The sequence below is a fragment of the Massilia sp. Soil_C_3 genome, from assembly GCF_057657035.1.
On record NZ_JBDGJG010000007.1, the window covers coordinates 1 to 115343 of the forward strand.

95 protein-coding genes and 2 tRNA genes are annotated in these 115343 nt (G+C 66.2%); 54 read left to right on the plus strand and 43 right to left on the minus strand.

The window, feature by feature from the left end; genetic code table 11:
* Positions 1 to 372 precede the first annotated feature (372 nt).
* From cphA to bcaP, 5 genes are all read right to left on the minus strand, one after another.
* Complete coding sequence (gene cphA / locus AC3A6F_RS15195) at positions 373 to 3006, minus strand: cyanophycin synthetase (RefSeq protein WP_487682103.1); 2634 nt, start codon at positions 3004 to 3006, stop codon at positions 373 to 375.
* 91 nt (positions 3007 to 3097) lie between these two features.
* Positions 3098 to 4561: an iron-containing redox enzyme family protein gene (locus tag AC3A6F_RS15200; RefSeq protein WP_487682104.1), complete on the minus strand. Its 1464-nt coding sequence runs from the start codon at positions 4559 to 4561 to the stop codon at positions 3098 to 3100.
* A gap of 137 nt (positions 4562 to 4698) precedes the next feature.
* Positions 4699 to 6474 (minus strand): thiamine pyrophosphate-requiring protein, encoded by a 1776-nt coding sequence (locus tag AC3A6F_RS15205; protein WP_487682106.1) that lies wholly within the window; start codon positions 6472 to 6474, stop codon positions 4699 to 4701.
* Positions 6475 to 6580: 106 nt separating this feature from the next.
* A complete protein-coding gene (locus AC3A6F_RS15210; RefSeq protein WP_487682108.1) occupies positions 6581 to 7198 on the minus strand; it encodes an isochorismatase family protein in 618 nt (205 codons plus the stop codon).
* A 116-nt stretch (positions 7199 to 7314) separates the two neighbouring features.
* Positions 7315 to 8715 carry a branched-chain amino acid transporter BcaP gene (gene bcaP, locus AC3A6F_RS15215; protein WP_487682110.1) on the minus strand — a complete coding sequence of 467 codons (1401 nt, stop codon included), beginning with the start codon at positions 8713 to 8715 and terminating at the stop codon, positions 7315 to 7317.
* Between the two features lie 374 nt (positions 8716 to 9089).
* Here bcaP and AC3A6F_RS15220 point away from each other — a divergent pair, with 374 nt between their 5' ends.
* A complete protein-coding gene (locus AC3A6F_RS15220) occupies positions 9090 to 11105 on the plus strand; it encodes a GGDEF domain-containing protein (RefSeq protein WP_487682112.1) in 2016 nt (671 codons plus the stop codon).
* A gap of 40 nt (positions 11106 to 11145) precedes the next feature.
* Here the strand turns inward: AC3A6F_RS15220 and AC3A6F_RS15225 are convergent, their stop codons facing one another.
* Positions 11146 to 13140: an MHYT domain-containing protein gene (locus tag AC3A6F_RS15225; RefSeq protein ID WP_487682114.1), complete on the minus strand. Its 1995-nt coding sequence runs from the start codon at positions 13138 to 13140 to the stop codon at positions 11146 to 11148.
* Positions 13141 to 13271: 131 nt separating this feature from the next.
* On the opposite strand from AC3A6F_RS15225, the gene AC3A6F_RS15230 reads away from it, so the two are divergent.
* Entirely contained in the window at positions 13272 to 13901 is a 630-nt protein-coding gene (locus AC3A6F_RS15230) for a class I SAM-dependent methyltransferase (protein ID WP_487682116.1), read from the plus strand.
* On the opposite strand, the gene AC3A6F_RS15235 is transcribed toward AC3A6F_RS15230, so the two are convergent.
* From AC3A6F_RS15235 to AC3A6F_RS15265, 7 genes are all read right to left on the minus strand, one after another.
* A complete protein-coding gene (locus tag AC3A6F_RS15235; RefSeq protein ID WP_487682118.1) occupies positions 13861 to 14355 on the minus strand; it encodes a hypothetical protein in 495 nt (164 codons plus the stop codon). The genes AC3A6F_RS15230 and AC3A6F_RS15235 overlap by 41 nt on opposite strands.
* 91 nt (positions 14356 to 14446) lie before the next feature.
* The gene (locus tag AC3A6F_RS15240) at positions 14447 to 14893 is read right to left on the minus strand and encodes an STY0301 family protein (RefSeq protein ID WP_487682119.1); all 447 of its coding nucleotides are present in this window, start codon (positions 14891 to 14893) and stop codon (positions 14447 to 14449) included.
* A 344-nt stretch (positions 14894 to 15237) separates the two neighbouring features.
* Positions 15238 to 15312 (minus strand) — tRNA-Val (locus tag AC3A6F_RS15245).
* Between the two features lie 164 nt (positions 15313 to 15476).
* Positions 15477 to 15551 (minus strand) — tRNA-Val (locus tag AC3A6F_RS15250).
* Positions 15552 to 15588: 37 nt separating this feature from the next.
* The gene (gene dnaQ / locus AC3A6F_RS15255; protein WP_487682121.1) at positions 15589 to 16296 is read right to left on the minus strand and encodes a DNA polymerase III subunit epsilon; all 708 of its coding nucleotides are present in this window, start codon (positions 16294 to 16296) and stop codon (positions 15589 to 15591) included.
* Between the two features lie 84 nt (positions 16297 to 16380).
* Positions 16381 to 16848, minus strand: a complete 468-nt coding sequence (gene rnhA, locus AC3A6F_RS15260) for a ribonuclease HI (RefSeq protein WP_487682123.1) — start codon at positions 16846 to 16848, stop codon at positions 16381 to 16383.
* Positions 16826 to 17614 (minus strand): class I SAM-dependent methyltransferase, encoded by a 789-nt coding sequence (locus tag AC3A6F_RS15265; protein WP_123070907.1) that lies wholly within the window; start codon positions 17612 to 17614, stop codon positions 16826 to 16828. Before AC3A6F_RS15265 ends, rnhA begins: the two co-directional genes overlap by 23 nt.
* A 26-nt stretch (positions 17615 to 17640) precedes the next feature.
* Here AC3A6F_RS15265 and gloB point away from each other — a divergent pair, with 26 nt between their 5' ends.
* Positions 17641 to 18453, plus strand: coding sequence for a hydroxyacylglutathione hydrolase (gene gloB / locus AC3A6F_RS15270; protein ID WP_487682125.1), 813 nt, complete (start codon positions 17641 to 17643; stop codon positions 18451 to 18453).
* 42 nt (positions 18454 to 18495) lie between these two features.
* Here gloB and aceB read toward each other — a convergent pair whose 3' ends face one another.
* On the minus strand, positions 18496 to 20085 hold the full coding sequence (gene aceB / locus AC3A6F_RS15275; protein ID WP_487682127.1) for a malate synthase A: 1590 nt from the start codon (positions 20083 to 20085) through the stop codon (positions 18496 to 18498).
* Between the two features lie 171 nt (positions 20086 to 20256).
* Between aceB and AC3A6F_RS15280 the strand changes: the two genes are divergently transcribed.
* Positions 20257 to 21162 carry a LysR family transcriptional regulator gene (locus AC3A6F_RS15280; protein WP_487682129.1) on the plus strand — a complete coding sequence of 302 codons (906 nt, stop codon included), beginning with the start codon at positions 20257 to 20259 and terminating at the stop codon, positions 21160 to 21162.
* A gap of 98 nt (positions 21163 to 21260) precedes the next feature.
* Here the strand turns inward: AC3A6F_RS15280 and AC3A6F_RS15285 are convergent, their stop codons facing one another.
* The 4 genes from AC3A6F_RS15285 to AC3A6F_RS15300 form a co-directional block, all read right to left on the minus strand.
* Entirely contained in the window at positions 21261 to 21464 is a 204-nt protein-coding gene (locus tag AC3A6F_RS15285; protein WP_137176112.1) for a cold-shock protein, read from the minus strand.
* A gap of 341 nt (positions 21465 to 21805) precedes the next feature.
* The gene (locus tag AC3A6F_RS15290; protein ID WP_487682131.1) at positions 21806 to 22177 is read right to left on the minus strand and encodes an Hpt domain-containing protein; all 372 of its coding nucleotides are present in this window, start codon (positions 22175 to 22177) and stop codon (positions 21806 to 21808) included.
* Positions 22178 to 22186: 9 nt separating this feature from the next.
* Positions 22187 to 22837 carry a uracil phosphoribosyltransferase gene (upp, locus tag AC3A6F_RS15295; protein ID WP_487682133.1) on the minus strand — a complete coding sequence of 217 codons (651 nt, stop codon included), beginning with the start codon at positions 22835 to 22837 and terminating at the stop codon, positions 22187 to 22189.
* Positions 22838 to 22931: 94 nt separating this feature from the next.
* Positions 22932 to 24617: an isovaleryl-CoA dehydrogenase gene (locus AC3A6F_RS15300; protein WP_487682827.1), complete on the minus strand. Its 1686-nt coding sequence runs from the start codon at positions 24615 to 24617 to the stop codon at positions 22932 to 22934.
* 337 nt (positions 24618 to 24954) lie between these two features.
* On the opposite strand from AC3A6F_RS15300, the gene AC3A6F_RS15305 reads away from it, so the two are divergent.
* Entirely contained in the window at positions 24955 to 26709 is a 1755-nt protein-coding gene (locus AC3A6F_RS15305) for a putative bifunctional diguanylate cyclase/phosphodiesterase (RefSeq protein WP_487682134.1), read from the plus strand.
* Positions 26706 to 28223 carry an HDOD domain-containing protein gene (locus AC3A6F_RS15310; protein ID WP_487682136.1) on the plus strand — a complete coding sequence of 506 codons (1518 nt, stop codon included), beginning with the start codon at positions 26706 to 26708 and terminating at the stop codon, positions 28221 to 28223. The genes AC3A6F_RS15305 and AC3A6F_RS15310 overlap by 4 nt, the downstream gene beginning before the upstream one ends.
* 187 nt (positions 28224 to 28410) lie before the next feature.
* On the opposite strand, the gene aroC is transcribed toward AC3A6F_RS15310, so the two are convergent.
* Positions 28411 to 29505, minus strand: coding sequence for a chorismate synthase (gene aroC, locus AC3A6F_RS15315; RefSeq protein ID WP_487682138.1), 1095 nt, complete (start codon positions 29503 to 29505; stop codon positions 28411 to 28413).
* A 202-nt stretch (positions 29506 to 29707) separates the two neighbouring features.
* Between aroC and AC3A6F_RS15320 the strand changes: the two genes are divergently transcribed.
* A complete protein-coding gene (locus AC3A6F_RS15320) occupies positions 29708 to 31969 on the plus strand; it encodes a GGDEF/EAL domain-containing response regulator (RefSeq protein WP_487682140.1) in 2262 nt (753 codons plus the stop codon).
* Positions 31970 to 32149: 180 nt separating this feature from the next.
* Here AC3A6F_RS15320 and AC3A6F_RS15325 read toward each other — a convergent pair whose 3' ends face one another.
* On the minus strand, positions 32150 to 32602 hold the full coding sequence (locus tag AC3A6F_RS15325) for a CBS domain-containing protein (RefSeq protein ID WP_137176105.1): 453 nt from the start codon (positions 32600 to 32602) through the stop codon (positions 32150 to 32152).
* A gap of 213 nt (positions 32603 to 32815) precedes the next feature.
* Between AC3A6F_RS15325 and AC3A6F_RS15330 the strand changes: the two genes are divergently transcribed.
* On the plus strand, positions 32816 to 34126 hold the full coding sequence (locus tag AC3A6F_RS15330; RefSeq protein ID WP_487682142.1) for an O-acetylhomoserine aminocarboxypropyltransferase: 1311 nt from the start codon (positions 32816 to 32818) through the stop codon (positions 34124 to 34126).
* A 1-nt stretch (position 34127) separates the two neighbouring features.
* Positions 34128 to 34964 (plus strand): alpha/beta fold hydrolase, encoded by an 837-nt coding sequence (locus AC3A6F_RS15335; RefSeq protein WP_487682144.1) that lies wholly within the window; start codon positions 34128 to 34130, stop codon positions 34962 to 34964.
* Between the two features lie 20 nt (positions 34965 to 34984).
* On the opposite strand, the gene AC3A6F_RS15340 is transcribed toward AC3A6F_RS15335, so the two are convergent.
* Positions 34985 to 36382 (minus strand): YihY family inner membrane protein, encoded by a 1398-nt coding sequence (locus AC3A6F_RS15340; RefSeq protein WP_487682146.1) that lies wholly within the window; start codon positions 36380 to 36382, stop codon positions 34985 to 34987.
* Positions 36383 to 36475: 93 nt separating this feature from the next.
* Here AC3A6F_RS15340 and wrbA point away from each other — a divergent pair, with 93 nt between their 5' ends.
* From wrbA to AC3A6F_RS15410, 14 genes are all read left to right on the plus strand, one after another.
* Positions 36476 to 37087 carry an NAD(P)H:quinone oxidoreductase gene (wrbA, locus tag AC3A6F_RS15345; RefSeq protein WP_123071120.1) on the plus strand — a complete coding sequence of 204 codons (612 nt, stop codon included), beginning with the start codon at positions 36476 to 36478 and terminating at the stop codon, positions 37085 to 37087.
* Positions 37087 to 37488 carry a DUF2069 domain-containing protein gene (locus AC3A6F_RS15350; protein ID WP_487682149.1) on the plus strand — a complete coding sequence of 134 codons (402 nt, stop codon included), beginning with the start codon at positions 37087 to 37089 and terminating at the stop codon, positions 37486 to 37488. Before wrbA ends, AC3A6F_RS15350 begins: the two co-directional genes overlap by 1 nt.
* Positions 37481 to 38890, plus strand: coding sequence for an FAD-binding oxidoreductase (locus AC3A6F_RS15355; RefSeq protein WP_487682151.1), 1410 nt, complete (start codon positions 37481 to 37483; stop codon positions 38888 to 38890). Before AC3A6F_RS15350 ends, AC3A6F_RS15355 begins: the two co-directional genes overlap by 8 nt.
* A 13-nt stretch (positions 38891 to 38903) precedes the next feature.
* Positions 38904 to 39332 carry a DUF4124 domain-containing protein gene (locus AC3A6F_RS15360; protein WP_487682153.1) on the plus strand — a complete coding sequence of 143 codons (429 nt, stop codon included), beginning with the start codon at positions 38904 to 38906 and terminating at the stop codon, positions 39330 to 39332.
* Positions 39320 to 41869: an FtsX-like permease family protein gene (locus AC3A6F_RS15365; RefSeq protein WP_487682155.1), complete on the plus strand. Its 2550-nt coding sequence runs from the start codon at positions 39320 to 39322 to the stop codon at positions 41867 to 41869. The genes AC3A6F_RS15360 and AC3A6F_RS15365 overlap by 13 nt, the downstream gene beginning before the upstream one ends.
* Entirely contained in the window at positions 41869 to 42936 is a 1068-nt protein-coding gene (locus tag AC3A6F_RS15370) for a lipocalin-like domain-containing protein (RefSeq protein ID WP_487682157.1), read from the plus strand. Before AC3A6F_RS15365 ends, AC3A6F_RS15370 begins: the two co-directional genes overlap by 1 nt.
* A 41-nt stretch (positions 42937 to 42977) precedes the next feature.
* Entirely contained in the window at positions 42978 to 44825 is a 1848-nt protein-coding gene (locus AC3A6F_RS15375; RefSeq protein ID WP_487682159.1) for an ABC transporter transmembrane domain-containing protein, read from the plus strand.
* Between the two features lie 162 nt (positions 44826 to 44987).
* On the plus strand, positions 44988 to 47009 hold the full coding sequence (locus AC3A6F_RS15380) for a methyl-accepting chemotaxis protein (protein ID WP_487682161.1): 2022 nt from the start codon (positions 44988 to 44990) through the stop codon (positions 47007 to 47009).
* A gap of 33 nt (positions 47010 to 47042) precedes the next feature.
* Complete coding sequence (locus AC3A6F_RS15385; RefSeq protein ID WP_487682163.1) at positions 47043 to 48158, plus strand: threonine aldolase family protein; 1116 nt, start codon at positions 47043 to 47045, stop codon at positions 48156 to 48158.
* 4 nt (positions 48159 to 48162) lie between these two features.
* Complete coding sequence (locus tag AC3A6F_RS15390; protein WP_487682165.1) at positions 48163 to 48957, plus strand: thymidylate synthase; 795 nt, start codon at positions 48163 to 48165, stop codon at positions 48955 to 48957.
* The gene (locus AC3A6F_RS15395; protein ID WP_487682167.1) at positions 48954 to 49457 is read left to right on the plus strand and encodes a dihydrofolate reductase; all 504 of its coding nucleotides are present in this window, start codon (positions 48954 to 48956) and stop codon (positions 49455 to 49457) included. The genes AC3A6F_RS15390 and AC3A6F_RS15395 overlap by 4 nt, the downstream gene beginning before the upstream one ends.
* On the plus strand, positions 49454 to 50086 hold the full coding sequence (locus AC3A6F_RS15400) for a DUF4337 domain-containing protein (protein WP_487682169.1): 633 nt from the start codon (positions 49454 to 49456) through the stop codon (positions 50084 to 50086). The genes AC3A6F_RS15395 and AC3A6F_RS15400 overlap by 4 nt, the downstream gene beginning before the upstream one ends.
* Before the next feature lie 177 nt (positions 50087 to 50263).
* Positions 50264 to 52522, plus strand: coding sequence for an Orn/Lys/Arg family decarboxylase (locus tag AC3A6F_RS15405; RefSeq protein WP_487682171.1), 2259 nt, complete (start codon positions 50264 to 50266; stop codon positions 52520 to 52522).
* Between the two features lie 89 nt (positions 52523 to 52611).
* Positions 52612 to 53502, plus strand: a complete 891-nt coding sequence (locus AC3A6F_RS15410) for a sigma-70 family RNA polymerase sigma factor (protein ID WP_487682173.1) — start codon at positions 52612 to 52614, stop codon at positions 53500 to 53502.
* A gap of 7 nt (positions 53503 to 53509) precedes the next feature.
* Here AC3A6F_RS15410 and dcd read toward each other — a convergent pair whose 3' ends face one another.
* Positions 53510 to 54076 (minus strand): dCTP deaminase, encoded by a 567-nt coding sequence (dcd, locus tag AC3A6F_RS15415; protein WP_123068242.1) that lies wholly within the window; start codon positions 54074 to 54076, stop codon positions 53510 to 53512.
* 146 nt (positions 54077 to 54222) lie between these two features.
* On the opposite strand from dcd, the gene AC3A6F_RS15420 reads away from it, so the two are divergent.
* Complete coding sequence (locus AC3A6F_RS15420) at positions 54223 to 54474, plus strand: hypothetical protein (protein ID WP_487682175.1); 252 nt, start codon at positions 54223 to 54225, stop codon at positions 54472 to 54474.
* 16 nt (positions 54475 to 54490) lie between these two features.
* On the opposite strand, the gene AC3A6F_RS15425 is transcribed toward AC3A6F_RS15420, so the two are convergent.
* From AC3A6F_RS15425 to AC3A6F_RS15435, 3 genes are all read right to left on the minus strand, one after another.
* Positions 54491 to 55297 carry an alpha/beta hydrolase gene (locus AC3A6F_RS15425; RefSeq protein WP_487682177.1) on the minus strand — a complete coding sequence of 269 codons (807 nt, stop codon included), beginning with the start codon at positions 55295 to 55297 and terminating at the stop codon, positions 54491 to 54493.
* A gap of 65 nt (positions 55298 to 55362) precedes the next feature.
* Positions 55363 to 56271, minus strand: a complete 909-nt coding sequence (locus tag AC3A6F_RS15430; RefSeq protein WP_487682179.1) for a peptidase associated/transthyretin-like domain-containing protein — start codon at positions 56269 to 56271, stop codon at positions 55363 to 55365.
* A complete protein-coding gene (locus tag AC3A6F_RS15435) occupies positions 56268 to 56834 on the minus strand; it encodes a Spy/CpxP family protein refolding chaperone (RefSeq protein WP_487682181.1) in 567 nt (188 codons plus the stop codon). The genes AC3A6F_RS15430 and AC3A6F_RS15435 overlap by 4 nt, the downstream gene beginning before the upstream one ends.
* A 133-nt stretch (positions 56835 to 56967) precedes the next feature.
* Between AC3A6F_RS15435 and AC3A6F_RS15440 the strand changes: the two genes are divergently transcribed.
* The 3 genes from AC3A6F_RS15440 (at position 56968) to AC3A6F_RS15450 (ending at position 60713) form a co-directional block, all read left to right on the plus strand.
* On the plus strand, positions 56968 to 57654 hold the full coding sequence (locus AC3A6F_RS15440; protein ID WP_487682183.1) for a response regulator: 687 nt from the start codon (positions 56968 to 56970) through the stop codon (positions 57652 to 57654).
* Between the two features lies 1 nt (position 57655).
* The gene (locus tag AC3A6F_RS15445; protein ID WP_487682185.1) at positions 57656 to 59068 is read left to right on the plus strand and encodes a sensor histidine kinase; all 1413 of its coding nucleotides are present in this window, start codon (positions 57656 to 57658) and stop codon (positions 59066 to 59068) included.
* Between the two features lie 106 nt (positions 59069 to 59174).
* A complete protein-coding gene (locus AC3A6F_RS15450; protein ID WP_487682187.1) occupies positions 59175 to 60713 on the plus strand; it encodes a hypothetical protein in 1539 nt (512 codons plus the stop codon).
* Between the two features lie 184 nt (positions 60714 to 60897).
* Here AC3A6F_RS15450 and AC3A6F_RS15455 read toward each other — a convergent pair whose 3' ends face one another.
* The 8 genes from AC3A6F_RS15455 to AC3A6F_RS15490 form a co-directional block, all read right to left on the minus strand.
* A complete protein-coding gene (locus AC3A6F_RS15455) occupies positions 60898 to 63246 on the minus strand; it encodes a DNA internalization-related competence protein ComEC/Rec2 (protein ID WP_487682189.1) in 2349 nt (782 codons plus the stop codon).
* Between the two features lie 3 nt (positions 63247 to 63249).
* Complete coding sequence (locus tag AC3A6F_RS15460; RefSeq protein ID WP_487682191.1) at positions 63250 to 64974, minus strand: T6SS immunity protein Tli4 family protein; 1725 nt, start codon at positions 64972 to 64974, stop codon at positions 63250 to 63252.
* Positions 64971 to 66677, minus strand: coding sequence for an esterase/lipase family protein (locus AC3A6F_RS15465; protein ID WP_487682193.1), 1707 nt, complete (start codon positions 66675 to 66677; stop codon positions 64971 to 64973). The genes AC3A6F_RS15460 and AC3A6F_RS15465 overlap by 4 nt, the downstream gene beginning before the upstream one ends.
* Positions 66674 to 69496, minus strand: a complete 2823-nt coding sequence (locus tag AC3A6F_RS15470) for a type VI secretion system Vgr family protein (RefSeq protein WP_487682195.1) — start codon at positions 69494 to 69496, stop codon at positions 66674 to 66676. The genes AC3A6F_RS15465 and AC3A6F_RS15470 overlap by 4 nt, the downstream gene beginning before the upstream one ends.
* 141 nt (positions 69497 to 69637) lie before the next feature.
* Complete coding sequence (locus AC3A6F_RS15475) at positions 69638 to 70438, minus strand: TatD family hydrolase (RefSeq protein ID WP_487682197.1); 801 nt, start codon at positions 70436 to 70438, stop codon at positions 69638 to 69640.
* A 3-nt stretch (positions 70439 to 70441) separates the two neighbouring features.
* Entirely contained in the window at positions 70442 to 71143 is a 702-nt protein-coding gene (gene lolD / locus AC3A6F_RS15480; protein ID WP_320469039.1) for a lipoprotein-releasing ABC transporter ATP-binding protein LolD, read from the minus strand.
* Positions 71136 to 72401 (minus strand): lipoprotein-releasing ABC transporter permease subunit, encoded by a 1266-nt coding sequence (locus AC3A6F_RS15485; protein WP_487682199.1) that lies wholly within the window; start codon positions 72399 to 72401, stop codon positions 71136 to 71138. Before AC3A6F_RS15485 ends, lolD begins: the two co-directional genes overlap by 8 nt.
* A gap of 48 nt (positions 72402 to 72449) precedes the next feature.
* A complete protein-coding gene (locus tag AC3A6F_RS15490; RefSeq protein ID WP_487682201.1) occupies positions 72450 to 73733 on the minus strand; it encodes a lipoprotein-releasing ABC transporter permease subunit in 1284 nt (427 codons plus the stop codon).
* Between the two features lie 159 nt (positions 73734 to 73892).
* Here AC3A6F_RS15490 and AC3A6F_RS15495 point away from each other — a divergent pair, with 159 nt between their 5' ends.
* Positions 73893 to 74909 carry a hypothetical protein gene (locus AC3A6F_RS15495; RefSeq protein ID WP_487682203.1) on the plus strand — a complete coding sequence of 339 codons (1017 nt, stop codon included), beginning with the start codon at positions 73893 to 73895 and terminating at the stop codon, positions 74907 to 74909.
* The gene (gene recJ / locus AC3A6F_RS15500; RefSeq protein ID WP_487682205.1) at positions 74906 to 76609 is read left to right on the plus strand and encodes a single-stranded-DNA-specific exonuclease RecJ; all 1704 of its coding nucleotides are present in this window, start codon (positions 74906 to 74908) and stop codon (positions 76607 to 76609) included. The genes AC3A6F_RS15495 and recJ overlap by 4 nt, the downstream gene beginning before the upstream one ends.
* On the opposite strand, the gene AC3A6F_RS15505 is transcribed toward recJ, so the two are convergent.
* Positions 76606 to 77373, minus strand: a complete 768-nt coding sequence (locus AC3A6F_RS15505) for a YdcF family protein (RefSeq protein ID WP_487682207.1) — start codon at positions 77371 to 77373, stop codon at positions 76606 to 76608. The two genes, recJ and AC3A6F_RS15505, sit on opposite strands and share 4 nt — an antisense overlap.
* 142 nt (positions 77374 to 77515) lie before the next feature.
* Between AC3A6F_RS15505 and AC3A6F_RS15510 the strand changes: the two genes are divergently transcribed.
* Entirely contained in the window at positions 77516 to 78625 is a 1110-nt protein-coding gene (locus AC3A6F_RS15510; RefSeq protein WP_487682209.1) for a metallophosphoesterase, read from the plus strand.
* Between the two features lie 3 nt (positions 78626 to 78628).
* Here the strand turns inward: AC3A6F_RS15510 and AC3A6F_RS15515 are convergent, their stop codons facing one another.
* A complete protein-coding gene (locus AC3A6F_RS15515) occupies positions 78629 to 79504 on the minus strand; it encodes an MBL fold metallo-hydrolase (protein WP_487682211.1) in 876 nt (291 codons plus the stop codon).
* Between the two features lie 550 nt (positions 79505 to 80054).
* On the opposite strand from AC3A6F_RS15515, the gene AC3A6F_RS15520 reads away from it, so the two are divergent.
* Genes AC3A6F_RS15520 through AC3A6F_RS15530 form a run of 3 tightly spaced genes read left to right on the plus strand, consistent with a single transcriptional unit; the run spans position 80055 to position 82754 of the window.
* Positions 80055 to 81218, plus strand: coding sequence for a sialidase family protein (locus tag AC3A6F_RS15520; protein WP_487682213.1), 1164 nt, complete (start codon positions 80055 to 80057; stop codon positions 81216 to 81218).
* Positions 81218 to 81928: a hypothetical protein gene (locus tag AC3A6F_RS15525; RefSeq protein WP_487682215.1), complete on the plus strand. Its 711-nt coding sequence runs from the start codon at positions 81218 to 81220 to the stop codon at positions 81926 to 81928. The genes AC3A6F_RS15520 and AC3A6F_RS15525 overlap by 1 nt, the downstream gene beginning before the upstream one ends.
* Before the next feature lie 4 nt (positions 81929 to 81932).
* Entirely contained in the window at positions 81933 to 82754 is an 822-nt protein-coding gene (locus AC3A6F_RS15530) for a hypothetical protein (RefSeq protein ID WP_320473782.1), read from the plus strand.
* Positions 82755 to 82839: 85 nt separating this feature from the next.
* On the opposite strand, the gene AC3A6F_RS15535 is transcribed toward AC3A6F_RS15530, so the two are convergent.
* A complete protein-coding gene (locus tag AC3A6F_RS15535) occupies positions 82840 to 83733 on the minus strand; it encodes a LysR family transcriptional regulator (RefSeq protein ID WP_487682217.1) in 894 nt (297 codons plus the stop codon).
* A 93-nt stretch (positions 83734 to 83826) separates the two neighbouring features.
* On the opposite strand from AC3A6F_RS15535, the gene AC3A6F_RS15540 reads away from it, so the two are divergent.
* A complete protein-coding gene (locus AC3A6F_RS15540; RefSeq protein WP_487682219.1) occupies positions 83827 to 84258 on the plus strand; it encodes a PACE efflux transporter in 432 nt (143 codons plus the stop codon).
* A 7-nt stretch (positions 84259 to 84265) separates the two neighbouring features.
* Here AC3A6F_RS15540 and AC3A6F_RS15545 read toward each other — a convergent pair whose 3' ends face one another.
* Complete coding sequence (locus tag AC3A6F_RS15545; RefSeq protein WP_487682221.1) at positions 84266 to 84697, minus strand: YybH family protein; 432 nt, start codon at positions 84695 to 84697, stop codon at positions 84266 to 84268.
* A 145-nt stretch (positions 84698 to 84842) separates the two neighbouring features.
* Here AC3A6F_RS15545 and AC3A6F_RS15550 point away from each other — a divergent pair, with 145 nt between their 5' ends.
* Genes AC3A6F_RS15550 through AC3A6F_RS15560 form a run of 3 tightly spaced genes read left to right on the plus strand, consistent with a single transcriptional unit; the run spans position 84843 to position 86302 of the window.
* Positions 84843 to 85280 carry an antitoxin Xre/MbcA/ParS toxin-binding domain-containing protein gene (locus AC3A6F_RS15550; protein ID WP_487682223.1) on the plus strand — a complete coding sequence of 146 codons (438 nt, stop codon included), beginning with the start codon at positions 84843 to 84845 and terminating at the stop codon, positions 85278 to 85280.
* Between the two features lie 3 nt (positions 85281 to 85283).
* A complete protein-coding gene (locus AC3A6F_RS15555) occupies positions 85284 to 85970 on the plus strand; it encodes an RES domain-containing protein (RefSeq protein WP_487682225.1) in 687 nt (228 codons plus the stop codon).
* Positions 85971 to 85981: 11 nt separating this feature from the next.
* The gene (locus AC3A6F_RS15560; protein WP_487682227.1) at positions 85982 to 86302 is read left to right on the plus strand and encodes a DUF2288 domain-containing protein; all 321 of its coding nucleotides are present in this window, start codon (positions 85982 to 85984) and stop codon (positions 86300 to 86302) included.
* A gap of 159 nt (positions 86303 to 86461) precedes the next feature.
* Here AC3A6F_RS15560 and AC3A6F_RS15565 read toward each other — a convergent pair whose 3' ends face one another.
* Positions 86462 to 88444: a bifunctional 2',3'-cyclic-nucleotide 2'-phosphodiesterase/3'-nucleotidase gene (locus tag AC3A6F_RS15565; RefSeq protein ID WP_487682829.1), complete on the minus strand. Its 1983-nt coding sequence runs from the start codon at positions 88442 to 88444 to the stop codon at positions 86462 to 86464.
* A 165-nt stretch (positions 88445 to 88609) separates the two neighbouring features.
* Here AC3A6F_RS15565 and prfB point away from each other — a divergent pair.
* From prfB to lysS, 3 genes are all read left to right on the plus strand, one after another.
* Positions 88610 to 89714 (plus strand): peptide chain release factor 2 gene (gene prfB, locus AC3A6F_RS15570; protein WP_487682229.1). Its coding sequence is split into 2 segments (ribosomal slippage): positions 88610 to 88690 and positions 88692 to 89714, totalling 1104 coding nucleotides; the frame shifts between segments, so codons are not numbered across the junction.
* A gap of 14 nt (positions 89715 to 89728) precedes the next feature.
* Positions 89729 to 90394 carry an HAD family hydrolase gene (locus AC3A6F_RS15575; RefSeq protein ID WP_487682231.1) on the plus strand — a complete coding sequence of 222 codons (666 nt, stop codon included), beginning with the start codon at positions 89729 to 89731 and terminating at the stop codon, positions 90392 to 90394.
* 26 nt (positions 90395 to 90420) lie between these two features.
* Positions 90421 to 91959 (plus strand): lysine--tRNA ligase, encoded by a 1539-nt coding sequence (gene lysS / locus AC3A6F_RS15580; RefSeq protein WP_487682233.1) that lies wholly within the window; start codon positions 90421 to 90423, stop codon positions 91957 to 91959.
* A gap of 202 nt (positions 91960 to 92161) precedes the next feature.
* Here the strand turns inward: lysS and ppnN are convergent, their stop codons facing one another.
* The gene (gene ppnN, locus AC3A6F_RS15585; RefSeq protein ID WP_487682235.1) at positions 92162 to 93568 is read right to left on the minus strand and encodes a nucleotide 5'-monophosphate nucleosidase PpnN; all 1407 of its coding nucleotides are present in this window, start codon (positions 93566 to 93568) and stop codon (positions 92162 to 92164) included.
* Between the two features lie 262 nt (positions 93569 to 93830).
* Between ppnN and AC3A6F_RS15590 the strand changes: the two genes are divergently transcribed.
* Entirely contained in the window at positions 93831 to 95336 is a 1506-nt protein-coding gene (locus AC3A6F_RS15590; protein WP_487682237.1) for a peptide MFS transporter, read from the plus strand.
* Positions 95337 to 95403: 67 nt separating this feature from the next.
* Here the strand turns inward: AC3A6F_RS15590 and AC3A6F_RS15595 are convergent, their stop codons facing one another.
* Positions 95404 to 96303, minus strand: coding sequence for a LysR substrate-binding domain-containing protein (locus AC3A6F_RS15595; protein ID WP_487682239.1), 900 nt, complete (start codon positions 96301 to 96303; stop codon positions 95404 to 95406).
* A 105-nt stretch (positions 96304 to 96408) separates the two neighbouring features.
* On the opposite strand from AC3A6F_RS15595, the gene AC3A6F_RS15600 reads away from it, so the two are divergent.
* Complete coding sequence (locus AC3A6F_RS15600) at positions 96409 to 97320, plus strand: NAD-dependent epimerase/dehydratase family protein (RefSeq protein ID WP_487682242.1); 912 nt, start codon at positions 96409 to 96411, stop codon at positions 97318 to 97320.
* A 54-nt stretch (positions 97321 to 97374) separates the two neighbouring features.
* Here the strand turns inward: AC3A6F_RS15600 and AC3A6F_RS15605 are convergent, their stop codons facing one another.
* Positions 97375 to 99645: an OPT family oligopeptide transporter gene (locus tag AC3A6F_RS15605; protein ID WP_487682244.1), complete on the minus strand. Its 2271-nt coding sequence runs from the start codon at positions 99643 to 99645 to the stop codon at positions 97375 to 97377.
* Positions 99646 to 99842: 197 nt separating this feature from the next.
* Here AC3A6F_RS15605 and AC3A6F_RS15610 point away from each other — a divergent pair, with 197 nt between their 5' ends.
* The 10 genes from AC3A6F_RS15610 (at position 99843) to AC3A6F_RS15655 (ending at position 108721) form a co-directional block, all read left to right on the plus strand.
* Positions 99843 to 102266 carry a penicillin-binding protein 1A gene (locus AC3A6F_RS15610; protein WP_487682831.1) on the plus strand — a complete coding sequence of 808 codons (2424 nt, stop codon included), beginning with the start codon at positions 99843 to 99845 and terminating at the stop codon, positions 102264 to 102266.
* 136 nt (positions 102267 to 102402) lie between these two features.
* The gene (locus tag AC3A6F_RS15615; RefSeq protein ID WP_487682246.1) at positions 102403 to 102762 is read left to right on the plus strand and encodes a DUF1428 domain-containing protein; all 360 of its coding nucleotides are present in this window, start codon (positions 102403 to 102405) and stop codon (positions 102760 to 102762) included.
* A gap of 134 nt (positions 102763 to 102896) precedes the next feature.
* Positions 102897 to 103289 carry a PAS domain-containing protein gene (locus tag AC3A6F_RS15620; RefSeq protein ID WP_487682248.1) on the plus strand — a complete coding sequence of 131 codons (393 nt, stop codon included), beginning with the start codon at positions 102897 to 102899 and terminating at the stop codon, positions 103287 to 103289.
* A gap of 7 nt (positions 103290 to 103296) precedes the next feature.
* Positions 103297 to 104121 (plus strand): PAS domain S-box protein, encoded by an 825-nt coding sequence (locus AC3A6F_RS15625; RefSeq protein WP_487682250.1) that lies wholly within the window; start codon positions 103297 to 103299, stop codon positions 104119 to 104121.
* On the plus strand, positions 104111 to 105883 hold the full coding sequence (locus AC3A6F_RS15630; protein WP_487682252.1) for a putative bifunctional diguanylate cyclase/phosphodiesterase: 1773 nt from the start codon (positions 104111 to 104113) through the stop codon (positions 105881 to 105883). Before AC3A6F_RS15625 ends, AC3A6F_RS15630 begins: the two co-directional genes overlap by 11 nt.
* Positions 105884 to 106000: 117 nt before the next feature.
* Positions 106001 to 106264, plus strand: coding sequence for a hypothetical protein (locus AC3A6F_RS15635; protein WP_487682254.1), 264 nt, complete (start codon positions 106001 to 106003; stop codon positions 106262 to 106264).
* An 86-nt stretch (positions 106265 to 106350) separates the two neighbouring features.
* On the plus strand, positions 106351 to 106620 hold the full coding sequence (locus AC3A6F_RS15640) for a hypothetical protein (protein ID WP_487682256.1): 270 nt from the start codon (positions 106351 to 106353) through the stop codon (positions 106618 to 106620).
* 116 nt (positions 106621 to 106736) lie between these two features.
* Positions 106737 to 106901: a hypothetical protein gene (locus AC3A6F_RS15645; protein WP_487682258.1), complete on the plus strand. Its 165-nt coding sequence runs from the start codon at positions 106737 to 106739 to the stop codon at positions 106899 to 106901.
* Entirely contained in the window at positions 106898 to 107716 is an 819-nt protein-coding gene (locus AC3A6F_RS15650; RefSeq protein WP_487682260.1) for an HDOD domain-containing protein, read from the plus strand. Before AC3A6F_RS15645 ends, AC3A6F_RS15650 begins: the two co-directional genes overlap by 4 nt.
* Complete coding sequence (locus AC3A6F_RS15655) at positions 107717 to 108721, plus strand: 5'-nucleotidase (RefSeq protein ID WP_487682262.1); 1005 nt, start codon at positions 107717 to 107719, stop codon at positions 108719 to 108721. It begins immediately after the preceding gene.
* Here AC3A6F_RS15655 and AC3A6F_RS15660 read toward each other — a convergent pair.
* The gene (locus AC3A6F_RS15660) at positions 108675 to 109994 is read right to left on the minus strand and encodes a GDSL-type esterase/lipase family protein (protein ID WP_487682264.1); all 1320 of its coding nucleotides are present in this window, start codon (positions 109992 to 109994) and stop codon (positions 108675 to 108677) included. The genes AC3A6F_RS15655 and AC3A6F_RS15660 overlap by 47 nt on opposite strands.
* Before the next feature lie 69 nt (positions 109995 to 110063).
* Positions 110064 to 110735, minus strand: a complete 672-nt coding sequence (locus tag AC3A6F_RS15665; RefSeq protein ID WP_487682266.1) for a class I SAM-dependent methyltransferase — start codon at positions 110733 to 110735, stop codon at positions 110064 to 110066.
* A 132-nt stretch (positions 110736 to 110867) separates the two neighbouring features.
* Between AC3A6F_RS15665 and mfd the strand changes: the two genes are divergently transcribed.
* Positions 110868 to 114314, plus strand: a complete 3447-nt coding sequence (gene mfd / locus AC3A6F_RS15670; RefSeq protein WP_487682268.1) for a transcription-repair coupling factor — start codon at positions 110868 to 110870, stop codon at positions 114312 to 114314.
* Positions 114315 to 114328: 14 nt separating this feature from the next.
* Positions 114329 to 115177 (plus strand): phosphoserine phosphatase SerB, encoded by an 849-nt coding sequence (gene serB, locus AC3A6F_RS15675; RefSeq protein WP_487682270.1) that lies wholly within the window; start codon positions 114329 to 114331, stop codon positions 115175 to 115177.
* Positions 115178 to 115343: the final 166 nt, after the last annotated feature.

Below are 115343 nucleotides of genomic sequence, written 5' to 3' on the forward strand. Positions count from 1 at the left end.
GGTGGAAAAAATTCTCAGCTGTGCCTGATTAACCCTGTCCACCATTCCGGTGCATCTCACTCTGACCCTAATTATTTCTGAGCCGTGGATTTTGCCGTGGGTTATCGCCTGATGGGAAAACTTTTGGGCGAGTAAGCGTATTCCGAGCCAATTGCCGTTCTGGCGCGAGAAATGAACGCTGGGGAAGGAAAATTAATGAGGGTCAGAGTCGAATTGTTTGACAACTTTTACGGCTGAGCCGTTAATTCGACTCTGACCCTAATTGTCCGCCAAGCTATTGGCCAATAATTCGACTCTGACCCTCATTAATTAAAGGGCGAATTTGGGAAATTGCCCAATAATTTTACTCTGACCCTCATTGAGGGGGTGGAGTTAGGTGGTTTGGGCGGCGATCAGGTCGGCGCTTTCGGGGTCGGTGAGGCGGATGGCGTCGACGAAGACCTGGAGCGAGGAGCCGCAGGCGAAGACCAGGACGTCGCCCGGCTCGCACAGGCTCAGGCCCAGGCGGATCGCGTTGCCGACTTCCAGTTCGCGGTGCAGGGTGTCGCTCAGGCCCACTGCTTCTTCGGCGCCACTCAGGATCAGGTCGACCGCCTCGCCGACGGCGCGGCCGCGGCTTTGGGATTCGTAGACCACCAATTCGTCGAAGCGGGCGCCGCAAACTTTGCCTACCTCGCGCAGGTCGCCGTCGCGGCGGTCGCCGGGGGCGGTCACGATGCCGACCAGCTGGCCCGGGAGCATGCCGCGCGCCATGTCGGCCATGGCGGCGTAGGCGGCCGGATTGTGGGCGTAGTCGACGATCACCGTCACGCCGCGCACGTCGAACATATTCGTGCGCAGCGGGTTCGTGCGGCCGTTCGACACGAAGGTGGACAAGCCGGCGGCGATCTGCAGGTGGCTGAAGTCGGATGCCATCAGCGCGGCCGCGGCGGCCAGCGCGTTGGCGATGTTGAAGCGGGCCAGCCCGCCGAAGGCCACCGGCATGCTTTCGACCTTGATCACCGCCTGTTGGATATGGCCGTCGGCGATCACCACGGCGCCATCCTGCAGGTAGGCGCCGCGGCCGCCGTCCTCAAGATGCTTGAGCAGCACCGGGTTTTCGGCGTCCATCGAGAAGAACAGGATCTCGGCGCCCGGCTTGACGCGGCGCGCCATCTGCACGCACAGCGCGTCCTCGGCGTTGAGCACCACCGCCTTCGAGGCCGATTGCGCCACCACCGCCTTCACCTGCGCCAGGTCTTCGACAGTGTCGACGCCGTCCAGGCCCAGGTGGTCGGCTGCGATGTTCAGCACCACCGCCACGTCGCAGCGGTCGTACGCCAGGCCCCGCTTGAGGATGCCGCCGCGCGCCGTTTCCAGCACCGCGATCTCCACTTCCGGCGCGTGCAGCACCGTGCGCGCCGACCAGTAGCCGGTGCAGTCGCCTTTCACCACCTGCTTGCCGTCGATGAAGACACCCTCGGTGGTGGTCACGCCGGTCACCCGGCCGGCCATGCGCGCCGCGTGCGCGACCAGCAAGGTGGTGGTGGTCTTGCCGTTGGTGCCGGTCAGCGCGATCACGGGGATGCGGCCATCGGAGGCGCCCATCAGCCCGTCGACGATCGCCTCGCCGGCATCGCGCGCCTCGCCTGCGCTTGGATATTGGTGCATGCGGATGCCGGGCGCCGCATTGACTTCGATGACGGCGCCGCGCTGCGCCGCAAGCGGCTGGCCGATGTCCTCGCACACGATGTCGATGCCGGCCACGTCCAGGCCGATCTTGGCTGCGGCGCGCACGCACAACAGGCGCGTCGAATCCGGCAGCAGGTCGGTCACGTCTTCGGCGGTGCCGCCGGTCGACAGGTTGGCGTTGCCGCGCAACTCGGCCACCACACCGCTTGGGGGCACGCTGTCGAACTCGAAGCCCTGGCGCGACAGCATGTCGGCTGCATGGTCGTCGAGGGCGATCCGGGTCAGGATCGTCGCATGGCCGGCGCCGCGCGCCGGATCGGCGTTCTCGATCCCGACCAGCTCGCGGATGGTCTTGACGCCGTCGCCCACCACGTGCGCCGGACGGCGGCGCGAGGCTGCGGCCACGCGCCCGCCGGCGACCAGCACGCGGTAATCGCAGCCCGACACATGGCGTTCGACGATAACGCGGCGCCCGTACTGGCGCGCGAACTCGAAAGCGCGTGCGACGTCGTCAGGTGTGGTGCAATCGACCGTCACACCCTTGCCCTGGTTGCCGTCCAGCGGTTTCAATGTCACCGGCCCGTTCAGGCGGCGCGCCACGCGCTGGGCCGATTCCACGGTGGTGACCACGTCGCCCTCCGGCACCGGCACGCCGGCTTCCTTGAGCAAGGCCTTGGTCAGCTGCTTGTCGCTGGCGATCTTCACCGCGATGAAGCTGGTGTCGCCGGTGGTCGTGGCCTGCAGCCGCTTTTGCCTGACGCCCCAGCCGAGCAGGAACAGATTGGCGTCGTCGGTGATGCGCTGCACCGGGATGCCGCGCTCCTGGGCCGCCGTGATCACCGCGGCGGTACTGGTGCCGATCGCGTAGCGCGCGGCGATCTCGCGCAGTTCTTCAAGGCGCGCAGCCAGTTCGAAGCCCTCGCCGCGAGCCAGCGCGCCGACCAGGTCGAGCGCCAGGTCGAAGGCCGGCTCGGCCAGCTTTTCGCAACTGTAGGCGCACACGATGCGGAATTGGCCGGGATGGCCGTTCACCGGCCGCGTACGCCCGAAGGTCGCTGGCGCGCCGGCCAACGTTTGCAGTTCCAGCATCACGTGTTCGATCACGCGGCCAAGATAGGTGCCTTCGCCCAGGCGCTGGGCAAAGCCGCCGGGCCGGCCGGCGGGCAGGCGCTCGCCGTGCAGCGACGGCAGCACCTCGAGCAACGCATGGTTAAAGCCGGGCAGGTCCTTGGTGGACTTGCCATATAAATCCTTCAGGTCGACCACCGACAGCAGGCATGGCGAGTCGGCGTGGACGTTCGGTCCGCGCAGGAAGCGTTGTTCGAGGATTTGCACGTGTGTTTCCCTTGTAATAATTGTTTTTTTAAGCCACGACCGGCGCACGCTCTCTATCGCGCACCGGCCGCTTGTCGCAAGTGCAGGCGGTTCAGGCGTCGAACAGTTGCGTGTACATGCGGGTGGCCATCAGGCCCACCGCCGTATGGTGAATCTCGGGCGACAGCAGGCGGCCCAGCATTTGCATCGCCTCCTGCTTGCCGTTCGCCGCCGCCACCTGCTGTTCCAGCAGGCGCAGTTCGTTATGGGCGTCGGCATCGTCCAGATTGGCGTGGCGGCGGATCAGGCCGCGCACCGGATGCGCCATGCCGCGTTCCGCACCCTGCCCCAGTTGGTCGAGGGTGCGCTGGCGCGCGCGCGCCGTGAGCACGCGCTGCGCGCTGGCCGGCTTGCCGTCGGCGGTGGAAGTGATCCAGTCGCGCAGCACCTGCAATTCATAGGCGTTGAACACACCGAACATCTCGGCCCGCTCGCCTTCGACCAGGCGCCAGAAGCGGCTATGCTCGACGTCTTCGCCGCGCTTGATCCAGCCTGCCCCTTCGAGCGCGGCCAGGAAGGCCGGGATCTGCTCCGGATCCGTCAACCAGTCGTTGACCGAACGGCCGGCGACACGGCAGTAATCCGAGTGCATGTTCTTGCCCACGCCGCTCTTGGCGGCCAGGATGTCGACGAGTTCGGACTGCAGGTCGAATTCGCCGATCACCGAGGTCGTGCTGGCGCCCAGTTCGTTCAGGCGGTAGCCGTCGACCACGCGCTGCCAGAAGGCTTCGCGGTCGCCGACCTTCGGCATCAGGTCGTGCAGCGCCTGCACCGCCTTGCGCGCATGGCCGCTGGCGGCGTTATCGACCGTCACGTGCAGTGTGAAGTAATACGGGTCGATGCCCAGTTCGTTCAACTCATAGGACGTGATCAGCAGGTGCAGCGGCAGCTGTTCGTAGCCCAGGTTGTAGCCGATGACTTCGGGCAGGAAGTGCTCGGCGTGGTGGCCCAGCGCCAGCTGCAGCGCGCCTTGCAGGAAGTGGTCGTCGCCCAGGTCTTCCCAGCTTTCGCAGCCGTGGGTGGCCAGCAGCTTGCGGTACAGGGTGACGTGGTTCTTGTCGGGCAGGCCGTCGCCCAGCTCTTCGAGATAGGTCTTGATGAGCGGATGGAAGGCGACGTCGTCCCACTGGCGCGTCAGGCCGTATAGCCACGCGCCGTCGACCAGCTTGGTCGGGGCCACGCCCTTGATGAAGTACAGCGCATGCGCGCGGCACGAGAAATAGCGGCGCGGCGCGCCGTTCTTGCGCGCGGCGAGATAGTCGCGGTACTGCTGGCCGACGATCTCGGTGCGCTCTTCGATCCAGGCCTGCAGCTGGTCCAGGCGCGCCGGCAGGTCGGACGGCAGTTCGCGTGCGACCGCGATCTGCCCGGCCACGAAGTCCCTGGCATGTTCGGGTATCGCTGACGGATCGGCGTACAGCGAAAAATACAGATTCTTCGCGCCTTCTGCGGTGGCAAGGGGCGCGGCCTCGACGCGCGGCGCGTCGGCTAACAACATTGGGGTCATGTCTCGCATCGTGAAGTGTCCTATGGACGATTACCGACATTATCCAAGCTGGGCCTTGTTGCGCAAATCGGTTGGCGCGCTGCGAGTGTGTAAGAGAGGGATTACAAAATAATATCTCGCAGCGCAGCATTCGCTTGCCAATTTGCCTACGCCGACGCTCCACTACCTTGCTGGCGCATGCCACGCTCGACGTCCGCCGCTTCCGGGTCGCCCTTCTGTTGCGCCTCGCGATACTTCTCGGCCTGGGCATCGACGATATGCGGCGGGAACGGCGGGATGTTCGCATCGGCCACCACTTCCAGCACGAAGGGCCGGCCTGCCGCCAGCGCACGGTCCCAGGCCGGCCCCAACTCCTCGGGATCGTCGACCCGCTCGCCTTCCAGGCCGAGCATGCGGGCATAGTCTGCATACGAGAAATCGGGCAGTTCCTGCGATGGCGCATATTTCGGCTCGCCCCCCATCCCGCGCTGTTCCCAGGTCACGAAATTGAGGTCGCGGTTGTTCAGCACCAGCACCACCAGTGTGGGATTGGCCCAGTCGCGCCAGTGGCGCGTGATCGTGATCAGGCCGTTCATGCCGTTCATCTGCATCGCGCCGTCGCCTGCCAGCGCGATCACCGGCCGTCCCGGATGCGCCATCTTGGCCGCCATCGCATACGGCACCGCCGAGCCCATGGTCGCGAGGCCACCCGACAGCGAGCCCATCATGCCGCGTCGCAGGCGCAGGTGCAGCGCATACCAGGCCGAGACCGAGCCCGAGTCGCCGGCCAGGATCACATCATCCGGCAGGCGTGGCGACAGCTCGCTGAAGGCGCGTTGCGGATTGATTGGATTACCCGGCAGGCGCGCGCGCTCGTCCAGCACGCGCCAGCTCTCGGCCACGTTCGATTCGATGCGCGCCCGCCAGCTGCGCTCCGGCTTGCGCCGCAACAGCGGAATCAGGGCGCGCAAGGTCGCACGCGCGTCACCCGCCAGGTTCACGTCCATCGGATAACGCAGGCCGAGCATGGTGGCGTCGACATCGATCTGCACCGCCTTCACGGCGCCCTCCTGCGGCAGGAATTCGGCATACGGGAAGCTCGAACCGATCATCAGGAGCGTGTCGCACTCATTCATCATCGTGTCGCTGGCCTGGGTGCCGATCATGCCGATGGTGCCGGTGCAGAACGGCAGGTCGTCCGGCACCACGGCCTTGCCCAGCAGCGCCTTGGCGATGCCGGCGCCAAGCAGCTCGGCCACCTCGACCAGTTCGTCCAGCGCGCCGTGCGCCCCGGCGCCGGCCAGGATGGCCACCTTCTCGCCCGCATTGAGGATGTCGGCGGCCGCACGCAAGGCCTCGGGCGGCGGCACCGCCGCTTCGAGCGCGGCGCCCACGCCGGAAAACGTATTCCCGTGTTCACGCGGCGGATGCGGCACCGCTTCTTCTTCCTGCAAGTCGTTCGGGAGGATGATGCAGGTCACGCAGCGGCGCGCCCTGGCGATGCGCAGCGCGCGGTCGACCAGGTGGCGCACCTGGGATGCATCGGTCGCCATCTGCACGAACTCGCCCGCCACGTCCTTGAACAGCGTGACCAGGTCGACTTCCTGCTGGTAGTGGGCGCCGAGCGCGGAGCGCTGCTGCTGGCCGACGATGGCCACCACCGGCTGGTGATCGAGCTTGGCGTCGTACAGGCCGTTGAGCAGGTGGATGGCGCCGGGACCGGAGGTCGCCAGGCACACGCCTACCTCGCCCGTGAACTTGGCGTGGCCGCAGGCCATGAAGGCCGACATCTCTTCGTGGCGGCACTGGACGAATTCGATCGCGTCCTGGCGCCCGAAGGCGGCCAGGATGCCGTTGATGCCGTCGCCCGGATAGCCATAGACGCGGTGCACGCCCCATTGCCCGAGACGGTCGAGCAGAAAATCTCCAACGGTGCTGGTCATGCCGGTGTCCTTTCGCAGCTGGTCGAAAGGCGACTGTAGGCCGGTAATCGAAGGCGGACCGTGCGCCAGCGTCCCCACGCGCCGACGCGGCGCGCTCAGTGCGTATTCAGAGGCGCGCGCCAAGCTCCACGTCGGCCACCAGCCCATCGCCCGACAGCCGCACCGGCTCCGCGCCCGCGCGCAGCATGCGCGTCATGGCGCGGTCGCCATCGCCGGGAGTCACGTCCACCGCACGCGTGGCCTCGGCCACGATCAGCATCTCGATGTCTTCCCTGAGCCCGTCGAGCACCGTATTGAGCACACAATAGTCGGTGGCCAGGCCGCACACGGCCACCCGGCCGATGCCGCGCGCGCGCATGGCTTGCCCCAGCCCCGTGCCGTTGAAGGCGGAATACGCATCCACCTCGACGCTATCGGCCTTGGATACGACGATGACGTCGTCCTGCAGGTTCAGCTCGGACGCAAAGCCGGCGCCTTCGGTCCCGGCCACGCAATGCGGCGGCCATGGCCCGCCCTGGGCGGCGAAGGAGCAATGCAGTTCGGGATGCCAGTCGCGCGAGGCATAGATCGGCAGCGCGCGCGTCCGGTACAGGTCGATCAGGCGGTTGATCGGCGCGATCACCTGATCGCCGTGAGGGACGCCCAGCTTACCGCCGGGGAGGAAGTCGACCTGGAGGTCGACGATCAGGAGGGCGTCGCCCTGGCCGAGCACAATGGCGCTCATGAGACATCTCCGTTTCAAGGACGCACACGCTGCGTCAAAGATGGCAGATTAACATGAAGCGCCGGCGCCGGCCGAAGGCCACGCGGCAGACCCGAAGGGCCTGCCGCGAGAACAGCTTATTGTTGCGGGTTGTTCAGCAGCGAACGCTTGCGTGCGTAACCGAAGTACACGACGGCGCCGATCGCCAGCCAGATGGCGAATGCCAGCCAGGTATGCCAGCTCAGGAACGACATCAGCACCAGGCAGAACACGATCGCCAGGCCCGGAATGAACGGTACGCCAGGGCAGCGGAAGGCGCGTGGCAGGTCCGGACGCTTCTTGCGCAGCACGATCACGGCGATCGACACCAGGGTGAAGGCGGCCAGGGTGCCGATATTGACCAGCTCGGCCAGCACGGTCAGCGGCACCACGGCGGCGATCAGGCCGAAGATGATGCCCACCAGCCAGGTGGCGAAGAACGGGGTGCCGTATTTCGGATGCACCTTCGACAGCTTGGCCGGCAGCAGGCCGTCGCGCGACATGGCGAACAGGATGCGGGTCTGGCCATAGGCCATCACCAGGATCACGGTGCTCATGCCCAGGATTGCGGCCAGGTCGACGAAGCCGGCGACCCAGTTCTCGCCCGCCACCTGCAGCGCCAGCGAGACCGGGTGGTCGACGCCCTTGAAGTCCAGGTGCGGCACGATGCCGGTCATGATCGCGGCGACCACGACGTACAGGATGGTGCAGACCACCAGCGAACCGATGATGCCGATCGGCAGGTCACGCTTCGGATTCTTGACTTCCTCGGCAGCCGAAGTGACGGCGTCGAAGCCGATGAAGGCGAAGAACACCAGCGCGGCGGCGCTCATCACGCCACCCATGCCGTACGGCATGAACGGTTCCCAGTTCTCCGGACGGACGTGACCGACGCCGACGGCGATGAACAGCAGCACGACGCCGGTCTTGATGATGACCATGACGTTGTTGATGCGCGCCGATTCGCGCATGCCCAGCGACAGCATCGCGGTCAGCGCGATCATGATCAGGAAGGCCGGCAGGTTGAACAGGGTCTCGACGCCAGGACGGGCGCCCGGGGCTGCGGTCAGCGCGTCCGGCAGCACCAGGCCGAAGCCCGACATCAGCGACTGGAAATAGCCGGACCAGCCGACCGCAACGGTCGAGGTGGCCAGGCCGTACTCGAGCAGCAAGTCCCAGCCGATCATCCAGGCGACGAATTCGCCCAGGGTGGCGTAGCTATAGGTATAGATCGAACCGGCAACCGGCACGGTCGAGGCGAACTCGGCGTAGCACAGGGCGGCGAAGCAGCAGGCCATGGCGGCCACGATGAAGGAGAGGGTCAGCGCAGGGCCGGCAGTGACGGCGCCCGTGCCGGTGAGCACGAAAATACCGGTGCCGACGATGGCGCCAATACCGAGCAGGATCAGGTCGGTCGGGCCGAGCACCTTTTTGAGTCCGCCCGGCTTGGCGCTGGCGGCCAGCATGGCATCCAGATTCTTGGTTCTAAAAATACTCACTACGTGTTCTCCAATCAAATATGTATATGGTCCCGCGTCTTGTCATTGCGCCGTGCCCACAGGTCGTGCGGGCACGCTCTCGAGATCCTGCCTGTTGGGCCGGCATGCCTGACATGAAACCGTTCTTGCTACACCTGCAAACCGTCAAGTTTTTGCAGACGTGCAAATATAACCAGAATGCTGTTGCGAATCAAAGCAATCTAACAAATCTTCTGCAATTTACGTGCCGGTAGGCAATTTCTGCTATTTGAAGGCGGCCGTTGCGTAAACATCGCAGCCAGGGCGGCTGCGCTTGATTTCCTTAAATCAACATTCGATAATGGGCCGGGCCATCCCGCCCCACCCTCGCCTCTCCGCCCATCGATCCCGCCACCATGACTGTTCCCAATGGACGCCCGACCAGATACACGTCTCTGCTCGCGATCGGCGCGCTGCTGGCCGCACTTGCCGGTCCGGCGCCGGCGGCCATGCAGCCGCAGGCACGGCTGGACGAGATCGCAGCGCTGGCCGAGCATAATAATGCGCAGGCGCGCACCATCCTGGTGCAGGAGGGGCCGAAGCTGATCGCCGGCGCGGCCTATCCGGTGCGCATCCACTACCTGCGCCTGTTGCGACGGACACAGGCCGATGCCGGCGACTTCCGCGAAGCCTTTGAGACGAACGAGCTTATCATTGGCCTGGCCGAGGCCGAACGCGATCCGCTCAATCTCGCGCTGGCCAGCCTGGCGCGGGTGCTGCGCCTGATCGAGAACAACGATCCGGCCAAGGCCCTCGGCCAGCTCGCTACCCTCGGCGCCCGCTACCGCAAGCTGGACAGTCCCGAATTCACCGCCACCGCCGAAGCGCTGCACGGCATGGCCTACAGCGCGGTGGGCCAATACGATCGCGCGCTGCACCATTTCCTGCGCGCGCTGGACATGGTGAAGCGGCATCCCGGCCTGTGGGGCCCGCGCGAAGCCGACATCCGGCTGGCGATGGCGCGCATGTACGTCAATTCGCGCGATCCTGCCCGCGCACTCGAGACGCTGCGGGAGATCCGCACCGGCCCGGCACGGCTGCCACCGCGCACCGTGGCGGCGGCCCACTTCTTCGAGGGCCGGGCGCTGGTGGCGCAGGACGAGCTGGAGGCCGCCCAGCAAGCCTTCGGGCGCGCGCTGGAACTGGCCCATGCCCACCAGTTGATCGCGCTCGAAGCCAATGTGCTGGGCAATATCGCCAACGCCTACCTGAAGGCGGGACGCTACCAGGAGGCCGAGGAAGCGGCGCGCGCCGCCCTGGCGCCGGCCGAGCGCAGCGAAGACCGGATCAGCCTGCAAATGGCGAAGGCCAACCTGGGTTTCGCCCTGTTCGGCCAGGGCCGCCAGCGCGAAGGCATGCAGCACGTGGACGCGGTGATCGCCGCGATGCGCAAGGCCGGCGCCATGTCGACCGTCGGCCGCTTGCTGGCCGAGAAGAGCCTCGCGCTGGAAAGCGCCGGACGCTTCCGCGAAGCGCTGGCCACCACGCGCGAACGCGAAACCGTGACCCAGGACCTGGCGGTCGATGAACGCAACAAGGCGATCTCGGCGCTGCAGGAACAGTTCAAGGCACGCGAGCGCGCCGCCCAGATCGATGCCCTGCGCCAGGAGAACGCCGTCAAGGACACCGAATTGCGCCACCGCAGCCTGATCCAGACCGCCGCCTCGCTGGGCGCGTCGGTGGCGCTGTTCCTGTGCGCCGGCGTGCTGTGGATGTACCGCAAGTCGGTGCTGACCGGTCGCCGCCTGGCCGAACTGAACGACGAGCTGGCCTACCGCTCGGCCCACGACCCGCTCACCGGTCTCTTCAACCGGCGCTCCTTCCTCGACCGCATGCGCAGCCGCACCGGGCAAGCCCCGCCGCGCCTGGGTTCGGCCGACTGCTTCACCCTGCTCGACATCGACCACTTCAAGCGCATCAACGACGAATATGGCCACGCGGCGGGCGACACGGTGCTGGTCGAGGTCGGCAAGCGCCTGCGCGCGGCGATGCGCGAATCGGACATGGTGCTGCGCTGGGGCGGCGAGGAATTCCTCGTGTATTCACAGGGTGTGACACAGGAGCAGCGCCCGCTGCTGGTAGGCCGTATCCTCGATGCAATCGCCGCCACGCCGATCGTGCTGGACGACAGCACCGCGCTCACGGTCAGCGCCACCGCCGGCGCGGTATCGCTGCCGTTCGCGCCGGATGGCGATGAGACCAGGCCGGACGCCACGGTCCAACCCGACTGGGAACAGGCGATCGCGCTGGCCGACCGTGCGCTCTACAAGGGCAAGGAAGCGGGCCGCAACCGCGGCTATATCGTGGCTGGCCTGCGCCGCCCCGAAGGTGGGCTGGAGCTCGACCTGGTGCTGCCGGGCGTGGCCGGATGAAGACGGCGCATCGGCCCCATCGGCGGCCAGGCCCGCCGCGTTACAGCGAACGCAGCAGGTTGCGGCGGGCGACGATCGCCGCCACCGTCTGCAGCAGCGTCGCCGGAGCGACCGGCTTGGCCAGGTAGTCGTCGAATCCCGCTTCCAGCGCACGCTGCTGGTCTTCGCGCCGCGAGAACGCGGTCAGGGCGATGGCCGGCACGCCCGCCGTGGCGCGATCGGGCAGCGACCGTATGCGGCGGATCATCTCGAATCCATCGACCAGCGGCATGCCGATGTCGCTGATGACGAGGTCGGGCCGGCGCGCCTCGACCAGGCGCAGCGCCTCGCGCGCGCCGGTGGCGGTGAGGATCGTGGCGTCGCTGGCGGCCAGCACCTGCTGCACCAGTTCCAGCGAGTCGAGTTCGTCGTCGATCACCAGCACCGTCATGCCGGTCATCTCGGGCGGCGCCAACGGCAGGCCGGCGAGGGACTCCAGCCGCGCCGCCGGCACCGCGCCGGGCGCCGCCAGCGGCAGGTGCAGGGTAAAGATGGCGCCCTGCCCCTCGCCGCGGCTGGCCACGCTGATCGCGCCTCCCTGCAGCTCGACCAGCTGGCGCGCGATCGCCAGGCCCAGGCCCAGCCCGCCGTGGCGCCGCGCCGACGAGGAATCGGCCTGGCGGAAGCGGTCGAACACATAGGGCAGGAATTCGGGCGCGATGCCGGCGCCGGTATCGGCCACGTCGATCGCCACCGCGCGCTCGTCCGCTTCTCCATCCAGCCGCAGCGTAACGGTCACCACGCCGCCCGGCTCGGTGAACTTGATCGCGTTCGAGATCAGGTTCGACATCACCTGCTGCATGCGCGCCAGGTCGCCACTCACGGGACCGGCGCCGTGATCGATGCTGGCGTTCAGGCCGATGCTGCGCGCCAGCGCCGCCGGGCGCGCCGTCTCGAGCGCTGCGTTGACGAAGTCCTGCGGCTGGATCGGCGCCGTGTCGATCCGCACCTTGCCGGCCAGCAGGCGGCTCATGTCGAGCATGTCTTCGATCAGCTGCGATTGGGCGCGCGCATTGCGCTCGATGGTTTCCAGGCCGCGGCGCAGCATGGCGCCGTCACGATGGCCCTGCAGCAGCAACTGCGACCAGCCGAGCATGGCGTTGAGCGGCGTGCGCAGCTCGTGCGACAAGGTGGCGAGGAATTCGTCCTTCATCTGACTGACGTTCTCGGCCTCGACCCGGGCGCGCTGCTCGTCGAGATACAGTTGCTGGCGCTCGGCCGCCGCCTGCAGCGACTCGGCGATCGTGCGGTTGCGCGCCTCGAGGCGCGCATCGAAAATGGTGGCCAGCAGTGCGATGCTGAGCAGGGCCACCGTGGCCACCGTCACCAATGCCGCCAGGTGGTCCTGGTCGACGCCGCCGAGCGCGGCGCGGCACACGCTGCCGGCCTCGAAATGGGCGGCGGCCATGCCGGTATAGTGCATGCCGGCGATGGCGCCGCCCATGATGACGCTGGCCGCGAGTTGCACCGCGGGCCGCGCGCGGCCGCCCGTCTGGCCATCCCCGTTCAGGCGCAGGCCGAGCTGCAGCGCCAGCGCCGAAGCGCCGATCGCGATCGCGACCGACAGCGCGAACAGCCAGGGAGTGTAGGTGATGGCGGGGTCCATGCGCATGCCGGCCATGCCGGTGTAGTGCATGGCGTTGATGCCCAAGCCCATCAGGACGGCGCTCCAGGCCAGCTGGCGGCGCCGGAATGCGCGGTGCCGCACATGCCACAGCGCCAGGCCGGATGCAACCACGGGCAGCAGCCAGGAGGCGAAGGTGATCAGGGGATCGTAGCCGACCGGCATCTGCAGGCGGAAGGCCAGCATGCCGATGAAGTGCATGGCCCAGATGCCGCTACCCATGGCCAGGGCGCCGCCGGCGATCCAGAAGTATGGTGCGCGGCCCTGGGACTGGCGCACCCGCATGGCCAGGCTGAGCGCGGTGTACGAGGCCAGGATGGCCACCAGGATCGACACGAAGACCAGCAGGGGTTCGTAATACCCGTTCACCATCGGTGTTGTCCCGTTCTTATTGTGTACTTGCCGGCATGCGGCATGCCGGTCGGAGCCAGTGTACACGACCTGGCCGGCAATATCGGTTACGCTTGCACGCCTGCTCAACGCCAGCTTCAGGAGGAAAAGCCTTGTCCGACGACCGTACGACCGCCCCATCCACCGTGCATGAGCGCCGTACCCTGTTGCACGGCGCCGCTACGCTGGCCGGCCTGGCGCTGGCCCCGGCGACGCTCCTGCCCGCGCTCGCGCAGCGGCCCTTGCCCAAGGTGCCGTATGTGACGACGCCGCAGGACATCGTCGAGCGCATGCTGTCGATGGCGAAGATCGGGCGGAATGACATGGTGTACGACCTCGGCTGCGGCGACGGTCGCATCGTTATCTCGGCCGCCCGCCGGTATGGCGCGCGCGGCGTGGGCATCGATCTCGATCCCGAACGCATTCGGGAAGCGAATGCCAATGCCCGCTCGGCCGGCGTGCAGGAACGCGTGCGCTTTCGCCAGGCCGACCTGTTCCGCACCGATTTCAGCCCGGCCACTGTAGTCATGCTGTACCTGCTGTTCGAGGTCAACCTGCAGCTGATGCCGCAGCTGTGGCGGCAGTTGCGGGTCGGCGCGCGCGTCGTGTCGCACGACTTTCACATGGGCGCCCAATGGCCGCCGGAGAGAATCGTGCGGGTGCGTGACAAGACCCTGTATGCGTGGACGATCACCGAGGAGCTCAAGCAGGAGCTTGGGCAAACGCGTGCAGCTCAGCCTTGACCAGCGCCAGCTGGCTCTCCACCACATCGCGCCCGTATTTTGAATCCTGCATCGCCATATGCCAGTGGCCGATGGCGCGCTGCAGGCCGTGTTCGTCGGTGACGGCGTCGATTTGCCGGACCAGGTCGGCGGCGATCAGGCCGAGATAGGTCTCGGCCGTGCGCACCAGCATGGCTTTCACCGGCGCCAGGCGCGCAGCGTCGTTCGGCGTCTCGGAAGCGATCGCGATCAGGCCGAGTGCGCTCAGTTCGTCGAGAATGCGTGCCAGCTGTGGGGCCGGCATCAGCGCCGCCAGCGCTCCCGCAGGTTTGTGCCCGTCGAGCATGATCAGTACGCTGCGCTGCCTGGCGCCGAGCCCGCCGCTGCGCTGGGCGATCTCGAGGCGGCCTTGCGCCGTCTTGGCATAGACAATATCGGAAAACGCGGGCGTGGCGGTAGGTGGTTCGGCGAGCATCGTCGTCCTGGGCCTGATGATCGCTTGATTCTATGAAGCAATTATTACAGCGATATGTCGGACAGGCCGTGGCGACAGTGAAGGCAGGGTGTTAAATGCACGAGATGACCGACACTGCATACGGCGGGCTTGCTTTCGGGTCAGTGTCGCGCCGATAGGTAACCGTACATTCCCTTGTAGCACTCGGTAGCTTCCGGGCTAAATACACATTGCTCGAGTACGTACAGACCATCCATTTATCGAGCTGATCGGCGACGCCACCGGTGAGAGAGTACTTGTGTTCTACCGTATCGCTCTTCTGGATAACGTCGCCCTTGAGTACACCTTCCTGTTCCAGTGGGCCGAGGCGGGCGCCTGCACCGTCCAGCTTCAGCTTCATGTCTGGCAGGTAGGCTCCAGTCCAGCCGGCTGGGCCCTGGACTTTTATCTGGTCGGACGTGACTGCTGATGGACAGACGATGCGCTGGTCAGCTTTCACCGGACCACAGGCCATGCACACAGCCAAGCAGGCTCTAACGGATCTCAAGTTCAGTTGCATCGGACTCTCCGAGATAGCAATATGCCGATGTACGGACCGAGAGGAAACCTACTTTGAGCCAGCCGACCTCGACCTAATTGTGAAGGCGAACTACGCGTGCGCTGTTGATCACACCGAACCCGATGCGCAGCATCTGCTCTACAGGAGCGACTCGGCCGCCATCGAGCGCCCACTGCCAGCCTGGGTAATTGAGTGGCCGGCGCGATGCCACGCCATGGAAGCGTGCCAGCAATAGCTTGAGGCGAAATAGGCAGCATCGGCGTCGATGCCTCGAGTTAATCGTTCAATTCCCGCCGCGCCAATACAAAAAGCCCGCATTGCGCGGGCCTTTCAATGAATCCTGTTGGTGGGAAGTGCAAGTTTCGAACTTGCGACCCCTGCAGTGTGAATGCAGTGCTCTACCCCTGAGCTAACCTCCCAACGAGGCCGTATTATGCCATAGAGTCTTGATTATTCCAAATGGCAATTGACCAACTTATTTGTACCGATACCGTGATCTCGAAAGAAACACGGCGAGGCAGCGATACCTGCCGCGCTTGCCGAAAACAAGAAGGCCAGCATTGCTGCTGGCCCTTGTGAATTCTGGTGGGAAGTGCAAGTTTCGAACTTGCGACCCCTGCAGTGTGAATGCAGTGCTCTACCCCTGAGCTAACCTCCCGAAGCGAGGCGTATTATGGCACAGAATCACTGTCTCGTCATCCCTGCGGAGAATAATTCCTCCACACGCAGCTGCCTTTCACGTTCTTGTCGAGGCCAGTCAGCACCTCGTCGTGCGCCGTGAGTTCTTCGCCGCTTGCCGCGACCACGATGATCTCGCCCAGCGGCACCACGTCGAGCGCGTCGCCGATGTTCGCGGTCTCGACTTCGACGTCCATCGTCAGCGAATTCTGGCCGCGGGTCATGGCCAGGTAGACGTCGGCCAGCAGCTCCGAGTCGAGCAGCGCGCCATGCAGCTTGCGGTGCGCGTTCGAGATCTCGTAGCGGTCGCACAGGGCGTCCAGCGAATTGCGCTTGCCCGGATGCAGTTCCTTGGCGTTCACCAGGGTGTCGATCACGCCGCTGCAGTGCTGGACGAAGGGCGGCAGGCCGATGCGGGTGAATTCGTGGTTCAGGAAGCCCAGGTCGAACGGCGCGTTATGGATGATGACTTCGGCGCCCTGCACGAACTCGCGCAATTCCTCGGCGATCTCGTGGAACTTCGGCTTGTCGCTCAAGAACTCGGTGGTCAGGCCGTGGACGGCCAGCGCCGCCTCGTCCGACTCGCGCTCGGGATTGATATAGCGGTGAAAATTATTGCCAGTCAGTTTACGGTTGAAGATTTCGACGCAGCCGACCTCGATGACGCGGTCGCCCGTGCGAGGATTCAGGCCGGTGGTTTCGGTATCGAGGACGATCTGGCGCATGGTGTTCTACAAGATGAATTGAAACTGAGTTGAAGCGGACCAGAGTATAGCAAAACCCGCCCCTGCCTTCCGGCGCTGAAACGGTCAGCGCCGGACCGAGGCCGCGCCGCGATTGGCCAGCACGTCGGCCCGCTCGTTGCCCGGATGGCCATTGTGGCCGCGCACCCAGCGCCATTCGACGGCGTGCTGCTGCTGGGCCAGGTCGAGCGCCTTCCACAGGTCGTCGTTCTTGACCGGCTCCCTGGCCGCCGTCTTCCAGCCGCGCGCCTTCCAGCCGTGGATCCATTCCGAGATCCCCTTCTGCACGTACTGGCTGTCGGTGTGCAGCACGATCTTGCAGGGACGGTTCAACACGCCAAGCGCCTCGATCACGGCGCGCAATTCCATGCGGTTATTGGTGGTGTTCGGCTCGCCGCCGAAGATTTCTTTCTCGTGGCCGTTCGAGACCAGGAGCGCGCCCCAGCCACCGGTGCCTGGATTGCCCTTGCACGCGCCGTCGGTAAAAATCTCGACCTGCGTCGTGCCCGCTTCACTCGTTTGTTGTTCGCTCATTCCTGTTCGCGGCCGGCACTGCCGCCGGTCGCTTGCTCGCTTTCTTGTTCCATGCGGGACCGATAATGTGCATGCCCTTGACCCGCTTGATCGCATGCACCACGTAGACCGCGCCGAGATACGGCCACCAGCGTCCGCCCGCCGATTCCATCATCGAGAAGCGGCTGAGCCAGTGGGCCGTGCGGCACGGCGGGGCGTAGCAGCCGAAATGGCTGCGTGTCACGCCCAGATTCAACAATTTTAGCCAGTCTTTCAGGCGCGGCAAAGAAATGAATTCACCGGACTCGGGCAGGTAGTCGCTTTGCGTGACGCGCCGGAAGCCCTGGCGCATGCCCCACAGGCTGGCCGGATTGAAGCCGCAGATGATCACCTGCCCTTCCGGAATCAAGACCCGCTCGACTTCGCGCAAGACCTGGTGCGGCTCGGCGGCGAACTCCAGCACGTGCGGCAGCACCACCAGGTCGATGCTGCTGGTGGCGAACGGCAATTCCTCGAAGTCGACCGCGACTGCGATCTGCTTGCCGCCCGCGGCGAACGCGAGTTCGTCCGCATGCGAGGTGCGCGTGGCCGCCTGCCATTTATTGGGCATGCGGCTGGCCGCCAGCGCATCGAGCTGGGGCACGCCGATCTGCAGCGCATTGAAGCCAAAGATATCCACCGTGAGCTCGTCCAGGCAGGCTTGCTCGAACGCGCGCACATAGGCGCCCGCTGGCGATTGCAGCCAGTTGTCGAGCGCTATAATGGATTTTTCGGATGCGCTATCCATGCCACCTCATTACCCCACGGTTCACCATGACGACTCCTCTGCGCACTCAGCTCGCGGCTCATCTCGCGATATTGACGCTTCCTGCCTTTAAAGATAATTACCTCTGGCTCATTCACGACGGCAGCAACGCAGCCATCGTCGACCCGGGCGACGCCGCGCCGGTCAAGGCCGCGCTGGCCGCGCACAAGCTGCGCCTGACCGCCATTCTACTCACCCATCACCATGCTGACCATATCGGGGGTGTGCCGGGCCTGCTCCAGGAGTGGGACGTGCCCGTGTTCGGGCCACGCAACGACGGCATCGCGCTGGTGACGCATCCGCTCGGCGAGGGTGAGCGCATCGACGTGCCGGGGCTGGATCTCACCCTGGACGTGCTGGACGTGCCGGGGCATACGCTTGGCCATATCGCCTATGTGCGGCGTGATCCAAGCGCCAGTTTGCTGTTTTGCGGCGACACGCTGTTCGGCGCGGGCTGCGGACGGCTGTTCGAAGGCACGCCGCAGCAGATGATGGCGTCGCTCGGGAAATTCACTGCGCTGCCGGACGACACGCTGGTCTATTGCGCGCACGAATACACGCTATCGAACCTGCGTTTCGCCCAGGCGGTAGAACCGGGCAACGCCGCGCTCGATGCGCGGGTGCAGGCCGACAGCGCGCGGCGCGAGGCCGGACAGCCGACCATTCCGTCGACGGTCGGCCTAGAGCGGGCGACCAATCCCTTCCTGCGGCAAGGCGAGGCGCGCATCGTGCAAAGCCTGGTCGAGGCGGGACGCCTGGCGCCGGGCGCCGGGCAGGTCGACGCCTTCGCGGCGCTGCGCGAATGGAAGAATACGTTCTGATTTATCGCATGGTTGGCGACCATGCCGCCAACCATATATAAATCAAATCTCCTCGTACAGCGGCAACGTCAGGAATTCGGCGAAGTCATCCGATGTCGACATGTCCTCGAAGATGACGGCGGCCCGCTCGTAGCTCGCATGCGTCCCGTCCGCCGCCACCACCTTCACCTTTTCCAGTTCCTCGGGAATCATATCCCGCACCATATCCGCCGTAACCTTGCGGCCATCCTCCAGCACACCCTTCGGTGAGCGGATCCACTGCCACACCTGCGAGCGGCTGATCTCGGCGGTCGCCGCGTCTTCCATCAGGTTGTGGATCGGCACGCAGCCATTCCCGGCCAGCCAGGCGCCCAGGTAGTGGATGCCGACATTGATGTTGTAGCGCAGGCCGGCCTCTGTAATCGGCGTCTCGGGCTGGAAATCGAGCAATTGCGCCGCCGTCACTTCGACGTCCGGACGCTGCTTCTCGAACTGGTTCGGCCGGTCACCCAGCACCTTGGTGAACTCCTCCATCGCCAAGCCCACCAGGCCGGGGTGCGCGACCCAGCCGCCGTCATAGCCGTCCGTGGCGTCGCGCGCCTTGTCGGTGCGCACGCCGCCCATCGCGATCTCGTTTTTTTCGGGGTCGTTCTTGATCGGAATAAGGGCCGACATGCCGCCCATGGCCGGCGCGCCGCGCGCGTGGCAGGTCTTGAGCAGTAGCAGCGCATAGGCGCGCATGAAGGGCGCCGTCATCGTCACCTTGGCGCGGTCGGCCAGGCAGAAGTCACGATCATGCTTGAACTTCTTGATGCACGAGAAGATGTAATCCCAGCGGCCGGCGTTCAGGCCGGCGCTGTGCTCGCGCAGCTCGTACAGGATCTCGTCCATCTCGAAGGCGGCAAGAATGGTCTCGATCAGCACCGTGGCCTTGATCGTGCCCTGCGGCAGGCCCAGCGCATCCTGGGTCATCACGAAGACGTCGTTCCACAGGCGCGCTTCCAGGTGCGATTCCAGCTTCGGCAGGTAGAAATACGGGCCGGCGCCGCGCGCCAGCAATTGTTTCGCGTTGTGGAACATGAACAGCGCGAAGTCGACGATGCCGCCCGAGACGCGCTGGCCGTCGACCAGCACGTGTTTTTCGTCCAGGTGCCAGCCGCGCGGACGCACGATCAGGGTCGCCACCTTGTCATTGAGCTGGTAGGACTTGCCGTTCTGTTCCAGCGAAATCGTTTTGCGGACTGCATCGACCAGATTGACCTGGCCCTGGATCTGGTTGTCCCAGTTGGGCGTGTTCGAATCCTCGAAGTCGGTCATATAGCTGTCGGCGCCCGAGTTGAGCGCGTTGATGACCATCTTGCGTTCGACCGGACCGGTGATTTCCACGCGCCGGCATGCCAGCGCCGGCGGGATCGGCGCGATGCGCCAGTCGCCGTCGCGGATGTGGGCGGTCTGGGGCAGGAAGTCCGGGCGCTCGCCGGCGTCGAGCCGCCGCGCCCGCTCGGCGCGCAAGGCCAACAATTCCTGGCGGCGCGGTGCAAACGCGCGCGCCAGCTGGGCCACGAGCGCGAGCGCTTCCGGCACCAGGATGTTCTCGTAGCCGGGCTTGATCTCGCCCGTGATCTGCATGCCTGCGGGGATGGTGAGGGACATATTGCCTCCTGAGTTTGATGAACAATGCGTGCAACGCCGCACCCGACGAGGGCGCTTCTTGGCGTTTGTCTTTGCATCAAGTATATTCACCTAAATAGCGCTAAACCATACAAATTCTCACAGCATCCGTGTGTTTTTGTATCAAATAAGAAGCAGGAGCGGGTAAACAACATGGGTAAATTCACCCAGATGGCGACCTTTGTCGAAGTCGTCGCGCGCGGCAGCCTGTCCGCCGCGGCGCGCGCCGAAGGCATCGCGCCGGCCATGATCGGCCGCCGGCTGGACGCGCTCGAGGCCCGGCTCGGGGTCAAGCTGCTGCAGCGCACGACGCGGCGGCTGGTCCTGACCGACGAGGGCACGGCCTTCCTCGAGGATTGCCAGCGCATCCTGGGCGAGGTCAATGACGCCGAGTCGGCCATTTCAGAGCACAGCATGCGCGCGTCGGGCCACCTGACGGTGTCGGCGCCGGCCGGCTTCGGCCGCCTGCACCTGGCGCCGCTGCTGCCCTCCTTCCTGGCCGAACACCGCGACGTGACCATCAACCTGAACCTGTCCGACCGCGTGATCGACCTGGTGGCCGAGGGCGTGGACGTGGCCATCCGCATCGCCAGCCTCGACGACTCGAACCTGGTCGGGGTCAAGCTGGCCGACAACCGGCGCGTGGTAGTGGCGACTCCCGCCTATCTCAAGCGCCACGGCCAGCCGCGCCAGCTGACCGACCTGGCGCGCCACAACTGCCTGCCGATCAGCAGCGAAGGCAGCCAGCGCGGCTGGACCTTCATGGATAATGGCAAGCCGGTGACCCTGAAAGTGGGAGGCAATATGGTGTGCAACGACGGCGCCGTGCTGCATGCCTGGGCGCTGGCCGGCAAGGGCCTGGCCTGGCGCTCGATGTGGGAAGTGGGCGGGCAGATCGCGCGCGGCGAACTGGTCACCGTGCTGGACGACTTCGCGGCGCCCGGCAACGACATCCACGCCGTGTTCGCCCAGCGCCGCCACTTGCCGCTGCGCATCCGTGCCTTCGTGGATTTCCTGCGCCGCAGCTACGCCGCGCCGGATTACTGGCGCCATCCCTGACGCAACCGGTGCGGCCCGCGTGGGGAGCGATGGGACGTACAGGCAAAAAAAATCCCCGGCAATTCCGGGGATTTTTGTCTCGTAAAGCCCTTAGGCTATTACAGAGGCTGGATGTTCGAGGCTTGCTTGCCCTTAGGGCCGGTGGTCACGTCGAACGAAACGCGCTGGTTTTCCTGCAGCGACTTGAAGCCGTTGCTCTGGATAGCCGAGAAGTGCGCGAACAGATCTTCGCCGCCTTCATCAGGGGTGATGAAGCCGAAGCCCTTCGAGTCATTGAACCATTTAACGATGCCAGTTGCCATTACAATTTCCTATTTCGGTTAGTTGGGCTTGCGCCCGTTTCAGATCGTTTGAAGAAGCAAGAAAGAAATGACAGACAGACTGCACTACTACCTCGAACCCAACGATCCCGTATTATACCGAATAAATCCGACGCGCACCCTATTCGTTAAATAAAAAAACCGCCTGACCGCAACGATTCTCAAATTCAATAAATAGGGGAGCGCGCGTTTTATCCCGTACGAGGGAAAATATAGGCGCAACACCCGACCAAATGTTTGCGATGAATCAAATTCCGCTCTGCCGCACGTTTGCGCATGCCGCTTGCGTAGCGCCGCGCACGAATGAGCGCCCCTGCAACGGCTCAGGTGAGGGATGTTGGATCGCGATGCGCGGTGCGGATGTATTCGTCGAGTTCCGCGCGCCAGGCTTGCCACTCCGTGGCGGCCACGACATCGAAGGCGCGCAGCACCCGTAGCCGCTGTTCCAGCAGGCGTGCATGGTGGCCCAGGCCGCGAAAGCCGAAGGTGGCCGCCGAGCCCGCCAGCGTATGCAGCATGGCCTGCACCTCGTTCGCCGCCGGCGCGACGTCGAAGGCCGGCTCGCCGGCGCGCTCCAGTTGCTGCGACAGCGCCGCCAGGCGCTCCAGGGTCGACGGCAGCCGCGCCGCGAACTTCTCGTTCAGTTCGGCGAGGCGCGCGAAGAACTGCTGGTCGGCCGGCTGCACGGTTGCCATCGCCGGCGCTTACTTGGTGCCGAAGATGCGGTCGCCCGCATCGCCCAGGCCCGGGATGATGTAGGCATGATCGTCCAGGTGCGAGTCGAGCGAGGCGACGTACAGCTTGACGTTCGGATGCGCATCCTGGACCACCTGCACGCCTTCCGGCGCGGCCACCAGCGCCAGGAACAGGATCTGCTCGTCCGGCACGCCACGCTTCTTGAGCACGTCGATCGCATGCACCGCCGAGTTGCCGGTGGCAACCATCGGGTCGCACAGGATGAAGGTACGGTCGACGGTATCCGGCAGGCGCACCATGTACTCGACCGGCTCATGGGTTTCCGGGTCGCGGAACACGCCGATGTGGCCGACCCGCGCCGACGGCACCAGTTCCAGCAGGCCGTCGCTCATGCCGATGCCGGCGCGCAGGATCGGCACCACGGCCAGCTTCTTGCCTGCGATCACTGGCGCATCGATGGTCACCAGCGGGGTCTTGATCGAGCGCGTCGTCAGCGGCAGGTCGCGCGTGATCTCGTATCCCATCAGCAGCGTGATCTCGCGCAGCAGTTCGCGGAAGGTGCGGGTCGAGGTGTCGTGCTCGCGCATATGCGACAGCTTGTGCTGGATCAGCGGGTGGTTCAGGATGTAGAGGTTCGGGAAGCGCTGGTCTTGTTTCATGGCGGAATTCAAAAGTTCTGTGTGAAGCATGCAAGCGCGCATTATCCCAGCCGCGCGGCCGTTTGTCCCGGTCTGCACGTGAAAAAAATGATAATCATGACACGAGGGCGCGCGCCAGGATCGCCCCCAGGTCGACAGCGGCCGGCAAGCGCCCGTAGGCCCCGCCCACCGGCTGCACGATGCGCGTGAGCAGGAACGCCTCACCCACACAGGGCGGCGCATGGCGCAGCAACAGCGCGGCCTGCACTGCCACCACGATCTGCTCGGCCAGCAGCCGCGCGCCGGCTTCGTCGTGCAAGCGCCCCGCCAGGCCGTCCAGCAGCGCCGCCACGTGGTCCGCGTAACGCGTGTCCAGCCCCGCCGCCGGCGCAAGCTCGGCCGCCAGCGCCGCCCGTGCGTCTTCCGGGGATTTGCCCAGCGCGCGCAGCAGGTCCAGGCACATCACATTGCCCGAGCCTTCCCAGATCGAATTGACAGGCAGCTCGCGGTACAGGCGCGCCAGCGGGCCGTCCTCGACATAGCCGTTGCCGCCCATGACTTCCATCGCCTCGGCCCCGAAGCCGGGACCGCGCTTGCAGATCCAGTATTTGCCGGCGGCGGTCAGGATGCGCCCCAGCAGCGCCTGGGATGGGTCCTGCCCCTCGTCGAAGCAGCGCGCCAGACGCAGGGCGAAGGCGGTGGCGGCCTCGGATTCCAGCGCCAGGTCGGCCAGCACATTGCGCATCAGCGGTTGTTCGGCCAGCGGCCGGCCGAAGGCGATGCGGCCGCGTGCATGGTGCAGCGCATGGCACAGGGCGGCGCGCATGATGCCGGCGCTGCCCAGCACGCAATCGAGACGGGTATGGCTGCCCATCTCGAGGATGGTCGGGATGCCGCGCCCCGGCTCGCCGATCATCCAGCCGAGCGCGCCGCAGAACTCGACCTCGGACGAGGCGTTCGAGCGGTTGCCCAGCTTGTCCTTCAGGCGTTGGACCCACACCGCATTTTTCCGTCCGTCGGCGAGAAAACGTGGCACCAGGAAGCAACTGAGCGCGCCCGCGCCTTCACCCACCTCGTCGCAGCGGGCCAGCACCAGGTGGGCGTCGGCCTGCGGCACCGAATAAAACCATTTGTGGCCGACGATGCGCCAGGCGCCCTCGCCCGCCGCGCCCTCTAGCTGCAGCTCGTCCGGCCCCAGCGGCGTGGCGCGCGTGGTGTTGGCGCGCACGTCGGAACCGCCCTGCTTCTCGGTCATGCCCATGCCGATCAGGGCTCCGCGCTTGTGCGCCACCGGCAAGGGCCGGGAATCGTAGTCGCGCGACAGGATTTTGGGTAGCCAGGCCGCCGCCAGGCCCGGTGCGCGGCGCAAGGCCGGCACCGCGGCATAGGTCATCGTCACCGGGCACTGGGCGCCGTTCTCGGCCTGGCCGAACAGCAGGTATTGCGCCGCCCGCGCCACCTGGGCGCCGGGGCGCGGATCGCTCCAGGGCGCGCTATGGGCGCCGGCGCCGATCATCAGGGTCATCAGGGCATGCCAGGCGGGGTGGAATTCGGGCTCGTCGATGCGGCGCCCGGCGCGGTCGAAGCTCGCCAGCGTCGGGCCGTGGACATTGGCCAGGCGCGCCAGCTCCTGGACTTCGGCGCTGCCCAGCCGCGCACCGAGCGCGTCCAGTTGCGCCGCCGCCCAGCCGCCGCCCTCGCGCTGCAGCGCTTCCTGCAACGCCGGATCGCAGGCGTACAGGTTGATGCCGGTGAATGGCGGCGCCTGGTTCTCGACCTCGTGGGTGGCGAATCGGTCCATCATCTCCCCTCTACGCACATATGCTTATTGCCGAATGTTGCATTGCGGCATCACAATTGCACTTTATTACGTCGTTACAATCAAGAATAAGCGACAATATAGCGTGACAAACTTGACTGTCCTGCAAGGAGGTTAGCGCCAACATGCTTGTCGGGCAAGCAGGCTGCGCTGGCTCAACAAAGGTTGGAATCATCGCATGACTTGTGCTTTCTAATGCTTTGCGGAATTTTTCAGTGATAGAGTCATCTCTGGTTTGGTAGACTTGCACGGATTCACATGTGACATTGGCATGACGTGCACGTGCCGCAACAAGAAAGCAAGAAAGCTCCTCGACAACATGCACACCAGTTCCTCCGCCGCGCCCCCGCCCCAGCCGGCCGCCGCTCCTGCGCAGGCGGCGGTGCTGCCAGCGGCGCTGCTCGACGGCTTGCTGGAAACGGCCGGCGATGCCGTGTTCCGCGTCGCGCCCGATGGCGCGATCCACGTGGCCGGCACGCGCGCGCAGCGCCTGTCGGGCTTCGAAGCCGGCTGCTCGCTGTTGTCGCTGGTGCACGAAATCGACCAGACCGCACTGCGCAATGCGCTGGCCGCCGCCGCCGCCGGCCACGAGGCGGTGCTGGTCGAGACGCGCTTTCGCTCCGGCGAGCGTGACCTGTGGTTCGAGTTGCGCATTGCGCGCCTGGCCACCGGCGACGCCGCACCGCTGCTGGTGATCGGCCGCGATATGTCGGTCCAGCATGCGACCGAAGAGCGCCTGCGCCACATGGCGACCCACGACGCCCTGACCGAACTGCCCAACCGGGTGCTGCTGTCGGACCGGATCCGGATGGTGATCGCCAACGCGCGCCGCTCGGGCCAGGGCTTCGCGGTCGCCGCCATCGGCCTGGACGGCTTCAAAAAGGTCAACGACGGCCTGGGCCACCCGCTGGGAGATACCGTGCTGCAGATGGCGGCCGTTCGCCTGCGCCGCACCCTGCGCGACAGCGATACGCTGGCCCGGGTCGGCGGCGACGAATTCATCGCGGTGCTGCCGGGCACCTTCACCGAGCCGCAGATCAAGCTCGTGACGGGGCGCCTGATGGCCACCCTGCAGTCGCCGTTCGAGGCCGGCGGCCACACGATCTATCTGGGCGCCTCGATCGGCGTGGCGGTCTACCCGGACCACGCCGAAGACGAAGTGCGGCTGGTGACGCTGGCCGACGCCGCCCTGTCGCGCGCCAAGGAAACCGGCAAGGGCCGCGCCGTGGTCTACAGCCCCAGCGACCAGAGCCCGCCGCAACACGACATCTCGCTCGAAGCGGCCATGTTCAATGCGGTGCGCGAGGGCGAATTCCTGCTCTACTACCAGCCGATCATGAACGCACGCAGCCGCATCATCGAGGGCTTCGAGACCCTGATGCGCTGGAAGCATCCGACCCTGGGCATGGTGCCGCCGGTGCGCTTCATCCCGATCGCCGAGAGCAACGGCCTGATCAACCTGCTCGGAGCCTGGGCCCTGAAGGCGGCCTGCATGCAGATCCGCCAGTTCCAGGAAGTGGCCGGGCGCGAGCTGTACATCTCGGTCAATATCAGCCCGCGCCAGTTCCGCAGCGACCGTTTCCTGACCGTGCTGGACGACGCGCTGGCGCTGTCCGGCCTCGACGGCCGCCAGCTGGTGCTCGAGATCACCGAGGGCACGCTGATGATCGACCCGACGCACGCCGAAGACATCCTGGCGCGCATGGTGGAGCGCCATGCGCGCATCGCGATCGACGATTTCGGCACCGGCTACTCGTCGCTGGCCTACCTAAAACGCTTCCCGATCTCGGTGCTCAAGATCGACCGCGCCTTCGTGAAGGACTTGCCGGCGTCGAACAAGGACGCGGCCATCTGCAACGCGATACTCGACCTGGCCAGGCACCTCTCCCTGTCTGTGGTGGCCGAAGGCGTCGAGACCGAGGAGCAGCTGGCCTGGCTGGACGACCAGGGCTGCCATTACGTCCAGGGCTACCTGACGGGCAAGCCGATGCCGGCCAATGTTGCCGTCACCGCCCTCAAGGAAAATCTCTATACCGCTCTTCTGCCTGCCGACCACCGGACAGGAAAATCATGACCACACAAGCCAGCATCGCGGCCACTGCGCCGGCCGCCACCCCGCACTCGGCGAAGTCGCAAGCCACCCTCGCCCTGCTGTGGGAGCGCATCCGGCGCCAGGGCGACATGCCGGGCTTCACCAAGGCCATCAGCGCCATCCTGGCCTCGATGCGCGGCGAGGACGAGCGCGACTTCTCGATGACGCAGACGGTGCTGTCCGACCCGGTGCTGACCCAGAAGGTGCTGCGCCTGGCCAACAGCAGCATGTATTCGGCCTTCGGCCAGCACGTCAACACCATCTCGAAGGCGGTGCTGGTGCTGGGCACCGAGTCGATCGGCCACCTGGCGCTGGGCCTGAAACTGATCGAGGAACTGAGCCGCAGCAGCCCGGACACCGAAGCCGCCCACGTCGAGATGGAAAAGGCGGTGCTGGCCGGGATGGTGGCGCAGCAGCTGGCGGCCGACTCCCGCTCGCGCGACCCCGAAGAGGCCGTGGTGTGCTCGATCCTGCACTCGCTGGGCCGCATGATGCTGACCTTCTACATGCCGGAGCGCTGGACCCGGATGCGCGAGGCCGCCGGCGAAGGCCGCGAAGAAAGCGCGGCCCACGAGGTGCTCGGCCTGTCGCTGGAAGAAGTCGGCCGCGCCACCGCCGCCCACTGGGGCCTGCCGCGCAACCTGATGGCCGGCATGCGCCGGGTCGAACCGGGCGAGCGCTTCGAAGGCTTCGCCCACGAGGACTGGCTGGCCGCGCTGGGCAGCATGTCGACCCAGGCCGCCGACGCCCTGTGGGCCGACGATGCGGCCAGCGCCGAGAAGGTCGCGCAACTGGCCGAAAGCTTCGCACCGATGCTGGGCCTGCCGGCGAGCGGCATCCTGGCCTCGATCGACAAGGCCAAGGTGGAAGCGGCGTCCGACCTGTCGATCGCGCCGCTGGCCAAGCCGGCCGAGAAACGCGCGCAACAGGCCGCCGCCACCAGGAAGCGCATCGCCGGCAACAAGATCCTGATGAGCGGCGTGGCCGACATGCGCGACGTCGGCGCCACCGCCACCGCCGGCCAGATGATCTCGATGGCCCTCGAGACGATGCACAAGGGCCTGTCGTTTACGCGCTCATTTGCTTTTCTTCGCAATCGGCGCGAAGGCCGCTATTCGGCGCGCCTGGGACTGGGTGAGGACGTCAAGGCGATGCTGCCGAACCTGGCGTTCGACGACGTCTATGAACCGAACGTGTTCCACGCGGCGCTGGGAAGCGACCGCGTGATCTTCATCGAGAACGCGCACGACACCAAGTTCGCGACCAAGCTGCCGGGCTGGTGGAAAGGCACGCTGGCCGAGGCGCACTGCTTCGTGATCATTCCGCTGTGCGCCCACGGGCAGCCGGCGGGCTTCATCTACGGCGACTGGGACGACACCTTCCCGCAGGTGATCCTGAGCCAGACCGAGTTCTCGCTGCTCAACGACCTGCGCGCGCTGGTGGTGCGCACGGTCGAGCGCAGGCATCAGATGGAAGCGATCGTTACGCGGGTTTGACGAGGGTGTGGGTGATCCACGCCGCCCCTCCTTGAGTTTGCTTTCGCACGTCGTTCCCGCGCAGGCGGGAACCCAAGTGTCCACGCGCTGCCGCTACGGTGCGCGATTGCAGCTGCGCTAGGGACTTGGGTTCCCGCCTTCGCGGGAACGACGGATCATGGGCCAACGAGTGCCGTTGGCCGCAGCCTTATTTCAGCTTCGGTGTCGCAACCTGCACGTCGCCGCACTGCGCCCGGTTCATCAGCGCGTGGTCGATCAGCACCAGCGCCAGCATCGCTTCGGCGATCGGCGTCGCGCGGATGCCCACGCAGGGATCGTGGCGGCCGAAGGTTTCGACCGTCGCCGGGTTGCCGGCCTTGTCGATCGAGCGGCGCGGCACGCGGATCGAGGACGTCGGCTTGATCGCCAGCGACACCGTGATGTCCTGGCCGGTCGAGATCCCGCCCAGCACCCCACCCGCGTGGTTGCCGACGAAGCTCTCGAGGGTCAGCTCGTCGCCATGTTCCGAACCGCGCTGCGCCACCGAGGCGAAGCCGGCGCCGATTTCCACGCCCTTGACCGCGTTAATCCCCATCATCGCATAGGCGATGTCGGCATCGAGCTTGTCGTAGATCGGCTGGCCCAGGCCCACCGGCACGCCGCGCGCCACCACGTCGATGCGCGCGCCGATTGAGTCGCCGTCGCGCCGCAGCTGGTCCATCGCATCCTCCATGCGCTGCAGCAGGGCCGCGTCGCCGGTGGCGGCGAAGAAGGGATTGGCGTGCACGTGTTCCCAGCCCTCGAACGGCACGGCGATATCGCCCAGCGCGCTCATATACCCCATCAGTTCAGTGCCGTACTTCTCGCGCAGCCACTTCCTGGCGACGGCGCCGGCGCCGACCACCGGCGCGGTCAGGCGCGCCGACGAACGGCCGCCGCCGCGCGGATCGCGCACGCCGTATTTATGCCAATAGGTATAGTCGGCATGGCCGGGGCGGAAGCTTTCGGCGATATTGCCGTAGTCCTTGCTGCGCTGGTCTTCGTTCCGGATCAGCAGCGCGATCGGGGTGCCGGTAGTGACGCCCTGGTAGACGCCGGACAGGATCTCGACCCGGTCCGCCTCCTGGCGCTGGGTGACGTGGCGCGAAGTGCCGGGCTTGCGACGGTCCAGTTCGGGCTGGATGTCGGCCTCGGAGAGGGTCATGCCGGGCGGGCAGCCGTCGATGACGCAGCCGATCGCGGGACCATGCGATTCGCCGAAGGTGGTGACGGAAAACAGCTTGCCAAATGTATTGCCGGACATGGGATTGATGAGTTCGGATTGATCGAATTACCATTTTAACAGGCGATCTGGCAAGCAGAAACGAACATCGACCGATCGACTGTCGCAAATATGTTTCCATAAGGATATATTTTTCACTGGCGAGCCGGATCGTGCCCTTGCCTTTTTACAATTGCATATATACTGAAGTTATCCATGCCGAGCCAATCTGGAGACGTAGCACATGCCAGTATCGATTACGCCTTCGGGACCACTGAAGGATGCCCGCATTGACGATGACCTCGTCAACGACGACCTCGTCTTTGCCGACGAAGCCGCCGCCGCCGCATCCCCGAGTCCAGCCTGGCGGATCCTGGTGGTCGATGACGATGCCGACGTGCACTCGACCACTACCTTCGCTCTCGGCAACGTCGAGATGCAGGGCCGCCCGCTGGTCTTCCTGCACGCTTATTCCGCCAGCGAAGCCTTCGAGCTGCTGGCGCGTGAACACGATATCGCCGTCATCCTGCTGGACGTGGTGATGGAACGCGCCGACGCCGGCCTGCGGCTGGTGCGCCGCATCCGCGACGAGCTGGGCCTGCATGACGTGCGCATCATCCTGCGCACCGGCCAGCCCGGCTATGCGCCGGAGATGGAAGCGATCCGCGGCTACGACATCAACGATTACCGCACCAAGTCCGAGCTGACCCGCACCAAGCTGTATACGACGGTGGCGGCCGCGATCCGATCTTACCAGCAAATTCGCGCGCTCGAGGCCAACCGGATCGGCATGGAGCGCATCGTCGCCGCCTGCGCCGAGCTGATGGCCCTGCACGGCGTGCGCGACGTGGCGGCCGGCATCCTGGCCCAGGCCGGGCGCCTGGTCGGCCAGCCGCCCGAGGGCGTGCTGTGCACCCGCGACAGCGGCCATAGCCGCCCCGAGACCCTGCGCGCCGTGGCCGCCGCCGGCGCCTGCCGCAACCTCGATGGCCGTGAACTGAGCGGACAGTTCGCGGTCGCCGCCGAGCGCACCCTGCTCCAGCGCCAGTGCGGCGCCGAAGACGGCCTGCTGAACATGTATTTCCCGGGCAAGGCGGGCCGCGATTTCGTGGCCTGCATTCCGCTCGAGCGGCCGATCGACGAGGTCGAGCGGCGCCTGCTGAAGGTGTTCTGCGGCATGGTGGCGGTGTGCCTCGACAACTGCGAGCTGGTCACCAGCCTGAACAAGTCGGCCTTCCACGATCCGCTCACCGGCCTGCCGAACCGCACCCGCATGGTCGAGCTGCTGGACGCCCTCCTGTCCGGCCCGCGCCGCGCGACCTCGGTGCTGGCCCTGGTCGACCTCGACCACTTCGCAGAAACCAACGACGCCCTCGGCCACCATTTCGGCGACCTGCTGCTGGTGGCGGTCGGGCAGCGCCTGACGTCGCGCCTGGCGCCGGGCCTGGAGATCGGCCGCATCGGCGGCGACATCTTCTGCGTGCTGGGCGACGCCGACGCGGTCCAGCCGGCCCAGATCCAGGCCCTGTTCCGCGAATCGTTCCGCATCGACGGCCAGGACGTGCAGGTATTCGCCACGCTCGGCCTGGTGCGCCTGCCGGAACACGACGGCAGCGGCGCCGACGCCCTCAAGGATGCCGACATCGCGCTCAAGCGCGCCAAGTCGCAGCAGCGCGCCGGCCACTTCTATTTTTCGCGCAGCATGGGCGTCGAGATCCGCGAGCGGGTGCGCATGATGCACGCGCTGCGCAGCGGCTTCCAGCGTGGCCAGCTGTTCCTGCACTACCAGCCGCAGGTCGACCTGGCCACCAATCGCCCGTTCGGCGCCGAGGCGCTGCTGCGCTGGCGCCTGGACGACGGCCGCCTGGTGCCGCCCGACCGCTTCATCCCGATCGCCGAATACTCGGGCCTGATCGTCGAGATCGGCGAATGGGTGCTGCGCCAGGCCTGCGCCGAACTGATGCGCCTGCGCGCGGCGGGCCACCGCGACTTCACGATGTCGGTGAACGTCTCGCAGGTGCAGTTCCGCCATCCGCACTTCGTCGACATGCTGCGCCGCGCGCTGCTCGACACGGGCGCGCCGCCAGACTACATCGAGCTGGAGATCACGGAATCGATGGCGATGGAAGAACCGGCGCTGCTGGTCGAGAAGCTGGCCCAGGTCAAGCGCACCGGCGTGTCGATTGCGATCGACGATTTCGGCACCGGCTTCTCGTCGCTCTCGCATCTGCAGCGACTGCAGGTGGACCGGCTCAAGATCGACCGCACTTTCGTGACCGAGATCACGGGATCGGCGCGCGGCAGCAGCATCGCGCAGATGGTGGTGCAGCTGGGCCGCAACCTGGGATTGTCGGTGATCGCCGAAGGGGTAGAGGACGAGCGCCAGGCCCAGATCCTGCGCCAGCTCGGCTGCCCGCTGGCGCAGGGCTTCCTGTATGCGCGGCCGCTGTCGCCGGAAGCGCTGCTGGAGTGGCTGGCGGGGAATCCGATGACGCGCGCGGCGTGAAGGATGTCGTGATCGGCATCGTCGTCGGCACATCAACCAACGTCGTTCCCGCGCTCGCCGGGCGCCTTGGCGGGAACCTAAGTCATACGAGTCGTCGATACGATCTACCGTTGCGGCAGCGCGAAGAAACTTAGGTTCCCGCCTTCGCGGGAACGACGGTTAATCCGGCGCCAGCACCATTCAATCCGGCGCGTTCTGCTCCGCCGGCCAATCGCGGATATACGCCTTGAGCATGCGGTTCTCGAAGCTTTGCGCTTCCAGCACGGCGCGCGCGACGTCGTAGAACGAGATCACGCCCAGCAGGGTGCGGGCGTCCATCACCGGCAGGTAGCGCGCGTGCTTCTCGAGCATGATGCGGCGCACCTCGTTGACCTCGGTGTCCGGGGTCACGGTGATCGGGCTGTCGTCCATGTGACGGCGCACGGTGCCGGAACCGACCGCGCCGCCGTTCGCGTGCAGCGCCTTGAGCACTTCGCGGAAGGTCAGCATGCCGACCAGGTCGCCGTATTCCATCACCACCAGCGAACCGATATCGTTCTCGGACATCGTGGTCACCGCGTCGACCAGCGGCTGGTCAGGCGTTACGGTGTACAGGATATTGCCCTTCACTTGCAGGATTTCCGAAACTTTCATGTTCGCCACCCCCGCTTCGTCAATATTGCTGATACTGGATAAATTTGTATAAGGCATAACACCGACTGTAGCCTATGCTCGCCAAAAAATCCAGCGTTGCGCTGTATCATGGTGCACCCTTGCCGGGAGGCAGGCTTCAAGATGGTGCAGCGCAGATTGCGCAACAAGCCATAACTGCTAGGATGCGCCATTCCCACTCACCACGAGTCAAGCATGAGCGCTCCCCGACCACCCGGTTTCGACACCCTGTCCCTGCACGCGGGCAGCGCCCCCGATCCCAGCACCGGCGCACGCGCCACGCCGATCCATTTCACGTCCTCGTTCGCCTTCCGCGATTCCGACCACGGCGCCGCGCTCTTCAATATGGAACAGGCCGGCCATGTGTACTCGCGCATCTCGAACCCGACCAATGCGGTGCTGGAAGAACGCATCGCGGCGCTCGAAGGCGGCGTGGCCGGCATCGCCACCGCCAGCGGCCAGGCGGCCATGCACCTGGGCTTGACGACGCTGGTGGGCGCCGGCGACCATATCGTGGCCTCGCGCGCCCTGTATGGCGGCTCGCACAACCTGCTGGCCCATACCCTGCGCAGGTTCGGCGTCGAGACCACCTTCGTCGATCCGCGCGACCTCGATGCCTGGCGCGCCGCGATCCGGCCATCGACCAGATTGCTGTTCGGCGAAACGCTGGGCAATCCGGGCCTCGACGTGCTCGACATCCCGGCGATCTCGGAACTCGCGCATGCGCACGACCTGCCGCTGATGGTCGACGCGACCTTCACCACACCCTGGCTGCAGCGCCCCTTCGACCTGGGCGCCGACCTGCTGTTTCACTCGGCCACCAAATTCCTGTGCGGCCACGGCACCGCGATCGGCGGGCTGCTGGTCGACGGCGGCACCTTCGACTGGCAGGCGGCGCATGAACGCAGCGGCCGCTTCGCCACCCTGTGCGAGCCGTATGACGGCTTTCACGGCATGGTGTTCAGCGAAGAGTCGACCGTCGGCGCCTTCGCCCTGCGTGCGCGGCGCGAAGGCTTGCGCGACTTCGGCGCGGCAATGAGTCCGCACAATGCCTTCGCCATCCTGCAGGGCATCGAGACGCTCGGCCTGCGCATGGAACGCCACGTCGCCAATACCCGGCGCGTGGTCGAGTTCCTCGCCGCGCAGCCGATGGTGGCGTCGGTGTCCTATCCGGAGCAGGGCAGCCACCCGGACCATGCGCTGGCGCAGCGTATCCTGCCGAAAGGCTGCGGCGCCGTCTTCACCTTCGAACTGAAGGGCGACCGCGCGGCCGGCCGCCGTTTCGCCGACGGTTTGCAGGTGTTCTCGCATCTGGCCAACGTGGGCGACGCCAGGTCGCTCGTCATCCATCCCGCATCGACCACGCACTTTCGGGTGCCGGCCGGGCACCTGGCGGCCAGCGGGGTCACCGAAGGCACGCTCCGCCTGTCGGTCGGGCTGGAAGACGCGGACGACCTGATCGATGACCTCAAGCGTGGCCTGAAGCTGGCCGCGAAGGGAGCCTGAGATGCTACTCGACGTCAATGGCCATCAAGTCTATTGCTACACCGGCGGCAAGGCCTTCGACCCAAGCCTGCCGGCCGTCGTGCTGATCCACGGCGCCCAGAACGACCATTCGGTATGGGCCTTGCAAAGCCGCGCCCTCGCCCACCGCGGCTACGCGGTGCTGGCGCCGGATTTGCCGGGACACGGCCGCAGCATCGGCCCGCCCTTGTCCACGGTCGAGGCCATGGCCGCCTGGGTACTCGCCGTGCTCGACACGGCCGGCGCCAGTCGGGCGCTGCTGGGCGGGCACAGCATGGGGTCGCTGATCGCGCTGGAGGCGGCACACATCGCGCCGCAACGCGTGAGCGCCCTGGCCCTGCTGGGCGCCACCTACCCGATGCGGGTGTCGGATACGCTGCTGGACGCCGCGCGCTCCGGGCAGGACGCGGCCATCGACATGGTCGCAGCCTGGTCGCATGCTTCCTGGCTGCCCGGCCCCTCGACCGCCGGCCCGGGCACCTCGGTGATCAACACGGCGCGGCGCCTGATGCAGCGCATGGCGGCGCGCGGCGCGGATGGCCTGTTCCACACGGATTTCGCCGCCTGCAACGCGTATGCCAACGGCGAGGCAGCGGCGGCCTCGGTCTCCTGCCCGACGCTGTTCTTGCAGGGCAAAAAGGACATGATGACGCCACCGCGCTCGGCGCAGTTGCTGACCGGCTGGGTCAAACATGCCAGGGTCGTCGGCGTGGACGCCGGCCACGCGATGATGAGCGAAACGCCGGACGCGGTCCTCGACGCCCTGCTCCGCTTTGCCGCGGATGCCCGCGGGGCTCAGGCAACGGCTGAGACCACTTGATCTTCGGCCTGGCTGAACGTTCAGCTGGTAGCGCGCGCCTCGATGTCCGCCATCACGGCTTCTTCGGGATCGCCGAAATGCGCCGCCAGCGTCTGGTCCAGTCCCGCCTCGACCGCCTCCTCGACCTGGCGCGCAAGGTCGCCGACGTCGAGCGCCAGCGGCGTGTCCGGTCCGCCGTCTTCGCGCTGCATCGCCTCGGCCACCGCGCAATCGAACACGAACAGCTTGTAGACGTCGGCCAGGCGCAAGGCCCCCGGATCGGCCAGCAAGACCCAGTTCTCCTGGTTGCCGCCGCGATTGAAGCGCCAGCGGGCCCGCGCCGGGGCGTCGTCCTGCACCCGGCCGACCCAGCCTTCGGCCACCATGCGGTCCAGCAGGCGACCCATCTCGTCGTAGCCGATCCGGGTATGGTCGCGGATCGTGCTGCCGGCGACCAGCGCATTGCCGCTCAGCTTCGCGCTGCCGTGCAACACCTTGAGCACCGACATCGCGTCGACGAAGGCGCCGCCAGGCGCCGGCTGGTACCACCAGCGCTCGTGCTTGACCACCGGCAGCGCCGCGCTCAGGACCGCGCCGACCAGCGTGATCATCCAGGTTACATAGATCCAGACCAGGAATAATGGCAATGCGGCCAGCGCGCCATAGATGATGGCGTAGGTCGGGAACTGGCGGATGAACAGGCCGAAGCCCCGCTTGGCGATCTCGAAGGCGATCGCCGCCGCCAGCGCGCCCCAGAAGGCGTCGCGCCAGGCCACCTTACGGTTCGGCACCACGACGTACAGCAAGGTATAGCCGGCGGTGGTGACGGCCACCGAGGCCAGGGTGAAGAACAGGGTGCCGAGCAGGGACGCATCGCGCTCCAGGCCACCCGTTACGTCCACCAGTTGCGAGGTAAAGCTGATCGACAGGCCGAACAGCAGCGGACCCAGGGTCAGCAGGGCCCAGTAGACCAGCAGGCGCTGAGGCAGCGGGCGCGGCTGGCGCACACTCCAGATCTGGTTGAACACCCGCTCGATCAGGCTCATCGTGGCGGCCGTCGTGAACAGCAGCGCCACCGCGCCCAGGGCCGACAGTCCCTTGGCCTTGTCGGCGAACTGGGTCAGGCTGCCGCTGATGGTGCTGGCGATCGCCTTGGGCATCAGGTTCTGCACGAACCAGGCGTCGATCATCTCGCGCACCTGGCCGAAGGCCGGGAACATCGTGAAGATGGCCAGCACGATGGTCAGCAGCGGCACCAGCGCCAGGGTCGTGGTGAAGGTCAGGCTGCCCGCCACCTGCGGCAGGCGCTCTTCGCGCAGGCGGCGCACGGCAAAGCGCACCAGGTCGCGCGCCTCGGGCCAGGTCAGGCCGCGCTCGTCGCTGCCATTGACGAACTCGCCACCGGCACGCGACAACCCTTCTACCGTCTTGTTCAGCATGGTGTTGGATTCACCGGTTTCGTCATCTTCGCAAGCATTTCAGTGAACAAAGCGTGAACAAAGCGTTCAACAAACCGCACTATAATACCAAGGATGAACACGACCCCTCTGAGCATCCTCGTCCTCTACTATTCGCGCCATGGCGCCACCCGCAAGCTGGCCGAGCTGATTGCCCAGGGCATCGACAGCGTGCCGGGAGCCGAGGCCCGGCTGCGCACCGTGCCGCCGGTCTCATCGGTGGCCGAAGCCACCGCGCCCGGGATTCCCGACCAGGGGTCGCCCTACGTCGACCATGACGACCTGCGCGAGTGCGCCGGCCTGGCGCTGGGCTCGCCCACACGCTTCGGCAATATGGCCGCGAGCATGAAATACTTCCTCGACGGTACCGCGACCGAATGGGTCAATGGTACGCTGTCCGGCAAGCCGGCAGTCGTGTTCGCCTCCACCGGCAGCCTGCACGGCGGCCAGGAGGCGACCCTGCTGTCGATGATGATCCCCTTGCTGCACCATGGAATGATGGTGATGGGCCTGCCCTACACGCATCCCGAATTGATGAACACCGCCAGCGGCGGCAGCCCCTACGGCGCGACCCACTGGGCCGGCGTCGATGGCAAGCGCCCCGTCACCGAAGAAGAGCGTACGCTGACGATTGCGCTCGGTCGCCGCCTGGCAGAGGCGGCCCTGAAACTGCAGGGAAGCCGCTGATGGGAACAGGGAAAAAAGTCTTTCACGTGGGGGCGATCGCCAGCCTGATCTGGCTGATCGGCTGGCTGGTCGCCTGGGAAGCCTTCGTGGCGCCCCTGCAGCCCGGTAGCTGGCTGCTGGCCCTAAAGGCCTTGCCCCTGCTGTTGCCGCTGCGCGGCGTCATCAAGCGCGACCTGTATACCCTGCAATGGTCGTCGATGCTGATCCTGATCTATTTTGCCGAAGGCGTGGTGCGCGCCTGGGCCGACCAGAGCGCGGCCTCGCGCCACATGGCCATCGGCGAGATCGCCCTGGTCGTGGTGTATTACTTCTGCGCCCTGCTCTATCTGCGCCCGTACAAGAAAGAGGCGCAGCGCCTGGCCAAGGAGTTGCTCGACAAGGTCAAAGTGCCGCATGGCTGAAGACATCTTGGGTCGCTGCCGCGCGATCGTCGGCGACGCCCACGTCATTACCGATGAAGCGACGATGGCGCCCTTCATGGCGGATTGGCGCGGCCGCTACAGCGGGCGCGGCCTGGCGGTAGTCCTCCCCTCCGACACCACGCAAGTAGCCGCCATCGTCGCCGCCTGCGCGGCGGCGCGCGTGCCCATCGTCCCGCAAGGCGGCCGCACCGGCCTGGTCATGGGCAGCGTCCCCGACACCTCGGGCGCGGCCATCGTGCTGTCGCTGCGGCGCGTCAATCGCATCCGATCCATCGATCCCCTGAACCGCACCATGACGGTGGAGGCCGGCTGCATCCTGGCCGACGTGCAGGCCGCGGCGGGCGAGGCCGGGATGCTGTATCCGCTATCGCTGGCGGCCGAAGGCAGCTGCACGATCGGCGGCAACCTGTCGACCAATGCCGGCGGCACCGCCGTCCTACGCTACGGAAATACCCGCGAGCTGTGCCTGGGCCTCGAAGTCGTCAACGCCCAGGGCGAGGTCTGGGATGGCTTGCGCGGCCTGCGCAAGGACAATACCGGCTATGCGCTGCGCGAGCTCTTCATCGGCGCCGAGGGGACGCTGGGCGTGATCACGGCGGCGGTACTAAAACTGTACCCGGCGCCGCGCGCCGCGCTCACCGCCCTGGTAGCCCTCGATTCGCCGCGCCAGGCCGTCGAGCTTCTCGGCCTGCTGCAGGCGCGCTGCGGGGCGGCGCTGACCGGCTTCGAACTGATGTCGGCTTTTTGCCTGGACCTGGTCGCGACGCAGTTTCCCGACCTGCCGCGGCCGTTCACGGATCGCCATCCGCAATACGCGTTGGTCGAGCTCTCGAGCAATGAATCGGATGCACACGCCCACGCGCTACTGGAATCGAGCATCGGCGAGGCGCTGGAGGCCGGCGTCGCCAGCGACGCCGTGGCGGCCACCTCCAACAAGCAGGCGCTGGACCTGTGGCGGCTGCGCGAACACATCCCGCTGGCGCAGGCGGCGGCCGGCAAGAACATCAAGCACGATATTTCGCTGGCGGTGTCGGGCATCCCCGACTTCATCGCGCGCGCCGACGCCGCACTGGAGGCGGCTTTTCCCGGCTGCCAGCCAGTCACCTTCGGCCACCTGGGCGACGGCAACCTGCACTACAACGTGGCGCCCCCGGCCGGGGGATCACACGAAGCCTTCCTGGCGCACCAAGCGGACGTCAACCGCATCGTGCACGACCTGGTGGCCGATTGCGGCGGCTCGATCTCGGCCGAACACGGCATTGGCATGCTCAAACGCGAAGAACTGGCGCGCTACAAGTCGCCGGTCGAACTTGGCATGATGCGTGCCATCAAAGCCGCGCTCGACCCGCTCGGCATCATGAACCCTGGGAAGATACTATGACCAGGAGTCGCGCATGCACCGCTTGCTCTCGATCGTCACGGCCTGCATCCTGTGCCAGGGCCAGGCCGCCGGCGCCATTTACAAATGCCATGAGGGCGGGCGGGTGACCTACGCCGACCGTCCCTGCACTGGCGCTGGCGCGGAGTTGCCCGTGCGCGCCGCCCCGCCGCCCGATCCCGAAACGCTGGCGCGCCTGGATCGCGCGCGCGACCTGGCCATGGATATCGACAAGCAACGCGCCGAGCAAACGCTGCGCGAGGAACGCGACGCCGAACGCGCCCGACGCGCGGCGCTGGCCCTGCGCAAGCGCTGCGACAAGCTGCGCCTGCAGCGCCAGTGGCTCGAAGAAGACCTGGCAAGAACACGGGGCGACGCAAAAGAGGCGGCCCGGATCAAGGTGCGGCGCCAGGCCGAGACATTGGCGGTGGAATGCCCGGCCTGAGCCTGCTGTCACGCTGGCTGCTGCTCGGCGAGTGGCGCGCGCATCCGGTGCGGGCCCTGGTCGCCATCGCGGCGATCGCCGTCGGCGTGGCGATGGGCTTCGCCATCCACCTGATCAACGCCGCCGCCTTCAATGAATTCTCGGCCGCCGTCAAGAGCCTGTCGGGCCAGGCCGACATCCAGGTACAAGGCCGCGAGCCGCTGTTCGACGAATCCGTCTACCCCTTCCTGGCCGAACATCGCGAGGTGGCGCTGGCCTCCCCCATCCTCGACGTCCAGGCCGGCGTGCCGGGCGCCGACGGTGCACTGCGCATCGTCGGCATCGACCCGTTTCGCGCCGGCGCCATCTCGCCCGACCTGCTCGGGGTGACGGACGAAGGCCGCCGGCTCGACATCCTGGCCGACGATGCGTTGTTCCTGTCGCCGGCGGCCCAGGCCTGGCTGGATAAACGGCGCGGCGACACCCTGGTGCTGCGCGCCGGCACTGGAGTAGTATCCCTACGCGTGGCCGGACCGGTCCAGCGCGCCCGCGCCGGCCAGCGCCTGGCGGTGATGGACATCGGCGCCGCCCAATGGCGCCTCAACCGGCTCGGCCAGCTGTCGCGGGTCGATCTCAAACTGCGCGACGGCGTCGACCGCGCGGCCTTCCAGCGCAGCCTCGCCACCCAACTGGATAAAACCTGGCCGGGTCGCTTCACCGTCGGCCAACCGAACGACGCCGACCAGGAAAGCCGTACCGCCAATATGAGCCGCGCCTACCGCGTCAACCTGACCGTGCTGGCGCTCGTGGCGCTGTTCACCGGCGCCTTCCTCGTGTTTTCGACGCAGGCGCTGTCGGTGATGCGCCGGCGCAGCCAGTTCGCGCTGCTGCGGGTGCTGGGCCTCGAACGGGGCCAATTGCTGCGCCAGGTGCTGCTCGAAGGCGGCAGCCTGGGTGTGCTCGGCGCGCTGCTCGGCATCGGCGCAGGCTTCGCGCTGGCGGGGGCCGCGCTGCATTTCTTCGGCGGCGACCTGGGCGCCGGCTACTTCCCCGGCATCCGCCCGCACGTCGCGTTCACGCCCGGCGCCGCCATCGCGTTCTTCGCGCTGGGCCTGGGCGTGGCCTTGCTCGGCTGCCTGGCGCCGGCCTGGGAGGCGGCGCGCGCACGGCCGGCGGTGGCCATCAAGTCCGGGGCCGACGAAGCGCCGCTCACGCGCCTGGCGCGGGTTTGGCCCTCGTTCGTGTGCCTGGCGCTGGCCGCCGCGTTCTCGTTCGCGCCGCCGGTGTTCGAACTGCCCTTGTTCGGCTACCTCGCGATCGCCCTGCTGCTGGTCGGCGGCATCGGCCTGATGCCGCGCTTCGCGGCGCTGACCTTTCGCGCGCTTGAATCGCTGCTGGCGCGGCGTCGTAGCGCACCGCCGGTGCTGGCGCTGTCGCTGGCGCGGCTGGCCAATGCGCCGGGGCAGGCCTCGATCGCCCTCGGCGGCATCCTGGCCAGCTTCAGCCTGATGGTGGCGATGGGGATCATGGTGTCGAGCTTTCGGGTCTCGGTCGACGACTGGATGGGCCATATCCTGCCGGCCGACCTGTACGTACGCACGGTCGATGCCGGCGGCACCGGTTTCCTGAGCCGCGAGCAGCAGTCCGCCTTGGCGAGCCTGCCCGGCGTCGAGAAAGTGCAATTCCTGCGCACCCGGCGCGTGTCATTGGCGCCCGAACGGCCGCCGATCGTCGTCATCGCCCGCGACATCGACGCGAGCGACCCGGCGCGCGTGCTGTACCTGGTCGGCGAGTCCGCAGCGATCCCGGCAGGCAGCAGGCCGGCCTGGGTATCGGAAGCGATGCTCGACCTGTACGGCGCCCGCGTCGGCCAGCGCCTGGCCCTGCCGCTGGGCGGCGGCGAGGCCGACTTCTTCATCGCCGGCGCCTGGCGCGACTACGCCAACCAGGGCGGCTCGGTCGTAATCCAGCTGGGGGACTACCGCCGCCTGACGGGTGAACAGGAAGTGACCGACGCCGCCCTGTGGAGCGCGCGCGGCGCCGACGCGGCCACGCTGGAGGGCAGCCTGCGCGCGCTGCCGTTCGGGCCGTCGCTCAATACGATGCGGCCCGGCGACATCCGCGCCACCAGCCTCAAGATCTTCGACCGCAGTTTCGCCGTCACTTACCTGCTCGAGGCGATCGCGATCGCCATTGGCCTCTCGGGCATCGCGGCGAGTTTTTCAGCCCAGACTTTGGCAAGGGCGCGAGAATTCGGTATGCTGCGCCACGTCGGCGTTACCCGGCGCCAGGTCTTGCAGCTGCTCGCCTTCGAAGGCGGGCTGCTCACGAGCCTCGGCGTCGTCGCCGGCTTCGCGCTCGGGCTGGTGATCAGCCTGATCCTGGTGTACGTGATCAACCCGCAGTCCTTCCACTGGACCATGGGCTTGCACCTGCCCTGGCCCCTGCTCGGCAGCGTGGCCGCGGTGCTGATTGCTGCATCGGTTGCTACCGCGCTCGTCTCGGGACGCCAGGCATTGTCCGGCGGTCCGGTGCGCGCGGTCAGAGAGGATTGGTAATGCGTTTTATTCTGTGCCTGCTGGTGTTGCTGTCGGTGTCCGCCCATGCTGCGCCGCCCGTGTATGCGCCGGTCACCCCTGGCGCCGGCCTGTCGTTCCCGCGCGATTACGGCGCGCATCCCGAGTTTCGCACCGAGTGGTGGTACGTCACCGGCTGGGTCGAGACGCCCGACAAGCGCCCGCTCGGCTTTCAGGTCACCTTCTTTCGCAGCCGCACCGGAGCCGACAATGCCAATCCGAGCCACTTCGCGCCGCGCCAGCTGGTAATCGGCCACGCGGCCCTGTCCGATCCCCAGGTCGGCCGCCTGGTGCACGACGAGCGCAGCGCGCGCGAAGGATTCAGCATGGCCTGGGCCCGGCCCGGGAACACCGACCTGAAACTGGACGACTGGCGCATGGTGCGTGACGCGAACGGCGTTTACCGCGTCACCATCCGCTCCAACCAGCTGACGCTCGAACTGCGCCTGAAGCCGACCCAGCCGGTGCTGGTACAGGGCCAGGGCGGCTATTCGCGCAAGGGCCCCAGCGCCCAGCATGCGAGCTACTACTACAGCGAACCGCACCTCGAAGTGTCCGGCACGGTCGGCCGCGCCGGCATGGCCGCCACGCAGGTGACCGGCAACGCATGGCTCGACCACGAATGGTCGAGCGAGGCGCTGCAGCCGGACGCCGTGGGCTGGGATTGGGTCGGCGCCAACCTCGACGACGGCGGCGCCCTGATGGCTTTCCAGATCCGCGACCGCCAAGGTGGTAAACTATGGGCGCACGCCACCCGGCGCGACAAGGCCGGCAAGGTGGTGCACTACGCGCCCGAGCAGATCGCGTTCGCGCCGCAGACGCACTGGAAGTCGCCGCGCACCGGCGCCACGTATCCGATCGCGACCACGATCACCACGGGCGGCCAGCGCTGGCAGGTGGTACCGCTGCAGCAAGACCAGGAACTCGATTCGCGCCGCTCGACCGGCGCCGTGTACTGGGAAGGCGCGGTCACAATCCTGCAGGACGGCCGCCGGGTGGGCCGCGGCTACCTCGAGATGACCGGCTATGTGCAGCCCATGAAGCTCTGAATGAACAACGATAATAAGAACGATCGAAACACCAAAACACGATGACCACCCGTAATACCGGCAAGACCGACCCAGATCCATCCCGCAAGAGCAGCCTGGCCACCCTCAGGGGCTTGAGTCCCTTCCTGCGTCCCTATCGCCGCCAGTTCCTGCTGGCCGGCATCGCCCTGCTGTTCGCGGCCGGCGCCACCCTGGCGATCCCCGCTGCCTTCAAGCAGATGATCGACCTGGGCTTCGGCGCCGCCAGCGCGACCGCAGCCGCCGGCGCCGCCATCGAAGGCGGCAGCCTGGAACACATCAATGCCACCTTCCTGGCCCTGTTCGGCGTGGCCGCGGTGCTCGCGGTGGCCACCGCGGCGCGCTTCTACATGGTGTCGTGGCTGGGCGAACGCGTCACCGCCGACATTCGCAGCGCGGTCTACGGCCACGTGGTACGCCAGAGCCCCGAATTCTTCGAGACCACCCGCACCGGCGAAGTGCTGTCGCGCCTGACCACCGACACCACCCTGATCCAGACCGTGGTCGGCACCAGCATTTCGCTGGCCCTGCGCAATACGTTGCTGTTCTTCGGCGGCCTGGTGATGCTGTTCGTGACCAGCCCGCGCCTGACCTCCATCATCCTGGGCCTGCTGGTGCTGGTGGTGCTGCCGATCGTGCTGTTCGGCCGCCGCGTGCGCAAGCTCTCGCGCGATTCGCAGGACCGCATCGCCGACGCCTCGGCGGTGGCCGGCGAGATCCTGAACGCGATGCCGACCGTGCAGGCGTTTACCCGCGAAGGCCATGAATCCGGCCGCTTCTCAAAGGAAGTCGAAGGCGCCTTCACCACCGCCATGCGCCGCATCCGGGCGCGCTCCACGCTCACCATGCTGGCCATCGTGCTGATCTTCGGCGCGATCGTGTTCGTGCTGTGGCTCGGCGCCCACGCCGTGCTCGAAGGAACGATGACCGGCGGCGACCTGGGCCAGTTCATCCTGTACGCCGGCATCGTCGCCGGTTCGGTCGGCGCCCTGTCGGAAGTGATGGGCGACGCCCAGCGCGCCGCCGGCGCCACCGAACGCCTGCTCGAGCTGCTTGGCGCGCAATCCGAGATCCAGGATCCGCTGCAGCCCAGGGCCCTCCCGGCACGCACCGAGAACGGCGCCCGCGTGACCCTCGACGACGTGACCTTCGCCTATCCGTCGCGCCTGGACGAAGCCGCCCTGTCGCACCTGGCGCTCGATATCCGCCCCGGCGAGACGGTGGCCGTGGTCGGCCCTTCCGGCGCCGGCAAGACCACCCTGTTCCAGCTGCTGTTGCGCTTCTACGATCCGCAGGCCGGCGCCATCCGCCTCGATGGCGTCGATGTACGCGACCTGGCGCTGCACACGCTGCGCGGCGCGGTCGGCATCGTGCCGCAAGACACCGTGATCTTCTCGCTCGACGCCATGGAAAACATCCGCTACGGCCGCCCGGACGCCAGCGACGACGAGGTGATCGCCGCGGCGAAGATGGCCGCCGCCCACGATTTCATCGAACGCCTGCCGCAGGGTTATACCTCGTTCCTGGGCGAGCGCGGGGTGCGCCTGTCGGGCGGCCAGCGCCAGCGCATCGCGATCGCGCGCGCCCTGCTCAAGAACCCGCCGCTGCTGCTGCTGGACGAAGCCACCAGCGCGCTCGACGCCGAATCCGAACGCCTGGTGCAGCGCGCGCTCGAAGCGGCGATGGTCGGCCGCACCACCATCATCATCGCCCACCGCCTGGCGACGGTGCAGCGGGCCGACCGCATCATCGTGCTGGATGAAGGCCGGATCGTCGAATCCGGCACCCACGCCGAGCTGATCGCGTTGCGTGGCGTATACGCCAACCTCGCGGCGCTGCAGTTCCAGACCCATGCGCCGGTGGCTGCGTAAACACGTGTATCTGAGAGTACAATTCGTAGTATTACGTAGCAATCCACCAAGCTGTTGTACCGGGGCTACCAGGTAGCATTCCAAAACTCACTAAATGTTGCAGTAAGAAAAGTTTGCGAGGTATGATCGCGGGTTATATCCCTCTATTTTTCCTCACAATACATGAGCAACCGTAAATTTAGTCCAGCGAGCTGGAATGTCGGCACGCGCATCAGCGCAGTCACCTTCCTGTTGGCCGGCGCCATCATTGCCGCCCTGATCGCGACCATTACCGTCCTGACCTCCGGCATGCTGGAACGGCGCGCCATCGACGGCGTGAGGAACGAGCTGCATGGCGTCGCCAGCACCGTCGAGCTGTTCAACAAGACGGTCAGCAGCCAGGCGGTCAGCTTCGGCCGCATCTTCCGCGCCGGCCTGCCGGGCGACTTCGCGCTGGACGAAGCGACCACCGTCGACGTTGGCGGGCGCCAGGTGCCGACGCTGAGCGTGGCCGGCCATCCGCTCAACCTCGACTTCAACGCCCCGGACGCGTTCACCGAACGCACCGGCGGCAACGCCACCATCTTCGCCGCCGCCGGCGAGGACTTCGTGCGCGTGACGACCTCGGTCAAGAAGGAAAACGGCGAGCGCGCGGTGGGCACCGCCCTCGACAAGGCCTCGCCAGCCTACCCGGCGCTGCGCGCCGGCCGCACCTATGTCGGCCTGACCACGCTGTTCGGGAAACAGTTCATCACCCAGTACGAGCCGGTGCGCGACGCGGCCGGCAAGGTCGTCGGCGCGCTCTACGTCGGGGTCGACATCACGGCCGACGTGGCCGCCCTCAAGGAGCGCATCCGCGCCGTCAAGGTTGGCGACACCGGCTACTTCTTCGTGCTGTCGTCGGCGCCGAAGACCTATGGCGACCTGATCGTCCACCCGAACAAGGAAGGCGAGAACATCCTCGACAGCAAGTCGGCCGACGGCCACGCCTTCATCAAGGAAATGCTGGAGAAGAAGGAAGGCACGATCAGCTACGACTGGCAGAACCCGGGCGAGCTGCGCGCGCGCGAGAAATTCGCGGCCTATTCGGAAATGAAGGACTGGAACTGGGTCATCGCCGGCGGCACCTACCGCGACGAGATCACCGCCGCTGCGACCGAACTGCGCAACCGCTTCATCGTATTCGGCCTGGCGGCGCTGGCCGTGCTGGCCACCGTGCTGTACTTCCTGGTACGCGCCACCGTCACCCGTCCGCTGGCCGAGGTGCAGGCAGTCGCCACCCGCATCGCCGACGGCGACCTGACCGCGTCGGCCACCGCACGCCGCGACGACGAGATTGGCCGCCTCGTGGGCGCCATCAACGAGATCGGCGCACGTTTGTCGGGCGTGGTCGGCCAGGTGCGCGACGGCGCCGAACACATCGCCACCGCCTCGCAGGAAATCTCGACCGGCAACCTGGACCTGTGCAGCCGCACCGAGGAGCAAGCGGCCAGCCTGGCCACCACCGCCTCGTCGATGGACCAGCTGACCGCGACCGTGCGCCAGAACGCCGACAATGCGCGCCAGGCCGACCAGCTGGCCCGCAGCGCCTCCGAAGTCGCCCAGAAGGGCGGCAGCACGGTGTCGCAAGTCGTGGCGCGCATGGACTCGATTTCCCAGGCTTCGCGCAAGATCTCGGACATCACCAGCGTCATCGACGGCATCGCATTCCAGACCAACATCCTGGCGCTGAATGCGGCCGTAGAGGCGGCGCGCGCCGGCGAGCAGGGCCGCGGCTTCGCGGTCGTCGCCAGCGAAGTACGCAACCTGGCCCAGCGCTCTGCGGCCGCCGCCAAGGAGATCAAGGTCCTGATCGACGCCTCCAACAGCGAAGTCAATGCCGGCAGCCAGCTGGTCGCCCAGGCCGGCACGACGATGCAGGAAGTGCTCGACAGCGTGCAGCGCGTGACGGACGTCATTTCCGAGATCAGCAGCGCCAGCCAGGAACAGACGCAAGGCATCGAAGAGATCAACCGCTCGGTGGTCGAGATGGACACCGTGACCCAGCAGAACGCGGCACTGGTCGAAGAAGCCAGCGCCGCCGCCCAGGCCATGCACGAACAGGCCGACGCGCTGGCGCGTTCGGTGCGCCGCTTCCGCCTGGCCGACGAGCGCGAGGCCGCCGCGATGACGGCGCCGAAGCGCCGCGCGCTGATCGAGAACTGATAGAGTAGCGGGCTCGCCTTCCAGGAGCCCGCTTTGCCTGACACCGACCTGCAGCGCCGCTGCCATACCGTCTTCCCCGGCCACCGCCAGCCGCGCCCGGCCGAACTGTTCGCCGCCATGGCCGCCTGGTGCGAAGAATACGACGTCGACCACGACGTCTACGGCAACGGCGCCCTGATCCAGGACTTCGAGCGCAAGGTCGCCGCCCTGCTGGGCTTCGAGGCCGCCGTGTTCTGCATCAGCGGCACCATGGCCCAGGTCACGGCGCTGCGCCTCGGCGCCGACGACCGGGGCGGCCGCCTGGTAGCCCTGCATCCGACCTCGCACATCTTCATTCACGAACGTTCCAACTACCAGTTGCTGGACCATTTCCAGGCGCTGTCCGTCGGCGACCGTCACCGTCCCTGGGTCGAGGCCGACCTGGCGGCGGTGCCGGACCGCCTCGGCGCTGTCGGCCTCGAGATCCCGATGCGCGAGATCGGCGGCCAGCTGTCAAGCTGGGACGAGCTGGAAGCGATCAAGCGCCACTGCCGCACCCACGGCATCCACCTGCACATGGACGGCGCGCGCCTGTGGGAAGCGGCGGCGGGCTATGGTCGCGATGTCGCCGCGATCGCGGCCGGCTTCGATTCCGTCTACGTGTCGCTGTACAAGGGCATCGGCGGGCTGGGTGGCGCCATGCTGCTCGGCAGCCGCGCCTTCGTGGACCGCAGCGCCGAATGGTTCCGGCGCCAGGGCGGCAACGTCATTCACCGCTCGCCGTATATCGTCGCTGCGGCCATGGGGTTCGACGCGCGGCTGGCGGCGATGCCCGCGTATTTCGAGCGCACCCGCTTCCTGTATCGAGCCCTGGGCGCGCACCCCGAATTGCGCGTCAATCCCGCCGCACCGCAATCGAATATGCTGCACATTCACCTGCCAGTCGAGCGCAAACGCGCGCTCGCGGTGCGCGACGCGCTGGCGCGCGAGCACGGCATCTGGATGTTCAACCGCGCCGTGCATGGCGCCCTGCCGGCATCCTGCGTCATCGAGATCTACGTCGGCGACAACCTGCTGTCGTTGTCCGATGACGCGGTGCGAGAAGCCCTGCGGCGATTCGCCGCGGCATTGGCGGCGAATGCTAAAATGACCGATTCTTCAACCACGTAACGCAATGCGCCAATATCTCGAATTCATGCGCCATGTGAAAGAGCATGGCGCCATCAAGACCGACCGCACCGGCACCGGCACCCGCTCGGTGTTCGGCTACCAGATGCGCTTTGACCTGCAGGAAGGTTTCCCGCTCCTGACCACCAAGAAGGTGCACCTGAAGTCGATCATCCATGAACTGATCTGGTTCCTGCAGGGCTCGACCAATATCGCCTACCTGAAGGAAAACGGCGTGTCCATCTGGGACGAATGGGCAGATGCCGAGGGCAACCTGGGCCCCATCTACGGCTACCAGTGGCGCAACTGGCCGACGCCCTCCGGCGAGCACATCGACCAGATATCGCAGGTGCTCGAACAGATCCGCACCACGCCGGACTCGCGCCGGATGATCGTCTCGGCCTGGAACGTGGGCGACGTGCCGCAGATGAAGCTGCCGCCCTGCCACGCGCTGTTCCAGTTCTACGTGGCCGACGGCAAACTGTCCTGCCAGCTGTACCAGCGCAGCGCCGACATCTTCCTGGGCGTGCCCTTCAATATCGCCTCGTACGCGATCCTGACCCACATGATGGCCCAGCAGGCCGGGCTCGAAGTGGGCGACTTCGTCTGGACCGGCGGCGACTGCCACCTGTATTCGAACCACATGGACCAGGTCGACCTGCAGCTGTCGCGCGAGACCCGCGCGCTGCCGCGCCTCGAGATCAAGCGCAAGCCCGATTCGCTGTTCGACTATCGCTTCGACGACTTCGAGATCACGGGCTACGATCCGCATCCCCCGATCAAGGCCCCGGTCGCCGTATGAGCAATCCCCCTCGCCTGACCCTGGTGGTCGCCATCGACGGCCAGGGCGGCATCGGCATCGACAACAAGATGCCCTGGCACCTGCCCGAGGATTTCGCCCACTTCAAGCGCGTCACGCTCGGCAAACCGGTGATCATGGGCCGCAAGACCTTCGATTCGATCGGCCGCGTCCTGCCCGGACGCCGCAACATCGTCATCACGCGCAGCGCCGACTGGTCGCACGAGGGCGCCGAGCGCGCGACGTCGCTGGATGCGGCCATCGCCATGCTCGGCGGCGCGCCGGCCAGCATCATCGGCGGCGCCCAGATCTTCGCCCAGTCCATGGACATCGCCGACGCCATGATCGTCACCCATATCGACCGCGTTTTCGAATGCGACACGTTCTTTCCGCCGATCGACGCGGCCGTGTGGCGCGAAACGGCGCGCGACAGTCACCACAGCCAGGCCAATGGTTTCGGCTACGCCTTCGTGACGTATGCACGCCGCGGTGCGATGCCATGAACGAGTCGGCACGCCCACCGGGCTCGCGCGGCGGCGACGGCTTCTCAGGCCGCATCGCGGTATTGATCGCGGTACTGGCCACGCTCGGCACCCTGTTCGCCTTCCTGGGCACGTCGTCGCACAATGACGCCAGCCTGTACAAGACCCAGGCGGCGATGGAAAAGACCAGCGCCGCCAATGCCTGGAGCCACTACCAGGCCAAGTCGAGCCGCCAGAACCTGGCCGAGCTGGCCGCAACGCTCCCCGGCGTCGACGGCGTGCGCTACCGCGACGAAGCGGAGCGCTACCGGGAAGAAAAGGACGTCATCCGCAAGGAAGCCGAGCGCTGGGAAGCGGCGTCGGGCGAATCGAACCGCCGCTCGGACGACGCCCTGCACCGCCAGCGCCAGTGGGCCGCCGCCTCGGTGGCCCAGCAGATCGCGATCTCGCTGGCCGCCGTCACGCTGCTGGCGCGCCGCACCTGGCTGCTCACGCTCACCGGGGCCGTGGCGGCCTTCGGCATCACGCTGGGGCTGTTCGCCTTCATGCATGGCAGCGTCACGGCGCTGTCACCGATCCCGCTCTTTGGCGCGCTGATTGCGGCGCTGTTGACCGAGGGCATCCGGCGCGCCGGGCGAAGAATCGACTAGAGTGCGCCACCCTTCCGGAACAGTGGCTAACCTAGCAAAAAAACTTGCACCGGGACCCGTGTTTTCTGCGAAAATCCGCTTCTCATTTTTCTACGGTGCCGTGCGCGGCGGCCAGACCCTCCGGAATGTTCCGGAGAGGACCTGCCGCTTCCACGGCGCTTCGTTTTGGAGCTGTCCATGAAATTTCGTTTCCCTATCGTCATCATCGATGAGGATTTCCGCTCGGAGAACACCTCCGGTCTCGGCATTCGCGCCCTCGCGGCCGCGATGGAACAGGAAGGCATGGAGGTCGTCGGTGTGACCAGCTATGGCGACCTGTCCCAGTTCGCCCAGCAGCAATCGCGCGCATCGGCCTTCGTCCTGTCGATCGACGACGAGGAATTCGGCGGCGGCTCGCTCGAAGAGACCGACTTCGCACTGACCGGCCTGCGCGCCTTCGTGAAGGAAATCCGTCACAAGAACGCCAATATACCGATCTATATCTATGGCGAGACGCGCACCAGCCGCCACATCCCGAACGACATCCTGAAGGAGCTGCACGGCTTCATCCACATGTTCGAGGACACCCCGGAATTCGTGGCGCGCCACATCATCCGCGAGGCCAAGGCCTACCTCGACAGCCTGGCGCCGCCGTTCTTCCGCGCGCTGGTCAACTACGCCTACGACGGCTCCTATTCGTGGCACTGCCCGGGCCACTCGGGCGGCGTGGCTTTCCTGAAGTCGCCGATCGGCCAGATGTTCCACCAGTTCTTTGGCGAGAACATGCTGCGCGCCGACGTCTGCAACGCGGTCGAAGAACTGGGACAGTTACTTGATCATACCGGCCCGGTGGCCAAGTCCGAACGCAACGCCGCGCGCATCTACAGCGCCGACCACTGCTACTTCGTGACCAACGGCACCTCCACCTCGAACAAGATGGTGTGGCACTCGACCGTGGCGCCGGGCGACATCGTCGTGGTCGACCGCAACTGCCACAAGTCGATCCTGCACTCGATCATCATGTGCGGCGCGATTCCCGTGTTCCTGATGCCGACCAGGAATCACCTGGGCATCATCGGCCCGATCCCGCTCGAAGAGTTCACGCCCGAATCGATCGCCCGCAAGATCGAGGCCAATCCGTTCGCGCGCGACGCCGTCAACAAGAAGCCGCGCATCCTCACCATCACCCAGTCGACCTACGACGGCGTGGTGTACAACGTCGAGACCCTGCGCGAAATGCTGGACGGGAAGATCGACACCCTGCACTTCGACGAAGCCTGGCTGCCGCACGCGACCTTCCACGACTTCTACAAGAACATGCACGCGATCGGCCAGGACCGCCCGCGCGCCAAGGAGTCGATGATCTTCTCGACCCAGTCGACGCACAAGCTGCTGGCCGGCCTGTCGCAGGCTTCGCAGGTGCTGGTGCGCGAATCCGAATCGGTCAAGCTCGACCAGGATGCCTTCAACGAAGCCTACCTGATGCACACCTCGACCTCGCCGCAGTACTCGATCATCGCTTCGTGCGACGTCGCCGCGGCCATGATGGAAGCGCCAGGCGGCACCGCCCTGGTCGAGGAATCGATCCTGGAAGCGCTGGACTTCCGCCGCGCGATGAAGAAGGTCGACGAAGACTTCGGCGCCGACTGGTGGTTCCAGGTCTGGGGTCCGGATAAATTCTCGGAAGAAGGCATCGGCACCCAGGACGACTGGATGATCCGCGCCGAAGAGAACTGGCACGGCTTCGGCAAGCTGGCGCCGGGCTTCAATATGCTCGACCCGATCAAGGCCACCATCGTGACCCCGGGCCTGGACCTGTCGGGCCAGTTCGGCGAGACCGGCATCCCGGCCTCGATCGTCACCAAGTACCTGGCCGAGCACGGCGTCATCATCGAGAAGTGCGGCCTGTACTCGTTCTTCATCATGTTCACCATCGGTATCACCAAGGGCCGCTGGAACACGCTGGTGACGGCGCTGCAGCAGTTCAAGGACGACTACGACCGCAACGCCCCGATGTGGCGCGCGATGCCGCAGTTCGCCTCGGCCAACCCGCGCTACGAGACGCACGGCCTGCGCGACCTGTGCACCGAGATCCACACCTTCTACAAATCGCGCGACGTGGCCCGCCTGACCACCGAGATGTATTTGTCGGACATGATCCCGGCCATGAAGCCATCGGACGCCTTCGCCAATATGGCGCACCGCAAGATCGAGCGCGTGGCGATCGACGAACTCGAAGGCCGCATCACCGCGATCCTGCTGACGCCTTACCCGCCGGGCATTCCGCTGCTGATCCCGGGCGAGCGTTTCAATCGCGTGATCGTCGACTACCTGCGCTTCGCGCGCGACTTCAACGAACGCTTCCCGGGCTTCGAGACCGACGTCCACGGCCTGGTCAAGCGTGAAGTCGACGGCAAGCGCGGTTACTTCGTCGATTGCGTGATGCAGGACGCGTAAACCGAAACGGGGCTGGGGCTGGAGCCTCTGCCCGCCGAGAGAGGCCCGGATCGAATCCGGGCCTTTTTTTTCGCGTATCATTTTCGCCCATGGATACCAACAACGTCGACTCCGCCTCCTTCTTCACCGCCCGCCGCCCGCGCCTGCAGCGCATCGCCTACCGCATGCTCGGTTCGGTGGCCGAGGCCGAGGACGTGGTACAGGACGCCTGGCTGCGCTGGCACGGCGCCGACCAGGAGGCGGTGCGCGAGCCGGAAGCCTTCCTGGTGCGCACCGTAACGCGCCTGTGCCTGGACGTGCTCAAGTCGGCGCGCATCAAGCGCGAGGAATACATCGGGCCCTGGCTGCCCGAACCCTTCATCGACCCCGCCGATGAGGACGACGACGACATCACCCTGCCCCTGATGCTGGCGATGGAGCGCCTGTCGCCGCTGGAGCGCGCCGCCTTTTTGCTGCACGACGTGTTCGACATGGACTTCGACGAGGTGGCCGAGGCGATCGGCCGCGAGCCGGCGGCCTGCCGCCAGCTGGCCAGCCGCGCGCGCGCCCACCTGGCCGGCGCGCGGCCGCGCTTCCCGGTGCCGCAAGACCGCCAGAAAGAGATCGCCGCCGCCTTCTTCGCCGCCTCGCGCAGCGGCGACGTGGCCCAGCTCACCCGACTGCTGTCGAGCGACGTGGTGTTCTATGGCGACGGCGGCGGCAAGCGCCCGGCCGTGATGAACCCGATCTTCGGGCAGGAGAAGGTGCTGCGCTTCCTGCTGGCGCAGAAGGTGAAGGCGGCCTGGGATGCGGCCGAGCTGCTGCAGTCGCCCAGCATCGACGGCCTGCCGGGGCGGATCACGCTCGAACCCGACGCCATGCTGCAGACGATGGCGCTCGAGATCGACGACGGGCGCATCAAGGCCATCTATGTGATGCGCAATCCGGACAAGCTGGGACACCTGGCGCCCTCCGGACACCGGGCGCGCCAGGAACGCTGAAGACCGGTCAGGTCTTCGGCAGGGTCACGCCGTGCTGGCCCTGGTACTTGCCGCCACGGTCCTTGTACGAGGTCTCGCAGACTTCGTCGCTTTCGAAGAACAGCACCTGGGCGCAGCCTTCGCCGGCATAGATCTTGGCCGGCAGCGGAGTGGTGTTCGAGAACTCCAGGGTCACGTAGCCTTCCCACTCCGGCTCGAACGGCGTCACGTTGACGATGATGCCGCAGCGCGCATAAGTCGACTTGCCCAGGCAGACCGTCAGCACATTGCGCGGGATGCGGAAGTATTCGATGGTGCGCGCCAGCGCGAACGAGTTCGGCGGGATGATGCAGACGTCGCTCTTGACGTCGACGAAGGAGTTCGAATCGAAATTCTTCGGGTCGACGATGGTGCTGTTGATGTTGGTGAACACCTTGAATTCGTCGGCGCAGCGGATGTCGTAGCCGTACGAGGAGGTGCCGAAGGAGATGATGCGGCGGCCGTCCTGCTCCCGTACCTGCTGCGGCTCGAACGGCTCGATCATGCCGGTGCTTTCCGCCATGCGGCGGATCCATTTGTCGCTCTTGATAGTCATTGTCGGTTTCCAGCAGGGAGAAAATCCCGCGATTTTACGCGAAATGGCGGCGCCGGTGATGGTCGCAGTTGGCCATGCTGTCAATATTCATTGCGAGCAGGCGCAATTGTGAATACCATAAGTCACCCTATTCGATGGAGATCCACATGCAGCATCTGCCCAAGGCCCTGATCGGCGTGTTCGTCCTGACCCTCACCGCCTGCACGACCGCGCCCACCACCGACCAGCCGACGCCCCCGGCCGCGGCGGCGCCCGCCATCGCGGCCAAGGTCGACGATGAAACCATGACTGGCTCGCGGATCCCGAAAAAAGGCGGCGGCGACCGCACCGTCAAGACCGTCGGTGCGCGCGACGCGCGCGACTCTTTCGACAACCAGGCCAAGCCGATGGACCGTTAAAGCGGCTCTTGACAGCCTAAGGCCGCATCGGTGCGGCCAGCAGCCGCTCGATCATCGCCTGCGTCAGGCGCGCCGTCTCCTGCGGCTTTTCGAGCGGATACAGGTGGCCGCCCTCGATCATGACCAGGTTCTCGCCCACCAGCTTGCGGGTGCCATCCATGCCGGCCTGGCGCATCTCTTCCGAGCGGGTGCCGGCGACGAAGCCGACCGGCACCGGGAACGGGTCGCGGATCACGGCATCCATGTGGTGCGGGAGCGTCTGGTAGATGGCCGACTCCACGTCGCGCCGAAAGCGCAAGGTCACGCCTTCGGGATGCGGCGCCAGCCCGTGTTCCAGGTAGTCGTCCAGGGCGCCCGGGGCCCAGGCCTGGAAGATCGGCTTGGCGCTGAAGTGCTGGAAGGCGGCGTCGCGGCTGGGCCAGAGTTCGCGGCGCTTGCGGGCGAAGCGCGCCGGCGACAGGCGTTCGCCCCAGCCGGCCAGCTTGGCCAGGCGCCAGCCCAGCGCGCGCCAGCCCGCCACCACCGGCGAATCGAGCATCACCACGCAGCGCGCCAGGTCGGGGCGGCGCTTGGCCGCCAGCATGCACAGCATCCCGCCCAGCGAATGGCCGACCAGGATCGCCGGCCGGCCGTACCCCTCCAGGTGCTCGACCAGTTCGTCGACCAGGGCGCCCCAGCCGTCGGCGACCGGATGGCGCGGATCGTGGCCGTGCATGTCCAGGGTGCGCACGTCGTAGCGCTCGCGCAGCTGCGCCAGAAGGCGGCTGTAGGTGCCGGCCGGGTAGCTGTTGCCATGGGCGAAATGAAGCAGGGGTCTGGACATGGGCGGACGCGATCGGATGCAAGAGCGCCCAATTGTAATGTCCAGCGCCGCCGGGCGGTCCGCCTTTAGAAGGAAACGCCTACAAGCAGCTCGGCGGTATAGCCCTGGACCGCATTGCCTGTTACGCTCGCCATCTGCAGCGCCGTACTGTCGGAAAAGACGTTGTCCGTCGCGTAGCTGATGCGTGCCAGGTTGCGCACGCTGCTGGCGTAGCCGCTGCTGGCATAGGCATCAATGAGCGTCGCCAGCGGGAAGGCGAACTGCGAAGTCTTGACCCGGTTTGCCGCGCTGTTCGCCTTGGCCAGGGTCGGATAGACCTCGAAGTGCACGTGCGGCATGCGACCGTCATAGCAGCCCGGGAAGATGGTCGTGAACGTGACCCAGCCTTCGCTGTCGGCTTCCTGCACGCCGCGCAGGTAATTCTCGTCCACGATGCCGTTCGAATACATCGAGTAGCCGCCTTCGCGGGTGCAATGCCACAGATAGACGGCCGCCCCGCCCGCCGCGGCGCAGCCCTGGAGCACATTCTCGATCTTCAGGCGGATGACCAGCGGCACGCCCTGGGCCATACCGCTGGCGCCGCCCACGCTGGCGCGAATATCGCCGCGCACGATGCCGGACAGGGTCAGGGCATTGGCCACGCCATTGGCGTTGCGGTTGGTGCCGTCGCCCGGATAGGGGCCGCCAGTCTCCTCGGGGATGACGGAACAGGCGGCATTGCCTCCCGTCGCGCCACCACCCGTGCCGTTGCCGGTGGTGGTGGTCGAGGTCGAGATGCCGTAGCCATCGTCCATGCTGCCGCCGCCGCAGCCGGCCAGCGGCAGCGCCGCCGTGCTCATTCCAAGACCCAGCCAGCGCAGCGACTGGCGGCGCGTGGCCGGCCGCGCCAGCAGGCGCGCCAGATCGGCGCCGAGGCCGAGGTGGTGATCGTCGTGCTGGTCGTCCGCACCCTGGATGATCGACAGCACGCTCATTTGCCTGCCTCGCGCTGCCCGGTCCGCGCATTCTTCTTGTCGGCCCTGCCCTTGACGCCCTTGCCGCGCTCGCCGCGTGGCCGCTCGAGCTGTGCGCGCTGCCCGGGCGTGAGCACCGCCTTGATCCGGGCGTCGGTCTGCAGGCGCAGCACTTCCTGGTCGGCGATCGCCTGGCCCAGCGCCTGGGCGCTGGCGGAGGCGCGCGCCTCGTCGAGCTGGGGTGCGCGCGCCAGTTCGTCCAGCGCCTGCCCGGCCTTGCGCTCGGCCTTGTCGAGTTCGCGCCGCCTTGGGGCCTGGGCATGCAGGATGGCGAACACGCGATCCTGCTGCGCCTCGCTCAGGTCGAGACCGCGCAGGAACGGCGGGCCGGCGTGCGGGCCTGGCCCGAATGGCGGGAACGGGCCGCTTGGGTCGAATGGGCCGGCGGCTTGCTCGAAGCCCGGTCCGGCGCCGGGGCCCTCGACGGGCGGCGCGGCTTGCGCCAGCACCGCGGGAGCGGCCAGCAGGCAGGTGGAAAGGAGCGCTGTGGCGCGCAGGGTGGACAGTTTGGGGTGCAGGGTCATCGCGGATCCTCCGGCGTTTTGGAGCGGCCATTGTGTGGCGGGCAGGTGTAAAGCGCGCCTAAGGGAGGTAAATCCGGGTAAAGCGGCCCGCTGCGGGAAAGACCGGAATGCGCGACTGCGCTATCCTGTCGCCATGAACCATGTATTGCTTATCGACGACGACGTCGAACTCGTCGGCATGTTCGCCGAATACCTCGAACAGGAAGGCTTCAGGGTCACCTGCGTCCACAACGGCGACGACGGCGCGCGCGAAGCGCTCGGCGGCCGCCACGCCATCGCCATCCTCGACGTCATGATGCCCGGCACCAGCGGCATCGACGCCCTGCGCCAGATCCGCGCCGCCAGCCGCATCCCGGTCCTGATGCTGACCGCGCGCGGCGACGACGCCGACCGCATCCTCGGCCTCGAACTGGGCGCCGACGACTATGTGGCCAAGCCCTGCACGCCGCGCGAACTGACGGCGCGCGTGCGCGCCATCCTGCGCCGCACCCAGGCGCAGCCGGAGAGCATTCCCGGCGCCGCCCTCACGGTCGGCAAGCTGACCATGCATCCCGAGGGGCGGCGCGCGACCTGGGACGGCGCGCCGCTGGACCTGACCAGCACCGAGTTCAACCTGCTGGAAGTCTTGGCGAGAAATGCCGGTAAGCCGGTGAGTAAGAACGAGCTGTCCGAACAAGGCCTGGGGCGGCCGCTGGCCCGCTTCGACCGCAATATCGACGTTCACCTGAGCAGCTTGCGCCACAAGCTGGGACCACTGGCGGACGGCCGCTCCTGCCTGCAGACCATCTACCGCCAGGGCTACCAATTGATCAAGGAGTAGCATGGGGCGGCTGTTCTGGAAGTTCTTCCTTTGCATTCTGCTGGCGCAGCTGAGCGCCACCATCGCCATCGGCGGCGCATTCTGGCTGCGCGACCAGGCGCGCCAGAAGGCCAGCTCGAGCCTCGACTCCGGCCCGCCGGCCGCGGTCGCCCTCGACGCGGCGACGGCCACCCTGCGTCACGGCGGAGAAGGTGCGCTGCGCGGCCTGCTGGCCGACCTGCGGCGCCCGCAGCTGTACGTGCTCGACGAAGCCCGCCGCGAGCTGCTCGGGCGCGCGGTGCCGGCCGAGCTGCTGAAGGAAGCCGAGCGCCAGCTCGGCAACGGCGAACAGCGCGGCGCCTGGCGCGGCGCACGGCATCTGGTCGGGCCCGGCGGCGAGCGCTACCTGGCCTTCGTCCCGCGCCAGTCGGGACGGCCGGAGGGAATGCGCGGCGGCCCGCCCGACCCGCTGACACCGGCGCTCGACCCGGGCGCGCGCCGCCGCATCGGCCAGACCGTCGTGATCGGCGCCGCCGTCGTGGCCAGCCTGCTGTTCGCAGCCCTGCTGGCCTGGTATTTCTCGCGTCCGATCCGCGCCCTGCGCAGCGCCTTCGAGGCCGCCGCCGCCGGCGACCTGGCGCCGCGCTTCGGCCGCGCCACCAAGGGCGGCGACGAACTGTCCGACCTGGGACGCGACTTCGACCGCATGAGCGGCCGCCTGCGCGCACTGATGGATGGCCAGCGCCGCCTGCTGCACGACGTCTCGCATGAGCTGCGCTCGCCGCTGGCGCGCATGCAGGCGGCGGTCGGGCTGGCGCACCAGCAGCCGGACAAGTTCGCGAGCACGCTCGAACGCATCGAGCGCGAGAGCAATCGCATGGACAAGCTGGTCGGCGAGCTGTTGACCCTGTCCCGCCTGGAGGCCATGCCCGACGCGCTGCGGCGCGAGGCGGTCGACCTGACCGAGCTGGCGGACGGCATCGTGGCCGATGCCCGCTTCGAGGCGTCCCAACCCGACCTGCGGGGCGTGGGTGGAGGCGGCGCGGCGCCCGAGGCGATCCGCATCCTGGTCGAGGCCGAGGGCAGCGTCAGCGTGACGGGCGACCCCGACCTGCTGTGGAGCGCCCTGGAAAACGTGGTGCGCAACGCCGCCAGGCACGGCGCCCAGGGTGGCATCGTGAACGTGACGGTGCGCGCCGACGAGAAGCTGGCCCGCATCGACGTGCTCGATCGCGGGCCGGGCATCGCGCAGCAAGACCTGGCGGCGATCTTCCAGCCCTTCTTTCGCGCCGGCGCATCGCGCACCGGCGTCGATGGTCACGGCCTGGGCCTGGCGATTGCGCAGCGCGTGCTGCACGCCCATGGCGGCGAAATCGTGGCGCGCAACCGCGAGGGCGGCGGCCTGCAGGTGACGATCACGCTGCCGCGCGCCTGATTCGGCTGGCCGTCACCCCATCGATATTGCCCAAAGAACCAGCAGGGAGGTAGAATACGGCGGCCTTCTCCACCTGAGTGCTATCGCTCGCATATCTGGAGCGATCTTGCTCAAGCGCCTGTCCACCTATTGGTTTGCCCCCCTGTTCCTGGCCATCGCCGGTTTCGCCCTGGCCACGACCTCGCTGACCGGCGATGGCTATGAATACATGCTGACCATGCACGCGCTGTACGAGCATGGTACGCCCGACATCACCCACGCCGACCTGGCGTCGCTGAAACACAGCGCAGGGGGCATGCCGTTCTATGGCGGAACCCTGGGCGACCTGATGCCGCAACTCCATGAGCATCTGCGCGCGCCCGAGAAGACGCCGGCCTACACCTTCACGGTCATGCCGAACGATGCGGGCCATTTCTACGGCATCCATTTTGGCTTGTACTCGCTACTGGCCCTGCCCTTCTACGCACTGCTGAAAGCCTTCGGCGCGCAGCCATACTACGCGTTCACCCTGCTCAACCTGTGCTTCTGCGCCAGCGCCTTCCTGTATATCAGGCGCGCGTTGCCCGAGCAATCCTCGCTCGCGATGCTGCTGTTCCTGCTGGGGGGCACGACGTTCTACCTGAACTGGACCGGGCCCGAAGTGATGACCGCCAGCTGCGTGCTGATCGCATGCCTTGCAAGCCTGCGCGGCCAGGCCGGGCTGGCCATCCTGTGCGCCGGCCTGGCGGCGAGCCAGAATCCACCGCTGGCGCTGCTGATTCCCTTTGCTTGCGCCTGCCGCGTCCTGATCGTCAGGTATCCCAGGCTGCAGTGGCCGGACAGCATCGCCGCGCCCCTGGGCAGGCGCGAGCTCGTGCTGGCTGCGGCCGGCATCGTTGCGACGCTGGCGCCGTTTGCCTTCTTCCAGTGGACGTTCGGCACGCCGAGCGTGATCGCGCGCGACTTCAACGGCTCCGAATTCGTCACCGGCGCCCGCCTGTTCTCGCTGTTCTTCGACCTGAACCAGGGAATGGTTATTGGCAGCCCCGGCATCGCGCTGGCGGTATTGCTCGGATTGTTCGTGCTGCCCAAAGGGCAGCGCGCCACCTGGCTGCTCGTCGCGGCGCCGGTACTGGCGCTGATCGTCCTGATGGCCCTGCCCGCACTGAGCACCATCAACTGGAACTCGGGCGGCGTGGTCATGACGCGGTACAGCTACTGGCTGAGCATTCCGCTGCTGGCGCTGGCCCTGCTGGTTGCGCGGCTGTCGTCGCCAAGGTCCCGCGTTGCGCTGCTGCTCGGCGGCGTGGCACTGCAGGCGGTGGTGCTGTCGGGTACCGGCCTGCTGGGAGAAAAGACCATCTTCATCGAACACTCGGCGCCGGCGCGCTGGGCGCTCAGCCACTTCCCGAAGTACTACAACCCCGAAGCCGAAATCTTCCACGCCCGGAACCAGAAGCGGGTGACCCTGCCGCTTCCGAAAGACAGCATCTCGGTATTCAGCGTCGAGGGCAAGCCGACCAAGATCATGCGGCATCGATCGAACCGGAGCGCGCCACCTGGGCTGTGCGCCGCGGGCGCGGCACTGGAAGGACACGATGTACGTTACGTTTCGCGCGAATGGGAATACCTGCATGCGCCGTTCACGTGTGTGCCAAGTCCCTAGGGAAGCACTGATCTGTTCACGGCGGCGCGCTCGTCCACGAGAAAATGCGCCCTGCGGCGTTGCAAATCCTCGCGATACCACGCGGTATCGCTGCGGTTTGTGTGCGGCCGGCGAGGCCTTGCCAAGCACATTTTTCGTGACCGATTGCAGCCCGCCAGAATAGATCAGTGCTTCCCTGGGCTTGTCAGCGGCCATGCCAGTAACGGGCGTGTTCGATCCGGTAAGCGCGTGCGATGAAGCCATCGGCTGAATCGAGCGTGATGGCGCCCGTCTGGTCGGTCCGCATCTGGGCGATGCCCATGGCGCGGTAACGCTCGACCACTTCCTTTTTGGGATGACGATAGCGGTTGCGGTGGCCAACCTGGAACAGCGCCAGGTCGGGACGCACCGCCGACAGGAAAGCGGCAGTCGACGACGTGCCGCTGCCGTGATGCGGCGCAAGTAAAACCTTGGCGCGCAGGCGTTCACCGGCCGTGACGAGCAATTCGGCCTCCTGCGCCGCTTCGATGTCGGCCGCCAGCAGCATGGCCGTGCCGGCCGCGCTCACACGCAGCACGCAGCTGCGCGCATTGGCCTTCAGGCGCGGGTTGGCATAGCTGGCCGGGTCGGGGCCCAGCATCTCGAAACGCACGCCATCCCACGTCCACGCCTGGCCGGCTGCACAGCGGCGCGTATGCTTCGCCTTGCGCAGCACGGGATGCGAGGCCGGCAGGGACGACACCAGGCTGTCGACCTCGAGCGCCTGGAGCACGGCGTCGGCGCCGCCGACGTGATCCAGGTCGCTGTGCGACACCACCAGCGTGTCCAGCCGCCCTACGCCGCGCCCTCGCAGGTAAGGCAGGATGACGCGCGTCGCGCCACTGGCGCCGGGTGCGTACTGCGGGCCGGTATCGTACAGCAGGCGGTGGCGGTGGGTTTCGACCAGCAGCGCCATGCCCTGGCCGACGTCGAAGGCGGTGACGCTGAACGCGCCGGGCGGCGGCGCCGTCGGCAGCTGCGTCAGCAGCGGGGTCCAGGCCGCGAGGCCGGCCCAGCGCTGGGGCCAGCCGCGCGGCGCCAGCATCCATGCAGTGCCAACGAGCGCCAGCGCGAGTATCCAGAGCGTCGGCGCCGGCGCGGTCCATACCGCCAGCGCCGGCGCGGCCAGCCGCTGCAGGGGCCAGGTCAGCAACTCGATCGCCAGGTGGGCCACACCCAGGACCACGCCGGCCAGCGGCGATGGCAGGATGCTGCCGACCAGCGCCAGCGGCGTCACGAACAGGCTGATGACGGGGATCGCCACCGCGTTCGCCAATGGGCTGACCAGGGAAATCTGACCGAACAGCAGCAGCGTGAGCGGCGCCAGGCCGATGGTGACGGCCCATTGGGTGCGCGTCGCCACCAGCAGCCCCGCGCGCCAGCCGCGCGTTTGTTCGCCGAGCCGTCCGCTGCAGGCGTACAGGATCGCGGCGACGGCGCCGAAGGACAGCCAGAAACCGGGCCACAGCATGGCCCAGGGATCGAGCAGCACGACGATGCCCAGCGCCAGGCACAGGACGTGCGAGCTCGATGCGATGCGGCCGCACCAGACCGCGGCCGCGACCACCGCCAGCATATAGAAGGTGCGCTGGGCCGGCACCCCGAAACCGGCCAGCAGCACGTACATCAGCGCCACCATCGCTCCCGCCAGCGCGGCGGCCTTCTGGGCCGGGAGGCGCAACGGCAGTTGGGCGTCGGTCCAGAACGAGCGGCGCCACAGGCTGGCGACGATCCAGGCCGCGAGGCCCGCCACCATCGTGATATGCAGGCCCGAGATCGACACCAGGTGACTGATGCCGGTGCGGTTGAAGACGTCCCAGTCGTCCTGGTCGATGCCGCGCTGGTCGCCGATGACCAGGGCCACAATCACGCCCGCGTAAGGCTCGCCGTCGAGGATGGCCAGGATGCGTGCGCGAAGGTAACCGCGCGCGCGTTCGATCGCGTAGCCGGCTCCGGGGGCCCAGTCGTCGAGGCGTTCGTTGCGGCTGCCTGCGGGACGCACGTAGCCGGTGGCGCGCACGCCCTGCTCCAGCAGCCAGGCTTCGTAGTCGAAGCCGTGGGGGTTGGCGTTGCCGTGGGGGCGCTGCAGGCGCACGACCAGACGCCAGCGTTCGCCAGGGTGGATGAAAGCGGGATCGGCGGCGGCGCCGTACCAGGACAGGACGATCTTTGGCGGAACGCTGCCGCCGCGGGCTTCGGTGTGCGCGACGTCGAACTGGAAGCGCACGCCGCCGTCGAAGCGGTGCGGGAGGCTGGCGATGTTACCGGTGACGGTAATGTCGCGGCTTTCATCGTCGTGGGGCAAGGCGTTGCTCAGCGCCAGGTGCGCGATGAAGGCGGCCCAGCAGAAGCCGAGCAGGAGGCCGGTTGTGATCATTCGGGGCAGGCCGCGCAGCACGAGGCAGGCCGCGATCGTCGCGGCAGCGCAGGCGAGCATGACGCTGGCCGGCGGCAGCGCCGGCTGAAGTTGAAGCACGGCGGCGCCGCCGGCGAACGCGAGGATCGCGCTGCGCATGATCTACGCCGGCGATGTGCCACCTGTAGGCTGGGGCCTCGATTCGTCCGGTCCAGGGCCAGGAAATGAATCGGCGTCGACATGACGCACGAGTTGCCACGCACTGCGCCGGTGAATCAGTTCTGAGTGCCCGCCACCCCGGCCACTGAACTGCGCGCGGAACGTCGCGGCGGGAAGCAGGCTCCCGGCCGCGAACCATCTTGTGCCGTCGAGCGCATGCGTGTCTTCACAACGCCACCATCCGCTGGCCGGACAAGCAGCGCCGGTCCTGGCCACGCTTCCGATCGGTAGCTCGAAGTATCCCGCGGGAACAGTTCCGGCTTGGATAATTCCTGGGTCGGGCACCGCCATCGCCTGCTCGAGTCCCACGATCGGCGACGCCCGTGCGTTGCTTCGCTTGTCCACCAGCATCCACAATGTGGCGTTTGTGCTTTCATAACTGGGCTGAACTCCTCGCAAGCGTTGCCACATTGTCTGCTGCGGCAACAGCAGGGCCTGGGGCATGGTCTGTCCCTGTTTCAGGAACTGGCGCTGACCGCCAAGGACGTTGACGCCAGGCCTGCTGTCGGTGCACTCCCACCAGCCGCTTTGAGGGCAGGTGTCGCCGGCGAACGCACTGATGCCCAATGCCGCGCTGAGCGGCTCGGCATGCCTTGTCGCCGCCGTTTCGACTGGGCGAATCCGGATGCTGTTTGCAATCTGCTCCCAAAGCTCGAACATCGCTTCTTCGGACAGGGTCGACTGGACCGGGCTGCCGCCTGCTTCAGGATTCGTGCCTGACTCCAGCTCCAACTTCAGCCTCGGCGCATGAACATCATCCTTCAGCCCCTGCATTTCCCACTGAAACGAATATCCAGTGGTGAAATTCGGTTCGCGTATCCGCATCACCAGCTCTTCGCCTGCCAATCCATTGATTGCACGCGGATGTTCCCGCAAACTGGTAAATGCCAGCTGCATGTACATTGGCTCACGCGAGGCGGATTTTGCGTTTCGCTCCAGAAGACCGGGCGCTGGATCGGTCCCCGACATGGACGAAAAGACGATATTGACATCGGGATGTCCGGGAAGGCCTGCAAACAGCACGACGCTTTCCAGATTCTCATGATCGTAGGGATCCTCCACAATTGCGTGGCCGAGACAGAATCCTTCCTGGCGGGGGATATACTCCAGCTTCAAGGGACGTATCCGGTCGAGTATACTGGCTACGCTGTCTATATGCCCGGGGGCTATCCATTCGATATTTCCTGTCACGCTGACGTTATCGAGCCGGAGCATGCCGCGCAGCGCCAGGATCTCTTTGTACACGAATCTGTCGTCCTTGAGCGCTTTTATACGGCGGCGGTCATAGACGAATGTCTTTCCATAACCAGTCTCGACGAGTACTCTCTTGCTCGATTCGAGGCTGGGCTGTCCGTCTTCATTCACAGCCTGTGACAGTTCCTCTTCTACCCGCTGCAAGCGCGCCGAGAATTCCCGTTCTGATTCCCGATCCGTACTCACGATATCCAGCCCGCCGACAGATCCATGTTTAAGCGTCACTTGCGCCTCAGCGGGCAGATCGATCAGAAAACGCCCGACACACACCGTTTTCATTTTCTCGGTCATTTTTGCCACCTTATGCTTATCGTTCACAGTCTGTACGGAGTTAGCGAGAATCGACACCAGCGCTAGTGCAACCGCCGTCAATCCACATATCCAGCGGACGCGCCGACTGGCAAGCCGCTTCATCGGATGTCCTGTACGATCTTGACGATGAGATGCCGGATCAGGAGACGCATCGTCTCGGGTTGGAGACTTTCTTGATGACGAAATCCTGCTGGCGCGAATGTCTGTCGAACATACGCGGCCGGCCCCGCCCCGGATTGGACCGGTACCGTTTCATCGCCGTTCGCGTCTTCGGGCCACACCGAGAACTGCAGCTTCATGTCTTGCCCGATTCGCACCTTGCGCGCGCCATCTTCCGCGACGGCTTCGAACTGCCCGCCTCGCACATTCGCTGGGGTCAGCACTGCCGGGTTAACGGATGGCTCCCGAGCAACCCATCTGATCTGTCCATAAGCCTTCAATACCTTGTCCGAACCGTAAAAAGCATAGGTATTCGGATGGTAGTAAGGCCTCGGATCGCCGCTCTCGTTTCCCGGCGCGTTTAACAGCCTCGTGTGAAATCGTTCTGCCTCACCAATGGCCTTGAAAATCCGATCGACAACACGATCGTCCATTCGGGTGTATCTTTTCGCCGGATCTGCAAGGCTGGGGTCAATCATGCGATACCAGGACTTCATGTCGCGGTAAAAGTCATATGGGCTACCGTCAGGCAAGGCAAGAAGATCCCTCACTTCGTCACGTCGATTGACAGCTCGCATCGTTTTGACAATGACCCACGGTTTGGGATATAGATGATTCGGAAGCAGTTGCAACACCCCTTCCGAGAGCGCCATCACCGGCGTCGTCTCGGCACTACTCCCACCAAGGATATCGGCGATGGCGCCCGCCTTTCTGTTCTCGAGAAAGCCGTTCGTGAACCTTCCGCCTTCCGTACCGCATGCGATGCGCCGGTAGGTTACCGGCGCGCCCAGCGCAGGCATTGCTGCATGAATGATGCCTGCGATATCGGGCGCAGTGCCGTCGCCAGGAGGACTGATTCGCGCACAGGCGCGCGCAACCAGCCCCCCCATCGAATGGGTAATCAGAATGACCTTCTGGCATTCATGCTTGCGCTCGTTCCAGTATGCTTTGATCTGATCAATTCGCTGTCGCAGGGTCCGTCCCGACTTCTCGCAGGATTCCAGCCAGTTATAGCCAAAAGCATAGACCGGATACTGGAACACGGCATATTTCTCGAGTTCCACTTCCGTCACCCTCGCAACGCTGCGGACGCCCCAGGTTTCGGGAGCGGCTTGCATCACGCGTCGCCAGAAATGACGTATTTCTCGCCTTCCCTGCGGGGACACCTCAAAGGTCTTGTCCAGATGACGCTGCAAGTCGATCAACAGCGCGCCGTAAGAGCCTGCATGGACCTCTCCCCAGCCCCGTTCCCGCAAGACGCTCGCGTCGAATGTGTTCGGTGCGAATCCTAACTGGCCATCCGGATCGACTTCCAGGGCGCTGCCGTCCAGGATGCGCTGTCGCTCGGAGGGAGGGCGGTCCGCCCATTTGCGGGCTTCCCAAAAACCATCAGCGATCCCGTTCGGCGGTCGCCATGCTGATTCTCCCGGGTTGAGGATGGCGCCCTGGTCGCTTGCCATGTCCGCGCGTGCCCGTAAATTCGAGCCCATGATGCCCGGCACGAATATCACTGGAATCACCTTGCGCGACCCGATAGTGACCCTGGCCCTCACTTTGAAGGCCGTCGGCGTCGCGACCGTATGCGCCACCAGGCTTCCATCGCGGTCGACAGTTGGCTGGGGAATTGGACGGGTCGGCTCCTTCATGCCCGGCCCGGACCGGGATCGTCCGGTTCGTCGTCGGGTAACAGGCGGATTTCGATGTCGCCCATGGCGTAGCTGCAGAGGATGCTGGTGCGTCCCGCGTCGTCGGTGACGCCCTGGATGCGGGTGCCGTCTTCGTGGCGGGCGACGTAGCGCTTGCCACGGGCCGGCAGGTTCGTCTGGCGGTCGAGCACCACCACCCGCTCGTCCGTTTCCAGCTCGGTCGCCGGCAGGCGAAGGCCGGCGGGCATGCCGCCGCCGGGAGAAAGATGCTCTACCGACGCCGCCCTGACCACATGCTTGCCATTGCTCTGGTGCGTGATGGTGCCGCCGTCCCAGTCGGTCTGGGTGCCCTGCGAGACCACCTTCACCGATGGCGCTTCGAGTTCGATGCCGGTGGCGGCGATCAGGCGGATGCGGCTGGACGACTTGATCTCGATGTCGCCACGGTGGGTCTCCACCACGATGTCGCCACGGGCGGCGATCAGCTTCATGCCCAGTTCATAGGCGAACATGCTGAGCGCGCGCGAGGCCCGCAGGAACAGGCTGCGGCCGGTCGCCAGTTCGGCGTCGCCGGTCGAGACGATGTCGATCTTGGTTTGGGCGCCGAGGGCAATGCTGTCGTCGCTGGCCAGCATTACGCCGGCCGGCGCGTTCACGGCCACCAGCGGCTCGCCCCCTGCCCCCGAACCAGGGGCGACGTTCGAGCCGTCGTGCCAGTGGCGCAGGCGCTCGGCCAGCGCGTCCAGGCGGGGCCTGGCTTCTTCGCTCTCGCCGTGGTCGCCCGCCAGCCTTCCGAGCGTGTCCAGCACGCCGTGCATCGTTTCCATGAGTCCGACCAGGCTCGCGCGCTCGAGCTGGGCGCCGGCATCGTCCTGCTTGCCGCCCGCACTGAGCAGGATGCCTTCGCCACCACGGAGCGCGACCGCCTTGTCGCTGCGCAGTTCGGCGCCTTCGCCGCGCGGGCCTGCCTGTCCGTTCGCACGCGGCTCGGACAGCCAGCCGAGGTTCAGCTCAGAAGCAGCATGCTCGCTGGCCAGCTGCACCGCGATCTGGCCCGGCGTGTCGTCGAACAGCAGCTGGCCGCCGCGCGCCCCGCCAATCTCGCGGCTGCGCATCCCCGACAGATAACGGTTGCCCGGCAACTCCCCCGCCCGGCTCAGCGCCGGCGGCTGCGCGCGCTGGTTGTACAGCTGCGACAGGATCACCGGCCGATCCGGGTCGCCGCCCATGAAGGCCACCAGCACCTCGGTGCCGACGCGCGGCAGGCCGAGCGTGCCCGCCTGCTGCTGGCTGCCCGGCCCGGCGCCGGCCCAGTTGGACGCCACCCGAACCCAGGCCGAATCGGCGGGCGTATCGGAGGCGCCGGCGCCGTGCGCATGGCGGTGGTCGCTCGTGCGCATGCCGGGAAAGCGGATCTTGACCCGGCCCAGCGCATCGCAATGCACCTCTTCGCCGGGCGGGCCGGTGACGATCGCGCTTTGCAGCTGCGGATGCGGCAGGTCGATGCGCGGGTCAAAGCTGGGCACCAGCGGGATGCCGCGCCGGACCGCATCGAAGCTCACCCGCACCCGCACCGCGTCGAGCGATGGCGGGGTGTCGGGAAAGGCGGCGTCGTCCGTCCAGGCGCCCATCAGGCGCCGCACACGCGCCGAGACGTCGGCCGGCAGGTTGTTCTCGGCCTCGACGTGCAGCGCGGTGATGGTGAAGTCGCGTTCGGGCGCCGGGTGGGTGTCGATCTCGGGATGGCCGCTCAGGGTGAACCATTCGCCGGCGCGCAGGTCGCGCACCCCGCCTTCGCCATGGAAACACTTGGTCTCGAATTCGTGCCGGTTCATGCGCACCTGGCCGAGGCGCCAGTGGTCCTCGACGTCGTTGCCGGCATGCGGCATCTCGACCTGGTAGTCGTCGAGGCTGGCGGCGAGCTGGTTGCCGCTGCGGCCCTGGTCGGCCATGCTGCGCGCGGTGGCGGTCATGAACTGGGTGCCGAGCGGGTTGCGGTAGTCCCAGCTGTGGCGCGTGGTGCTGCCCGCCTGCAGGCGGCGCGCGGCGCTCCAGGAGACGATGGTATCGCGTTCTTCGCTGGCGCCGCCGCGGTGATAGCGCACGTTGCCGGCGCCGTTGCGCGGCAGCGAGTTGGAATCGGCGAACAGCACCAGCGTGTGCACCGGCGAGGTGTCGCGCTCGACCTCGAGCGTGCGGGTGCGCGCATGGCCGGGACGGAAGGTCCAGGCCACGCCGCGCCGGCGCAGCAGGCGGCGCACGAAGGCGGCATCGGACTCGTTGTATTGCATCGTCTGTTCGCGCGGCGGGAACTGGCGCATGTCGAACAGTGGATCGAGTTCGTATTCGAAGGCGCTGGCCAGCACCCCGTTCGATTGACGCCATTCGTCGAACAGCACCTGCACGATCTCGAGTTCGTTCTGGTAGCGGAACACGCGGCTGTTGACGCGCTTTTCCATGATCGCCAGCGCGTCGCGGATCACCAGCTGGTAGACGCCCAGGCCGCCGTCGTAGTCGCCGGCCCTGGCCTCGGCCACGATGCCGCAAGCGCTGCGCAATTGGCCGCGGTCGGTGACGAACTGGATTTCGGCCGGCAGCGCGATCAGTTCCTTGAGCGGCAAGCGCGGGGTCGACGCGACGCAGGTAACCACATATTCGAGGCTGCCGCAGACCGACTCGCTGCCGCTGACCCGCTGCGGCAGCAGGACTTCATCGGCAAGGTGGTCGGCATGGCCCAGGCGCAGCCGGATCGCCCGATGGGCCGTCGTCAGCGATTTCTCGTGCTGCAGCATGCGCAGGAATTCGCTCGCGCTGTCCAAGTGTGTCTCCTGTCCGGTAATCGCTGGGGTCAGCGCAACTCGTCGAAACAGAATCTTGGCACGGCGGTAGCAATTACAGTTTGCTCGCGCTCACAATTGACGAGTGAACTACGTCGAAAACCGATACTCGTGGCTTTCGTGTCAAGGACACAGCGCCGCCAGGCGGGGAATGGCCGCCAGCGAGGCGCGGTAGGCCGCTTCACGTACCTCGTCCACCCCGATCCCGCGCAACTCGGCCAGTGTGGCGCCGATGCCGGGGAGTTGATCGGGACTGTTGCGTCCCGGATGAATCCAGCTCGGCGCGATATCGGGCGAATCGGTCTCGAGCACGATGGACGAAAGGGGTAGCTCGGCCGCCAGGCGCCGGATCTGCAGCGCGCGCGTGAAGGTCATGTTGCCGCCAAATCCCAGGTGAAATCCCAGCTCAATGAAATTCTGCGCCTGCTGGAAACTGCCGTTGAATGCATGGGCGATCCCCCCTGGCGGGCGAATCTGGCGCAGGTGCTTGAGCACCTGGTCTTGCGAGCGCCGCACGTGCGTCAAGACCGGCAGGTCGAAGTCGCGCGCGATGCGCAGCTGTTCGCGAAAGAACCGCTCCTGCTTGTCGCGCATGGCAGGTTCGGTCAGCTCCGGGATGAAGAAATCCAGGCCGATCTCGCCGATGCCCACGAAGCGCGGGTCGCTCATCGCCTGCTCCACCCGGGTGCGCATATAGACCAGGTCTTCGTCCTGCGCCTGCGGCACGCAGATCGGATGTATGCCGAGCGCATAGCAGGCGTTGGGGCTGCCGTGCGCCAGGCCGGCGACGGCATCGAAATTGCCCCGCTCGACCGCCACGATCACGATCATCGACACCCCCGCGTCGCGCGCTTTCAACGCTTCACCAGCGCCGTCGCCGCCATACTCGCGCGCATCGAGGTGGACGTGGGTATCGATCCACATCGCTCAGCCTTCCGCCGGCTGCAGGCCGTGCTCGGTCATGCGCAGCACGCGGTCGCAGCGGCGCGCCAGTTCCATGTCGTGGGTGACGATCACGAAGGCGGTGCCGAGGGTGCGCGACAGTTCCAGCATCAGGTCGAAGATGATCTGCGCCGTGGTGTGATCGAGGTTGCCGGTCGGTTCGTCGGCCAGCACGCATGCCGGCTGGGTGACCAGCGCGCGCGCCAGCGCCACCCGCTGGCGCTCGCCGCCCGACAGTTCGCCCGGACGGTGCACCACGCGCTTGCCCAGGCCCACCCGTTCCAGGATCGCCTGCGCACGCTCCATCGCGACCGGGCGTGGTTCGCGCCGGATCAAGAGCGGCATCATGACGTTGTCGAGCGCCGTAAACTCCGGCAGCAGGTGGTGGAACTGGTAGACGAAGCCCAGCGCCGTGTTGCGTAGTTCGCCGCGGCGCGCCTCGGACAGGTTGGCGAAGTCCTCGCCGTGCAGGGTCACCGAGCCGCTGCTCGGCGTATCCAGGCCGCCCAGCAGGTGCAGCAGGGTCGATTTGCCGGAACCGGAAGCGCCGACGATGGCGACCCGCTCGCCGCGGTGGACGGCGAAATCGATGCCGTCGATCACGCGCACATTGGCGTCGCCCTGCTTGAAGGTTTTACCGAGGCCGCGGCAGGCAAGCACCGGGGCGCCGTTGAATGCATCACTCATAACGCAGCGCCTCCGCCGGTTTCACGCGCGAGGCGGCCCAGCTTGGATAAACGGTGGCGGCAAACGCCAGCAGCACCGAGATAACGCCGATGACGGCGACGTCCGGCCCATGCAGGTCGGACGGCACGGTACTGATCAAATATATATCTTTGGACAAGAACTCCACTCCCAGCAAACGTTCGATGAACGGAACGATGACATCGATGTTCAGGCTCACCGCCACCCCCATGCCGATGCCGGCCAGCGTCCCGAGCACGCCGACCACCCCGCCCTGCACCATGAAGATCTTCATGATCGATTGCGGCGACGATCCCAGCGTGCGCAGGATCGCGATATCGGCCTGCTTCTCGGTCACCGTCATCACCAGGCTCGAGACCAGGTTGAAGGCGGCCACCGCGATGATCAGGGTGAGGATAATGAACATCATCTTTTTTTCGGTCTGTACGGCAGCGTACCAGTTGGCGTTGAGCTTGGGCCAGTCGCGCACCGTCAGGTCGCCGGTCATCTGGCCTTTTAGCTGTTCGGCGACTTCGGGCGCCTCGCGCATATTGGCGATGCGCAGGCGCAGGCCCGACGGCGCCGGCAGCCGCTCCAGGCGCTGCGCGTCTTCCACGTGGATGAACGACAGCGCCGCATCGAAATCGAAGTGGCCGGCCTCGAAGATGCCGGCGACGGTGAAGCTGCGCGTGCGCGGCACCATGCCGGCCGGCGTGACCTGGCCCTGGGCCAGCACCATCGTCACCTTGTCGCCCAGGCCGACGCCGAGCGCACGCGCCAGCGCATAGCCCAGCACGATGTTGAACTGGCCCGGCTTGAGGGCATCAAAACTGCCGGCGCGCACCTGGCGCGCCACGGTCGATACATTGTCTTCCTCGCCCGGCAACACGCCGCGCACGATCGACGGGCGCATCACGCCGTCGCGCACCAACAGGCCCTGGGTCTCGACGAAAGGCGCGGCGCCCAGCACGTTCGGATTGCGCAGCGCTTCTTTTGCGGACGCGCGCCAGTCGGGCATGCTGCCCGAATCGTCGAATACCTCGATATGGGCCAGCACCGACAGCATGCGGTCGGTGACCTGCTTCTGGAAGCCGTTCATCACCGACAGCACGATGATCAGGGCCGCGACGCCGAGGGCGATGCCGGCGACCGAGATCAGCGAAATGAAGGAGATGAAGCTGCTGCGCCCGCTGCGCTTGCCGGCCCGCGTGTAGCGCAGGCCGACCTGCCACTCATATGGCAGTTTGTGGATGATGCTCATGCGTTCCTGAATCGAAAATGTGAACCGGAGTATGCCAATGCGCCGCGCTCATTCATACCGCAGCGCCTCGGCCGGCTTGACGCGCGACGCCGCCCAGCTTGGGTAGATGGTGGCCAGGAAGGCCAGCACCACGGCCACGCCGCCGATCCAGCCGACGTCGTTCCAACGCAGCTCGGACGGCATCTCGCTGATCAGGTAGACCTCTTGCGACAGGAAGTGCACGCCGAGCACGCGCTCGATGGCCGGCACGATCACGTCGACGTTCAGCGCCACCAGCACGCCAAAGGCCACGCCGAGCAGGCCGCCCAGCATGCCCACCAGCGTGCCCTGCACAATGAAGATCTTCATGATGCCGCGCGGCGAGGCGCCCAGGGTGCGCAGGATGGCGATGTCGGCCTGCTTGTCCTTGACCGTCATGACCAGGGTCGAGACCAGGTTGAAGGCGGCCACCGCCACGATCATGGTCAGGATAATGAACATCATGTTCTTCTGCGACTGCACGGCGGCGAACCACACGGTGTTTACGCGGGTCCAGTCGCGCATGATCAGGTCGCCCGCCATCGACTGCTGCAGCTCGTAGGCCACGCGCGGCGCCTGCTGCAGGTCGGCCAGGCGCAGGCGCAGGCCGAGCGGCGCCGTGGCCCCGGTCGCGGTTTCGGCGTCAAGGATATTCACCAGCGCCAGCGTGGAATCGAATTCGAAGTGACCGGCCTCGAAAATGCCCGAGACGGTCAGCGCGCGCGAACGCGGCAAGGGATTTTCGCCGGGCGAGGCGGCGCCACCCAGGATGCCGCTGCTGGCCACCAGCAGCGACACGCGGTCGCCCACTTCGACCCCGAGCGACTTGGCCAGCGCGCGGCCCAGCACGACATTATAGGAACCGGGACGCAGCGAATCGAAGCTGCCTTCCTTCATCTGTTTCGCGACGTCGGACACCTTGGCTTCTTCGGTGGGCTCGACCCCGCGCAACAAGGCCGGCTTCATGACCCCATCGACCAGCAACATCGATTGCGCATCGAGGAAAGGCGCGGCGGCGCGCACCTCGGGATGGCGCAGCGCATCGGCGCTGGTGGCGCGCCAGTCGGGCAACGCGCCGCGCGCATCGAAGATCTCGACGTGGGCCAGCATCGACAGCATGCGGTTGGTGACTTCCTTCTGGAAGCCGTTCATCACCGACAGCACCACGATCAGGGCCGCCACGCCGAGGGCGATGCCGGCCACCGAGGCCATCGAAATGAAGGAAATAAAACTGTTGCGGCCGCTGCGCTTGCCGGCGCGGGTATAGCGCAGGCCGATCTGCCATTCATACGGAAGTTTATGGGTGATGCTCATACAATCCTGTCGGTTCTTGTTCTTTTGGCTTCGCCAACCCGGCAGTTTGCCAGACAAACCACTTTTGTGGCGCGGATTAGCAAAAAACCATGTGCAAACGCCGTCCGGCAAGCCAAGATCAAACCCTCCGGCCGGCCGATTTTGGCCTAAAATAGCGGGATGGCTCATATTACGCTTGTCCTGCCGTTCGCCCTCCCGCTCCCCGAATTCGCCCCCGACCTGGTCCGCGCCCTGCAGGCGCCGGCTTTGGCCGCGCTGCTGTCGCGCACGTCGAGCGCCCGGCGCGCCCCAAAAACCGACACCGCCCACGCCCTGCCGCATGAAACCTGGCTGGCGCGCGCGTTCGGCCTGGCCGACGATGGCCGCACCCCGTTCGCCGTCGCCGCCATGCGCGGGCTCAATCTCGATCCTGGCGCCGGCCGCTGGCATATCGTCACGCCGGCCCACATCCAGATCGCGCGCAGCCACCTGATGATGGCCGATACGCGCCAGGTCAGCCTGGACGACGCGGACGGCCGCGCGCTATTCAACGCCGCGAGCACGCTGTGCGAAGAGATCGGCCACGAACTGCGCTATGGCGACGCCCACACCTGGTTCCTGCGCGCCGACGACTGGACCGGTTTCGACACCGCAAGCCCCGACACCGTCGCCAATATGGACCTGACCGACTTCATGCCCAAGGGCGTCGGGGCGCAAGCTTACCGGCGCCTGCAGAACGAGGTGCAGATGGCCTGGCACGCGCATCCCGTGAACGCCGCGCGCGAGGCGCGCCGGCTGCCGGTGGTGAACGCCTTTTGGCTGTGGGGCGCCAGTGTGCAGGCACAACAGCCTTCGACGACGATGGCCAGCTACGCCGTCCCCGGCTGGCTGGCCGCCCTCGGCCAGCAGCGCCTGGCATCGCTCGATCGCCTGGACGGCGTCCTGGCGCACGGCGGCCTGCTGGTGGCCGGCAACCTGGGCGAGGCCGCGCTGGCCGCCGACTGGAGCGGCTGGCTGCAGGGCATGCAGCACCTCGAAGAGAAACTGTTCGTGCCGCTTCTGGCTGCCCTCAAGGATGGCCGCGTGCGCGAGCTGCGCCTGGTCCTGAGCAGCCGCGAAGGCCTTGCCGACTACACGACGACCGCGATGGCGCAGCGCAAATTCTGGCGCCGCCCGACACTGGATTCACTGACTTGACCCAGAAGACCCGCATCTCCACCCGCCCCTGCTCGTTCCGCACCTCGGAACTGCTGCGCCAGGATGGCGTCCACCCGGTGCTGGCGCGCATCTATGCCGCGCGCGGCCTGGAGCACGTGCGCGAACTCTCGAGCGAGCTGACGGCCCTGTCGCCGCCCTCGGGCCTGAAGCACATCGACACCGCCGCCGTGTTCCTGGCCGACGCCATTCAGGCAGGCAAGCGCATGACTATCGTCGCCGACTACGACTGCGACGGCGCCACCGCCTGTGCGGTCGCCCTGCGCGGCCTGCGCGCGATGGGCGCCGAGGTCGACTACTTCGTGCCCAACCGGGTCGTGCACGGCTACGGCCTCACGCCCGGCATCGTCGAGATCACGGCGCGCGAAAAAAATCCCGACATCATCGTCACGGTCGACAACGGCATCGCCAGCATGGAGGGTGTGCTCGAGGCCAACCGGCTGGGCATCGAAGTCGTCGTCACCGACCACCACCTGCCGGGCGACACCCTGCCGCCGGCGCGCGTGATCGTCAACCCGAACCAGCCCGAATGCGGCTTCCCGAGCAAGAACCTGGCCGGCGTCGGCGTCGTGTTCTATGTGCTGCTGGCGCTGCGCGCCGAGATGCGGCGGCGCGGCGTGTTCGACGCCCAGACCCAGCCGAAACTCGACAGCCTGCTCGATCTGGTCGCGCTGGGCACCGTGGCCGACGTCGTCAAGCTCGACGCCAACAACCGCATCCTGGTCGCGCAGGGCTTGAAGCGCATGCGCGCCGGCCGCATGCATGCGGGCGTGGCCGCCCTGTTCCGCGTGGCCGGCCGCGAAGCGCGCTGCGCCTCGCCGTTCGACCTGGGCTTTGCCGTCGGGCCGCGCCTGAACGCCGCTGGCCGTCTGGAAGACATGGCGCTGGGCATCGAGTGCCTGACCACCGACGACGAGGGCCGCGCCTGGGCCATCGCCCAACAGCTCAACGAGATCAACCTCAAGCGGCGCGAGATCGAGGCCGAGATGCAGGACACCGCCCTGCTGCACCTGGACAGCTTCGAGCCGACCAGCGCAAGCACCATCGCCGTCTTCGACGAAGGCTGGCACCAGGGCGTGATCGGCATCGTCGCCTCGCGCCTGAAGGAAAAATTCTACCGGCCGACGATCACCTTCGCCCCGGCCGGCGACGGCTGGATCAAGGGCTCGGGCCGGTCGATCCCGGGTTTTCACTTGCGCGACGCGCTCGACCTGGTGTCCAAGCGCGTGCCTGGCTTGATCGACAAGTTCGGCGGCCACGCGATGGCGGCCGGCCTGTCGATCCGCCACGACGCCTTCGAACATTTTTGCCAGGCCTTCGAGGCGGTCGGCCAGGCCTGGCTGACCGAGGCCCAGCTCGAGCGCATCGTCGAGACCGACGGGCCGCTGGAAGATGAGTTCTACTCGACCCAGTTCATTGAACTGATGGATGGCCAGGTCTGGGGCCAGGGCTTTGCGCCGCCGGTGTTCTGCGACGAGTTCCGTGTGGTCAGCCAGCGCGTGCTGAAGGAGCGTCATCTGAAACTGCTGCTGGAGAAAAACGGCCGCCGCTACGATGCGATCTGGTTCGGCCACCCCGACAGCCTGCCCGAGCGCGCGCGGGTGGCGTTCCGGCTCGATGCGAATGAATACAATGGCGTGACCAAGGTGCAGCTGCTGGTGGAGCATGCGGAAGCCGCCTAGGACGTAGCTCCTGATTTCAGGCGATACCAGGCAAGCCCGATCAGCTCGTACGAGGCATACCACGAACGGCGCATCCCCTCGGCACTCGGCACCCAGGCAGCCAGGCCGCGCGCCTGCTCGCCGAAGAACATGGTCGGCGCGTCCGTCACCTGCAGGCCGGTGCGCTGAAACACGGTGCGCGCACGTTCCATGTGCATCGCATCGGTCACCAGCAGCACCCGCTCGACCTTCTCCGCGCCAAGCAGCGCCGCGCTGAAGGCAGCATTCTCGGCCGTATTGCGCGAACGCCCCTCGACCCAGCGCACCGGCACCCCGAAATCCTCGCGCAGCGCGCTGGCCATTGCATCGGCAAGGATCGTGGCGCCTGGACGTGGCGCGCCGCCGCTGACCAGAATGGGCAGCCCCGTGCGCCGATGCAGGTGGGCCGCGTAGCGCAGGCGCGCCAGCGCGAGATGGTCGGGGATGTCGAGGTCGCCGTATTCCGGCGCCGCTCGCACGCGGCCAGCCGCCAGCACCACGATCGCCTGCGCGCCGGCGCTTCCGGTATCGCGCAGTGGCGTGGCCATTGCTTCCAGCGGCGCGACCAGGAAGCGCGCGCCGGCATTGCTCGACAAGAAGACCAGCAGCACCAGAGAGAAGCCAGCAACGATGCTGCCGGCATGCCGCCAGCGGCGGCGCAGCAGCAGGCCAATTGCGATCAACAAGAGCGGGCTGGCGGGAGGAAGAATCAGGTTGCGCGCGATTGCGTTGAACAGTTCTGTCACTGGAAGATGTTGGATGACGGGGATGACGCAGTATAAACCCCGTATGAATCTCAGGATAATTCCCGGCGACATGTACATTGCATTGCCGCTATGATTTCCCGGTTATGGACCAGCCTCGCCGGCAACACCGGTGTATGTACGCATGTTTTCACTCATTCTCAACGGCATCGGCACACTGATGCATTTCTATGTGGCGCATCGCCTGTATGCGCTGGCACCGATTCGCACGCGAGTCAAAGCACGCTGGTGGTGGCTGGGCGCGGTCGTGGTCTGGGCCGTCTACCTGCTCGGCGTACGACTGGGCGACGCCGCCCTTGACTGGCGCTGGTGGCCGGGGCAGTTCGCCATGACCTGGCTCGGCATCCTGTTCGTCATGACGCAATACCTGCTGCTGGCCGACCTTGTCACCGGCTTCGGACTGTGGCTGCGCAAGTGGGCGCCGAAAATCCTGGCGGCCGGCGCCATCGCCGGCGTGTCGGTCAGCGCCTTCGCCATCTTCCAGGCGGTGCGTGCGCCGGCGATCGTGGAGTATGAACTGCCGCTGGCCGGCCTGCCCCAGGAGCTCGACGGCATGACCCTGGTCGCGATCAGCGACACCCATCTGGGCGCCCAGCGTCGCGCCGCCTGGCTCGGCAAGCGGGTCGACCAGATCAATGCACTGGAACCGGCGGCGGTCGTGATGCTGGGCGACCAGGTCGAGGACGAGCCGATCAACGACGACCAGCTGGCGCCGGTACTGCGCCGCCTGCGCGCGCCGCTGGGCGTGTGGGCGGTGACGGGCAACCACGAATACTACGGCGACGCCGGCGGCACGATCGCGGAATTTTCCGCTGGCGGCGTGAAATGGCTGCGCGACGAGCGGGTCGAGATCGCGCCCGGCCTGCACCTGGCGGGCCTGGACGACATCGGTCGCGCCATGCACGGCGGCGATATCTACGCCGGGCTGGAACGGACGATCCCCAACCGTGCGCAGGGCGCCACGATCCTGCTGGCCCACATCCCTGCACCCGGCCTGGTCGAACGCGCCGCGCGCGAGGGCGTGAGCCTGATGCTGTCCGGGCATACCCACGGCGGCCAGATCTGGCCCTTCAGCTACCTGGTCAAGCGCGAATTTCCGCACCTGGTCGGGGTGCACCGCGAAGGAAACATGCAGCTGGTGATCAGCCGCGGCGCCGGCGGCTGGGGGCCGCGCATGCGGCTGTGGCAGCCGGGAGAAATCCTCAAGCTGACCCTGCGCCCGCCACGAACGTGATCGCTATCGGGGGGCCGGCGCGCGATACGTCTCCCCGATCTTCATCACGAAGAATTCGCCATCGGCCACGCCCTGCGCCTTGCGCGCCGTGGCCAGGTCGATCGCGGCCTGGTCCAGCCGCTCCTGCCCCATCGGATACGTCCCCCAGTGCATGCCGACGCTGCGCTTGACCCGCAGTTCGCGGTGGATGCGCAGCGCTTCGTCGGGACTCACGTGCGAATTGCGGTACCAGACCGGCTGGTAGGCGCCGATGCCGATCGCGGCCAGGTCGAAGCTGCCGAAGCGCGCCGCGATGTCCTGGATGTCCTTCGAAAACCCCAGGTCGCCCGAGAAGAAGAAGGAATGCCCCGGCCGCGTCACGGCGAAGCCGCCCCACAGGGTCTCGTTGCGGTCCCACAGCGAGCGCGCCGACCAGTGGTGCACCGGCAGCAGGTGCAGTTCGAGGCCCTGGAAGACGGTCTTGTCCCACCAGTCCAGCTTGACGATGCGCGAGCGGTCGCCGCCGGTGACGTTCTTTTCGAGCCAGAGGTCCACGCCCAGCGGCGCCACCAGCAGCGGCGGGCCGCCGGCCTGGCGGTACAACTGGCGCAGCGAGTCGCGCGACAGGTGGTCGTAATGCGAGTGGCTGATCAGGACGACGTCGATGCGCGGCAGGTCGGCGATCGCCACGCCCGGCGGCTGATGCCGCTTTGGCCCGGCAAAGGACAGCGGCGAAGCGCGTTCGTCGAATACCGGATCGAACAGCAGGTTCACGCCCGTCCCGGTCTGGAACAGGAAGGTCGCATGGCCGATCCAGGTCAGTGCCGGGGTATCGCGGTTGGCGTGGATGAAGGCGAGATCGGGCGCCACGGTCGGAATCGGCACGCTCGGGGCGCGCACGGACTCGTCCTCGGTCCAGTTCCTGATGCGCGCGGCCCAGCCCTCGAAGAAACCGAGTGTCGGCCGCTGATAGGCGGGATTGTTGGGGTAGTTATTAGCGAAGCCCTCAGGCCGGTGATGCGACTTGCTTGAGTCGAAATAAGGATTTTGGTTCGCACATCCAGTCCCAAGCAAGACAAGGATCAGGATGAGTAGTACGTGTAAAGTACGCATGCGGCAGAGTCCAGGCTGTCGAAAACGCAAGTGTACGCGGAGTTGCAGGCGAAGTTGCGGGCTTGTTATCGGGAAATTGCCGATAACTTGGCAAGCTTGCCATGATCTGCCCTGTGTTGGCGGCGGGAGGCATGTAAAGACGCCGCGTTGGGCATCAATTTCGGCCCGATATCGCCTCTGCCTGATGTGTTTTGCGTGGCTTTCCGGTACGATAGCGCCTTTGCTGACAACCGTTTGGCGTCAGCAATCCCGCAGCGACATCTTCGCCTCCGGGACGTTCACTGCTCGAACCCGCCGGTGCAGGTCGCAACTGCTGGGTTCCCTCTACTGGAAGCGAATGGAGAATCCCCAGATCCCTCAGCCGCGCCCCCGCAATCTCGTCTTGCTCGGCTGTGTGCTCCTCGTGCTGCTCATGCTCGGCGCCGAGGGCCTGCGCTGGAGCCGCAGCGCCCACGCCGCCGCCCAGCCGAGCCTGGCCGGCGCCGTGCGCGGCGGCCCGGTCACATTCACCGAACTGTCGAGCACCCATATTCCCGCGCCGCACGGCATGCCGTCGGCCCACGCCAGTTCGATGACGCCGCTGCCGGGCAACCGCATGCTGGCCTTCTGGTGGGCCGGCAGCCGCGAGAGCGGCCCCGACGTCAAGGTGTACGCTTCGACCTGGGCCAATGGCGCCTGGAGCGCGCCATGGATGGTCGCCAGCCGTGAATCGCTCGGCGCCGCGCTCGGTTTCGGCGTGCGCCGCATCGGCAATCCGGTCGCCTGGACCGACCGCGACGGCAAGATCCACCTGTACGTCGTCGCCACCGGCCTGGGCGGCTGGGCAGCGTCGCGCATCGCCCATATCGTCTCGACCGACCAGGGCGCCAGCTTCCGCGTCCGCCGCGTGCTGCCGACCTCCCCCCTATTCAATACCAGCGCGCTGGTGCGCACCTCGCCACTGGCGCTGAGCGACGGCGGCTGGTGGCTGCCCGTCTATTTTGAGATCGGCAACAAATATCCGATGCTGATGGCTTTCGATGCCCAAGGCAACCCGACCTCGCTGGCGCGCATCGGCCAGAGCACCTCGACCCTGCAACCGGCCATCGTGGCGGTATCGAAGACCGAGGTGCGCGCCCTGCTGCGCGACGACAGCGACGCGCGCCGCATGCAGCACGCGGCCAGCAACGACGGTGGCGCCAGCTGGCAAGACCTGCCGGCGCTCGACCTGCCCAACCACAATACCTCGATGGCGGCCATTCGCCTGGCCAGCGGCCAGTTCCTGATGCTGCACAACCACGCCGCCGACGACGCTTCGGCCAGGAGCGTGCTGCGCCTGTCGATTTCCGACGATATGCGCACCTGGCGCACGGTGGCCGATATCGCCAAGGGCAAGGCCGGCGATGAATTCTCGTATCCGACGCTACAGCAGGTCGGCGACGAACTGCACGTGACGTACACCTGGCAGCGCCAGGCGATCGCCCACCACCGCTATCGCATCGACGCCGGAGGGACGATCTGATGAACCTGCCGGATCTCTCGCTGCAAATCCTCTACGGCCGCCTGGGTTGGGCGATCGTCCTGGCCACCCTGGTGTGCGCGCTGTGGCGCCGGTCGGCGCCGATGTCGCGTGTGGCGCTGGCCGCGGTGCTGGCGCTCGCGCTGGCGGCGGTGGCCCTGCCAGGCGAACTGTCGCCGGCCTGGTGGCTCGGCCTGGCCTTCCAGTATCCGAGCGCTCTGCTGGTCGGCTGCTGCCTGCTGCGCCTGGCCGAGCGCTGGAACGGCATGCGCCGCAGCCAGGTCATGCCGCAGGCGCTGGCCGGTGTGCTGGTCGTCAGCGGCGCGCTGCTGTATCTCGACGCCGTCGGCTTCCTGGCGCGCGGCTTTTATTTTGCCGGCTTCGGCCAGGCCGCCGCGCTGCTCGGCATCGCCGCCGCCATCGTCTGCGTGTTCGCCATCGTGCGTGGCCATGCGCGCGGACCGGCGGCGAGCCTGCTGGGCGCGCTCGCCCTCTTCGCGCTGCTGCGCCTGCCGACCGGAAATCTGTGGGATGCCCTGATCGACCCGCTGCTGTGGGCCTGGGCCGTGGCCGCCCTGCTGGCCGCCGCCCTGCGCCGCACCGGCCGCCGCGCTTCCGACCGCCTGGCGGAACCCGAACCTGATTCAGTCCCGGCCCCGGCGTCCGGCCTGCAGCCGCTGGCGGCCGAACATTTTTCGTCTTTGAAGGAGTAATTTAGTGGTAGATAACAAATGGTATAAGCATCCGGTGATCATCTCGGCCACCATCATCAACACGTTCTGCCTGCTGCTGGCCCTGATCTGGGCAAATAATCCGCATGAACTGGCGCGCCTGCTGGTGGAAGACGGCATCGTCGAATGGATGCAGTTCCTGGCCTTCTCGCTCACGTCCGGCCTGCTCGGCTACGTCGCGATCGACCGTTACAAGACCGAAGGTTTCAATCTCGGCGTGCTGGTGCTGGCAGGCCTGACCGGCCTGGTCGCCCTGGCCGCGCTGGAAGAGATCAGCTGGTTCCAGCGCATCCTGAACATTCAGTCGCCGGAATGGTTCCTGCAGAATAACCGCCAGGCGGAAACCAATCTGCACAACCTGGGCTTTGGCGAAGAAAGCCTGCACAAGGCGGTGCTGCTGAAGATCATCGTCATCACCGGCCTGATCCACAACCTGTTCCTGCCGCTGCTCGCGCTCAAGCGTCCGGCGATCCGCGACTTCGTCGAGCGTTTCGGCCTGTACCTGCCGCCCCTGGCCGCTTCGGTGCCCTACCTGGTCCTGGTGATCCTGTCGCACCTGCTGGTCGACCATCCACGCAAGGGCGAGCTGGGCGAGACCTTCGGCGCGGTGCACTATATGGCCACCGTGTTCGGCGCCTATTTCGTCGGCGTCGCCTACAACAAGAAGCCGCTGTTCGAAGGCATCAACGCGCGCCGCGTGTCGGTGCTGTTCACGCTGCTGATGTTCTACCTCTTGATGACCGGCTGGATGCTCAGCGCCGGCGCCGGCGCCGATGCGGCGCTGCTCAGCGGTATCGGCAAGGACTAAGCTTTGTCCGGCACGCGCCCGCGTGCCAATGCAGTTCTCCGGGTCGGCGCGCCATCGCGCCGACCCGCGCAGCCTCAGCGTTCGATTAGCCGCCGCCCTGGCGATATTCGCTGAACACCTCCCCCATGAAATCCACCACCGCCCGGATGCGCGCGCTCGTGCGAAGACCGCTGTGCATCGACAGCCAGATATCCTGGTCCAGTTCAGGGATATGGGGGATCGCAGCGACCAGGTTTTGCTGATCGGTGGCCAGAAAGGTCGCCAGCACACCAAGGCCGGCGCCGTGCGCCACGCCATCCAGGATCCCGAGCCCGTAACTGCAGCGCATCCACGGCGCCGGCGCCCCAGGCAGCGCGCGCAGCCAGCGGTCGGACTGGAATTCCGCGCGCGGCTCATCGAAACCGACGAATGGCAGGCTGGCCCAATCGCGCCGCGCCAGCGCGTCCGCGTGGCGCGCCGCCACCTCGCGGCTGCAATACAGGCCGAAAGACAAGGCCCCGAGGCGGCGCGTGACCAGGTCGAGCTGTTCGGGCCGGAAAGGCCGGATCGCGATGTCCGCCTCGCGCTGCGCCAGGCTGTAGGGCCGGTGCGAGGTCACGATCTCGACCTCGACGTTGGGGTAGCGGTCGTGGAAGCGCGCAAAGCGGGTCGTCAGGAAATACGACAGCCACTCATCGGTATTGATGCGAACAATACCCGAGGCCGCATGCGCATCCTGCCGGTCGCGGGTGCGCTCGATTTCCAGCGCGATCTCGCCCATCTGGCCAGCCCAGGCGATGATGCCGGCGCCGAACGCGGTCGGCACGCAGCCGCCCTGGAAACGCTCGACCACCTTTTGTCCAAGCGCTTGTTCGAGGTCGTCGAGCCGGCGCGACAGCGTCGCCGGACTCAGTCCAGCCTTGCGCGCCGCGCTGCGCAAGGCGCCTTCCTGCACGATCAGCAGCAGCAGGCGCAAGTCGTCCCAATTGGTGTGTTTCATATTTGAAGCATGATGCCTCGATTTTTCCTCTGTGCATATATTTATCGTGTGTGCCATGATGCGGCCCCCACGTCAGCACAGAGGATGTTTTATATGCGCACTTTCCGCGACCGCGTTCGGCACGCGCTCCTGTTCGAAGCCGTCGCCCTTGCCATTTTCGTTCCCGGATCGGCCGCCCTGTTCGACCAGCCGGTCGACCACATGGGCGTGATCGGCGTCGCCTCCGCCACCATCGCCACCGTCTGGAACTTTGTGTTCAATATGGGATTCGACCGGGCCATGCTGCGCCTGCGCGGCAGCGTCGACAAGACGATGGCGATCCGGGTCGCGCATACTTTCCTGTTCGAGGCGGGGCTGGTCGCGATGCTGATCCCGCTGATTGCCTGGTACCTCGGCATCGGGCTGTGGGCGGCGTTGCTGATGGACCTGGCCATCGTCACCTTCTACCTGGTGTACGGCTTCCTGTTCAACCTGGCGTATGACCGGGTGTTTCCCATTGCGGCCGCGGCGCCCCGGGGCGCCTGACGCCATGTCAGCGCGGCTGGTTCCTGCAGTCGCACCCGCGATCGAACACGACGGCCCAACGCCCCGGCGCCTCGAGCCGCCATACGGAATTGAAAGTACCGATCCGGCGCCCGGCCGCATCGCGGATCGAGCCGGTGCTGTAGGCGAGCGTACCCGACTCGACCACCTCCACCTGCTCCGGCTCCCACGAGAACGGCGGCTGGCGGCCGTCGTAGTAGTGGCGCCAGGCTGCCAGTACCGCCTCCTTGCCGCGCTGCGCATCCGCCCCCGTCATGAACACCGCGTCGCGCGACAGGTAGCGCCCGAAACCCTCGAAGTCGCGCGCCGCCATGGTGGCGGCGAAGGCGCGCTCGTGGGCCAGCACCTGGTTGCGCAAGTCGTCATGCGACACCCGCGCGCGGCCGGCGGCGATGGCGGCAACGAGGCAGATGACAATCAAGGAAAGCGAGCTGAGGCGCATACGGTGAGAGGAAAACTTTGCTGTTTGGCAATTGAACGATTCTGTCATGCACGGGCGCGCTTGACAACCGCCCCTTGCACGCTATCCTTAAGCGGAGTATAAATACTCCTGAACCGGAGGAATCATGAGTCTTGCCTATGCCTATCCCAAGAGCCGCTTCGAGCCGGCGACGCTGGTCGACCTCAATTCGCGGGCCGAGCGCGAGCGCTTGTCGCAATCTGCCCTGAAGGGCTTCTTCCGGCTGGCGACCGCCTGGAAGCTGCGCGACGAGGATGCGCGCGAACTGATCGGCGGCCTGTCGTCCTCGGCCTTCTACGACTGGAAGAAAAACCCCGACCGGCTGCTCGAAGTCGACCGCATCACCCGCATCTCCTACCTGCTCGGCATCTATAAAAGCCTGCACATCCTGTATGGCGACCAGTTGGCCGACGAATGGGTCCAGCTGCCCAACACCAACCCGATCTTCGCCGGCCGCACGCCGCTCGCCTTCATGCTCGGCGGCGGCCTGCTCGCGATGCAGAGCGTGCGCCGCCTGCTCGATGCCCGGCGCGGCGGCCTGTAATCGATGGGTAATCTGCGGCCACGGCTGACGCCCCTGCGCCAGAACGACACCTGTCGCCTGATCCCCTCGCGCTTCGCCGATATGGAAGACTCGGTGCTGGCGCCGCTGGCCGAGGGCGACGACGTGCTGCGCGACCTGTTCGACCTCGATAACGCCACCAACGACCGCCTGCGCGGAGAGTCCGGGCTGTTGCCGGGCATCGGCGTGGACGAGCTGGTGTTCGGCGTGCCGAACTTCCGCATCATCAATGCCGCCTTTACCTATGCGCGGCCCGAGGGCAGCCGCTTCAACGACGGCGACCGTGGCGCCTGGTATTGCGGCTTCGACGCCGCGACCTCGCTGGCCGAGGTCATCTTCCACAAGACGGTGGAATATGCCGAGATCGACCGCTTCGACGACAGCGTTACCTACCAATGCCTGCTGGCCGATTTCAGCGCCAGCTTCCATGACGTGCGCGGCATCGCCGCCTATGAGGACTGTCTCGACCCGCGCAGCTACGTCGCTTCGCAGGCGCTGGCGAACGAGTTGCTCGACGGCGGATCGATGGGCGTCATCTACCCGAGCGTGCGGCATCCGGGCGGCACCTGCCTGGTGTGCTTTCGGCCGGCGCTGGTCGGCAATGTGCGCAAGGCGCAGACCTATCGGTTAACATGGGCGGGTTCGCCGCATCCTGCGGTCGAGATTCTTTGAACAGATGCACGATGAAAACCAAACCCGAGAACGACACCGAACTGCACGACAAGATCAACCGCGAAACCGGCCGCGTCAAATGGAGCGAGCTGGAACGCCACTTCGCGAGCGGCTCGGTGATCTGGGTCAGCGAAGCGCTGGACCTGATCGACGTCGCCCTGCGCGTCGCCCACGACGACCGCGAGAGCGTCGCGCGCTGGATGACCGAAGGCAGCGTGGCCAAGGTCAGCGATGCGCAGGCGCAGGGCTGGCTGGAGGCGGATGAGGTGTTGTGGGCGTCGGTGGTGAGCCCGTTCGTGCTGGTGCAGGCGAAGAAGAAACAGCTGCATTGAACGGAGCAGCTGCATTGAACGAAGCAGCTGCATTAAATACGTCGTCCCCGCGAAGGCGGGGACCCAAGTCATCAGCGTCACCGCTGCGCTTGAAGCAGGCAAACCGCCAGCAAACTTGGGTCCCCGCCTTCGCGGGAACGACGTGCGACGGGTAACGATTTACTTCGACAGGTCCACCGCATACAGCGCGGTGCCCTTGCCACTACCATCGTCCGCCTTCAACTGGCTGACGTTGTCGATCCCCGCCTCCCGCGCCAGCCCGACCAGGTCCGGCGCCGAATGGAACACCACCGGCCCGGCCGTCTTTACTTGCGCAAAACGCCAGCTGCGCGCCGCGCCCTGGGTCTTGCGGCTCAGTTCCTTCGCATTGCGGATGTAGTCGATCAGGATATCGCGGTTATTGTCGGGCGAAGCCAGCACCACATTGCTGCCATTCAGGCCCGGGAAGCCGCCACCGCCGCTGGCGCGGTAGTTATTGGTCGCCACCAGGAATTCCTGCTTGGCCTCGACCGGTTTGCCCTGGTAGGACAGCTTGCGGATGCGGTCACCCGGCGCGCGCGTCACGTCGATCTCGTAGCTCACGTCGGGCGAGGTGATAGTGTCGAAGTTAAAACTCGGAAAGCGGCTGTTGACAAGCTCCTGCGCCTCCAGCTTCGCAGGATCGATGGTATTGAAGCGCCCCGCCGCCGTTTCCAGCCAGGCCTTCAGGCCCGCGCCGTCGACCTTCACCGCATACAGCGAGTTCGGGAACAGGTACAGGTCGGCCGCGTTGTTCAAGGCGAGGTCGCCGGCCGGCACGTCGGTGTAATCGGCCACGGTCGGAAAGCCAGCCTTGAATGGCGCGGTTACCGACAACACCGGCAGCTTGGCGTACTGCGGCAGATTGGCCTGGACGTACTTGCTGACGTACTCGGCCTGGGCGCGGTTGACCACTTCCAGCGCCGATGGATCGCCGACGTCGGCGAAATACGTCGTCATGCGGAAAGCCGAACGGCCGACAGGCGTCTTGACGTAGGCGATGGTCGCCTCGTGCTCGGCGCGCACCAAGGCCGTCACTTCAGCATCCGGCTCGACGAAGGTCTTCGGCGCGGTCTGGGTCGAACGCGCTTGAACCACGGTCTTGTCCTTCTCGACCGTCCAGCGCTTGCCGTCCGACTTGAGGTGCAGCTGGACCACGCCCAGATGTTTGCCCCACTGGCTCGGCATCACGGCCGGCACGCCGTGCACCAGGCCGCGTACCTTGTCCACGCCCGGCAGGTTGAACTGACCGACCGTGCTGTCCTTGTTCGGGAACAGCTGGTGCGCGTGGCCCATCAACACCACGTCGACTCCCGGCACCTTGGCCAGGTGCCAGTTGGTGTTTTCCATCGTCGGCGAATAGGTGGCGTCATCCAGGCCCGCATGGCCCAGCACCACGACCAGCTCGGCGCCCTTCTTGCGCATCTCGGGGATGTAGCGCTCGGCGCTGGCCTTGACGTCGACCGGCTTGACGCGGCCCTCGAGCCAGCGCTTGTCCCACGACATGATGTCCGGCGGCGTGAAGCCGATGATGCCCACCTTGACGGTGCTCTCGACCCGCTTGCCGTCCTTGCCGGTCGCGACGATCTTTTTGTCGATGATCTTGTAGGGCGCGAACAGCGGCTGGTTCGTCTGCAGGCTGTGGATATTGGCCAGCACGATAGGGAAATTCGGCCCGGCGCAGGGCTTGGCCTGCGGCGCGACGTCCTTGACCTTGAAGCTGCTGCCGGTGATCTGGTTCAGGAAAGGCAGGCCGTAGTTGAACTCGTGGTTGCCCATCGTGCCGCCCTCGTAGCCGAGCGCGTTCATGATTTTATAGATACCCAGCACCTGCTCGCAGCCCGGCGGTTTCACGAGCGCCTGGTAGTCGGCGAAGGCCGTGCCCTGGATCGTGTCGCCATTGTCGAGCAGCAGCGTGTTGGCGAATTCCTTGCGCGCCTGGCGGATGAGCGTGGCAGTGCGGTCGAAGCCGATCGAGGCGTCCGGGGCCAGCTTGTAGTAGTCGTAGCCGACCACGTTCGAGTGCAGGTCGGACGTCTCGAGCACCGCCAGCACGGCGGTCGAACCGCTCGGGGCCTGGGCAGCGTGGACGGGAAGGATGAGAAGCAGCGGCGCGAAGGCCATGCCAATTTGGTAACGCAAGGAGGGTTTCATGAGAAGTTCTGGAAACGAGACGGGGCCGATGATACGGCAGCGGCTACCGGCGTGGCAATCCATACGGCTTCGTCGGCGCAGTCGTCAGGTATAATCCCCGGTTCGATTCAACCAACTAATGAGACTGCCGAGACCATGGAAGCCGAACGCATCAACGCCATTTCCGCCCTGCTGAACGACCTGACGGGTCGTGAGGCCGAACTTCGGAGGTATCTTTGACTTCGATAAGAAGTCGGAGAAACTAGAACAGGTCAACCAGGAGATGGAAGACCCTTCCATCTGGAACGACCAGAAGAAAGCCCAGGAAATGGGCAAAGAGAAGAAGGCGCTGGAAGGCGTCGTGCACGTGCTCGAGAAGGCCAAGGCCGACCTGGCCGACGCCCGCGACCTGTTCGACATGGCGCGCGAGGAAGGCGATGACGACACCATCGAAGCGGTGTCCGCCGACCTCGAAGCCGTCCAGAAGATCATTGAGGCGATGGAATTTCGCCGCATGTTCAGCAACCCGATGGACCATGCCAGCTGCTTCATCGACATCCAGGCCGGCGCCGGCGGCACCGAAGCCCAGGACTGGGCCTCGATGCTGCTGCGTCAATACCTGCGCTACTGCGAACGCAAGGGCTTCAAGGCCGAGATCCTCGAACAGTCCGAGGGCGAGGTCGCGGGCATCAAGACCGCCACCATCAAGGTCGACGGCGAGTACGCCTATGGCCACCTGCGCACCGAGACCGGCGTGCACCGTTTGGTGCGCAAGTCGCCGTTCGACTCGGCCAACGGCCGCCACACCTCGTTCACCTCGCTGTTCGTGTATCCCGAAGTGGACGACTCGATCGAGATCGAGATCAACCCGGCCGACGTGCGCATCGACACCTACCGCGCCTCGGGCGCCGGCGGTCAGCACATCAACAAGACCGATTCTGCGGTGCGCCTGACGCACGGCCCATCGGGTATCGTCGTCCAGTGCCAGAATGACCGATCGCAGCACCGCAACAAGGCCGAGGCCTGGGACATGCTGCGTGCGAAGCTGTACGAGCTCGAACTGCGTAACCGCATGAGCGAGCAGCAGAAACTGGAAGACTCCAAGACCGACGTCGGCTGGGGCCACCAGATCCGCTCCTACGTGCTCGACCAGTCGCGCATCAAGGACTTGCGCACCGGCTTCGAAACGGGCAATACCAAGAACGTGCTCGACGGCGATCTGGACGATTTCATCTCCGCATCCCTCAAGCAGAACGTCTAACAAGGTAGAACCCGATGACCACACCCGAGCGCGCGCTGATCTTCGACATGGATGGCACCATCGTCGACAATATGGACTTCCACACCCAGGCGTGGATCACCTTCTTCGCGCGGCGCGGGAAAGCCATCGAGCCCGATGCCTTCTTCCGTGACACGGCCGGCCGCCAGGGCAAGGAAATCCTGCGTCACTACATGGGTGAGGAACTCACCGATGACGAACTGGCGACCCTGAACCACGAGAAGGAAGTGCTGTACCGCGAGCTGTATGCCCCGCACCGCAGCACCCTGCCCGGCTTCGACGCTTTTATCGAGGCGGGCGCCGCCCGTGGCTGGAAACTGGCGGTGGCCACCTCGGCCTCGCCGGGCAGCGCCAGCTTCATCCTCGACGAAATGGACCTGCACCGGCGCTTTGACGCGGTGGTGGTCGGCACGGTCGACGTCCCGCGCGGCAAGCCGCATCCGGACGTCTTCCTGAAGGCGGCAGACCGCTGCGAGACGATGCCGGCCCAGTGCATCGTGTTCGAGGACGCGCCGCTGGGCGTGGAAGCGGCGCGCCGCGCCGGCATGCGCGCGGTGGTGCTCACCACCACCCTGCCGGCCGAGGCCTTCGCCGAGTTCGACAACGTCATCGCCATCGTCAACGATTTCACGCAGCTGGACGTTGAGACCCTGCTGGCCTGAATCCACCAAGACTAGAATCACACAATATGACCACCGAAAACCAAGAACAGAGTCCGCTGCAGGCTCTTGATGAAAACAAGATCATGGCCGAGCGCCGCGCCAAGCTGGGTGCGATCCGCGAAAAAGGCGTCGCCTTCCCGAACGACTTCGTCCCGCAGCACAAGGCCGCGGACCTGGTCGAGACCTATAACGGCAAGACCCGCGAAGAACTGGAAGCCGAACCGGTCGCCGTGGTGCTGGCCGGCCGCATGATGCTGCGCCGCGAAGCGGGCAAGAAAGCCGCTTTCGCCACCCTGCAGGACAGCTCCGGTCCGGCGGCATCGGGCCGCATCCAGGTCTACATCGCGCTCGACAACGCCGGCGAGGAAGCCATGGACGCACTGCGCAGCTACGACCTGGGCGACATCCTGGGCGTCGAGGGCACGCTCTTCAAGACCAAGACCGACGAACTGACCGTCAAGGTCACCGCGCTGCGCCTGATCACCAAGGCGATCCGCCCGCTGCCGGACAAATTCCACGGCCTGGCCGACCAGGAAACCAAGTACCGCCAGCGCTACGTCGACCTGATCATGAACGAAGAGACGCGCCGCACCTTCAAGGCGCGTACCGCCGCGATGTCGTCGATGCGCCGCTTCATGGAAAAGAACGGCTTCATGGAAGTCGAGACCCCGATGCTACACCCGATCCCGGGCGGCGCCGCGGCCAAGCCTTTCATCACCCACCACAACGCGCTGGACATGGAAATGTACCTGCGCATCGCGCCGGAACTGTACCTGAAGCGCCTGGTGGTGGGCGGCTTCGACCGCGTGTTCGAGATCAACCGCAACTTCCGCAATGAAGGCGTGTCGGTCCGTCACAACCCGGAATTCACGATGATGGAATTCTACGCGGCCTACACCGACTACAAGTGGATCATGGACTTCACCGAGCAGGTGATCCGCCAGGCCGCGATCGACGCCCAGGGCAGCGCCGTGCTGAGCTACGGCGGCCGCGAGCTGGACCTGTCGAAGCCGTTCCAGCGCCTGACCATCGTCGAGGCGATCGACAAGTACGCGCCGGGCTACACCCCCGAGCAGCTGAACGACGCCGAGTTCATCAAGACTGAGCTGAAAACGAAATTCGGCGTCAAGCCGTTCGCTACCGCCGGCCTGGGCGCGCTGCAACTGGCGCTGTTCGAAGAGACCGCCGAAGCGCTGCTGTGGGAGCCGACCTTCATCGTCGACTACCCGGCCGAAGTCTCGCCGCTGGCGCGTGCCTCGGACACCCGTGAAGGCGTGACCGAGCGTTTCGAGCTGTTCATGGTGGGCCGCGAGATCGCCAACGGCTTCTCGGAGCTGAACGATCCCGAAGACCAGGCCGCACGCTTCCTGGCCCAGGTGGCCGCCAAGGATGCGGGCGACGACGAGGCGATGTTCTACGACGCCGACTACATCCGCGCGCTCGAATACGGCATGCCGCCAGCCGGCGGCTGCGGCATCGGCATCGACCGCCTGATGATGCTGATCACCGACTCGCCGAATATTCGCGACGTGCTGCTGTTCCCGCACTTGCGCAAGGAAGACTGATGCAAGAAAGCCGCCGAAAGGCGGCTTTTTTTTCGTCGATCGACCAAAGCTTTGACGCTACGGCCCGGGCCTCTCGCACGTCGTCCCCGCGCAGGCGGGGACCCCAGTTTGTTTGCGTAGCCAATGCGTTTAACGTCAGTGGCGGCGCAAAACACTTAGGTTCCCGCCTGCGCGGGAACGACGTGCTGGAGCAGCGTGCCGTTTATTGCACGATCGTATAGCAAGGCGTATACGCCTTGCCCGGCAATTTCATGCGGCTCTGCTCCACGAACGACGCCAGCAGCGCATCCATCGGCCCCATGATCTCGGCTTCGCCACTGATCTCGTACTTGCCGTACTGTTCGATCGCGCGAATCCCCTCTTCCTTCACATTCCCCGCCACCACGCCCGAGAACGCACGCCGCAGGTTTGCAGCGAGCAAATGCGTCGGAATTCCGCGATGCAGGTCGAGTCCACGCATATTCTCGTGCGTCGGCTTGAACGGCTTCTGGAACTCGTGGTCGATCTTGAGCCGCCAATTGTAGTAATAGGCGTCGCTATTGGCCTTGCGGAAGGCACGCACCTCTTGCACGCCGGCCTGCATCGCGCGCGCCACCGCGTCCGGATCGTCGATGATGATCTGGTAACGCCGCTGCGCCTCCTGGCCCAGGGTCACGCCGAGAAAAGCGTCGATCTGGGTGAAATAGTCGCGCGCCGAGGCTGGGCCAGTAAACACCAGCGGGAACGGAATCTCGGCATTGTCCGGATGGAGCAGGATGCCAAGGATGTACAGGATCTCTTCGGCGGTGCCGGCGCCGCCCGGGAACACGACGATGCCGTGGCCGGTGCGCACGAAGGCCTCCAAACGTTTTTCGATGTCCGGCATGATCACCAGGTCGTTGACGATCGGGTTCGGCGATTCGGCCGCGATGATGCCCGGCTCCGAGATGCCCAGGTAACGCCCGCTGCCGAGACGCTGCTTGGAGTGGCCGATGGTGGCGCCCTTCATCGGGCCCTTCATGGCGCCCGGTCCGCAACCGGTGCAGATGTCCATCTCGCGCAGGCCCAGCGCATAGCCGACCTTCTTGGTGTAGTTGTATTCGATGCGGCTGATCGAGTGGCCGCCCCAGCACACCACCAGGTTCGGATTGCGCTGCGGCTGCAGTACATTGGCGTTGCGCAGGATGTGGAACACGGCATCGGTGATGCCTTCGCTGCGGGTCAGGTCGAATTTGGGGTTGTCGGTGACGTCGAAATTAACAAACACGATGTCGCGCAGCACCGAGAACAGGTGCTCGTGGATGCCGCGGATCATCTTGCCGTCGACGAAGGCGTTGCCCGGCGCATTGCGGATGTCGAGCTTGATGCCGCGTTCGCGCTGCATGATGTTGATTTCGAACGACGCATAGCGCTCGAGCAGCTCCTTGCCGTCGTCGATGTCGCTGCCGGTATTGAGCACGGCCAGCGCGCACTTGCGGAATACATCGTACAGGCCGGCCTTGCCGGTTTCGAGCAGCTTGGACACCTCGGCCTTCGACAGTACTTCGAGACGGCCTTGGGGTGAAATCAGGGTATCGACAAGTTGCAGGCTTTCGGGCGAAACGAGTGTATCGACTACTTCATGGGTCATGGTCTGGCTATCCTCGGTTATTCGATGGTACGGATGGTGGTGTAAAGACTATCCTGACAAGCAATATACGCCAATCCGGCGGTGCATGCGTGCCCCAGAATAGGGTGCGGTGCACCATCTTCGAACCGCATTAACACATCCGGAAAAATTCTTCTTGTGATGAAGAATATGCACTAGAATGCGTGCCTATTGGAATGTTCGCCCGTCGAATGGCTCCATATAACTATTACTCTGTCATTACATTTTCTTCGGGAGGAACCGCATGAGCGGTGCAGCTACTACACCCGCCAAGGGACCTCTTCCAGAATTCAAGCAGATCATGGGCCACCCAGCACCGCTGTGGATGCTGTTCATGACCGAATTCTGGGAGCGCTTCGCTTTCTACGGCATTCGTTGGGCACTCGTGCTTTATATCGTCGCCCAGTTCTACGGCGGCGATGCGGCCGGCCAGGCCGACGCCAACCTCACCTACGGTTCCTACCTCGCGCTGGTGTATGCCGGCGCCGTCTTCGGCGGCTACGTGGCCGACCGCGTCATCGGCTACCAGCGTTCGATCCTGGTCGGCGCCATCTTCATGGCGGCCGGCCTGTTCATGATTTCGATCCCGAACCATGACGTGTTCAAGCTCGGCCTGGCGACCATCATCGTCGGCAACGGCCTGTTCAAACCGAACATCTCGACCATGGTCGGCCAGCTGTATGCGCTGAACGATACCCGCCGCGATTCCGGCTTCACCATCTTCTACATGGGCATCAACGTCGGCGCCTTCTTTGCGCCGATCCTGACCCAGATCCTGGCCGAGAAGGTGTTCGGCACCGAAGCCATGCCGTCGTACAAGATCGTGTTCCTGGCCTCGGGCATCGGCATGCTGATCTCGCTGTTCTGGTTCTACGTCGGCCGCAAGTCCCTGAAGGGCATCGGCGCGCCGATCGGCGACCTGGCCAATCCAAAACGCCTGATCTTCACGATCATCGGTGCACTGGTCGTGATCCCGATCATGTACCTGCTGCTGCAGGCCGGCGCCAACAACCTGCAGGTCCTGCTGACCATCCTGTTCATCGGCCTGGCCGCGATGCTGGTCATGGAAGGCATCCGCGAAGGCAAGGTCGCGCGCGACAAGACCTGGGCCATGATGATCATCTTCTTCTTCAACATCCTGTTCTGGTGCTTCTTCGAGCAGGCCGGCAGCTCGTTCACCTTCCTGGCCGATAACATCGTCGACCGCAACTTCGGCGACTGGACCTTCCCGGTAGCCTGGTTCCAGTCGGTGAACTCGGTCGCCATCATCGTGTTCGCGCCGATCATCGCCACGATCTGGGTGTGGCTCGGCAAGCGCAACTCGAACCCGTCGATCCCGCGCAAGTTCGGTCTCGGCCTGGTGTTCAACGCGCTGGCCTTCGGCCTGTTGATGTACGCGCTGTCGCAGCTGATCAACGACAACGGCAAGATCCCGTTCTGGACCCTGTTCGCGGTCTACGTGATCCAGTCGATCGGTGAACTGTGCCTGTCGCCGATCGGCCTGTCGATGGTGACCAAGCTGGCGCCTACCCGCCTGGTGGGCCTGGGCATGGGCGGCTGGTTCCTGTCGACCGGTATCGGCAACAACCTGTCGGGCATCTTCGCTTCGCACGTCTCAGGCGACACCGGCATGTCGGTGACCTCGGCCCTGGGCGGCTACAGCTTCGGCTTCTGGTCGCTGCTGGGCGGCGGCGTGCTGCTGCTGCTGCTGGCGCCGGTGATCCAGAAACTGATGCACGGCGTGAAGTAAGAACGTCCTGTTCTGACAAGAATGGCGGCCCGCGGGCCGCCGTTTTTCATTCCAGCTACAAGATCCCTTATCTGTAGTCGAGATGTGCGCTCATGGCGGCCATCTCGGCCACCATCCATTCGCGGAAGCGCCGCACCTTGAGCATGTGTTCCTTGTGCGGGTTAGCGAGAAAGCGGTAGCCGTTCGCGAACGGCACGCTGCGGCAGGGGATCAGGCGCAGGGCGCCGGAAGCGATGTCCTGGAACGCGATCCCGTATGGCACCAGGGCCACGCCCTGCCCCGCCACCGCCGCCTGCACCAGCACGCCCCAATGGCTGTAGGCGCGCGAGAAATCGTAATCGCCCTTGAGCGCACGGTTCTCGTTGAGCAGCTGCAGCCAGGCCTCGGGCGAGTGCACGATCAATAGACGGTGCTCGTCCAGGTCGGCCAGGGTCAGCGCCGCCTGGCCTGGCGCGAGCAGTTCGGGACTGTAGGCCGGCACCAGCCGCTCGCGAAACAGCACCGTCGGATCGCCATCCGTTACCGGGCCATAGCGGATCGCGACGTCGGTGCTGTCGGCGTGCAGATCGACCGGGGCATCGTTCGAGTCGAGCCGGATGTCCAGTTCCGGATACAGCTTGGTAAAACGGTGCATGCGTGGCACCAGCCACTTGATCGCGAACGAGTGGGTGGTGGCGATGCGCAGCACCGCCTCTTCGTCGCCGCTCTGCAGGGCGGTAACCTTGGCGCGCAACTCGCCCAGCATGCGGGCGGTGGCGATCGCCAGCTCCTGCCCCTTCTCCGTCAAGGCGATGTGGCGCGGATGCCGCACGAATAGAGCAAACCCAATGGTTTCTTCCAGCTGCTTGACCTGGAGGCTGACCGCGGCCGGTGTCTTGTGCAACTCGTGCGCGGCCAGCTTGAAACTGCCCCAGCGCGCGGCGCACTCGAAGTCGATCAGGCCCGAAAGGCTCCGCAAGGCCTTCATTTGGCATCCATGGCTAAGTTTTTCTTATTCATTGTCCATACTTTTTCTCGGTTGATGAATTGTACTGCCACTAGGAAAATAGTGGCGATCACACAAGGAAGCGCCATGCCCAAGAATATTCTCGTGATCGGTGGGACCCGGTTTTTCGGCAAGCTGCTGGTGCAGCGCCTGGTCCGGGCCGGCCACCACGTCACCATCGCCACCCGCGGCTACGCGCCGGACCCCTTTGGCGATCGCATCACGCGGGTGCGTGTCGACCGCCGCAACGAGCACGCCATGCGCGTCGCCTTCGCCGGCGTGAAGTTCGATATCGTCTACGACCAGATGTGCTATTCGCCGCTGGACGCCGCCATCTCGAGCCGCGTCTTTGGCGGCAATGTCGGCCGCTACGTCATGACCTCGACCATCGACGTCTACCGCGCGCTGGAACCGCAGTCGCAAGCCTTCGACGAAGAATCGCTGCACGTCGACGCCCAGCCGATCGATACCGCCTACCCATGGCACGATCCGGCGCGCGCCATCGACAGCTATGTCGCCGGCAAGGTGCAGGCCGAGGCTTATCTGTACCGCGCCGGCAGCATGCCCGTGGTAACCGTGCGCCTCGGCCACGTGCTGGGAGGACCGGACGATTTCACCGGCCGCCTGGCCCATTATGTCGACCTGGTGCGCCAGGGCGCCGCCCTGCACTACACCAGCGCCAAGGCGCGCACCTCCTTCCTGGAGGCGCGCGAAGCGGCCGACTTCCTGGTCTGGGCCGGCGCCCAGGAGTTTACCGGGCCGGTAAACGCCGCGGCCGATGGCGCGCTGTCGGCCTACGAGCTGCATGGCCGTGTGGCGGCGGCGCTGGGCGTGGCGTCGCGCATGCGCAAGGTCGCCGCGGGCAGCCCATCTCCGTTCGACCTGCTCACGCCGCTGATGCTCGACACCAGCCGCGCGAAAGAACTCGGCTACCGCTTCAGCGATACCGACGACTGGATCGACAGCGCCATTCGCCAGCACGACCTGGCCTACGTCTGATCCACAGCCCTTTAAACAGCAGCGCCGGCTCAATGCCGGCGTCGTCGTTTGCGCCTAGGTCTTCTTGACCTTCTCGCGCGCTACCCACCACAGCAGCAGCACGATGGCGCCATACGGAATCATGCTGAGCCAGTTCGCGCTCGCCCCTTCGAAGAACGGATTCGACACCCTGGCCCAGGCGCCGATGGCAGCGTCGAAGTCGGTGAAGATACCGGCCGTGATGGCGATGATGATGCCCGCCAGCGCGCCGCCGGCGATATAGCCCGAGGCCAGCAGCACGCCCGCGCTGCGGTCGCCCGCCGCCTGGCGCTCTTCTTCGTTCAGGTGCGCGTTCTGCGGCAGCTTGTTGTTGCGGCGATCGGCCAGCCAGCGCACGGTGCCGCCGATCGCGATCGGCAGCGTCGCCACCAGAGGCAGGTAGACGCCGACCGAGAATGCCAGCGAAGCGATGCCCGCCATCTCCAGCACGATCGCGATCATCACGCCGAACAGCACCAGGGTCCACGGCAGTTCCCGGTCCAGGATGCCCTTGATGATATAGGACATCAGCACCGCCTTCGGCGCATCGTACTTCTTCACCTCAGTGCCGTCCGGCCGCGTGCTGTGATGGCCGTTGATGCCCGGGTCGACCAGGTACACCGCCTTGCCCGCCGCATCGACGAAGTACTTGCCGGCCGGGCCGCCCACGGTGTCGGTCTTGTGCCAGACCTTATAGGTGTTCGGGTCATCCTTGGCCTGCGGGCCATGCAGCTGCCCGGTGTCCGTCAGCGTCCTCGCGTCGACCGTGAGGCCGGGCGCCACCTGGGCGGCCGGCACGTAGACGGTGCCGGCTTCGTTCAGCTTGAGCAGGATCGGCCCCAGGATCAGGGCCGAGGCGAAGGCGCCGCACAGGATCGCATACTGCTGCATGCGCGGGGTGGAGCCGACCAGGTAGCCGGTCTTGAGGTCTTGCGAGGTGGTGCCGGCATTGCTGGCGGCGATGCAGACGATGGCGCCCACCGACAGCGCGGTCACGTAATATTGGCCGCCGGTCCAGCCCATCAGCAAAAAGATCAGGCAGGTAAACAGCAGGGTCGCCACCGCCATGCCCGAGATCGGGTTCGACGACGAGCCGATCTCGCCGGTCAGGCGCGAGGACACGGTAGCAAACAGGAAACCGAACACCAGGATCAGCACCGCGCCCAGCACGTTCATGTGCAGCGGCGTGGCCAGCGAGATGATGGCGATGATGGCCAGGCAGCCGATCACGACCCACTTCATCGGAATGTCGCGGTCGGTGCGCAGCGACTCGTCGCCCTTCGAGCCCTGCCGCACCCCGGCCAGGCCGCCGCGCAAGCCGTTCCAGATTGTCGGCAGCGAGCGCGCCAGCGAGATCAGGCCGCCGGCCGCCACCGCGCCGGCGCCGATGTACAGGATGTACGAGGCGCGGATGTCGTCGCCTGTCATGTCGCGGATCGGGATCGTGGCCGGCGACAGCGGCACGGTCGCCAGCTCGCCGAAGAACTTGATCATCGGGACCAGCATCAACGAGGCCAGCACGCCGCCGGCCGCCATCGTGTAGGCGATGCGCGGGCCGATGATGTAGCCGACGCCCACCAGTTCGGGCGAAATCTCGGCGCCGATGCTGCCGGTCTTGAGCGGCGCGCCGAACTCGAAGTTGATGGTGTCGCGCCAGCCCTTGAACGACACGCTCAAAGTTTTGTACAGGATGCCGATGCCGAAGCCGCCGAAGATCAGCATCGCGCGCCGTTTCGCCGTCTTCATGGCATCGCTGCCTTCCGCGGTCGCCGGGTCGCGCACTTCGCCCGCGGCTTCGCGCGAGACGTCGGTGGCGGCGGCCTTGAGCACCTCGGCGCAGGCCGTGCCTTCCGGGTATTTGAGTTCGCGGTGCTGGTCGACGATCAGCGTCCGGCGCAGCGGGATCATCATCAGGATGCCGAGCAGGCCGCCCAGCACGCCGACCAGCATCACGCGCGAGATCTCGAGGTCGAAACCGAGGATCATGATGGCCGGCATGGTCACGCCCAGGCCGAAGGCCAGCGATTCGCCGGCCGAGCCGGCCGTTTGCGCCACGCTGTTCTCGAGGATCGTCGATTCGCGCGCGCCGAACTTCTTGGCCATGCCGAACAGGGTGATCGCGATCACCGCCACCGGGATCGAGGCGCTGACCGTCAGGCCCACCTTGAGCACCAGGTAGAGCGAGGAGGCGCCGAAGATCATGCCCAGGATGACGCCCATGATCAGGGCGCGCGGGGTCATTTCTGGCAGCTGGGCGGTGGCGGGGATATACGGCTTGAAGCCGGCCGGTTTCGAATCGAATGGCATGGATTTCCTTCGTTGCGGATGCGGCTCGCCGTGCCGCCGGCGGGCCCAAAGCGAGAATATCGCACATGCACGAACGGAAAGAAAGTGCATATTGAAAGCGGATTATAATCGGCCGCTCCTGGCCCACATCAGGGCCGCACCGCGAAAGTCCAGCAGTGAGCGATACCAACAAGCAGTCCAGCAAAACCCTGTTCGGCATGAAGCGCCTGCACGCCTTCATCCTTATCGCTTCGACCGCGATCCTGCTGCCGATCGCCGGCGCCGTGGTCTATGCGACGACCGCGATCCTGCCCAAGGTGCCGCCGATCGATGCCGTGACCGACTACCGCCCCAAGATCCCGCTGCGGATCTACACGGCCGACAATGTGCTGATCGGCCAGTTCGGCGTCGAGCACCGCGACTTCGTGCCGATCGCGAAGATCCCGGCCATGATGAAGTCCGCCGTGCTGGCCATCGAGGACACGCGCTTCTATGAACACGGCGGCATCGACTTCATCCGCGCGCTGGGCGCGGCACGCGCCAACCTGCGCGGCGGCTTCCGGCAAGGCGCCTCGACCATCACGATGCAGGTGGCGCGCAACTTCTTCCTCACCAACGAGAAGACCCTGACGCGCAAGTTCACCGAGATCGCGCTGGCCTACAAGATCGAGGACTCCCTCACCAAGGACCAGATCCTCGAGCTGTACATGAACCAGATCTACCTGGGCCAGCGCTCCTATGGCTTCTCAAGCGCGGCCCGCAGCTATTTCGGCAAGACGCTCGACCAGCTCACGCTGGCCGAGACCGCGATGCTGGCCGGCCTGCCACAGAATCCGGCGCGCACCAATCCGGTGTCCAACCCCAAGCGCGCGCAGGCGCGCCAGCACGCCATCCTCAAGCGCCTGCTGGAACTGGGCGAGATCGACGACGCTCAGTACCGCCAGGCCCTGGCCGAACCGCTGCGCGTCAAGCGTGATGCCGGCCAGTCGTTCGACACCCGCGCCGAGTACGTGGCCGAACTGGCGCGCCAGGCCGTCTACCAGCAGTTCGGCGAAGAAGCGTACACGCGCGGGATCACCGTCACCACCACCATCCTGGCGGCCGAGCAGAACGCCGCCTACGACTCGGTCCGACGCAACGTGCTGGCATATGACGGGCGCCATGGCTACCGCGGCCCGGAAGCGCGCGTCGAGCTGCCGCCCGATGCCGAAGAGCGCGAGGAAGCGATCGTGGACGCGCTGCAAAAGCGCCCGAGCAGCGACGGCCTGTTGCCGGCCGTGGTGCTCAAGGCCAGCAGCGAAGCGGTGGTGGTCGACACGCTGTCGGGCGAAGACATCACCATCCGTGGCGCAGGGCTCAAGTTCGCCGCCAATGCCTTGTCCGCCAAGGCACGCGAGGGAGTGAAAATCACCCCGGGCGCCATCATCCGCATCAGCAAGGACAAGGATGGCGACTGGGCCATCACGCAGGTGCCGCAGGTGGCCGCGGCCTTCGTCGCGATCGATGCCGACACCGGCGCCTATCACGCGCTGGTGGGCGGCTTCGACTACAACCTGCAGAAATTCAACCACGTGACGCAGGCCTGGCGCCAGCCGGGATCGAGCATCAAGCCCTTCGTGTACTCGGCGGCGCTGGAAAAAGGCTATTCGCCGACCACCCGCATCCTGGATGAGCCGATCGAACTGCCCGGCGCTACGCTGGAGACCCCGTGGACGCCGCAGAACGACGACGGCGTGTTCGATGGCGAGGTCACGCTGCGCCAGGCGCTGGTGAAATCGAAGAACGTGCCGACGGTGCGCGTGCTGCGGGCGGTATCGGTCGATTTCGCCCACCAGTACCTGGAACACTTCGGCTTCGACCTGGCGCGCCATCCGAAAAACTACACGATGGCCCTCGGCACCGGCGCCGTCACGCCGCTGCAGCTGGCTGGCGGCTATGCGGTGTTCGCCAATGGCGGCTACCGGGTCAAGCCCTACCTGATCGCCAGGATCCAGGACGGCAACGGCGCCATCATCCTCGAGGCCAGGCCGCCGGCGGCGAAGGATGAAGCCAGCCGCGCGGTCACGGCGCGCAACGCCTTCGTGGTCGACAGCATGCTGCGCGACGTGGCGCGCTTCGGCACCGCCGCCGGCGCCACCAGACAGCTGGGACGACAAGACCTGGCCGGCAAGACCGGCACCACCAACGACGCCGTCGACGGCTGGTTCGCCGGTTATGCGGGCAATGTGGTGGCGGTGTCGTGGATGGGCTATGACGAACCGCGTTCGCTGGGCGGGCGCGAGTTCGGCTCGACGCTGGCCATGCCGATCTGGATCGACTATATGCGGGTGGCGCTGGCCAAGGTGCCGCCCGTGGAACGCACGCCGCCGGAGGACGTGGTGCACGACGGCGACGACTGGATCTACCCGGAATTCATCGATGCGGGCGAGACGCGCACGATCGACATCGAGCAGGCGCCCCTGGAGCAGCCGCTGGACCTGCCGCCCGGCAGCCAGGAAGTGCCGCCCGACGCCTCGCCGTTCGACGAGCGGCCGGCCATCGAGGCATTGCCCCCGGTGGCGCCGCCGATCGCGCCGGCTCCTGCGCCAGCGGCCGCGCCGCCATCGCCAAATCCCCCACCCGCGCACAACCCCTTGTGGTAAGCCATGTGGTAATCTCACCAGTTCCCGGCCGGCGGTCTGGCGGTCGGGACGGGTGCGGCGCGCGCGTATTTCAGCTACACCTTTCAGCAACACCTCACACATCACTTAGTGCATCACCTCACATCAGGAGATCATCATGGCGTATGTAGACGGTTTTGTCCTTCCCTTGCCCACGTCGAAGATCGACGAGTACCGCGCCCAGGCCAACTTGGCCGGCCAGGTCTGGCGCGAACACGGCGCGCTCGAATACCGCGAATGGATCGCGGACGACGTCAAGCCGGGTGAGCACACCTCGTTCCCGCAGAGCGTCAAGCTGGAAGACGGCGAGACCGTCATCCTGGCCTGGGCGGTGTATGAATCGCGCAGCCACCGCGACGCCGTGCTCGAGAAGGTGATGCAGGATCCCCGCCTGGAAGATATGATGAAACCGGGCGGCGTGCCTTTCGACGGCAAGCGCATGTTCTTTGGTGGATTCGAGAACCTGGTCGATTTATAGGCGCGCGGCGTGTCGCAACGGCACGCACATTGGAAAAATGTGAAGTGGAAAGGCGCGCACGGTTGACACTACACCTTTTCACATGCCAACATCTGTTACCTAAATTCAATAGCCGCGACCCGGCAACCGACACCATGACCGTCACGCCCCTCGCCTTCGACGCGCCCGACCTGGCTGCTCGCCTGGATCAATGCACGCCGGAACAGCTCGATGCGCTCGCGTTCGGTGTCATCGGCTTCGGCGCCGATACCAATGTCACGCTGTACAACGCCTTCGAATCCCAGGCGGCCGGCCTGTCCCCGCAACGGGTACTGGGCCAGCCCCTGTTCACCAACGTTGCGCCGTGCATGAACAATTTCATGGTGGCGCAGCGTTTCGAAGACGCGCAGCAAGACAACAGCGTGCTGGACGACACCATCGACTACGTCCTGACCCTGCGCATGCGTCCAGTCAAGGTCGCGCTGCGCCTGCTGTCGAACCCGGGCGGAAGCCACCGCTACGTGCTGGTCCAGCGCCAGCTGCGGTAAGCCCCCGATGAGCGCGGATGCAAACGACTTCGGCGCCGAGCACGAGGCGCTGATCCAGTTCCTGTACCTGGCGCCGGTGGGCCTGGTGCAGACCAACGTCCAGGGCGACGTCACCATGATGAATCCGGTCGCGGCCCAGCTCCTGATGCCACTGTCGCAGGACGGCGGCCTGGACAACCTGTTCACGGCCCTCGAGATGGTGGCGCCAGAGCTGCGCGCGCGCACCGCCCAGCATGGCGAGCCCTACGGAAAGATCTGCGACGGCCTGCACCTCTATCTGGAAGCCGGGGCCGGCGGCAAGCGGGCGTCGCAGATCCTGGCGCTCACCCTGCTCAAGCTCGATCCCGAACGCGTCATGGCGGTCATCGACGACATCACCGAACAGGTGCGGCGCGAGCGCCGGCTGCGCCAGAACGACGCCTGGCTCAAGGCCATCCTGGCCGGGGTCCAGGATTACGCGCTCGTGAGCCTCGACCTGCAGGGCCGGCTCTGCGACTGGAACGCGAGCGTCGGACGCGTCACCGGCTTCGGTCCCGACGCCGTCGGCCGGCCGTTCACGATCTTCTACCCGCCGGACACGATCGCGCTCGAATACCGCCAGGACCGGCTGCGCGAAGCCGACGCCAGCGGCTGGTCGTTCGACGAGGGCCGCCGCCTGCGCGCCGACGGCGCCGTATTCTGGGGCAGCACGCTGGTCGCGCCGCTGCCGCTGCCTGAGCACGAGGCGCTGCCCGGCGAGACCGACGGCGCCGCCTACTGCCTGATCCTGCGCGATCTCGGCACACCGCAAGACACGCCCGCCCGCCAACAGGAGCACGCCCATGCAGCATGAACCGGTCGATGCGTACGAGACGCTGGTGCAGTTCCTGTACCGGGCCCCGATCGGCCTGGCCCAGACCACGCTCGACGGCACGGTCGAGATGCTCAATCCGATGGCCTCGAGCCTCCTGATGCCGCTCGCCACCGACGCCGGGCTGGACAACCTGTTCGACGTACTGGCGCCGGTCGCGCCCCAGTTGCCGGCGATGGTCGAGGCCTTCATCGAACCTTCCGGCATGATCTGCGAAGGCCTGCGCCTGCCGGTCGGCGTGCAGCACGCCGCCAGCGGCTCGCTGCAGGTGCTGTCGCTGAACCTGACGAAACTCGACCCCGAGCGCCTGATGGCGACCGTGGCCGACGCCACCTTCGAGGTCCAGCGCGAGCAGGAAATGCTCTCGCGGCGCCTGCGCAACGCCGCCCGCACCGACAGCCTGACCCGCATGCCCAATCGCGCCGCGGTGCGCGAAGAGCTGCAGCGCCTGCTCGCGCGGCCGCAGGACGGACACGGTTTCGCGGTGCTCACCCTGAACTGCGACCGCTTCCGCCAGCTCAACGACAGCCTGGGCCAGGCCGGCGGCGACCAGCTGCTGATGCACATGGCCGACCGCCTGCGCGGCGCCCTGCGTCCGCCGGCCAGTGGGATCGAACCCGCCGCGCGCAGCGGCCAGCTGGCGGCGCGCATCGGCGGCGACGAATTCGTGGTGGTGCTGGACGGCCTGCGCGCACGCCTCGATGCCGAACGGGTCGGGCTGCGCCTGCTCGACGCCCTCGCCCATCCCTATTTGATCGGCGGCCACGAGATCGTGTGCAGCGCCAGCCTGGGGCTGGTCTGGGGGCCGGAGGCGGCGGCGCTCGATGTGCACGATGAGCACGATGCCGACAGCCTGCTGCGCGACGCCGGCATTGCGATGGTCGAAGCCAAGCGCGCCGGCGGCAACCGCCACGCGGTGTTCGAGGCCAGCATGCGCGAGCGCGCGGCGCGCCGCGCCGACATCGAGGCCGACCTGCGCCAGGCCTTGGCCGAGGAACAGCTGTTCGTGGTCTACCAGCCAGTGGTGCGCCTGTTGCCGGACGACGGCGTCGATCGCGCGGCCGGGGTCGAGGCGCTGGTGCGCTGGCGCCATCCGCTGCGCGGCGTCGTGCCGCCGATCGAATTCATCCAGGTGGCCGAAGAGTGCGGCCTGATCGGCGCGCTGGGCGACTTCGTGCTGGCGCGCGCCTGCCGCGACTTCATGGACTGGCAGACGCGCCTCGGGGACGCGGCGCCGCGCCTGATGGCGGTGAACCTGTCGCGCGCGCAGCTCGGCCAGCCCGGCTGGATCGACAGCGTCGCTGCCGTGCTGCGCACGAGCGGCATGCCGCCCGCCAGCCTGCAGCTCGAAGTCACCGAAAGCCTCGCGGCCCAGGACCAGGACACGCAAGTGCGCCTGCACGAGCTGAAGGCACTCGGCGTCAAGCTCGCGCTGGACGACTTCGGCACCGGCTACTCGTCGCTGTCGAGCCTGCACCTGCTGCCGGTGGACACGGTCAAGATCGACCGCTCCTTCGTGTGCCTGGCCGACACCAGCTTCCACCACCGCGTGCTGATCGAGGCGACCGTGAAAGTGGCCCAGAGCCTGGGCATGACGACCGTGGCCGAAGGCATCGAGACCCGCTCCCAGCTAGATGTCGTGCGCGAGCAGCGCTGCGACAAGGTGCAGGGATATTATTTCAGCCGGCCATTGCCGGCGCCAGAGCTGCTCGATTGGCTGACACAGGAAACAATCGCTGCCTGAAGCCGTAGCTGACGCAGCACTAAGGTGAAATCCTACACGGGTAGCCGCCGTGTTCCTATTCTCGCAAGTGATTGTCATTGCGAAAATGAAAACACTCAGAAACCTAAGGAGAACACCATGAAACGCACCATTCAAAGCGCAGTTCTCGTTGGCATGATGGCTTTCGGCCTGGCAGCCTGCAACACCACCGACACCACGAACGATTCGATGAGCGGCTCGAGCGCCACCGGCTCGACCATCGGCAGCGGCGTGCAAACGCCAAGCACCAACGGCGGCGCCAATAGCTGGAACTCGGGCGCGAATGGCGCCAGCGGCGTGAATGCCGCATCGGGCACCACCAGCAACAACGAACAGGCCACCGACACCCCGGTCAGCCGCTGACCGGCCTGGCGCATGCGGGGCGGCGTGGACAACCGCGCCAGGCCTTCGCGCATGCGCCAGTCCTGACTCACCGATCAAGGAGAATCATGATGAAAAAGCTGCAGACCGTTTTGCTGGGCAGCATGATGGCCTTTGCCCTGGCCGCCTGTAACACCACCGACACCACCGGCACCACCAGCGGTTCGTCCTCGGTAGGCTCGGCCCAGGCCGGCTCGACCGGCAACCCGACCATCGACGCGCAGATGGGCATCAGCCCGAACGACGTGCAGAACACCGGCCCGTCGAACGCCACCGGCAATGCCTCGACCCCGACCAATACCGGTCACACCACCACCGGCTCGAACAACGGCCAGTAACAGGTGAAACAGCGAACCGCCCGGCGCCGCGCAAGCGGCGAACGGGCCGTTTGCGTTCACGGCAGACGTTCGCGATAGAATGGCCGCATGATCCCCATCCCCGACGTCGCACGTTCATGAAACGCTGGCTCGCCCGCCTGTTCGGCACGCGCGAAGCGGGCGTAGCAATCGCCATTCCTTCCGACATGGCGGAAGACCGTCCTGGCGCCGCAGACGACGCGACACTCGCGGAACTCGACCTCGATCTCGCCTTTTCCACTGGCTGGCCGGCCCGCACGTGACTGGACGGCCCGCCCCCGACGGCCCCGTGCTCGACGAACTGGCGCGCCTGGCGCGCGATCCGGACAGCGCGGCGGCGCTGGTGCCGCGGGTGCCCGCCGTCATTCCGCAATTGTTGCGCAGCCTGCGCGAGGAGGAGACGAGCGCCGGCGCGCTGGCGCGCCAGGTGGCCCAGGACCCGGTGCTGGTCGCCGAGGTGATCCGCGAGGTAAACAGCCCCTACTACCAGCCCGCGTCCCCGATCCGCAACCTCGAAGGGGCCGTGCTGCTGCTCGGCCAGAACGGCCTCCGCATGCTGCTGGCGCGGGTCGCCTTCCGTCCGATCATCAGCCAGCAGGCCAGCCCGCTGGCGCGGCTGATTGCGCCGCCGCTGTGGCGCCAGTCCGAACTGTGCGCGCAGGCGGCCAGTTTGCTGGCGCCGCGAAACAAGGCCGATCCCTTCGAGGCGTATCTGGCGGGCCTGCTGCACAACGTCGGGCTGGTAGCGGCGTTTCGCGTGGTCGAGCAACTGCTGCCGCCAGGCGCCCTGCCCGACGGCGACGCCTTCGGCACGCGCCTGATTGCGGCGGCGCGCCTGATCTCGGCCCGTATCGCCGATGCCTGGGACCTGCCGGCGGCGATCGGCCACGCGATCGCGCACCTGGGCGATGCCGGCGCCCTGCCGACCGTGCTGCACGATGCCGACCGGCTGGCCAAGCTGCACATGCTGGCCAGGGGCGGCCAGCCCCTGTTCGTGCGCGCCGTGCTCGCGCTGCCGCCAGAGGCGCGCCAGATCTACGACAAACTTTTAGAACAATCCGACCGACAGGACGCCTGAATGCCGTTTCCCATCGAAGAAAAACTCGTGATCGGCGTCGCCTCCAGCGCGCTGTTCGACCTGTCCGAATCGCACCAGGTGTATCTCGACCGGGGCCCCGACGAGTACCGCGCCTATCAGGAACACCAGCGCGACGTCGTGCTCGCACGCGGCGTGGCCTTTCCCTTCATCCGGCGCTTCCTCAGCATCAACAAGTGTTTTCCGCAGCAGGCGCCGGTTGAAGTCGTCCTGTTCTCGCGCAACTCGCCCGAGACGGGATTGCGTGTGATGCGCTCGATCGCCCACTATGGACTCGACATCTCGCGCGCGGTGTTCATGACCGGCAAATCGCCCTACCCCTACCTGCCGGCCTTTAACGCCGCGCTGTTCCTGAGCGCGAACGAGGAAGACGTCAAGAGCGCTATTGACGTCGATTATCCGGCCGGCCTGGTGCTGCCTTCGCGCATCGCCGACGAGGAAGACGACATCGAGCTACGGGTGGCCTTCGACTTCGACGGCGTGCTGGCCGACGACGAATCCGAAGCAGTCTTCAAGCGCGACGGCCTGGGCGAGTTCCACGCCCACGAAACGCTGCACATGGCGCGCCCCCATCAACCGGGCCCACTGGCCGGGATGTTCCGCAAGCTGGCCATGCTGCAGCAGCTCGAACAGGACGCCGAGCGCGACGACCCGGACTACCGCCGCATCGTGCGCATCGCCATCATCACGGCGCGCAGCGCGCCCGCGCACGAGCGCGTCGTCACCACGCTGGGCAGCTGGGGCGTCTCGCCCGACGAGACATTCTTCTTGGGCGGGATGGACAAGAGCCGCGTGCTGTCCGTGTTCAAGCCGCACATCTTCTTCGACGACCAGCTGACCCACCTCACGGCCGGCCCGGGCGGCACGATCCCGATGGTGCACGTGCCGTTCGGGGTCGCGAACCGGCGCGCGGCCGGGGCAGTGTCGGGATCAGGCATGCCTACAGCCGCGGCAACGCCATCAAGCGATCCAGCTCCGGCTGCATAGCCCTGGCCCAGATGGCATAGCCGGCTTCGTTCGGATGCAGCGCGTCCGGCATCACGTTCGCCGGCAAGCTGCCGTCAGGCGCCAGAAATGCCTCGTTCACGTCCAGGAAGAACACGCGGCGCCCATCGGCCAACGCCGGCAGGCGCGCGTTGACTTGCTCGTTGAGGCGGCGCAGCGGACCGTCGGCCTTTGCATCGCGCGGGAAGATCGCCAGCAGCAGGATCCGCGTGCGCGGCAGGCGCTGCTTGAGTTCCTCAATATTGCGTTCGATGCCGGCCACCGTGATGGCGGGGAAGTCGCGCCGATGCCCCGCGTTATTGGTGCCGATCAGCAGCACCGCGACCTTGGGAGCGATGCCGTCCACCTCGCCGTGCCGCAGGCGCCACAGCACGTTCTCGGTGCGGTCGCCGCCGAAGCCTAGCGCCAGCGCATCGTGGCGCGCATAATGCTGCTGCCACACCTGCGCTCCCTCTTTTTCCCAGCCCTGGGTGATCGAATCGCCGACGAAGACCAGTTGCGGACTGCGGCCTTCGGCGACCATGCGCCTTGCCTCTTCCAGCTTCTGCCGGTGGCGCGGCAGCCACCAGGAGGTGGACCACGATTCGTTGAGGGTGTCGGGCGTGACAGCCACCGTGCGCCGGTCGGGGCAAGGCGTATTGGGTGTGCCGCCCTGCGCGAACGCCACATTGGCGACACTGACCTGGCCACTGCCGGTGCCCTCCAGCTGGAAGGGACGCGTGACGGCGCCAAAATCGTCGCCGTCGCGGGCGAAGCACGACATCGACAGGACGATGCGCTGCCAGCCCTTGCCTTCGGCGGCGCGTCCCGGCAAGACGTAGGAGACGTGGCGCTCGCAATCGGCGCCGCAGCCGACCCGGAACAGGATCCCGCCCTTGTCCAGCGCATCGACCTTGAGGTCGAAGGCCAGCGTGCCGGCCGCCAGGTAGGGGCGCAGGTCGAACGATGGACCGGCAAAGCGCACGCCGCTTTTCCAGATCTTATCCCAGCGCAGGGTCAGGGCTCCGCGGCTGTTCGGCCCTGCGCTGCGCGCCAGCTCAATCGCGCTGCCGGGGAACTCGGCGCGGATGCCTGCATCGGCATCGACGCGCTCGCCCGTGAGAACGTGCTCGGTATCGGGAGCGATTGCCGATACGGTCACGCCCTGGCGCGGCGCGCCGTCGAACAGGACCAGGTCGACGGGCGGCGCCGCATGCGCAAGGGCCGGCAGCAGGGATGCAATGGATAGGGAAAAGGCGGCCAGGCCTGCGCGCATGGGTGTCTCCTGTCTTTATTATGTGGAAACAGGATCATGCGCGAGTTTCAGCCCGACCACAACCCGGCCTCATGCACGACACACCCAGCCGCGGAACACCCCGCCTACATAGAACACGTCGATCTCACTGAAGCCGGCCTCGCGCAGCAGGGCCTCGTCTTCCTGCGGCGCCAGCACCGACAGGCTGGCCTCGATGCCTTCCCGCCGCTGGCGCGCCATCTCCGGCGCCACCCCGCCGGCCACCGCGAAGGCCTCGTCGCGCGCCAGCCAGCGTGCGCGTTCTTCGGCCCCACCTGCGACGCTCATGTGCATGACGACGAAGGGGCTGCCGGGCTTGAGGCGCGCGTGGATCGCGCCCAGCGCATGACGGCGCTCGTCCGGCGGCATGAAGTGCATGGTCAGCAGGCACGCCGCCGCGTCGAACGGACCGGTCGGCGCCACATCGACATAGCCCTGGTGCAGGCGCACCCGGTCGCCATGCGCCGCGACCAGTTGCCGCGCCAGGTCGAGCATCGCGGCCGATGGGTCGACGCCGTCGAAGGTCCACCCCGGCTGGCCGTTCGCGAACGCCTTCAGCTCCAGGCCGCCACCGGCGCCCAGCACCAGCACCCGCGCGTCAAGGGGTGCGCGTTCGGCCAGCAAGACCCGCGCCATGCGCTGCATGTCGGCAAAGCCAGGGACGAATTTCGGCGGGCCTTCGTGGTAGCGCGCCACCATGGCCGGATCGTGAAAATGGGACATCGGATTCCTCGTCGGGTTTATTTGTAACTTAGAATATTACGTAAACGGAGGCTATGCAAGCGTCAGGGCGGCCTGGTGCGCCTTCGTCTATAATTGACGCCTACTTTTGACGCGAACGTAACAGCACGCTGCATGCCTTTCGATCTCAAGAAACACCTCCACAAACCAGGCCAGCGTTTCGTGCTGCCGCTGGCGCACGGCTCGTCCGATGCCTATGCGCTCGCCACCGCCGCCCTGGCCCTGAAGGCCAATGGCCAGATGCTCACCGTCGTCGTCGCCAATGCGAGCGACGGCCAGCGCCTGCTCGACGAGATTCCCTGGTTTGCGGACGGCAAGCTGTCCTGCCACCTGCTGCCTGACTGGGAAACACTGCCCTACGACGCGTTCTCGCCGCACCAGGACCTGGTGTCGGAACGCCTGGCGACCCTGCACGAGATCCGCAACGGCCAATGCGATGTGCTGGTGGTGCCGGCCACCACGGCGCTGGTGCGCCTGGCGCCGCCATCGTTCCTGGCCGCCTACACCTTCTTCTTCCGCCAGGGCGAACGCCTGGACGAAGCCAGGCTGAAGGCCCAGCTGACGCTGGCCGGCTATACGCATGTCTCGCAGGTGATGTCGCCCGGCGAGTATTCGGTGCGCGGCGGCCTGATCGACCTGTTCCCGATGGGCTCCGTGCTGCCCTACCGGCTCGACCTGTTCGGCGACGACATCGAATCGATCCGCACCTTCGACGCCGACACCCAGCGTTCGCTCTACCCGGTGAAAGAAGTGCGCCTGCTGCCGGGCCGCGAATTCCCGATGGACGACGCGGCCCGCACCGCCTTCCGCGGCCGCTGGCGCGAGCGTTTCGAGGGCGATCCCACCCGCTCGCCGATCTACCGCGACATCGGCAGCGGCATCGCCTCGGCCGGCATCGAATACTATCTGCCGCTGTTCTTCGAAGAGACGGCCAACCTGTTTGACTACCTGCCCATTGAGGCGCCGGTGGCCCTGGTGGGCGATATCGACGCCGCCATCCAGCGCTTCTGGCTCGACACCGAATCGCGCTACCGCTTCTTGAAGAGCGACCGCGAACGGCCAATCCTCGAACCGCAAGAGCTGTTCCTCGGCGCCGAGCAGTTCTTCACCTGCATCAAGCCGCACGGCCGCTGGAATATCGCGCGCGACCCGGCCGCACCAGCCTCGGAGTTGTCGGCGCCGATTCCCGACATCGCCGTCAACCGCCGGCTGGACGACCCGCTGACCAATCTGCGCGCCTACCTACAGCGCAGCGACACGCGCGTGATGATCTGCGCCGATTCGGCCGGCCGCCGCGAAACCTTGCAGCAGTACTTCGGCGAATACAGGCTCGATCTGACGCCGGTGGAGGGTTTCGAAGGCTTCCGCCAGGGCGACGCCAGACTCGCGCTGGGCGTGGCCCCGCTGCAGGCCGGCTTCGAGCTGCTCGACGCCGAATCCGGCCACCTGGTCTTCATTACCGAGACCGAGCTGTATGCGGGTTCGGGCCGCCGCGCCGGCAAGAAGAAGCAGGAAGCGACCAGCCAGGTCGAGTCGATGGTGCGCGACCTGTCGGAGCTCAAGATCGGCGATCCGGTGGTCCACATCAACCACGGCATCGGCCGCTACATGGGCCTGACTAGCATGGACCTGGGCGAAGGGGAGACCGAGTTCCTGCACCTGGAATATGCGAAAGACACCAAGCTGTATGTGCCGGTCTCGCAGCTGCACGTGATCTCGCGTTATTCCGGCACCTCGCCGGAGGACGCGCCGCTGCACTCGCTCGGCTCGGGCCAGTGGGAAAAAGCCAAGCGCAAGGCCGCCGAGCAGGTGCGCGACACCGCCGCCGAGCTGCTGAACCTGTACGCGCGGCGCGCGGCGCGCCAGGGCCACGCCTTCGAATACTCGAGCACCGACTACGAGAACTTCGCCCAGAGCTTCGGCTTCGATGAGACGCCGGACCAGGCGGAAGCCATCCACAACGTGATCAAGGACATGACCTCGGGCCGGCCGATGGACCGCCTGGTGTGCGGCGACGTCGGCTTCGGCAAGACCGAGGTCGCGCTGCGCGCCGCCTTCATCGCCGTCATGGGCGGCAAGCAGGTCGCGATCCTGGCCCCGACCACCCTGCTGGCCGAGCAGCACGCCCAGACCTTCGCCGACCGCTTCGCCGACTGGCCGGTCAAGATCGCCGAATTGTCGCGCTTTCGTACCGGCAAGGAAATCAATAATGCGATCAAGGGCATGGCCGACGGCACGCTCGACATCGTGATCGGCACCCATAAACTGCTGTCGCCGGATGTCAAGTTCACGCGCCTGGGGCTGGTGATCATCGACGAGGAACACCGCTTCGGCGTGCGCCAGAAAGAGGCTTTGAAGGCCCTGCGCGCCGAGGTCGACGTGCTCACCCTGACCGCGACTCCGATCCCGCGCACGCTGGGCATGGCGCTGGAAGGCTTGCGCGATTTTTCGATCATCGCCACCGCGCCGCAAAAGCGCCTGGCGATCAAGACGTTTGTCCGCAGCGAGGACGGCTCGATCATCCGCGAAGCGTGCCTGCGCGAGCTGAAACGCGGCGGCCAGATCTACTTCCTGCACAACGAAGTCGATACCATCGAGAACCGCCGCGCCATGCTGCAAGAACTGCTGCCCGAGGCGCGTATCGGCGTGGCCCACGGCCAGATGCACGAGCGCGACCTCGAGAAGGTCATGCGCGACTTCGTGGCCCAGCGCTTCAACATCCTGCTGTGCACGACCATCATCGAGACCGGCATCGACGTGCCGACCGCGAACACGATCATCATGCACCGCGCCGACAAGTTCGGCCTGGCCCAGCTGCACCAGTTGCGCGGCCGCGTCGGCCGTTCGCACCACCAGGCCTATGCCTACCTGATGGTGAACGACCTGTCGAACCTGACCAAGCAGTCGCAGCGCCGCCTGGACGCGATCCAGCAGATGGAAGAACTGGGCAGTGGCTTCTACTTGGCCATGCATGACCTGGAAATCCGCGGCGCCGGCGAGGTGCTGGGCGATAACCAGTCGGGCGAGATGCTCGAAATCGGCTTCCAGCTGTATTCCGACATGCTCAACGAAGCGGTGCGCGCACTCAAGGCCGGCAAGGAGCCGGACCTCGCGGCGCCGCTGTCGTCGACCACCGAGATCAATCTGCATGTGCCGGCCCTGCTGCCGGCCGACTACTGCGGCGACGTGCACGAGCGCCTGTCGATCTACAAGCGCCTGGCCAACTGCGAAAGCCAGGACCGCATCGATTCGATGCAAGAGGAGTTGATCGACCGTTTCGGCAAGATGCCGGATGCCGTAAAAGCGCTGGTGGAAACGCATCGCCTGCGCATCGCGGCCAGGAGCGTGGGCATCGTCAAGATCGACGCCCATGGCGAGGCGGCCAGCCTGCAGTTCATGGAAAAGCCGCCGATCGATCCAATCAAGATCATCACGCTGATCCAGAAGAACCGCCAGATCAAGCTGGCCGGCCAGGACAAGCTGCGCATCACAGCCAGCATGCCCGACCTGGCGGCGCGCGTGAACCAGATCAAACAGACCATCAAACAACTGCTCGCCTGACGAGAACGACATTCATGACCACGAACCTGGTGCTGCAAGGACCGCAGGCTGATCAAGCAACCCTCGAACGCCTGGCGCAGCTGGCCAAGCCGCAGCGATTGACCGCGCGCGGCGCCCGCTGCTTGCGCGCCGAAGGCGTCGACTACAGCGCCGCGCTCAAGCAGGAAATCGACGCCGCCGCCTTCGCGGCCGGCGTCGACGCCACCTTCATCGCGGCCGGCCGCACCTTGGCCGACTTCAGGCTGGTGGCGATGGACATGGATTCCACGCTGATCACCATCGAGTGCATCGACGAGATCGCGGACATGCAGGGCCTCAAGCCGCAGGTGGCCGCGATCACCGAAGCCGCAATGCGCGGCGAGCTCGATTTTTCCGAGAGCCTGATGCGGCGCGTGGCGCTGCTGGAGGGGCTGGACGCGTCCGCGCTGCAGCGTGTGTATGACGAACGCCTGCGCATCTCGATGGGCGGCGAAGCGATGCTGCAGGCGGTGCAGGCGGCCGGCCTCAAGACCCTGCTGGTGTCGGGCGGATTCACCTTCTTCACCGACCGCCTCAAGCCGCGCCTTGGCCTGGACCATACCCACGCCAACGTGCTGGAAGTCGTCGACGGCAAGCTGAGCGGCCGCGTACTGGGCGACATCGTCGACGCCGAGGAAAAGAAGCGCACCGTGCAACGTGTGTGCGCGGAACTGGGCATCGATTCATCTCAGGCCATCGTCATGGGCGACGGCGCCAACGACCTGAAAATGATGGGCATTGCCGGCCTGTCGGTCGCCTTCCGCGCCAAGCCGGTGGTGCGCGAACAGGCCAATGTCGCCCTGAATTTCTCTGGCCTGGACGGCTTGCTGACGATTCTCGCCTGAGCTTTCCGCATTGCTGTTCCTGGGCATCTGCTGATTTTTAGCTGGCAACCCTTCCCATCAGAAATCCGCACGACGCAGCGCAAACAATGTAAGCGACCGTACCCGCGTCGCATGCGCTCTGCGCTATCGTGGACTGGCGCTCGTACCGCGACCGCCAGTTCTCGAC

Coding starts and splice junctions, on each gene's coding strand:
- AC3A6F_RS15200 (WP_487682104.1), bottom strand. CDS start 4,561: ATGCGAGACATGACCCCAATGTTGTTAGCCGACGCGCCGCGCGTCGAG.
- AC3A6F_RS15205 (WP_487682106.1), bottom strand. CDS start 6,474: ATGACCAGCACCGTTGGAGATTTTCTGCTCGACCGTCTCGGGCAATGG.
- AC3A6F_RS15210 (WP_487682108.1), bottom strand. CDS start 7,198: ATGAGCGCCATTGTGCTCGGCCAGGGCGACGCCCTCCTGATCGTCGAC.
- AC3A6F_RS15220 (WP_487682112.1), top strand. CDS start 9,090: ATGACTGTTCCCAATGGACGCCCGACCAGATACACGTCTCTGCTCGCG.
- AC3A6F_RS15225 (WP_487682114.1), bottom strand. CDS start 13,140: ATGGTGAACGGGTATTACGAACCCCTGCTGGTCTTCGTGTCGATCCTG.
- AC3A6F_RS15235 (WP_487682118.1), bottom strand. CDS start 14,355: ATGCTCGCCGAACCACCTACCGCCACGCCCGCGTTTTCCGATATTGTC.
- AC3A6F_RS15240 (WP_487682119.1), bottom strand. CDS start 14,893: ATGCAACTGAACTTGAGATCCGTTAGAGCCTGCTTGGCTGTGTGCATG.
- dnaQ (WP_487682121.1), bottom strand. CDS start 16,296: ATGCGCCAGATCGTCCTCGATACCGAAACCACCGGCCTGAATCCTCGC.
- rnhA (WP_487682123.1), bottom strand. CDS start 16,848: ATGAGCGAACAACAAACGAGTGAAGCGGGCACGACGCAGGTCGAGATT.
- AC3A6F_RS15265 (WP_123070907.1), bottom strand. CDS start 17,614: ATGGATAGCGCATCCGAAAAATCCATTATAGCGCTCGACAACTGGCTG.
- gloB (WP_487682125.1), top strand. CDS start 17,641: ATGACGACTCCTCTGCGCACTCAGCTCGCGGCTCATCTCGCGATATTG.
- aceB (WP_487682127.1), bottom strand. CDS start 20,085: ATGTCCCTCACCATCCCCGCAGGCATGCAGATCACGGGCGAGATCAAG.
- AC3A6F_RS15280 (WP_487682129.1), top strand. CDS start 20,257: ATGGGTAAATTCACCCAGATGGCGACCTTTGTCGAAGTCGTCGCGCGC.
- AC3A6F_RS15285 (WP_137176112.1), bottom strand. CDS start 21,464: ATGGCAACTGGCATCGTTAAATGGTTCAATGACTCGAAGGGCTTCGGC.
- AC3A6F_RS15290 (WP_487682131.1), bottom strand. CDS start 22,177: ATGGCAACCGTGCAGCCGGCCGACCAGCAGTTCTTCGCGCGCCTCGCC.
- upp (WP_487682133.1), bottom strand. CDS start 22,837: ATGAAACAAGACCAGCGCTTCCCGAACCTCTACATCCTGAACCACCCG.
- AC3A6F_RS15300 (WP_487682827.1), bottom strand. CDS start 24,617: ATGGACCGATTCGCCACCCACGAGGTCGAGAACCAGGCGCCGCCATTC.
- AC3A6F_RS15305 (WP_487682134.1), top strand. CDS start 24,955: ATGCACACCAGTTCCTCCGCCGCGCCCCCGCCCCAGCCGGCCGCCGCT.
- AC3A6F_RS15310 (WP_487682136.1), top strand. CDS start 26,706: ATGACCACACAAGCCAGCATCGCGGCCACTGCGCCGGCCGCCACCCCG.
- aroC (WP_487682138.1), bottom strand. CDS start 29,505: ATGTCCGGCAATACATTTGGCAAGCTGTTTTCCGTCACCACCTTCGGC.
- AC3A6F_RS15320 (WP_487682140.1), top strand. CDS start 29,708: ATGCCAGTATCGATTACGCCTTCGGGACCACTGAAGGATGCCCGCATT.
- AC3A6F_RS15325 (WP_137176105.1), bottom strand. CDS start 32,602: ATGAAAGTTTCGGAAATCCTGCAAGTGAAGGGCAATATCCTGTACACC.
- AC3A6F_RS15330 (WP_487682142.1), top strand. CDS start 32,816: ATGAGCGCTCCCCGACCACCCGGTTTCGACACCCTGTCCCTGCACGCG.
- AC3A6F_RS15335 (WP_487682144.1), top strand. CDS start 34,128: ATGCTACTCGACGTCAATGGCCATCAAGTCTATTGCTACACCGGCGGC.
- AC3A6F_RS15340 (WP_487682146.1), bottom strand. CDS start 36,382: ATGCTGAACAAGACGGTAGAAGGGTTGTCGCGTGCCGGTGGCGAGTTC.
- wrbA (WP_123071120.1), top strand. CDS start 36,476: ATGAACACGACCCCTCTGAGCATCCTCGTCCTCTACTATTCGCGCCAT.
- AC3A6F_RS15350 (WP_487682149.1), top strand. CDS start 37,087: ATGGGAACAGGGAAAAAAGTCTTTCACGTGGGGGCGATCGCCAGCCTG.
- AC3A6F_RS15355 (WP_487682151.1), top strand. CDS start 37,481: ATGGCTGAAGACATCTTGGGTCGCTGCCGCGCGATCGTCGGCGACGCC.
- AC3A6F_RS15360 (WP_487682153.1), top strand. CDS start 38,904: ATGCACCGCTTGCTCTCGATCGTCACGGCCTGCATCCTGTGCCAGGGC.
- AC3A6F_RS15365 (WP_487682155.1), top strand. CDS start 39,320: ATGCCCGGCCTGAGCCTGCTGTCACGCTGGCTGCTGCTCGGCGAGTGG.
- AC3A6F_RS15370 (WP_487682157.1), top strand. CDS start 41,869: ATGCGTTTTATTCTGTGCCTGCTGGTGTTGCTGTCGGTGTCCGCCCAT.
- AC3A6F_RS15375 (WP_487682159.1), top strand. CDS start 42,978: ATGACCACCCGTAATACCGGCAAGACCGACCCAGATCCATCCCGCAAG.
- AC3A6F_RS15380 (WP_487682161.1), top strand. CDS start 44,988: ATGAGCAACCGTAAATTTAGTCCAGCGAGCTGGAATGTCGGCACGCGC.
- AC3A6F_RS15390 (WP_487682165.1), top strand. CDS start 48,163: ATGCGCCAATATCTCGAATTCATGCGCCATGTGAAAGAGCATGGCGCC.
- AC3A6F_RS15395 (WP_487682167.1), top strand. CDS start 48,954: ATGAGCAATCCCCCTCGCCTGACCCTGGTGGTCGCCATCGACGGCCAG.
- AC3A6F_RS15400 (WP_487682169.1), top strand. CDS start 49,454: ATGAACGAGTCGGCACGCCCACCGGGCTCGCGCGGCGGCGACGGCTTC.
- AC3A6F_RS15405 (WP_487682171.1), top strand. CDS start 50,264: ATGAAATTTCGTTTCCCTATCGTCATCATCGATGAGGATTTCCGCTCG.
- AC3A6F_RS15410 (WP_487682173.1), top strand. CDS start 52,612: ATGGATACCAACAACGTCGACTCCGCCTCCTTCTTCACCGCCCGCCGC.
- dcd (WP_123068242.1), bottom strand. CDS start 54,076: ATGACTATCAAGAGCGACAAATGGATCCGCCGCATGGCGGAAAGCACC.
- AC3A6F_RS15420 (WP_487682175.1), top strand. CDS start 54,223: ATGCAGCATCTGCCCAAGGCCCTGATCGGCGTGTTCGTCCTGACCCTC.
- AC3A6F_RS15425 (WP_487682177.1), bottom strand. CDS start 55,297: ATGTCCAGACCCCTGCTTCATTTCGCCCATGGCAACAGCTACCCGGCC.
- AC3A6F_RS15430 (WP_487682179.1), bottom strand. CDS start 56,271: ATGAGCGTGCTGTCGATCATCCAGGGTGCGGACGACCAGCACGACGAT.
- AC3A6F_RS15435 (WP_487682181.1), bottom strand. CDS start 56,834: ATGACCCTGCACCCCAAACTGTCCACCCTGCGCGCCACAGCGCTCCTT.
- AC3A6F_RS15440 (WP_487682183.1), top strand. CDS start 56,968: ATGAACCATGTATTGCTTATCGACGACGACGTCGAACTCGTCGGCATG.
- AC3A6F_RS15445 (WP_487682185.1), top strand. CDS start 57,656: ATGGGGCGGCTGTTCTGGAAGTTCTTCCTTTGCATTCTGCTGGCGCAG.
- AC3A6F_RS15455 (WP_487682189.1), bottom strand. CDS start 63,246: ATGCGCAGCGCGATCCTCGCGTTCGCCGGCGGCGCCGCCGTGCTTCAA.
- AC3A6F_RS15460 (WP_487682191.1), bottom strand. CDS start 64,974: ATGAAGCGGCTTGCCAGTCGGCGCGTCCGCTGGATATGTGGATTGACG.
- AC3A6F_RS15465 (WP_487682193.1), bottom strand. CDS start 66,677: ATGAAGGAGCCGACCCGTCCAATTCCCCAGCCAACTGTCGACCGCGAT.
- AC3A6F_RS15475 (WP_487682197.1), bottom strand. CDS start 70,438: ATGTGGATCGATACCCACGTCCACCTCGATGCGCGCGAGTATGGCGGC.
- lolD (WP_320469039.1), bottom strand. CDS start 71,143: ATGAGTGATGCATTCAACGGCGCCCCGGTGCTTGCCTGCCGCGGCCTC.
- AC3A6F_RS15485 (WP_487682199.1), bottom strand. CDS start 72,401: ATGAGCATCATCCACAAACTGCCATATGAGTGGCAGGTCGGCCTGCGC.
- AC3A6F_RS15490 (WP_487682201.1), bottom strand. CDS start 73,733: ATGAGCATCACCCATAAACTTCCGTATGAATGGCAGATCGGCCTGCGC.
- AC3A6F_RS15495 (WP_487682203.1), top strand. CDS start 73,893: ATGGCTCATATTACGCTTGTCCTGCCGTTCGCCCTCCCGCTCCCCGAA.
- AC3A6F_RS15510 (WP_487682209.1), top strand. CDS start 77,516: ATGTTTTCACTCATTCTCAACGGCATCGGCACACTGATGCATTTCTAT.
- AC3A6F_RS15520 (WP_487682213.1), top strand. CDS start 80,055: ATGGAGAATCCCCAGATCCCTCAGCCGCGCCCCCGCAATCTCGTCTTG.
- AC3A6F_RS15525 (WP_487682215.1), top strand. CDS start 81,218: ATGAACCTGCCGGATCTCTCGCTGCAAATCCTCTACGGCCGCCTGGGT.
- AC3A6F_RS15535 (WP_487682217.1), bottom strand. CDS start 83,733: ATGAAACACACCAATTGGGACGACTTGCGCCTGCTGCTGCTGATCGTG.
- AC3A6F_RS15540 (WP_487682219.1), top strand. CDS start 83,827: ATGCGCACTTTCCGCGACCGCGTTCGGCACGCGCTCCTGTTCGAAGCC.
- AC3A6F_RS15550 (WP_487682223.1), top strand. CDS start 84,843: ATGAGTCTTGCCTATGCCTATCCCAAGAGCCGCTTCGAGCCGGCGACG.
- AC3A6F_RS15555 (WP_487682225.1), top strand. CDS start 85,284: ATGGGTAATCTGCGGCCACGGCTGACGCCCCTGCGCCAGAACGACACC.
- AC3A6F_RS15560 (WP_487682227.1), top strand. CDS start 85,982: ATGAAAACCAAACCCGAGAACGACACCGAACTGCACGACAAGATCAAC.
- AC3A6F_RS15565 (WP_487682829.1), bottom strand. CDS start 88,444: ATGGCCTTCGCGCCGCTGCTTCTCATCCTTCCCGTCCACGCTGCCCAG.
- AC3A6F_RS15575 (WP_487682231.1), top strand. CDS start 89,729: ATGACCACACCCGAGCGCGCGCTGATCTTCGACATGGATGGCACCATC.
- lysS (WP_487682233.1), top strand. CDS start 90,421: ATGACCACCGAAAACCAAGAACAGAGTCCGCTGCAGGCTCTTGATGAA.
- ppnN (WP_487682235.1), bottom strand. CDS start 93,568: ATGACCCATGAAGTAGTCGATACACTCGTTTCGCCCGAAAGCCTGCAA.
- AC3A6F_RS15590 (WP_487682237.1), top strand. CDS start 93,831: ATGAGCGGTGCAGCTACTACACCCGCCAAGGGACCTCTTCCAGAATTC.
- AC3A6F_RS15595 (WP_487682239.1), bottom strand. CDS start 96,303: ATGAAGGCCTTGCGGAGCCTTTCGGGCCTGATCGACTTCGAGTGCGCC.
- AC3A6F_RS15600 (WP_487682242.1), top strand. CDS start 96,409: ATGCCCAAGAATATTCTCGTGATCGGTGGGACCCGGTTTTTCGGCAAG.
- AC3A6F_RS15605 (WP_487682244.1), bottom strand. CDS start 99,645: ATGCCATTCGATTCGAAACCGGCCGGCTTCAAGCCGTATATCCCCGCC.
- AC3A6F_RS15610 (WP_487682831.1), top strand. CDS start 99,843: ATGAAGCGCCTGCACGCCTTCATCCTTATCGCTTCGACCGCGATCCTG.
- AC3A6F_RS15615 (WP_487682246.1), top strand. CDS start 102,403: ATGGCGTATGTAGACGGTTTTGTCCTTCCCTTGCCCACGTCGAAGATC.
- AC3A6F_RS15620 (WP_487682248.1), top strand. CDS start 102,897: ATGACCGTCACGCCCCTCGCCTTCGACGCGCCCGACCTGGCTGCTCGC.
- AC3A6F_RS15625 (WP_487682250.1), top strand. CDS start 103,297: ATGAGCGCGGATGCAAACGACTTCGGCGCCGAGCACGAGGCGCTGATC.
- AC3A6F_RS15630 (WP_487682252.1), top strand. CDS start 104,111: ATGCAGCATGAACCGGTCGATGCGTACGAGACGCTGGTGCAGTTCCTG.
- AC3A6F_RS15635 (WP_487682254.1), top strand. CDS start 106,001: ATGAAACGCACCATTCAAAGCGCAGTTCTCGTTGGCATGATGGCTTTC.
- AC3A6F_RS15640 (WP_487682256.1), top strand. CDS start 106,351: ATGATGAAAAAGCTGCAGACCGTTTTGCTGGGCAGCATGATGGCCTTT.
- AC3A6F_RS15645 (WP_487682258.1), top strand. CDS start 106,737: ATGAAACGCTGGCTCGCCCGCCTGTTCGGCACGCGCGAAGCGGGCGTA.
- AC3A6F_RS15655 (WP_487682262.1), top strand. CDS start 107,717: ATGCCGTTTCCCATCGAAGAAAAACTCGTGATCGGCGTCGCCTCCAGC.
- AC3A6F_RS15660 (WP_487682264.1), bottom strand. CDS start 109,994: ATGCGCGCAGGCCTGGCCGCCTTTTCCCTATCCATTGCATCCCTGCTG.
- AC3A6F_RS15665 (WP_487682266.1), bottom strand. CDS start 110,735: ATGTCCCATTTTCACGATCCGGCCATGGTGGCGCGCTACCACGAAGGC.
- mfd (WP_487682268.1), top strand. CDS start 110,868: ATGCCTTTCGATCTCAAGAAACACCTCCACAAACCAGGCCAGCGTTTC.
- serB (WP_487682270.1), top strand. CDS start 114,329: ATGACCACGAACCTGGTGCTGCAAGGACCGCAGGCTGATCAAGCAACC.